Annotated in this window: 104 protein-coding genes and 10 pseudogenes (1 of these 114 cut by a window edge); 52 read left to right on the top strand and 62 right to left on the bottom strand. The window is 67.5% G+C overall.

The window, feature by feature from the left end:
- From ACTXG6_RS33945 to ACTXG6_RS33970, 6 genes are all read right to left on the bottom strand, one after another.
- On the bottom strand, positions 1-1,552 hold the 5' portion of the coding sequence (locus ACTXG6_RS33945) for a non-ribosomal peptide synthetase (RefSeq protein ID WP_445183449.1). It extends 1,025 nt beyond the left edge of the window; the window shows 1,552 of its 2,577 coding nt (coding positions 1-1,552); it begins with the start codon at positions 1,550-1,552; its stop codon lies off the left edge, out of view.
- Positions 1,553-1,554: 2 nt separating this feature from the next.
- On the bottom strand, positions 1,555-4,239 hold the full coding sequence (locus ACTXG6_RS33950) for a Pls/PosA family non-ribosomal peptide synthetase (protein ID WP_445183450.1): 2,685 nt from the start codon (positions 4,237-4,239) through the stop codon (positions 1,555-1,557).
- A 1,028-nt stretch (positions 4,240-5,267) separates the two neighbouring features.
- Positions 5,268-6,776, bottom strand: a complete 1,509-nt coding sequence (locus tag ACTXG6_RS33955) for an ATP-binding cassette domain-containing protein (RefSeq protein ID WP_445183451.1) — start codon at positions 6,774-6,776, stop codon at positions 5,268-5,270.
- On the bottom strand, positions 6,724-7,326 hold the full coding sequence (locus ACTXG6_RS33960) for an ABC transporter transmembrane domain-containing protein (RefSeq protein ID WP_445183452.1): 603 nt from the start codon (positions 7,324-7,326) through the stop codon (positions 6,724-6,726). Before ACTXG6_RS33960 ends, ACTXG6_RS33955 begins: the two co-directional genes overlap by 53 nt.
- Positions 7,327-7,999: 673 nt before the next feature.
- The gene (locus ACTXG6_RS33965) at positions 8,000-8,335 is read right to left on the bottom strand and encodes a sigma-70 family RNA polymerase sigma factor (protein ID WP_445183453.1); all 336 of its coding nucleotides are present in this window, start codon (positions 8,333-8,335) and stop codon (positions 8,000-8,002) included.
- Complete coding sequence (locus ACTXG6_RS33970; protein WP_445183454.1) at positions 8,311-8,577, bottom strand: hypothetical protein; 267 nt, start codon at positions 8,575-8,577, stop codon at positions 8,311-8,313. Before ACTXG6_RS33970 ends, ACTXG6_RS33965 begins: the two co-directional genes overlap by 25 nt.
- 209 nt (positions 8,578-8,786) lie before the next feature.
- Between ACTXG6_RS33970 and ACTXG6_RS33975 the strand changes: the two genes are divergently transcribed.
- On the top strand, positions 8,787-8,960 hold the full coding sequence (locus ACTXG6_RS33975) for a hypothetical protein (RefSeq protein ID WP_445183455.1): 174 nt from the start codon (positions 8,787-8,789) through the stop codon (positions 8,958-8,960).
- Positions 8,961-9,451: 491 nt separating this feature from the next.
- On the opposite strand, the gene tal is transcribed toward ACTXG6_RS33975, so the two are convergent.
- The 3 genes from tal to ACTXG6_RS33990 all read right to left on the bottom strand — a co-directional run bounded on the left by tal (position 9,452) and on the right by ACTXG6_RS33990 (position 13,606).
- On the bottom strand, positions 9,452-10,552 hold the full coding sequence (tal, locus tag ACTXG6_RS33980; protein ID WP_445183456.1) for a transaldolase: 1,101 nt from the start codon (positions 10,550-10,552) through the stop codon (positions 9,452-9,454).
- A gap of 47 nt (positions 10,553-10,599) precedes the next feature.
- Positions 10,600-12,711 (bottom strand): transketolase, encoded by a 2,112-nt coding sequence (gene tkt, locus ACTXG6_RS33985; protein ID WP_445190171.1) that lies wholly within the window; start codon positions 12,709-12,711, stop codon positions 10,600-10,602.
- A 229-nt stretch (positions 12,712-12,940) separates the two neighbouring features.
- Entirely contained in the window at positions 12,941-13,606 is a 666-nt protein-coding gene (locus ACTXG6_RS33990) for an HAD family hydrolase (RefSeq protein WP_445183457.1), read from the bottom strand.
- A gap of 155 nt (positions 13,607-13,761) precedes the next feature.
- On the opposite strand from ACTXG6_RS33990, the gene ACTXG6_RS33995 reads away from it, so the two are divergent.
- Positions 13,762-14,040 carry a hypothetical protein gene (locus ACTXG6_RS33995; RefSeq protein ID WP_445183458.1) on the top strand — a complete coding sequence of 93 codons (279 nt, stop codon included), beginning with the start codon at positions 13,762-13,764 and terminating at the stop codon, positions 14,038-14,040.
- A gap of 767 nt (positions 14,041-14,807) precedes the next feature.
- On the opposite strand, the gene ACTXG6_RS34000 is transcribed toward ACTXG6_RS33995, so the two are convergent.
- The 7 genes from ACTXG6_RS34000 to ACTXG6_RS34030 form a co-directional block, all read right to left on the bottom strand.
- Entirely contained in the window at positions 14,808-15,797 is a 990-nt protein-coding gene (locus ACTXG6_RS34000) for an L-histidine N(alpha)-methyltransferase (protein ID WP_445183459.1), read from the bottom strand.
- Between the two features lie 20 nt (positions 15,798-15,817).
- The gene (locus tag ACTXG6_RS34005; protein WP_445183460.1) at positions 15,818-17,110 is read right to left on the bottom strand and encodes an MFS transporter; all 1,293 of its coding nucleotides are present in this window, start codon (positions 17,108-17,110) and stop codon (positions 15,818-15,820) included.
- Positions 17,111-17,120: 10 nt separating this feature from the next.
- A complete protein-coding gene (locus ACTXG6_RS34010; protein WP_445183461.1) occupies positions 17,121-18,143 on the bottom strand; it encodes an iron-containing redox enzyme family protein in 1,023 nt (340 codons plus the stop codon).
- Entirely contained in the window at positions 18,133-18,366 is a 234-nt protein-coding gene (locus ACTXG6_RS34015) for a CDGSH iron-sulfur domain-containing protein (protein WP_445183462.1), read from the bottom strand. The genes ACTXG6_RS34010 and ACTXG6_RS34015 overlap by 11 nt, the downstream gene beginning before the upstream one ends.
- Positions 18,356-19,009 (bottom strand): HemK2/MTQ2 family protein methyltransferase, encoded by a 654-nt coding sequence (locus tag ACTXG6_RS34020; RefSeq protein ID WP_445183463.1) that lies wholly within the window; start codon positions 19,007-19,009, stop codon positions 18,356-18,358. Before ACTXG6_RS34020 ends, ACTXG6_RS34015 begins: the two co-directional genes overlap by 11 nt.
- A 318-nt stretch (positions 19,010-19,327) precedes the next feature.
- The gene (locus ACTXG6_RS34025) at positions 19,328-20,293 is read right to left on the bottom strand and encodes a ferritin-like domain-containing protein (protein ID WP_445183464.1); all 966 of its coding nucleotides are present in this window, start codon (positions 20,291-20,293) and stop codon (positions 19,328-19,330) included.
- 870 nt (positions 20,294-21,163) lie between these two features.
- Positions 21,164-21,607 (bottom strand): hypothetical protein, encoded by a 444-nt coding sequence (locus ACTXG6_RS34030; RefSeq protein WP_445183465.1) that lies wholly within the window; start codon positions 21,605-21,607, stop codon positions 21,164-21,166.
- 1,147 nt (positions 21,608-22,754) lie between these two features.
- Between ACTXG6_RS34030 and ACTXG6_RS34035 the strand changes: the two genes are divergently transcribed.
- The 3 genes from ACTXG6_RS34035 to ACTXG6_RS34045 all read left to right on the top strand — a co-directional run bounded on the left by ACTXG6_RS34035 (position 22,755) and on the right by ACTXG6_RS34045 (position 25,295).
- A complete protein-coding gene (locus ACTXG6_RS34035) occupies positions 22,755-23,900 on the top strand; it encodes an AI-2E family transporter (protein WP_445190172.1) in 1,146 nt (381 codons plus the stop codon).
- Between the two features lie 613 nt (positions 23,901-24,513).
- Positions 24,514-25,014 carry an ATP-binding protein gene (locus ACTXG6_RS34040; RefSeq protein WP_445183466.1) on the top strand — a complete coding sequence of 167 codons (501 nt, stop codon included), beginning with the start codon at positions 24,514-24,516 and terminating at the stop codon, positions 25,012-25,014.
- Positions 25,015-25,127: 113 nt separating this feature from the next.
- Positions 25,128-25,295, top strand: a complete 168-nt coding sequence (locus tag ACTXG6_RS34045; protein ID WP_445183467.1) for a hypothetical protein — start codon at positions 25,128-25,130, stop codon at positions 25,293-25,295.
- Positions 25,296-25,636: 341 nt separating this feature from the next.
- Here the strand turns inward: ACTXG6_RS34045 and ACTXG6_RS34050 are convergent, their stop codons facing one another.
- The 4 genes from ACTXG6_RS34050 to ACTXG6_RS34065 form a co-directional block, all read right to left on the bottom strand.
- A complete protein-coding gene (locus ACTXG6_RS34050; protein ID WP_445183468.1) occupies positions 25,637-25,819 on the bottom strand; it encodes a hypothetical protein in 183 nt (60 codons plus the stop codon).
- Between the two features lie 207 nt (positions 25,820-26,026).
- Positions 26,027-26,800, bottom strand: coding sequence for a SigB/SigF/SigG family RNA polymerase sigma factor (locus tag ACTXG6_RS34055; RefSeq protein WP_445183469.1), 774 nt, complete (start codon positions 26,798-26,800; stop codon positions 26,027-26,029).
- A gap of 95 nt (positions 26,801-26,895) precedes the next feature.
- On the bottom strand, positions 26,896-27,327 hold the full coding sequence (locus ACTXG6_RS34060) for a hypothetical protein (protein ID WP_445183470.1): 432 nt from the start codon (positions 27,325-27,327) through the stop codon (positions 26,896-26,898).
- Between the two features lie 188 nt (positions 27,328-27,515).
- Positions 27,516-28,001, bottom strand: coding sequence for a transcriptional regulator (locus ACTXG6_RS34065; RefSeq protein ID WP_445183471.1), 486 nt, complete (start codon positions 27,999-28,001; stop codon positions 27,516-27,518).
- Positions 28,002-28,398: 397 nt separating this feature from the next.
- On the opposite strand from ACTXG6_RS34065, the gene ACTXG6_RS34070 reads away from it, so the two are divergent.
- The 7 genes and pseudogenes from ACTXG6_RS34070 (at position 28,399) to ACTXG6_RS34100 (ending at position 33,511) form a co-directional block, all read left to right on the top strand.
- Positions 28,399-28,776, top strand: a complete 378-nt coding sequence (locus tag ACTXG6_RS34070) for a response regulator transcription factor (RefSeq protein ID WP_445183472.1) — start codon at positions 28,399-28,401, stop codon at positions 28,774-28,776.
- 127 nt (positions 28,777-28,903) lie between these two features.
- Positions 28,904-29,425 (top strand): annotated as a pseudogene (locus ACTXG6_RS34075) (glycosyltransferase); the annotation flags it as partial.
- A 218-nt stretch (positions 29,426-29,643) separates the two neighbouring features.
- Complete coding sequence (locus ACTXG6_RS34080; RefSeq protein ID WP_445183473.1) at positions 29,644-30,093, top strand: glycosyltransferase; 450 nt, start codon at positions 29,644-29,646, stop codon at positions 30,091-30,093.
- 76 nt (positions 30,094-30,169) lie between these two features.
- Positions 30,170-30,996, top strand: a pseudogene (locus ACTXG6_RS34085) (IS701 family transposase); the annotation flags it as partial.
- Positions 30,997-31,093: 97 nt separating this feature from the next.
- Positions 31,094-31,240: a hypothetical protein gene (locus ACTXG6_RS34090; RefSeq protein WP_445183474.1), complete on the top strand. Its 147-nt coding sequence runs from the start codon at positions 31,094-31,096 to the stop codon at positions 31,238-31,240.
- A gap of 507 nt (positions 31,241-31,747) precedes the next feature.
- On the top strand, positions 31,748-32,035 hold the full coding sequence (locus ACTXG6_RS34095; protein ID WP_445183475.1) for an STAS domain-containing protein: 288 nt from the start codon (positions 31,748-31,750) through the stop codon (positions 32,033-32,035).
- Between the two features lie 3 nt (positions 32,036-32,038).
- Positions 32,039-33,511 carry an ANTAR domain-containing protein gene (locus ACTXG6_RS34100; RefSeq protein ID WP_445183476.1) on the top strand — a complete coding sequence of 491 codons (1,473 nt, stop codon included), beginning with the start codon at positions 32,039-32,041 and terminating at the stop codon, positions 33,509-33,511.
- Between the two features lie 225 nt (positions 33,512-33,736).
- Here the strand turns inward: ACTXG6_RS34100 and ACTXG6_RS34105 are convergent, their stop codons facing one another.
- Complete coding sequence (locus ACTXG6_RS34105; protein WP_445190173.1) at positions 33,737-34,258, bottom strand: GAF and ANTAR domain-containing protein; 522 nt, start codon at positions 34,256-34,258, stop codon at positions 33,737-33,739.
- A gap of 373 nt (positions 34,259-34,631) precedes the next feature.
- Here ACTXG6_RS34105 and ACTXG6_RS34110 point away from each other — a divergent pair, with 373 nt between their 5' ends.
- Entirely contained in the window at positions 34,632-34,955 is a 324-nt protein-coding gene (locus ACTXG6_RS34110) for a hypothetical protein (protein ID WP_445183477.1), read from the top strand.
- Positions 34,956-35,088: 133 nt separating this feature from the next.
- On the opposite strand, the pseudogene ACTXG6_RS34115 reads toward ACTXG6_RS34110, so the two are convergent.
- Positions 35,089-35,412, bottom strand: a pseudogene (locus tag ACTXG6_RS34115) (MFS transporter); the annotation flags it as partial.
- Between ACTXG6_RS34115 and ACTXG6_RS34120 the strand changes: the two are divergent.
- Positions 35,341-35,751: a helix-turn-helix domain-containing protein gene (locus ACTXG6_RS34120; protein WP_445183478.1), complete on the top strand. Its 411-nt coding sequence runs from the start codon at positions 35,341-35,343 to the stop codon at positions 35,749-35,751. The pseudogene ACTXG6_RS34115 and the gene ACTXG6_RS34120 sit on opposite strands and share 72 nt — an antisense overlap.
- 723 nt (positions 35,752-36,474) lie before the next feature.
- Here the strand turns inward: ACTXG6_RS34120 and ACTXG6_RS34125 are convergent.
- From ACTXG6_RS34125 to ACTXG6_RS34155, 7 genes are all read right to left on the bottom strand, one after another.
- Positions 36,475-36,660, bottom strand: coding sequence for a DUF1918 domain-containing protein (locus ACTXG6_RS34125; RefSeq protein WP_445183479.1), 186 nt, complete (start codon positions 36,658-36,660; stop codon positions 36,475-36,477).
- Positions 36,661-37,403: 743 nt separating this feature from the next.
- Positions 37,404-38,177, bottom strand: coding sequence for an IS21-like element helper ATPase IstB (istB, locus tag ACTXG6_RS34130; RefSeq protein WP_445183359.1), 774 nt, complete (start codon positions 38,175-38,177; stop codon positions 37,404-37,406).
- Entirely contained in the window at positions 38,174-38,443 is a 270-nt protein-coding gene (locus ACTXG6_RS34135; RefSeq protein ID WP_331511675.1) for a hypothetical protein, read from the bottom strand. Before ACTXG6_RS34135 ends, istB begins: the two co-directional genes overlap by 4 nt.
- A complete protein-coding gene (istA, locus tag ACTXG6_RS34140; protein ID WP_445183358.1) occupies positions 38,440-39,912 on the bottom strand; it encodes an IS21 family transposase in 1,473 nt (490 codons plus the stop codon). The genes ACTXG6_RS34135 and istA overlap by 4 nt, the downstream gene beginning before the upstream one ends.
- 249 nt (positions 39,913-40,161) lie before the next feature.
- Positions 40,162-40,488, bottom strand: coding sequence for a hypothetical protein (locus tag ACTXG6_RS34145; protein ID WP_445183480.1), 327 nt, complete (start codon positions 40,486-40,488; stop codon positions 40,162-40,164).
- 303 nt (positions 40,489-40,791) lie between these two features.
- On the bottom strand, positions 40,792-41,796 hold the full coding sequence (locus ACTXG6_RS34150; protein ID WP_445183481.1) for a cytochrome D1 domain-containing protein: 1,005 nt from the start codon (positions 41,794-41,796) through the stop codon (positions 40,792-40,794).
- Between the two features lie 116 nt (positions 41,797-41,912).
- Complete coding sequence (locus ACTXG6_RS34155) at positions 41,913-43,334, bottom strand: hypothetical protein (protein WP_445183482.1); 1,422 nt, start codon at positions 43,332-43,334, stop codon at positions 41,913-41,915.
- Between the two features lie 776 nt (positions 43,335-44,110).
- Here ACTXG6_RS34155 and ACTXG6_RS34160 point away from each other — a divergent pair.
- The 6 genes and pseudogenes from ACTXG6_RS34160 to ACTXG6_RS34185 all read left to right on the top strand — a co-directional run.
- Positions 44,111-44,762: pseudogene (locus ACTXG6_RS34160) on the top strand (IS3 family transposase); the annotation flags it as partial.
- A gap of 86 nt (positions 44,763-44,848) precedes the next feature.
- A pseudogene (locus tag ACTXG6_RS34165) lies at positions 44,849-45,714 on the top strand (IS256 family transposase); the annotation flags it as partial.
- Positions 45,715-45,811: 97 nt separating this feature from the next.
- A complete protein-coding gene (locus ACTXG6_RS34170) occupies positions 45,812-47,032 on the top strand; it encodes a tyrosine-type recombinase/integrase (protein WP_445183483.1) in 1,221 nt (406 codons plus the stop codon).
- On the top strand, positions 47,029-47,961 hold the full coding sequence (locus tag ACTXG6_RS34175; protein ID WP_445183484.1) for a tyrosine-type recombinase/integrase: 933 nt from the start codon (positions 47,029-47,031) through the stop codon (positions 47,959-47,961). The genes ACTXG6_RS34170 and ACTXG6_RS34175 overlap by 4 nt, the downstream gene beginning before the upstream one ends.
- Positions 47,958-48,947 carry a tyrosine-type recombinase/integrase gene (locus ACTXG6_RS34180; RefSeq protein WP_445183485.1) on the top strand — a complete coding sequence of 330 codons (990 nt, stop codon included), beginning with the start codon at positions 47,958-47,960 and terminating at the stop codon, positions 48,945-48,947. The genes ACTXG6_RS34175 and ACTXG6_RS34180 overlap by 4 nt, the downstream gene beginning before the upstream one ends.
- 108 nt (positions 48,948-49,055) lie before the next feature.
- Positions 49,056-49,508: pseudogene (locus tag ACTXG6_RS34185) on the top strand (transposase); the annotation flags it as partial.
- Between the two features lie 859 nt (positions 49,509-50,367).
- Here ACTXG6_RS34185 and ACTXG6_RS34190 read toward each other — a convergent pair.
- Positions 50,368-50,643 carry a hypothetical protein gene (locus tag ACTXG6_RS34190; RefSeq protein WP_445183486.1) on the bottom strand — a complete coding sequence of 92 codons (276 nt, stop codon included), beginning with the start codon at positions 50,641-50,643 and terminating at the stop codon, positions 50,368-50,370.
- A gap of 1,345 nt (positions 50,644-51,988) precedes the next feature.
- Between ACTXG6_RS34190 and ACTXG6_RS34195 the strand changes: the two genes are divergently transcribed.
- Together ACTXG6_RS34195 and ACTXG6_RS34200 are read left to right on the top strand one after the other, a co-directional pair.
- A complete protein-coding gene (locus ACTXG6_RS34195; RefSeq protein ID WP_445183487.1) occupies positions 51,989-52,285 on the top strand; it encodes a hypothetical protein in 297 nt (98 codons plus the stop codon).
- A gap of 96 nt (positions 52,286-52,381) precedes the next feature.
- Complete coding sequence (locus tag ACTXG6_RS34200; RefSeq protein ID WP_445183392.1) at positions 52,382-53,587, top strand: IS4 family transposase; 1,206 nt, start codon at positions 52,382-52,384, stop codon at positions 53,585-53,587.
- A gap of 226 nt (positions 53,588-53,813) precedes the next feature.
- Here ACTXG6_RS34200 and ACTXG6_RS34205 read toward each other — a convergent pair whose 3' ends face one another.
- Complete coding sequence (locus ACTXG6_RS34205) at positions 53,814-54,467, bottom strand: hypothetical protein (protein WP_445183488.1); 654 nt, start codon at positions 54,465-54,467, stop codon at positions 53,814-53,816.
- Between the two features lie 384 nt (positions 54,468-54,851).
- On the opposite strand from ACTXG6_RS34205, the gene ACTXG6_RS34210 reads away from it, so the two are divergent.
- From ACTXG6_RS34210 to ACTXG6_RS34220, 3 genes are read left to right on the top strand one after another with little or no spacing between them, the layout of a single operon-like run.
- Positions 54,852-55,712, top strand: coding sequence for a tyrosine-type recombinase/integrase (locus ACTXG6_RS34210; protein ID WP_445183489.1), 861 nt, complete (start codon positions 54,852-54,854; stop codon positions 55,710-55,712).
- Complete coding sequence (locus ACTXG6_RS34215; RefSeq protein ID WP_445183490.1) at positions 55,712-56,050, top strand: helix-turn-helix domain-containing protein; 339 nt, start codon at positions 55,712-55,714, stop codon at positions 56,048-56,050. Before ACTXG6_RS34210 ends, ACTXG6_RS34215 begins: the two co-directional genes overlap by 1 nt.
- Positions 56,050-57,552, top strand: a complete 1,503-nt coding sequence (locus ACTXG6_RS34220) for a hypothetical protein (protein ID WP_445183491.1) — start codon at positions 56,050-56,052, stop codon at positions 57,550-57,552. Before ACTXG6_RS34215 ends, ACTXG6_RS34220 begins: the two co-directional genes overlap by 1 nt.
- 425 nt (positions 57,553-57,977) lie before the next feature.
- Here ACTXG6_RS34220 and ACTXG6_RS34225 read toward each other — a convergent pair whose 3' ends face one another.
- Entirely contained in the window at positions 57,978-58,748 is a 771-nt protein-coding gene (locus ACTXG6_RS34225) for a GAF and ANTAR domain-containing protein (protein WP_445183492.1), read from the bottom strand.
- Positions 58,749-58,813: 65 nt separating this feature from the next.
- Positions 58,814-59,236: an STAS domain-containing protein gene (locus ACTXG6_RS34230; protein ID WP_445183493.1), complete on the bottom strand. Its 423-nt coding sequence runs from the start codon at positions 59,234-59,236 to the stop codon at positions 58,814-58,816.
- A gap of 180 nt (positions 59,237-59,416) precedes the next feature.
- On the opposite strand from ACTXG6_RS34230, the gene ACTXG6_RS34235 reads away from it, so the two are divergent.
- From ACTXG6_RS34235 to ACTXG6_RS34245, 3 genes are all read left to right on the top strand, one after another.
- Positions 59,417-59,695 (top strand): winged helix-turn-helix domain-containing protein, encoded by a 279-nt coding sequence (locus tag ACTXG6_RS34235; RefSeq protein ID WP_445183494.1) that lies wholly within the window; start codon positions 59,417-59,419, stop codon positions 59,693-59,695.
- A gap of 177 nt (positions 59,696-59,872) precedes the next feature.
- Positions 59,873-60,016, top strand: a complete 144-nt coding sequence (locus tag ACTXG6_RS34240) for a hypothetical protein (RefSeq protein ID WP_445183495.1) — start codon at positions 59,873-59,875, stop codon at positions 60,014-60,016.
- Between the two features lie 338 nt (positions 60,017-60,354).
- Positions 60,355-60,645 (top strand): DUF1330 domain-containing protein, encoded by a 291-nt coding sequence (locus tag ACTXG6_RS34245; protein ID WP_445183496.1) that lies wholly within the window; start codon positions 60,355-60,357, stop codon positions 60,643-60,645.
- A 76-nt stretch (positions 60,646-60,721) separates the two neighbouring features.
- Here the strand turns inward: ACTXG6_RS34245 and ACTXG6_RS34250 are convergent, their stop codons facing one another.
- Positions 60,722-61,219 carry a hypothetical protein gene (locus ACTXG6_RS34250; protein WP_445183497.1) on the bottom strand — a complete coding sequence of 166 codons (498 nt, stop codon included), beginning with the start codon at positions 61,217-61,219 and terminating at the stop codon, positions 60,722-60,724.
- A 244-nt stretch (positions 61,220-61,463) separates the two neighbouring features.
- Here ACTXG6_RS34250 and mihF point away from each other — a divergent pair, with 244 nt between their 5' ends.
- Entirely contained in the window at positions 61,464-61,769 is a 306-nt protein-coding gene (gene mihF, locus ACTXG6_RS34255) for an integration host factor, actinobacterial type (protein WP_445183498.1), read from the top strand.
- A gap of 242 nt (positions 61,770-62,011) precedes the next feature.
- A complete protein-coding gene (locus ACTXG6_RS34260) occupies positions 62,012-62,575 on the top strand; it encodes a DUF421 domain-containing protein (RefSeq protein WP_445183499.1) in 564 nt (187 codons plus the stop codon).
- Between the two features lie 253 nt (positions 62,576-62,828).
- On the opposite strand, the gene ACTXG6_RS34265 is transcribed toward ACTXG6_RS34260, so the two are convergent.
- Both ACTXG6_RS34265 and ACTXG6_RS34270 read right to left on the bottom strand, forming a co-directional pair.
- Positions 62,829-62,984 (bottom strand): DUF6131 family protein, encoded by a 156-nt coding sequence (locus ACTXG6_RS34265; RefSeq protein ID WP_445183500.1) that lies wholly within the window; start codon positions 62,982-62,984, stop codon positions 62,829-62,831.
- Between the two features lie 488 nt (positions 62,985-63,472).
- Positions 63,473-64,255, bottom strand: coding sequence for a type 1 glutamine amidotransferase (locus tag ACTXG6_RS34270; RefSeq protein WP_445183501.1), 783 nt, complete (start codon positions 64,253-64,255; stop codon positions 63,473-63,475).
- Positions 64,256-64,408: 153 nt separating this feature from the next.
- Here ACTXG6_RS34270 and ACTXG6_RS34275 point away from each other — a divergent pair.
- The 4 genes and pseudogenes from ACTXG6_RS34275 to acs all read left to right on the top strand — a co-directional run.
- Positions 64,409-64,537 (top strand): annotated as a pseudogene (locus ACTXG6_RS34275) (IS701 family transposase); the annotation flags it as partial.
- Between the two features lie 308 nt (positions 64,538-64,845).
- Positions 64,846-65,151, top strand: coding sequence for a DUF3040 domain-containing protein (locus ACTXG6_RS34280; protein WP_445183502.1), 306 nt, complete (start codon positions 64,846-64,848; stop codon positions 65,149-65,151).
- Between the two features lie 22 nt (positions 65,152-65,173).
- Positions 65,174-65,806, top strand: a complete 633-nt coding sequence (locus tag ACTXG6_RS34285) for an acetate uptake transporter (protein WP_445183503.1) — start codon at positions 65,174-65,176, stop codon at positions 65,804-65,806.
- A gap of 79 nt (positions 65,807-65,885) precedes the next feature.
- Positions 65,886-67,874: an acetate--CoA ligase gene (gene acs / locus ACTXG6_RS34290; RefSeq protein WP_445183504.1), complete on the top strand. Its 1,989-nt coding sequence runs from the start codon at positions 65,886-65,888 to the stop codon at positions 67,872-67,874.
- 185 nt (positions 67,875-68,059) lie between these two features.
- Here acs and ACTXG6_RS34295 read toward each other — a convergent pair whose 3' ends face one another.
- Positions 68,060-68,194: a hypothetical protein gene (locus tag ACTXG6_RS34295; protein ID WP_445183505.1), complete on the bottom strand. Its 135-nt coding sequence runs from the start codon at positions 68,192-68,194 to the stop codon at positions 68,060-68,062.
- A gap of 314 nt (positions 68,195-68,508) precedes the next feature.
- On the opposite strand from ACTXG6_RS34295, the gene ACTXG6_RS34300 reads away from it, so the two are divergent.
- Together ACTXG6_RS34300 and ACTXG6_RS34305 are read left to right on the top strand one after the other, a co-directional pair.
- Entirely contained in the window at positions 68,509-68,976 is a 468-nt protein-coding gene (locus ACTXG6_RS34300) for a hypothetical protein (protein WP_445183506.1), read from the top strand.
- Positions 68,973-69,218 carry a hypothetical protein gene (locus tag ACTXG6_RS34305; protein ID WP_445183507.1) on the top strand — a complete coding sequence of 82 codons (246 nt, stop codon included), beginning with the start codon at positions 68,973-68,975 and terminating at the stop codon, positions 69,216-69,218. The genes ACTXG6_RS34300 and ACTXG6_RS34305 overlap by 4 nt, the downstream gene beginning before the upstream one ends.
- On the opposite strand, the gene ACTXG6_RS34310 is transcribed toward ACTXG6_RS34305, so the two are convergent.
- Together ACTXG6_RS34310 and ACTXG6_RS34315 are read right to left on the bottom strand one after the other, a co-directional pair.
- Positions 69,185-69,667 carry a transposase gene (locus ACTXG6_RS34310; protein ID WP_445183508.1) on the bottom strand — a complete coding sequence of 161 codons (483 nt, stop codon included), beginning with the start codon at positions 69,665-69,667 and terminating at the stop codon, positions 69,185-69,187. The two genes, ACTXG6_RS34305 and ACTXG6_RS34310, sit on opposite strands and share 34 nt — an antisense overlap.
- A 172-nt stretch (positions 69,668-69,839) precedes the next feature.
- Complete coding sequence (locus ACTXG6_RS34315) at positions 69,840-70,913, bottom strand: IS110 family transposase (RefSeq protein ID WP_445183368.1); 1,074 nt, start codon at positions 70,911-70,913, stop codon at positions 69,840-69,842.
- 200 nt (positions 70,914-71,113) lie between these two features.
- Here ACTXG6_RS34315 and ACTXG6_RS34320 point away from each other — a divergent pair, with 200 nt between their 5' ends.
- Complete coding sequence (locus ACTXG6_RS34320; RefSeq protein ID WP_445190174.1) at positions 71,114-71,467, top strand: transposase; 354 nt, start codon at positions 71,114-71,116, stop codon at positions 71,465-71,467.
- Here ACTXG6_RS34320 and ACTXG6_RS34325 read toward each other — a convergent pair.
- Positions 71,421-72,512, bottom strand: a complete 1,092-nt coding sequence (locus ACTXG6_RS34325) for an IS110 family transposase (protein WP_445183367.1) — start codon at positions 72,510-72,512, stop codon at positions 71,421-71,423. The two genes, ACTXG6_RS34320 and ACTXG6_RS34325, sit on opposite strands and share 47 nt — an antisense overlap.
- A 305-nt stretch (positions 72,513-72,817) precedes the next feature.
- Between ACTXG6_RS34325 and ACTXG6_RS34330 the strand changes: the two genes are divergently transcribed.
- The 4 genes from ACTXG6_RS34330 (at position 72,818) to ACTXG6_RS34345 (ending at position 78,719) form a co-directional block, all read left to right on the top strand.
- Positions 72,818-73,702 carry an IS3 family transposase gene (locus ACTXG6_RS34330; protein WP_445183381.1) on the top strand — a complete coding sequence of 295 codons (885 nt, stop codon included), beginning with the start codon at positions 72,818-72,820 and terminating at the stop codon, positions 73,700-73,702.
- 614 nt (positions 73,703-74,316) lie between these two features.
- Entirely contained in the window at positions 74,317-75,918 is a 1,602-nt protein-coding gene (locus tag ACTXG6_RS34335; RefSeq protein ID WP_445183509.1) for an FMN-binding glutamate synthase family protein, read from the top strand.
- Between the two features lie 136 nt (positions 75,919-76,054).
- Entirely contained in the window at positions 76,055-77,842 is a 1,788-nt protein-coding gene (locus ACTXG6_RS34340) for a thiamine pyrophosphate-requiring protein (RefSeq protein WP_445183510.1), read from the top strand.
- 712 nt (positions 77,843-78,554) lie between these two features.
- Positions 78,555-78,719 (top strand): hypothetical protein, encoded by a 165-nt coding sequence (locus ACTXG6_RS34345; protein ID WP_445183511.1) that lies wholly within the window; start codon positions 78,555-78,557, stop codon positions 78,717-78,719.
- Between the two features lie 146 nt (positions 78,720-78,865).
- Here the strand turns inward: ACTXG6_RS34345 and ACTXG6_RS34350 are convergent, their stop codons facing one another.
- Positions 78,866-79,288 carry a formate/nitrite transporter family protein gene (locus ACTXG6_RS34350; RefSeq protein ID WP_445183512.1) on the bottom strand — a complete coding sequence of 141 codons (423 nt, stop codon included), beginning with the start codon at positions 79,286-79,288 and terminating at the stop codon, positions 78,866-78,868.
- A 147-nt stretch (positions 79,289-79,435) separates the two neighbouring features.
- A complete protein-coding gene (locus ACTXG6_RS34355) occupies positions 79,436-80,629 on the bottom strand; it encodes an NADP-dependent oxidoreductase (RefSeq protein WP_445183513.1) in 1,194 nt (397 codons plus the stop codon).
- 63 nt (positions 80,630-80,692) lie between these two features.
- Here ACTXG6_RS34355 and ACTXG6_RS34360 point away from each other — a divergent pair, with 63 nt between their 5' ends.
- The 3 genes and pseudogenes from ACTXG6_RS34360 to ACTXG6_RS34370 all read left to right on the top strand — a co-directional run bounded on the left by ACTXG6_RS34360 (position 80,693) and on the right by ACTXG6_RS34370 (position 84,218).
- On the top strand, positions 80,693-81,313 hold the full coding sequence (locus ACTXG6_RS34360) for a TetR/AcrR family transcriptional regulator (protein ID WP_445183514.1): 621 nt from the start codon (positions 80,693-80,695) through the stop codon (positions 81,311-81,313).
- A 312-nt stretch (positions 81,314-81,625) separates the two neighbouring features.
- The gene (locus ACTXG6_RS34365) at positions 81,626-82,534 is read left to right on the top strand and encodes an MFS transporter (RefSeq protein WP_445183515.1); all 909 of its coding nucleotides are present in this window, start codon (positions 81,626-81,628) and stop codon (positions 82,532-82,534) included.
- A gap of 471 nt (positions 82,535-83,005) precedes the next feature.
- Positions 83,006-84,218: pseudogene (locus ACTXG6_RS34370) on the top strand (IS256 family transposase).
- A 436-nt stretch (positions 84,219-84,654) separates the two neighbouring features.
- Here ACTXG6_RS34370 and ACTXG6_RS34375 read toward each other — a convergent pair.
- Positions 84,655-85,062 carry a VOC family protein gene (locus ACTXG6_RS34375; RefSeq protein ID WP_445183516.1) on the bottom strand — a complete coding sequence of 136 codons (408 nt, stop codon included), beginning with the start codon at positions 85,060-85,062 and terminating at the stop codon, positions 84,655-84,657.
- Between the two features lie 660 nt (positions 85,063-85,722).
- Here ACTXG6_RS34375 and ACTXG6_RS34380 point away from each other — a divergent pair.
- Positions 85,723-85,900, top strand: a pseudogene (locus ACTXG6_RS34380) (transposase); the annotation flags it as partial.
- Positions 85,901-86,193: 293 nt separating this feature from the next.
- On the opposite strand, the gene ACTXG6_RS34385 reads toward ACTXG6_RS34380, so the two are convergent.
- Together ACTXG6_RS34385 and ACTXG6_RS34390 are read right to left on the bottom strand one after the other, a co-directional pair.
- Positions 86,194-87,507, bottom strand: a complete 1,314-nt coding sequence (locus tag ACTXG6_RS34385; protein ID WP_445183517.1) for an MFS transporter — start codon at positions 87,505-87,507, stop codon at positions 86,194-86,196.
- A gap of 788 nt (positions 87,508-88,295) precedes the next feature.
- Positions 88,296-88,661, bottom strand: coding sequence for a hypothetical protein (locus tag ACTXG6_RS34390; RefSeq protein ID WP_445183518.1), 366 nt, complete (start codon positions 88,659-88,661; stop codon positions 88,296-88,298).
- 128 nt (positions 88,662-88,789) lie between these two features.
- On the opposite strand from ACTXG6_RS34390, the pseudogene ACTXG6_RS34395 reads away from it, so the two are divergent.
- Positions 88,790-89,468 (top strand): annotated as a pseudogene (locus ACTXG6_RS34395) (IS30 family transposase); the annotation flags it as partial.
- A gap of 14 nt (positions 89,469-89,482) precedes the next feature.
- Complete coding sequence (locus ACTXG6_RS34400; protein WP_445183519.1) at positions 89,483-89,779, top strand: hypothetical protein; 297 nt, start codon at positions 89,483-89,485, stop codon at positions 89,777-89,779.
- Between the two features lie 223 nt (positions 89,780-90,002).
- Here ACTXG6_RS34400 and ACTXG6_RS34405 read toward each other — a convergent pair whose 3' ends face one another.
- From ACTXG6_RS34405 to ACTXG6_RS34415, 3 genes are all read right to left on the bottom strand, one after another.
- Positions 90,003-90,131, bottom strand: coding sequence for a hypothetical protein (locus ACTXG6_RS34405; RefSeq protein WP_445183520.1), 129 nt, complete (start codon positions 90,129-90,131; stop codon positions 90,003-90,005).
- 68 nt (positions 90,132-90,199) lie between these two features.
- Positions 90,200-90,466, bottom strand: a complete 267-nt coding sequence (rpsR, locus tag ACTXG6_RS34410) for a 30S ribosomal protein S18 (protein ID WP_445183521.1) — start codon at positions 90,464-90,466, stop codon at positions 90,200-90,202.
- A 79-nt stretch (positions 90,467-90,545) separates the two neighbouring features.
- Positions 90,546-90,746, bottom strand: a complete 201-nt coding sequence (locus ACTXG6_RS34415; RefSeq protein WP_445183522.1) for a hypothetical protein — start codon at positions 90,744-90,746, stop codon at positions 90,546-90,548.
- Positions 90,747-90,910: 164 nt separating this feature from the next.
- Here ACTXG6_RS34415 and ACTXG6_RS34420 point away from each other — a divergent pair, with 164 nt between their 5' ends.
- Complete coding sequence (locus tag ACTXG6_RS34420) at positions 90,911-92,056, top strand: IS701 family transposase (protein WP_445183417.1); 1,146 nt, start codon at positions 90,911-90,913, stop codon at positions 92,054-92,056.
- A 605-nt stretch (positions 92,057-92,661) separates the two neighbouring features.
- Here the strand turns inward: ACTXG6_RS34420 and ACTXG6_RS34425 are convergent.
- Positions 92,662-94,173 carry a hypothetical protein gene (locus tag ACTXG6_RS34425; protein WP_445183523.1) on the bottom strand — a complete coding sequence of 504 codons (1,512 nt, stop codon included), beginning with the start codon at positions 94,171-94,173 and terminating at the stop codon, positions 92,662-92,664.
- Between the two features lie 481 nt (positions 94,174-94,654).
- Here ACTXG6_RS34425 and ACTXG6_RS34430 point away from each other — a divergent pair, with 481 nt between their 5' ends.
- The 4 genes from ACTXG6_RS34430 to ACTXG6_RS34445 all read left to right on the top strand — a co-directional run bounded on the left by ACTXG6_RS34430 (position 94,655) and on the right by ACTXG6_RS34445 (position 100,479).
- Entirely contained in the window at positions 94,655-95,866 is a 1,212-nt protein-coding gene (locus tag ACTXG6_RS34430; RefSeq protein ID WP_445183524.1) for an ATP-binding protein, read from the top strand.
- Between the two features lie 42 nt (positions 95,867-95,908).
- Positions 95,909-97,516 carry a LuxR C-terminal-related transcriptional regulator gene (locus ACTXG6_RS34435; protein WP_445183525.1) on the top strand — a complete coding sequence of 536 codons (1,608 nt, stop codon included), beginning with the start codon at positions 95,909-95,911 and terminating at the stop codon, positions 97,514-97,516.
- 87 nt (positions 97,517-97,603) lie between these two features.
- The gene (locus tag ACTXG6_RS34440) at positions 97,604-99,277 is read left to right on the top strand and encodes a PEP-utilizing enzyme (protein ID WP_445183526.1); all 1,674 of its coding nucleotides are present in this window, start codon (positions 97,604-97,606) and stop codon (positions 99,275-99,277) included.
- Entirely contained in the window at positions 99,274-100,479 is a 1,206-nt protein-coding gene (locus tag ACTXG6_RS34445; RefSeq protein ID WP_445183527.1) for an acyl-CoA dehydrogenase family protein, read from the top strand. Before ACTXG6_RS34440 ends, ACTXG6_RS34445 begins: the two co-directional genes overlap by 4 nt.
- Positions 100,480-100,722: 243 nt before the next feature.
- Here the strand turns inward: ACTXG6_RS34445 and ACTXG6_RS34450 are convergent, their stop codons facing one another.
- From ACTXG6_RS34450 to ACTXG6_RS34510, 13 genes are all read right to left on the bottom strand, one after another.
- A complete protein-coding gene (locus ACTXG6_RS34450; RefSeq protein WP_445183528.1) occupies positions 100,723-102,240 on the bottom strand; it encodes an IS1634 family transposase in 1,518 nt (505 codons plus the stop codon).
- 308 nt (positions 102,241-102,548) lie between these two features.
- The gene (locus ACTXG6_RS34455; RefSeq protein ID WP_445183529.1) at positions 102,549-102,788 is read right to left on the bottom strand and encodes a hypothetical protein; all 240 of its coding nucleotides are present in this window, start codon (positions 102,786-102,788) and stop codon (positions 102,549-102,551) included.
- A 297-nt stretch (positions 102,789-103,085) separates the two neighbouring features.
- Positions 103,086-104,783: a DHA2 family efflux MFS transporter permease subunit gene (locus ACTXG6_RS34460; protein ID WP_445183530.1), complete on the bottom strand. Its 1,698-nt coding sequence runs from the start codon at positions 104,781-104,783 to the stop codon at positions 103,086-103,088.
- A 242-nt stretch (positions 104,784-105,025) separates the two neighbouring features.
- Entirely contained in the window at positions 105,026-105,274 is a 249-nt protein-coding gene (locus tag ACTXG6_RS34465) for an acyl carrier protein (protein ID WP_445190175.1), read from the bottom strand.
- A gap of 23 nt (positions 105,275-105,297) precedes the next feature.
- Positions 105,298-106,347, bottom strand: a complete 1,050-nt coding sequence (locus ACTXG6_RS34470; RefSeq protein ID WP_445183531.1) for a fumarylacetoacetate hydrolase family protein — start codon at positions 106,345-106,347, stop codon at positions 105,298-105,300.
- A 47-nt stretch (positions 106,348-106,394) separates the two neighbouring features.
- Positions 106,395-106,844 (bottom strand): nuclear transport factor 2 family protein, encoded by a 450-nt coding sequence (locus ACTXG6_RS34475; protein ID WP_445183532.1) that lies wholly within the window; start codon positions 106,842-106,844, stop codon positions 106,395-106,397.
- A gap of 135 nt (positions 106,845-106,979) precedes the next feature.
- Entirely contained in the window at positions 106,980-107,906 is a 927-nt protein-coding gene (locus ACTXG6_RS34480; RefSeq protein WP_445183533.1) for an MBL fold metallo-hydrolase, read from the bottom strand.
- Positions 107,903-108,856 carry an amidohydrolase family protein gene (locus tag ACTXG6_RS34485; RefSeq protein ID WP_445183534.1) on the bottom strand — a complete coding sequence of 318 codons (954 nt, stop codon included), beginning with the start codon at positions 108,854-108,856 and terminating at the stop codon, positions 107,903-107,905. Before ACTXG6_RS34485 ends, ACTXG6_RS34480 begins: the two co-directional genes overlap by 4 nt.
- An 18-nt stretch (positions 108,857-108,874) precedes the next feature.
- Positions 108,875-109,333: a nuclear transport factor 2 family protein gene (locus tag ACTXG6_RS34490; protein ID WP_445183535.1), complete on the bottom strand. Its 459-nt coding sequence runs from the start codon at positions 109,331-109,333 to the stop codon at positions 108,875-108,877.
- 45 nt (positions 109,334-109,378) lie between these two features.
- Positions 109,379-110,215 (bottom strand): SDR family NAD(P)-dependent oxidoreductase, encoded by an 837-nt coding sequence (locus ACTXG6_RS34495; RefSeq protein WP_445190176.1) that lies wholly within the window; start codon positions 110,213-110,215, stop codon positions 109,379-109,381.
- A gap of 25 nt (positions 110,216-110,240) precedes the next feature.
- On the bottom strand, positions 110,241-111,125 hold the full coding sequence (locus tag ACTXG6_RS34500) for a beta-ketoacyl synthase N-terminal-like domain-containing protein (protein ID WP_445183536.1): 885 nt from the start codon (positions 111,123-111,125) through the stop codon (positions 110,241-110,243).
- Positions 111,122-112,285, bottom strand: coding sequence for a beta-ketoacyl-[acyl-carrier-protein] synthase family protein (locus ACTXG6_RS34505; RefSeq protein WP_445183537.1), 1,164 nt, complete (start codon positions 112,283-112,285; stop codon positions 111,122-111,124). Before ACTXG6_RS34505 ends, ACTXG6_RS34500 begins: the two co-directional genes overlap by 4 nt.
- A gap of 1,258 nt (positions 112,286-113,543) precedes the next feature.
- Positions 113,544-114,152 carry a TetR/AcrR family transcriptional regulator gene (locus tag ACTXG6_RS34510; protein ID WP_445183538.1) on the bottom strand — a complete coding sequence of 203 codons (609 nt, stop codon included), beginning with the start codon at positions 114,150-114,152 and terminating at the stop codon, positions 113,544-113,546.
- Positions 114,153-114,473: the final 321 nt, after the last annotated feature.

Genomic DNA, 114,473 nt, shown 5'->3' on the forward strand with positions numbered 1-114,473 from the left:
TCTTCAGCGCCTCGCCGGTCACCGATACACACCGCAGGTCGGGCAGCTCGCGAGGGTGCTGCTCCAGGTAGGTGAGCACAACCTCGAGATAGGACGGCACGAGCTGCAGCACGGCGACCCGCCGGTCAACGATCTTGTCGACGAAGCGCTCGACGTCGAGGATCACGTCCTGCTCCACCAGCACGGTCCGCCCACCGACCAGTAGCGCGGAGACCAGCTGCCACAGCGAGATGTCGAAGCACTGCGGCGCCGTCTGGGCCACCACCAGCCCCTGGTCAACCCCGAGATCGGCGATCTTGGCGTAGAGGTGGTTGAGCATCCCCGCGTGCTCGCACATCGCACCCTTCGGCTCACCGGTGGAACCGGAGGTGAAGTAGATGTAGGCGAGCTGCTCCGCCGCAACGGCGACACCGAGGTCATCGTCGGCGTGGTCCTCCGCGCAGGCCTGGTCGATGAACAGCGGCCGCACTCCGGGCAGCGAGTCGAGTGCTCGCTCGAGCGTGCTGGTGCTACCGGGTTCGGTCAGCACAAGCCTGACCTCGGCGCGCGAGAGCGTGGTCGCGATGCGATCGGCCGGAAAGTGCGACTCTATGGGCAGATACACCCCACCGGCCTTGAAGATCGCGAGGACGGCGGCCATCCAGTCCAGGTTGCGCTCGGTCACCACCGCAACGACGTCTTCGCGCCGCAGCCCGCTCGCCAGCAGCGCTCGGCCCAGCCGGTTCGCCCGGGCATTGAGCTCCCGGTAGGTCCAGTGTCGGTCACCGTGCACGACCGCGACGGCATCCGGGTGAGCTGCCACCCGCTGCTCGAACAACTCGTGGAACCGGCGGTCCGGCAGCTCCCGGCGCGGCCCAGCCAGCCCCTCGAGCTGCAATCGCAGTTCCTCGGTGGACAACAGGCTCTGCCGCCCATGCTCGGCATCCAGATCGGCGACCATCAGCGCGAGCGCGGTCAGGTGATAGCCGGCGATCCTGGCGGCACAATCCGCGTCGAGCACCTCACTCCGATACCGCAGCCGCAACACCAGCCCGCCGGCCCGCGGGGCCACTCCCACCCGCAACACGGTGCCCCCAGCCAGATCGCCGGCGAGTGCACCACCGATGGAGCCACCGCCGGCCGGATCGAACACGGTCTCGAACGGCGGCCCGGTCACGGCCAGCTCGCGCCTGACCTCATCGGCCGGGACGTCCTTGTGTGACAGCAGTTCCGACTCGACCTGCCCGGAGTGGCGCAGCAACGCCCGCCACGAATCGGGTTCGGTCGTCAATCGGCACGGCAACGGTTGGCCGCCCGCCTGCGCGACATAGCCGGTGGCCACCTCGCGCTCGCCGCACAACGCGGAAAGCACCTTGGCGTGCGCTCCTAACAGCACCGAACTCAGCGGCACCGCCAACTCGCCCGCCCGCCGCCGCAACGCCGCCACCAGGTCCTCGGGAACCGTCGCGTTGTACTCGCCCACGCCCGGCACCGGATCGCGGGTCCACCGCGGGATCGCGCTGAAACCGCCGGCCACCAGCACGCCCCGCCAAGACTCCGGACCAGCGTCCATTTTCATTTCCATCGAACATTCCCCTCCGCTCTCCGTCGCCACGCTGCTACGCGCCGCTGGCCACGATGGAGGCGCGGTTGTCCTTGCTGTCCCGGCAGATCCGCGGGTTGGCCCTGTTGGCCAGTCGGTCGATCGCGCGGATCGGAATGGTTCGGCTGCCCTGTTCTGCAAGCATGAATGTGGTTTTCTCGAAGCTCCCGCGCGGGATTTCCACCCCATCGCTCGAGTTGTGGGATCTCCTCCCCTTTCATGAGAAATGAGTCGGGGGCGAGTACCGAGCCCTCGCCCATCGTCACGCCGTAGTGGACGAGCGCGCCGACCCCAAGGGTGCAGCCGGCACCGATCGTGCTGCGGTCGGACTTGAACGTGCCGTCCTCCTGCGAGTGGCACTGGATTTTGCTCCCCGCATTGAGCGTGCAGTCGTCCCCGATGGTGACAAGCGTTCTCTCCGTGAAGATGCAACCGTCGTCGAAGACCCGGCGCCCGATCCGGACACCCAGCATCCGCCAGATCACATTCTTGAACGGGGTGCCGTTAAAGACCTGGAAGTATGAAACCGCAGGGACCTTCCAGAGACGTTCGTGCCACCAGAAGTACGGATCGTAGATCGAGCAGAACCTCGGCCGGAGAGCGCGGAACGCGGTAAAGCAACGCTCGACGACCACGAGGTAAACCGCGCTGGCGAGGACGCTCACCGCGATGAACGCGGCGAACGCCACCTGCGCGAACGCATTGTATAGGTCGACGGCGGCTAGACCGAGCAGCGCGATCAGAAAGACGTGCAACCACCGCGCGACCAGATACAAACCCATGGTCCGGATGTCGTACCGATTTTTCGCGGTGAGGCGGCGTCGGAAGCCATCCCCAGTTCGCAGGTGGTCAAAACGGCTATCTCGCTCCACTGATCGCGGAATCTCAAAGCATGGCGAACCCAGCAGGCCGACCCCTTCGCGAATCTCTCCGTCCAGCGGAACCATCACCTTCGTCGCCAGGAGACAGTTGTCACCCGTCCTGCCCTGTGACGGATAAGCGATTTGGTTGCCAAGGAAGTTGCGCGGTCCGATCGATGCTCGAGACAGGAGAAAGGACGAACTCGAGAAGTCGGCATTAATGATCGACAGACCGTCAGCGATCATCGTTCCACTGCCAACAGAACACAGATAGGGAGTCCCGTGCGCCACCTCCATACCGAAATTCGCTCCAGTCTGAACGACCTGCGACAGGTCGTACCCGAGGCAGCGCAAATAGTGAACGATGTAGGAGCTGTCACCGAATAGATAGGTGAAGAACTTTATATTTGTCATGCGCGTGATGGTTCGGTACATGCTGTAGTGAAAGCCATACAGCGGATAGACCTTGTCCGGCTTGATCATGATGCTCAACAATCGAGGAACACTGACCACGGAGAGCAAGCCGACCAGCGCAATACCGAAAAAGAGCACAACGGAGACGACCAGCGCATCGATATAGAGATCTTGCGACGCCATTTCATTCATGCCCGGCCCCCGCAGCTTGGCCAGCGCCGGCACCGAGGTCATGACGATATAGACACCCCCTTCGACTAGCGGCACGTACAAAAGGAGCACTTTCAGTAAGGTGAGGAGACCGAAGATCACACGGCGCGGGGTACCGCAACGCGCCGGTGCCACCCTGAGGTAGTCCACCTCGGTCCGCTGCGCCGGAGACCCGTGCCAACGCTCGCCGTCGGGCACAGCCTGCCCGGCATGCAAACTGGAACTGTGGCCCAGTTGCGCCCCGTCGCCCATCGACGTATCGATGTCGAGCACAGTCTTCTCGCCGACGACTACGTCCCGGCCGAGAGTGACCGCGCCGGTCTGGATCCAGCCCGCCTCTGCCCGGTAGCAGAGAAAGGCCGCCTCCTTCCGGATGACCGTACCCGCGCCGATCGTCAGTAGGTCGGCACACACGGGGACGTTCCGGGAAAAGATCGCAACACGTGGCCCAATCCTCGCGCCCAGCGCCCTCAGGTAGAGCACGTACAGCGGCGTGCCGACAAAGAGGAGGGCCAGTGGGTTCGACCGGACGAGCGTTTGGACGATCCAGAAACGAACGTACGCAAAGCTCCAGAGGCGAATCCGCTGCGGCCTCCATCGACCAACAAGTATCCACTTCGCCAACACCGGAAGAATGCTCACGCCGAGGATGCAGGCACCGCCGAATATGGTCGACCGCACGTAGAGGTCGATCACTCCCGAGCTGGCGAAGATCCATCTGTAGCCGAGCGCGGCAACAAATCCGGCGAGGTAACAATACCCGAGAAAAAACAGCAGCTGCAGCGCTCCGCAAACACCATACTGCAGCGTACTCGCCGGCGCCGCCACCTCAACCGGCGCGCGAACCGGCGACTCGTTTGCAGTGGGCGCCGAGTCCGCCATCGCCCCCGCCAAACTTCGGATCGTAGGGTACCGGTAGATGTCCTTCATCGATACCGACTGCAAATCTGCCCGCTTCCTGACCCTCGCACAGAACCGGGCCATCACCATGGAGTCAGCACCCAAGTCGTCGAAGAAGTGACTATCGACCGATACACGCTCGCTGCTCACCATGCCGGCCAGCACCTCGATAAGGGCGCTCTCAGTGCTGCTCGTCGCACCGACATCGCTGACCCGACTAGCTGAAGATTCCAACAGGGCGGCTGGCACGAAGTCGACAGATTTTCCCCTCACTTGGACTCCTTAAGCAACATTCGGCAAACTTAGACGACACGTAACAAAGAGGCAGGAAAAAAGCATCCACCGAACCGCGGAAAGCCATGCGCACGAGCTTGCCTACATCAAAACGGAGAACATCTACAGACGCATTTCACATTTTGCGGATGCGCACAGCTGTTCCATCGATGCGACGTAAGGAAAGCCGGGGGCTCGAGCTTAGTAACAACTCCGCCGGATCATTGAACCATCCGACTGAACCTCGACAATGTGCAGTCACCGCATTTCAACCGAACCCCAGTGGATGCCGTACTGCGACCAGCACCAACCCTACGGCAGCCGGGTCAAGCACTGCGCGTTGAACGACAGAGCCGAGTCGGCGAACCCTGTTCACCCGATAGGTTGAAATCTGGCACCTCCACATTGAGAAGCCGTGTGACTGCTGTGGCTGGTATGAGCTGTTGTGACTGACTACGAGTTGACAGCGCGCGGAGATTGAATATCAGGCGACTGTTACCAAATCGTGTCTCGGCGGAACTCGCTGCGAGTACCCGCCGGAGACAGGAATCGACTCCCGACCGAGAGCAACGCGTTGAACTCGCGCAGCGACGGGCGCGCGGACATCTCATACGCCATCGCCGACTAGCCAACCCAGAGTCGTCGAAACCGCGTTCGACAACGTAGCTCGCTGCGAGGCCATCGCCGGGCAGGTGCCAGGTGACACGCGTCCGCATGACGCAAGGTCACGCCTTGAGGAGCTGAGGGCGGCTGGTCAGCCACCGCTCACGGCTGAGCTGGCTGGTCATGTTCAGCTTCAGCACGCCTGAGGCACACCGTCAGGGCCCAGCTCACACACCGTGCCTGTCACGTCCGGAGCCGGCCAGGCCCCAGCACACGGACTGTCGACCTCATGAGAGTTCAGCGTACGAACTGGCCTCGGCTAGTTCGGTCAGACACATGATCTGCCAGCACATCGGCGGGCGGGGCCGGCCACGATCACAACGTTCGCGCAGCCGGGCGAGGTTCCGGGCAACCGATGACGGACCTCACCGTGGCCGTTGGGCTGTCGGCAGTCCGGGGAGCTTCGCGCGGTCGCCGCGCGAAGCTCCGGCGGCGCGATCAGGGGGCGTCCAGTTCGCATGCTCCGGGTGGTCGAGCTGTAGCCGCTGGTCGGCGAGGGCGGCTACCAGAGGGTCTCGGGTGGTGAGCACGGTGATGCGGCCGAGGGTGAGCTGGCACAAGACGGGGAGCAGTTCGCCGCGGGTGCGGCGATCGAGTCCGGCGGTTGGTTCGTCGAGCAGCAGGAGGTCGGGCTCGGACAACAGCGCTTTGGCAATCGCGATCCGTTGGGCTTCGCCAGCGGTAAGCAGGTGGCCCGATGGTCCGATCCGGGTGGCGTACGCCTCGGGCAGGGCGGCAATAAAGTCGTGCGCGCCGGCTCGGCGGGCCGCCGCGACCACCTCAGCCGCGGTAGCGTCTGGTTCTCCAGCTCGGATGTTGTTGGCGATCGTTGCGTCGAGCACCTCTAGTTCCTGGGGCACGAGCGAGACACGTACCCGCGCCGCAGCCGAGCCGGATCTGGTCGAGCCAGAGCCGGTCAAATCCCGTCCGCCGCACTGAATCGCGCCGTCGGTTGGCGTGTGCAGGCCGGCGAGTAGCCCCAAAAGTGTGGACTTGCCCGAGCCACTGGGGCCGAGAACCGCCAAGCAGCCTTTGGGGTGCACGGTCACGCTGACTTCGGGCAGTGCATCGTGGGATTGACCGAAATAGCGGACACGGACCCGGTCCAGGACCAGCGGAGCACTCCTGGTCGCCGCTGAAGGCCCGGGCACCGCGACAGTCCCGCTTGCCCGGCGTGGTAGCGGGGCAACAGGTTGGTGCAGTCGGTAGAGGTAGGCGTACCCAGGGTTGGTGCCGAGAAGCTCGTCGTGGGTGCCGGCGGCGGTGATTCGGCCCTGTTCGAGGAACAGGATGTGGTCGGCGTCGGTGACGGTGAGCAGGTTGTGGGAGATGATAATTGTGGTGCGGCCGTTCATGAGCCTGCGCAGCGGAGCAAGAACGCGGTGGCTGGATTCGGCGTCGAGGCCGGTAGTGGGTTCGTCGAGCAGCAGGATAGGCGCGTCGCGGATCATCGCGCGGGCGATGGCCAGTCGTTGGCGCTGCCCGCCGGAGAGCATCCGCCCGCGTTGCCCGACGCGGGTGTCGTAACCGCGCGGCAGGGCGCAGATGAATTCGTGGGCATCAGCGGCGGTCGCGGCGGCGACGATCTCGGCGTCGGTGGCGTCGGGTTTGCCCGAGGCGATGTTGTCGCGGATGGTGGCGTCGAAGACCAGCGTTTCCTGCAGCACGGTGGCGGTGTTGCGGGACAGATCGGCCAGGGTGAGCTCGCGTAGGTCGATTCCGTCGAGGGTGATGACGCCGGCGATCGGATCGTGGAACCGCAGCAGCAGCTTCATGATCGTGGACTTCCCGGCGCCGCTGGCACCGACGACCGCGATCTTTTCACCCGCCGCGACCGTGAAGTCCCACCTCAGACAGCGCGACGCCCTCGGCATCGGGGTAACCGAAGCTGACGTCGTGGAATCCGATCGCGCCGTGCGCGCGCGGCAGCGGCTTTGGATGGGGGGGGCCGGTCACCGACGGGATCTCATCGAGGAGTTCGACCACGCGCTCGGCGCTGGCCGAGGCGGCGTAGAGGGAGTTGGTTAATCGGCCCGCTCCTTGGATTGGGCTGTAGAGCTGGGTCAGGTAGGCCACGAATGCCAGCAATCCGCCGATGCTGATGCGCCCGTTGGCCAGCTCCCACACGGCGAGTCCGATGACCAGCAGAACTCCAACGACCTCGAGCAGGTCGGTCAACGGGCCGAACAGCGCTTGTAGTCGGGTGGCGGCCATCTGCGCGGCGAAGCTGCCCTGGTTCTCTATCGCGAACCTGGTGCTCTCGGCGTCGGCATTGTCGTAGGCGCGGACCAACGCGGCGTTGCTGAGGCTTTCCTCGGCGACGGTGGTGATCGAGCCTGCCCGACGACGCTTTTCCCGTGACGCTTCCTTGATCCGTCGGGAGAAGAACCTGGCCGCGACCAGGAATCCGGGCGCGGCGATCAACGAGGCGCTCGCGAGGTGCCAGTTGAGGTACGTCCTGCAACAGGACGGGCCCGCCCGGCCCGAGGGTCACGATGTCGGATAGCCAGCAGCGCGCGCGGCCGCGCCAGCTGAGCGGGCCTTGGCCGAGATCGAGGATCCAGTCGGCCGCATGGGTGTGGTGGCCGCCTCCGACGAGCAGTCCCGCTTCGTGAACTCTTGCAGACCCAGATCGACCAGGGCAGGGTGCGCAGCGCGAGCTCAGCGTAGCGGTCGAGCCGGCGGGGGTGGTTCTCCTGGCTCAGCGCCAGCTACTGGACCGACGTGAGCAGCACGCCCAAGCGATGGCCGGCAAGCCCTACAGGGCTCCCATGCCGCTGCACCTGAACCCGGGACGATGACCTCCCGGTAGTTATCTGTAGGGCCTGCGGAGTTACCGACCGTGGAGCCGATCGCTCCAGGCTCCGCCCCAGTGCTTGAAGCGTGCCATTTGTACGGCCACACGAACCGCTGACGCTCCCGCCACGACAGGTACGGCCGGTCCCGGTGTGGATCCCACCACCGCTGCCGCCACCACGGTGGCAGCCGCCTTATCTGATCAGCTCTCCGGACGACCTGGTAAACCTCATCGTTCGAGTCGAGGGTCCAGAGCAGACCGCTTTCGCGGAGGTCCAGGCGAAGCGTCGGGCTAAACGGATCACCGCGTCGATGACCGTGTGGCGTCAGGCTCGGACTCCCGAGAGGTCTGGGGTGGGATCGGATGGCTGGGTTCGCTGAAACGGCGCATGGCTGCCTGCTTGGACACCCCGAGTACCGCCGCGATGCGGGCCCAGCTGCGACCGTTGGCCCTGGCGGCAGCGACGGTGGCGCTCAGGTTGGATTCCGAGGCCGCGATGGCTGCGAGTGCCAGGCCGACGGCACGCAGGTCAGCGGTGTCCTCCACGGTCACGCTGGGGTCGTCAGGATCGAGGTCGTCCAGCCACTGGGTGGCCTCGGCGGCCGCCTGCTCTAGCTGTTCGCGGGTACGTGGCATGTGCTCACCCCTTCTCCAGGAATCGGTAGAACTTCGCCCGGGAGCACCATCGCGTGGATGATGACCGGCTCGGTGTCGGGATCGAGGACGACCAGCTCCAACAGGGCGCCTACGCGATCCGGGCCAATGACCAAGACCCGGTCCGCGCTGCCCTGCCGCACCACCCGCATGGACTGGGCCACCGCGTGACGCATGTCGTCGTCAGCCACGCCGTGCTTGCGTGCGCTGTCGGCGATGTCCATCCTGCTCCCGAAGACGAGTAAGCGTCAACATATGTTACCGACCCTGGGTTGGGCGGATTTGGGTTATCGCTGGGCGAGCCGCACGGTGTAGCCGTCGTTCTCCAGGCTGTCCAGCGTTTCGAGGGGTACCCCGGGTAGAGCCTTGCGCCATACCGTGAGCGCGATCGTGATGGGGATTGGCGGGGTGGCGTTCCCGCGGGCTCGCCACGATGGTCACCGGGTCGGAGTTGGTCTCGTACGCGGCGACCGAACCGGCCGCCTCGGCGCCAGTGGCCAGGGCGGCGGCCAGCTCCCCGCCCAGGGACACCGCGAGCGCTCGGCCCATCTCGCCCAACCACCTCGGCCACGGCCACGACGGACCCAGCTTCGGCCTCGGCCGGTAACCCGTCGGCCAACCGCACCGGGGCTCCGCCCCGGACCCCGGTACCACTGCGGAGAGCATCAGAACCCCGGTGGGTCTCTCCTCACGGCGCGCCGAAGGCAACCACCCCCGATCGACACCGACGACCTGGCCACGATCTCCCCGTACATCACCCACACCATCCGCCGCTGCGGCGACTGGGTGCTGGACCTGTCCCCGCCGGACGCAGCGCCGGTCACGACACTCGACTTGGTGCCCGGTGCGCTGTTTCCCGGCGACAACACCGTGGCACCGGCCGCCGCCGCACCGCGCCGGGCACGGGCGCGCGTCTCCTCGAAGAAGGGTTCCTGATAGCACTACCCGCTGGGGCTTTGCGTGGTCCCCGGTTGCGATCGAGATCAAGGGCGACAACGCCGCGACCTGCTCGGATCGACATCGGCACCTCGGCAAACCGGAAATCGTTTCCACCAGGAATGTGGAAGGCCAATCACCTGCTGTGCTTGGTGAGGTCGCTTATTCCTTGTCCTGGAGCTCCGCGCGGACTGACTCGGTGAGCTCATCCCAGGAGTCGACGAACTTCTGGATTCCCTCGTCCTCAAGAACTGTGAAAACGTCGTCGAGGTCGACGCCGGCTTCAGTGACGGCCTTCATGACCTGCGCCGCCTCGTCGTAGGTCTGCTGGATGGGCGTGCCGGGGCTGCCGTGATCGGCGTAGGCCTTCAGGGTCTTCTCCGGCATGGTGTTCACCGTGTCCGGCGCGATGAGGTCGCTGATGTAGCGGGTGTCGGGGTAGTCCTGGCTCTTTACGCCGGTCGAGGCCCACAGCGGCCGTTGCGGCCTGGCGCCCCGGCCTTGCAGCGCGCTCCAGCGGTCGGAGGAGAAGACCTCTTCGTAGGCCTGGTAGGCCAACTGCGCGTTGGCCAGCGCGGTCTTGCCCTTGAGGGCGGGGTCCGCGCCGGCTTTGTCCAGACGTGCGTCGATCTCGGTGTCCACGCGGGAGATGAAGAAGGAGGCCACAGACTCGATCCCAGTCAGCGACCCGCCGGCGTTCGCGCGCCGCTCCAGGCCGGACAGGTACGCGTCCATGACCATCCGGTACCGCTCGGGGCTGAAGATGAGGGTGACGTTGATGCTGATGCCCGCGGCGATGGAAGTGGTGATCGCGGCCAGGCCTTCCTGCGTCGCCGGGATCTTGATGAACAGGTTGGGCCGGTCGACCAGCCACCACAGGTGCGCCGCCTCCGCGGCGGTGGCATCGGTGTCGTGCGCCACCCGGGGCGAGACCTCCAGCGACACCCGGCCGTCACGGCCGGTGCGCCGCGCCACCGGGGCGAGCAGGTCACAGGCGTCGCGGACATCGGCGGCGGTGATGGTCCGCAGCGCCTCCCCCACGCTGACCCCGCGAACGGCCATCGCGTGCACCTGGTCGTCGTAGGCGTCCGAATTGCTGATCGCGGCGGCGAAAATTGTCGGATTCGTGGTGACGCCCACAACGGAGTAGTCGTCGACCAGCGTCTGCAGATCGCCGGTGCGGATGCGGTCGCGGGAGAGGTCGTCGAGCCAGACGGCGACCCCGGCTTCCGACAGCTCGGCCAACTTCTGGTTCTGTGTCATGGCGGTGCCTTCCAAGTTCGGAGGATTCGGCGAGGGCATTGGACGGGTCAGCGGTCGCCGGTGGGGGTGTGCAGGACGCCGACGCTGTCGGGACCGGTGGGGGCGAGCGGCGGCGCCGCGACGGCGGCAAGGCTCTCCCGCGCCGCAGCGACGACTGCGGCGGCGGTGAGCCCGAACTGCTCGTACAGCACGGTGTAGGCGGCGCTGGCGCCGTAGTGATTCAGGCCGACGATGCGGCCGGCGTCGCCGACGAACTGCCGCCACCCCATGGGCACGCCGGCCTCGACGCTCACCCGGGCCCGCACGGTGGGCGGCAGCACGTGCTCGCGGTAGGACTGGTCCTGGGCGGCGAACCACTCCCAGCACGGCAGCGACACGACGCGCGTCGCAACACCGTCGGCCTCGAGCGCCTCGCGGGCGGCGACGGCGATCTGCACCTCCGAGCCGGTGCCCAGCAAAATGACCTCGGGGGTGCCGCCGGAGGCTTCGGCCAGCACGTAGCCGCCCCTGGCGACACCCTCGGCCGACGCGAACTCGGCGCGGTCGAAGACGGGCAGGTTCTGCCGCGACAGCGAGAGCCCGGCCGGCCGGTCGTTGTGCTCCAGGATGGTGCGCCACGCCACCGCGGTCTCGTTGGCATCGGCCGGGCGGACGAAGTCCAGCCCGGGGATAGCGCGCAGCGCCGCGTAGTGCTCGATCGGCTGGTGGGTGGGGCCGTCCTCGCCCAGCCCGATGGAATCGTGCGTCCACACGTAGGTGACCGGAAGCTGCATGAGCGCGGCCAGCCGGACCGCACCGCGCATGTAGTCGGAGAAGGTGAGGAACGTGCCGCCGTACACGCGGGTCCCGCCGTGTAGCGCGATGCCGTTCATGATCGCGCCCATGGCGTGCTCACGGACGCCGAAGTGCAGCGTGCGCCCGTACGGGCCGCCGGACCACATCTTGGTCTGCCGATCCGCGGGCAGGAACGAGGCCGCCCCCTTGACCGCGGTGTTGTTGCTTTCCGCCAGGTCAGCCGAACCGCCCCACAGCTCCGGCAGGACCGGGTACAGGGCGGCGAGAACCTCACCGGAGGCCTTCCGGGTGGCCACGCCCTTCGGGTCGGCGTCCCAGGTCGGCAGGTCGTCCGCCCAGTCCGCCGGCAACGTGCGGGTGGACAGCCGACCCAACAGCGCGGCACCATCCGGGTTGTCGGCCCGCCACGCGTCGAAGCGCTGCTGCCATTCGGCGTGCGCCTTTTTGCCCCGCTCGGTGACCTGGCGGGCGTGCGCAAGCACCTCCGGGGCGATCGCGAAGGTCCTGTCGGGGTCGAAGCCCAAGATCTCCTTGGTCGCCCGAACCTCGTCCTCGCCCAGCGCGGAGCCGTGGGCCGCACCGGTGTTCTGCTTGTTGGGCGCCGGCCAGCCGATGATCGTCCGCAGCACGATCAGCGAAGGCCGGCCGGTCTCGACGCTGGCGGCGGCCAGCGCGCGGTCGACTGCGGCTAGATCCTCGCCGTCGTCCACGTGCTGCACGTGCCAGCCGTAGGCCTCGTACCGCTTGCCGACGTCCTCGGTGAACGCGATGTCGGTGTTGTCCTCGATGGAGATCCGGTTGGCGTCGTAGACCAGGACCAGGTTCCCAAGCTCCTGGGTGCCGGCCAGCGACGACGCCTCGCCGCTGACGCCCTCCTCAAGGTCGCCGTCGGACGCGAACGCCCAGATCCTGTGGTCGAACACACTCTGGCCCTCGGCGGCCTCGGAGTCGAACAAACCGCGCTCGCGACGGGCGGCCATCGCCATGCCGACGGCGTTGCCGACGCCCTGGCCCAGCGGCCCGGTCGTCGTCTCCACGCCGGGCGTGTGGTTGACCTCGGGGTGGCCGGGGGTCAGGGAGCCCCAAGTGCGGAGCGCCTCCAGGTCGGAGAGCTCCAGACCGTAGCCGGAGAGGAAGAGCTGGATGTACAGGGTGAGGCTCGAGTGCCCCATCGACAGTACGAAGCGGTCACGCCCAACCCAGTTCGGATCGCCCGGGTCGTGGCGCAGCCAATTCTGGAACAGCAGATAAGCCGTGGGCGCCAGGCTCATCGCGGTGCCGGGGTGGCCGTTACCGGTCTTCTGCACGGCGTCCATCGCCAGCACGCGGACAGTGTCGATCGCACGGCGATCGAGATCGCCCATCCCCTCGGGCAAGGTGGGGTGCGGCTGGGAAGGGTTGCCGGTGGGCGTATCACTCGCGGCCTCGGCCGGCGCCTCGGGGCGGGTGCTCTTCGCCCCAGTAGCGGGGTCTGTCTCATTGGCGGTCATCAGTAGCGGTGCTCCCTTTGCGGTGGGGCCGACGGACGCTCTAGCTGAGGTGCCGGAGTCGGTGCCGAATCCGGCCGAGGGGCCGGCGGCGATGGCAGGGGCGTCAGGCGAGGGGGGTGTCGTCCAGTGCTTTCGCCAAGTCGCCGGGGGTGTCGTAGAGGGCGACGGCGCCAGCCTCACGGAGTTCATCGTCCCCGAAGCCGCCGGAGCGGACGACGATCGCCGGCATCCCGGCTTTTTTCGCCGCCTCGACGTCCCACACCGAGTCCCCGACCATCACGCTCGACGCATCGGGCGGCGCACCCAACTTCTTCAGCGCCACCTGCAGCAGGTCCGGCGCCGGCTTGGACGCCTCGACGTCAGCGCTGGTGGTCCAGTCGTCGACGATGTCGCGGGCGTCCAGCTTGTCCAGGAAGACCTCCACGTGGCGCTGCTGCCCGGAGCTGGCCAGCACCAGCCGGTGACCGCGCTCCTTGATCGCCACGAGCAGGTCGCGGGCACCGGGCAACGGCGCCATCTCTTCGAGCAGCGCGTCGACTTCCTTGCCCTGCTGCTCCCGGGCCTGGTCACCAACCCGGCGCTCCAGGTCTTCGCCTCCAACAGCCGTGAGCAGCTGGTCCCCGCCCATGCCGATCAGCCGGTGCAGCCGCCACACCGGGTAGATCTCGCCTACCGAGCGCAGTGCGCGGTACCAGGCGAGCGCATGCTGATAATTGGAGTCAATCAGCGTCCCATCAATATCGAGGACTGCGATGGCGGAGTCGGTCACACTCGATGACTACCCGCCACCCCCATGGCCAACCGCATCGTCTCCAGCGCCCAACCGGGGATTCTCATAAATGACCAGCTCCAGGGCGGCGGGGTTCAGCTGGAACTGCTCACCGGGCCGCTGACCGGGATGTACGACCCGCCGGCATGGGCTCCATGGTCTTCGCCGTGCTCGCGGTCGCCGCCCAGCTCGACCGCGACTACATCCGCGAGAAAGCCCTCGAAGGCCAGCAAGCCGCGGCCGCACGCGGCAACCACGGCGGCCGCCCCAAGGTGATCGACGAGGACGACGTGCTCTTCGCCCGCGCCCTGCGCGACAAGGGCACCCCGATGCCCGACATCGTCAAGAAGCTGACCATCAAAACCGGCAAGAACGTCGGCCAGCACCCCTCAGTCGCCTCCCTCTACCGCGCCCTCGCCGACAACGACGCCTGACCAGGCACTACCCGACCACTTGGCGGGTTTCTCCCGTATCCCGGCAGGCCCCCTGGTTGGGGCGCTCGGTCACGCTGCTGCGCGTGGACGCGAGCGGAGTTGTTCAGCAAGCCAAAACGGACTCGGAGAAAAGGTCCTTGCTGGAATCGGCGACGAGCAGAGATCTGGTGCTTGTGGCCTGGCCGGGACAGTGGAGCCAGGACATCCATGTCGTGGACGATCTCAGGGCAGCTCGCGCCGCGGTCCGAGCCTGATCGAGCAGCCCGCTGCTGAGCATCGGCCGACCCGTGCCGCACACGATGGATTCCGGCCTGCTTGGGGGGTCGGTGTGCGGTCGGAGGTTGCCGATCAGGCTCCGGCGGCTCGCTGATGGTTGTCGACCAGGCGTCGGAGTGCGGCCTTGCGGGTAGGCCAGGGGCCGCCGCTGACTTGGGTCAAACCCGTGGTGCGGGCGAGCCAGCGCTTCGTCCCGCCGCCGCCGGAGTATGCGGGTTGGAGGTAGCCGACCAGGATCGGCTGCTCGGTCTCACCGGCGAGCACTCGCCACACGCCGGAATCACGGCCGGACCACTGGCAGATCCCGGCACGGGGGCCGGCGCCCCAGCCGCCGACGACGCCCTCCAGATGCGGCCAGGCAGGGATCTCAGGCGTTCGTAACAGCGTGCTGTCGAACCGCTGCTGGAGACCAACCCCAGCGCCCCGCTGTCGCCAGTACCTACGCCAGCGTGGAATCGAGGTGCGCATCGCCCGGCGCGGCGTCGGGACTCTCAGCCGCGGCGGAAGAGGAAGATGCCGTACCGCCACGTCGGGTCGATCCACTGTGCTTCGGCGCGCAGGCCGTGCGCCGCGATTTCGGCGACGAACCGGTCGCGGTCGAACTTGGCCGAGAAGCCGACGTTGATCGAGTCTCCGGTGCGCAGCTGGGTGGTGATGCCGAGCCCGGGCAGGGAGATGACCTGGTCCTCGGTCGCGGTGAGGTGCCCGACGACGACCTCGTCCCGATGGTCGTACCAGGCGTGGGGCCGGAAATGCTCGATGTCGAAGTTCGCGCCGAAACGGCGGTTGAGGTGGGTCAGGTGGTTGAGCCGGAACTCGGCGAAGGCACTGTGGTGCGGTGGGTCGTTGTAGCAGGTCTCGAACGTCTCGGCGGGCTTGAGTAGATCGGCTGAGACCAGGAAGCCGTCGCCGGGCCGCAGAGCCGAGCTGATCCGCGCGAGCAGCGCGGCGCGCTCGCCGGGGGTCGTGTTGCCCAGGTTGCTGCCAAGGAAGGCGACGACCAGAGGTGCGGCCACGTTGTCATGCAGCCAGGTGAGTCCGGCCTCGTAGCGCCCCCACAACCCGGTAACCGTCAGACCAGGCACCGCGGTTGTCAGGGCGCGGGCGCTGAAGTCCAGCATCTCCCTGCTGACGTCGATCGGAAAGTAGACCGTGTGACGGCGCCGGGCGCATGCCGAGAGCAGCAGCCGAGTCTTCTTCGCGCTGCCGCTGCCCAGTTCGGCAAGGTGGCTGCCGCCCACGACGTCGGCGATCTCGTCGGCATGGCGTTCGAGCAGCCCGCGCTCGGCTCGCGTCAGGTAGTAGGTGGGCAGCCCGGTGATCGACTCGAACAGCTCGGAGCCGCGCTCGTCGTACCCGAACCAGGGCGGGATCCGCGGAATCGGCTCGCCCAGACACCGGCGCAGGGTGTCGTGGTCGTCCCAGAAAGACGCGTCGTTCTCGACGGCGAGCACGGTTGTTCCCTTCGCAGGCTCCGACATCTCGGCGGCCTCACCCCCGTTCACGCTCGGCCAACCGAGGCTGGCTCGACGCTGGCCCTGGTGAGTGTCATTCCGGTGGTCTCGGGGGCGAGGGCGTGGGAGACGACCGCGCCGAGAGCACAGATGGCGGCGCCGATCACCATCGACGCTCCGATCCCGATGCTCGAGATCCCGACCGGCAGGAGGAATGTGCCGATTGCCGCTCCGATTCGGCTGAACGCGGAGGCGATCCCGACGCCACTGGAGCGGACATCGGTGGGGAACACCTCGATGGGATAGACGGCGGTCAGGTTGCCCGACATCGCGTTGAAGAAGGAGAACAGAGCGAAGCAGACGACGATCACCGCAGCCGGCGCTCCACCCCACAGCCCCGCCACGAGCAACGCGGCCGCCATGATCCAGAACGGACCGATGAGCTGGGTGCGGCGGCCGGTGCGTTCGATCGTCAGCATTCCCACCACGGCGCCGATCGCGGCGATGCCGTTCGCAGCGATCGTGCTCGCGCGGGGATCGGCCAGCCGCAGAGCGGTGAAGACCTGGGGGGCGAACGTGAAGATGGCGAAGTAGGGCGCCACCAGGCAGGCCCAGAAGGTGCATACGAACACGGTGCGCCTACGCAGTTGCGGGGCGAACAGCTGCCGCCATCCCGCCGTCGGCTTCTCCGACTCGTACTCTTCCGCGCGGAAGTACGCCTCGCCACCCAGATGCCGCTCGACGATGCGCCGGGCCTCGTCGGTACGCCCGTGGCGGACCAGCCAGCGCGGCGACTCCGGCAATCCGTGGCGCAGGGCCAGGACCACCACCGCGGGCACCGCACTGGTGATCAGAACCCAGCGCCAGTTCCACCCGGCCCGATCGACGAGGGCGTAGGCGATGACGACCGAGGCGAGGTACCCGCTGTACCACGAGACCAGCAGCAACGACAGCCGCCGACCGCGACCGCGGCTGGGCGCGAACTCGGCGAGCATGGCGGCACCGATGGCGTACTCCGCGCCGATCGCGATTCCCAGCAATAGCCGCAGGGCGAACAGTTGCCACGGCTGCGTCACGAACGCCTGCAGGACGCCGAGGACGATGAACGCGGCGAGGTCGATCAGGAACAGCCGGCGCCGGCCGAAACGATCGGTCAGGTAACCGACGACGGGCGAACCGATGAAGATGCCCAGCAGCGCGGACGCGCCGATCAAACCCGTCCACACCGGCGACATGTCCAAGTCCCTCGCGACGAACGGCAGCACCACGCTCAGGACACCGAGGTCGAAACCGTCGATGCCCTCGCCCCACGCCGTGGTGATTGTCAGGCGCCACAACAACGCGGGATCCCTACGGTTCATGTCGCTCGCTGAGACCACTGCGAATCGGTGCGTCCGGCAGGGCGGTGCGCAGCGACGGCCGGTCCTCGGACCAGCGGTCGAGCAGCCATCGGCCGAACCGGTCACCGAGGTAACCGCTGGCCCTGATCCCGAACACGATGTCGGACGCCAACTCCGGCTCGACGGCCAACAGCGGCCAGATCACGCCGCGCCGCACGAGTTGCTCGTGCACGGCGTCGGCCTCGATGTGCTCGGCATAGAAGTCTGCGGCCGCGTCCGCAAGACCCATCCGTTGCATGCCGAGGACCAGCCGTGCGGAGCCGGGCGACGAGGTCAGCTCCACGGCGGCGAACTGCCCGAGGAGCGCGCCGCGCAGCGATCGGTGCAGACCGCACAGGGACATGAAGTTGACCTCCGCCAGGGCCGGGGCGGAGGCGGAGTCGAGGTAGCGGCCGTAGGTCGGGTCGAGGTTCAGCGCGCGCATCATCTCCGCGAACAGGTGCGAGTGCATGCGCTGGGGGTCCCCGGCCCCGTACTCGTCGTGCTCGATGCTCACCAGGGCTGCCTTGGCCGGTCCGTCGAGGCGGGCGATCACAAAGGCCTGCGGATCGGCCTCCTTGAGGTGGTAGAGCGAGCGGTGGGCCACGTACTCACGCAGCTGCCAGAGCCGGCCACCGTCACGCAGATGGTGGGACACCCCGCGCCCGTCAACCGGTTCGACCAGCAGCGCGTCGATCTCGGCGGCGACGTCCGTACCGGCCGTGACGTCGTCCCGCAGCGCGGCCAGGAAGACCCGCTCCAGCTCGCCGCGGCACCTCAGCACGCCTGGGTCCCACTCGCGGTCGTCGGCCACTCCCGCGAAACCGCGGTAGTGCAGCTCGTAGCAGCAGTACAGCGCGAGCTGCAGATCCTCGCCGTAGGGATCGGCGCCCGCCACCGAACACCTCACCGTTGCCCCGGTTCGCAGCGCCTCCAGCACGGCGGCGGACAGCGGGCCACGCGGCTCGGGCAGAGCCGGGCCGTCAGCCACCATCGGCCTCAGGGTCGAGACGTGCCTTGCGCCGGTGGCTCGTGTCGCAGAACGGCTGCCGGCGGCTGCGACGGCAGACGCACAGCGCCGTCACAGCACGCTCGGAGCGCACCACGCGCCCGTCCGGCAGTTGGACCTCGACGGGGCCCGCCACGAGCACGGGCCCATCATCAGTGACGGTCACCCGGGCGAACACCGGGCCCGGGAGCCTGCGGTCAGCGGGCATGGTGGGCACCGATCACCACGAGCTCCTCGTCCCGCTGACCGGCCCGGATCAACCCCCTGGACTCCAACAGTGCGGCACGGGCGCGCATGACCGGCCCGAAAGCCACCGTGGCGCGTGCCAGCACCTGTCCGGTGAGTCCGGCGCTCGCGAGCGCGTCCAACGTCGCGTCCGGCCCACACACCGCCGAGTGCACGAGCAAGACGTCGCCGTTGGGGCGCAGTACGTCCCGAGCTCCCGCACAGATGCGGTCCAGCAGCGCCCGGCCGTCGGGACCGGCGTCCCAGCACCGGGCGATGCGGTGTCGTGGCAGGACAGCGGTCTCGGCCGGCACATAGGGCGGGTTGGCTATGACCAGGTCGAATAGGCGCCCGGCCACCGGCTCGAACAGATCACCGTGACAGACCGACACCGCCGCGCGGTGCAGCCGGCTGTTGAGCCACGTGGCGACCACCGAGCGCAACGACAGGTCCACTGCCGTCACAGCGACCGCGCCCGCACGGGCCGCCGCCACAGCGATCGTGCCACTGCCGGTACCGATGTCGAGCACCTCCCGGCCGAGGGCGAACCCGCCACGCCGCATCACGTCGGCCACCATCTCGGTATCACCCTCAGCCCGGTACACCCCGGGCGGCCGCAGCAGCATCACGCCAGCCGGATGCCCCAATCCACCTACGACAAACATCATCCCGGCTTCGGCTCCTGGCTGTCGCTGCTGTGACGGGTACCTGAGCCGCACACGGTCGCCGGCGACGATCACACCCGGATCCGTCCAGACCCCGAAAATAAGAAAGGGCCGGCCCGGCGAAATCGCCGGGCCGGCCCGCTAGAAGCGGCTCATCCTGGGCGGTGCACCCGACGGTCCCCGAGCGAGTACTCGCGCACCGGTGGACCGGCGGAGAAGAACAGACCGTGGCGCCCATCAAGAATCCCGCCTGCCGAGAAGGGGCGGCAGGCGGCCGGGCTAGTTGGTGATCGTCTCCTTGGCCAGCGCGCCGACGCGCGTCTGCGCGGCGGAGACCACACCGGAGCGCTTCCCGTTGGCCTGCTCGTACTTGATGATCGTGCGGACATCAGAACTGTCCCGGAGCTCCTTGATCCGCCGGATGGCGTCCTGCTGGTTGAGCTCGGTGTAGCCCTCGATAGGCAGCTCACGCTCGTCGAGCGTCCCCAGCTGGCGGCGCGCGCCGTGCACCGCCTCGGCCGTCTCCGTGGCGCCCTCTCGGCGGGCCACGGTCTCGGCGCGCGCCAGGGAGGCGTCACGGCCGGTGCTGGCGATGTCGCGGGCCGCTCCGCCGAACCGAGCGGCTCGGTTCGTCACGTCGGAGACCGCCTCACGGGCCCACGCGCCGACCTCGTGGGCGCTGTTCATCGCGAGGTTTAGGCCTTCGCGGGCGGTTCGGATCGGCAGCCCGATCACCTTGGTGGCACCGCCCGCTGCCCGTTGGATCGGCGTGGCGCGGAGCGCGGCCGGGCCGCCGAGTGCCTCCTCGGCCAGCACGGTGCTGATCCACTCGACCGTTTCGGTGTGCGCGGTCTCCAGGCGTTCGGCCAGGTCGCGCACGTCGGAGCGCTGGGCCGCCTGGCTCAGGGCCTTAAGGTACCGCGCGCGGCCGAGTAGCTGCTGCTCCAGCGCGAGGTCGCTCAACAGCGCCTCGTCGAAGGGCGCTGCCTGTTCGAGAGTGCTCTTCAACAGGGCGGTCAGCCGGCCGATGACCGGGGTCACCACATCCGGCACCCCGCCGAGGTGGCGGATCTCCTGGGCGATCAGGTGAGACCGCCGGTCGGCGTTGTCGGCATTCTCGGTCAGCTCACGACGGACCGCGTCGGTGCGCGCCTGGACAACCCGCAGCCGGGCCACCTGAGCCTCGGTCTGGGTCAGTTGCCGGACGGCGCGTAGTTGGCGGATGAGTGTCGTGGTCGAGGTCATGCAGTGGCTCCGTCCTCGTCCGGTCCCGGAGAACCTACGGACGATGGATCTCGGTATTGCTCGGTCCCTAGTCACGTACCCGTTGTGCACCGGATGAACATGTCAGTGGCCGATTGTGGTCGTGACACCGCTCACCGGCGGCGATCCTCGACGCCCGGCCATGCGGCCGTCCCTGCCGGCTCGGACTGCTTGGTTCAAGTTGCCACCGCGCATCGGTTGTGCAACGGACGCTACGCTCTCGCGGTGCCGGAGCTAAACGGCGTGTGGGGCGGGCTGAACTCAACCGAACGCGCCACGCTGAGGCAATGACGAACGCCCGACTTGTTCATATCTACTTCAGCCGTCCCAAAATCGTTCTACGGCCTCACCGCAGCGGCGCGCGGAGGAGATCGAGATGACGCTGCCCGAGGACGTGCTGAACGGTGCCCCTCGGGCTACAACACTCGCCGGGCCGGGAATCTCTCCGCGCGGGCCTGTTCTCTCGTGGCTTCCAGATTGGCCCGAGCACCCTCGGGCGTGGAGCCCTCGGCCGATGTCCCGCCTGACCGTGTCCCGCACTTCTCGGCGTTGACCGCTCCGTTGTCGTGCTCAACGGCCACGTTTCCATGGTCCTCGCGCGCGTGCGCGTCCAGTCGATCCTCGTCCTTCATCAATACCACGTGCCTTCCGATCGGAATCTGGACCTCGCATAGGCGGCAGCGGGGCGACCATCCGAATTCCCACCGTCAGGACTTTCACGCCTCCGCGCCCGGCGACGAGCGACACACCGCTTCCGCCGGGTGTCGGTCGCGGCCGGGGTGGATCAGCGGCCTCCGGTGGCAACGCGCAACGTGATACTGCATCCGCGGCGAAGCGACCAGGGAGGACCGGTTATTGCGGCCCGGCAGGTCCCGGCTGGTCGGCGTTGTCGTCGTCGGCGACCTTGCCCACTGGGCGTTGGGCTGCCCCCTTGGTGGCGACGTCATCGCGGTCAGAGGCCGGCTTCGCTTGTTCCTCGGCGCCGGTGCTGCTGCTCTTGCCTACCCCCAGCGCAGGCTCGGGGTTGATCTCGGTTCCGGTCACCCCGTCGCGTTCCTCGTCGGAGACCACCGGCGGCGGGCCGGGTTTGGGGGCGTTGGAGGCGTCGAACGACTTACGCACTCCTTCAGCGCCCTCAGCGCTGACCTCGTCGCGGTCCTGGTCGTACGGCGGCACCGGGACCTGCGGTTCACCGCCGGTGCCGAAGTCTGGGCCCCGGCTCGAACGGCATCCAGGCGGCTGTTGCGCGTGCGACGTTCCTCGCGGCTCGGTGCTCGTTGTCTGGTCCTCGGTCATGCGGCTCACCGTCCCGATAGTCCGGATGGATGCACGACCATCCCGTGGGACCTGCGAGATCGGGCCACCAGCGCTGAACACCACGCTGACCGTAAAGGCCCTGGTTCGGAATCGCGTGCGGGCGATACACCAGGGTCTGGGGTATAAAGCTGGGCCTGGACAAGGCCCAGACATGCACCTTAACGCGACAAACTCTGATCGCACTTCTGAGCCTGCGCTGGCGGGCGCTAATCGTTGTCGGGTCGGCCGCGGCGATCGCGGCGCGGTGTACCCAGGTGGGTTTCTGCACCGCGTTGAGGGCCTAAGTCAGTGGCAACCAGTCGGCCAAGATAGCCATCACCTCAACACCTGGATCGCCGCGCCGCAATCCAGCGGCATTCCACCCGCCAGAGCCAGTCAGAGCCCGACGTTGACACTTGCCCCCGTGGTACGAGGCTCCGCTATGTAAGCTCAGCGGCCACGACGGGAAAGTCCCCAACCGCCGCCACCGAGCAAGAGAACTACAACAATGACGATCACGATTGTGGACATGATGTGGTGTACCCAACATCGAAGCTAATCAAACGAGTAGACCGGCAGGCCGGTACATCTTGACGTCCTGCTGGGACAGCCCTTGCTTGAGCGCGGTGATCGGCTCGTCCTCGTGCACGTCATCATCGGAGAGCAATTGCGCTGCGCGGTGCAACCTCCGCTGGTAGGCCGCTGGGTCGGAGAACATGATCGCTGACGTCCCCCGCGATGGGCTCACCCACCCCGGTCGGCGGGCCGGCGGGTCTATCGGGCCAGCACACCCAGCAGGTGGATTGCGGCACCGCGCGTCAGTCGTTGGTAACGCTCGAATCCAGCTCTAACCGGCGGCAAGACCCATCCCGCGCATAGCGCACCTGACTCGGTCTCGTCGAACCGCGGTTGGGTACCCCCGCGACCGGGCATCCCGCACAGCAAGCGGGACAGGTGGCGAGGCTCGGGGCGGCCGCGGGATGCGCAGCCCGCACCGGGGTCGGAGAGCAGGATCGGGCCGGCGACGCTCGGGCCGGTGGGTTGCCACCGAGAGGGAGCCGAAATGAAGAGGATCAGCGGCCGAGATTCAGACCCAGACCTGCGACCGGGATCGAATAATGGCTCGTTGAGAGTGGCGCGGGATCCACTGCCGCGACCGGTGGATGTCGGGTCGCGAGTCCCGACGGCATTGCGTGTGGCGGCGGCGATCAGCTGGCGGCTGCTTGCGGTCGGTGCGGCGCTGTACGTGATCGGCGTAGTGGTGGGCAGTCTCGCGGCCCTGGTTGTTCCGGTCGCGGTTGCGCTGCTGCTCGCGGCGCTGTTGGCCCCGGCGGTGGCCTACCTGGTAGGGCGCGGGGTGCCCAGCGGGCTCGCCACCGCAGTGGTGATGGTCGGCGGCCTGGCCGGGCTCGGTGGAGTGCTCACCTTTGTCATCGTGACGTTCACCAACGGCGTGCCCGCGCTGCAGTCGCAGGTCGCGGCCAGCATCAACAAGATCGTCAGCTGGTTGACGACCGGCCCGCTGCACCTGAGTGTGGGACAACTGCACGGTCTGAGCGATGGCCTGTTCGCGTCGCTGAACGCGAACCGCGTGAGTATCACCGCCACTGCGCTCAGCACCGCGGCAACGATCGGTCAGACCCTGACGGAGATTCTGCTGGTGTTGTTCACCCTGATCTTCTTCCTGCACGACGGAGCGGGGATCTGGCGGTTCCTCATCCGAATCGTGCCGGACCACGAGCGTTCCCGGGTCGACCTCGCCGGGCGACGCAGCCTGGCCGCGCTGGTCAGCTACGTTCGAGCGACCGCCACCGTCGCCGTCGTGGACGCCGTGGCGGTCGGGCTGGGCGTAGCAATCCTCGGCGTTCCCCTCGCTATCCCCCTCGCCGCGCTGGTGTTTCTCGGAGCGTTCATCCCGATAATCGGGGCGGTCCTTGCCGGCGGCGTTGCGGTCCTGATCGCACTGGTGGCCCACGGACCGATTCAGGCGCTGATCGTGCTGGGCATCGTCATCGGGGTCATGCAGTTGGAAAGTCATGTCCTGCAACCACTGTTGCTCGGACGCGCGGTCAAACTCCACCCGCTCGCGGTGGTGCTGGCCATTGCCGCCGGCCTGCTGACCGCGGGCATCGCCGGTGCGGTGCTGGCCGTGCCACTGCTCGCCGTGCTCAACTCAGGGATCCGCTCGCTGCTGAGCCGAACGGACGAACAGGTGCATCCAGGAGACGTCGATCCCGGAGATCCCGAAGAATCCGGACCCGACGAACCCGGCCTGGACACCGAAGCCGACTAACCACACCCGGTGCGCGCGCGCCACCTCTCGAGGTCGGCGCTGCATCCGGAGTCCGCGTGCATGCACCGTGGTACGGGCCCGACTGTGTGAACTATCCGCGTGAAGAGGCCCGCCGTGGCGGTGGTGGAGACCTCGCCGATTTCGGCAACGCGGAGGAGTGGGACTCGGGCACTACGTCATGCACCCGGATCGACGAGGGGCCCCCTCCAGGTTGGTGCCGCTGGCAGAACGACTCGACGTTCCGTGGTCGACCTGTCGCCGCGTGAGGTCCTGCCCAGCGTCGAGATTGTGCACCGTCCGCTGGAACGGCGGCCGGACCCGGCCGCCCAGCAACGCGGAGACCTCCTCCAGCGTCGCGTCCAGCAACACCCTACAGCTCGACCCGGTCGCTCCGCCCACCCGAGCGCACCGCCCGCGACAGGCCAGCCCACTCCGGCGCACCCGTAGTTCCCATCTCGACCCTTCGTCCATCGCGCTCCGAACGATGAGGGCAATACCTGCTCCACCGGCGTCCATGCCCGCGAACGCGGACGAATTCGAAGGGCGCCGACGCGCGTTCCGATTGTCCGACCCTGCGCGTGTACGGGCGACACCGAGAGGGAACACTGGCCCCGTGGCTCCGCCATCCGACCACAACGAGCACCGGTCCCGACCGGAGCCACTCCGCCGCGACGACACCGGGCCCGGACCGGTCTTCAACCTCGACGTGAGCCTCGCCGCGCACTGGATCGCCTCGTCACTGGCCCGCGACCGCACGCAGCTATGGCTGGAGGGCCACCACTGGCCGCCGGCCCAGATCGAGGATCTCGTCCTCGCCATCAGCGAGGCCGTCAGCAACAGCGTCGAGCACGGCTACCTCGTGCCCCCCGAGTCCTTCGACCACCCCGGTGTGGTCAGGCTGCACGGGCACGTCACGACCGACGACGACGGCCGCCGCGTCGTGTTCACGATCACCGACGACGGCTGTTGGAAGGCACCCGGCAACGACGCCGACCGCGGCATGGGCCTGCACCTCATGCGCGCCTGCGCCGACACCGTCGACGTGAGCGGCACGGCCGACGGCACCCGCATCGAGCTGGTCAGCCGGCACGCCCCTCCGGCGCCGCCCGGCTGACAGCCCCGCTCACACCGGCCGCAGGAGCCGCACCACCACCCGGTCGATCACCGCCCGGGACGCGTCGTCGAGGTCGCCCGCCCTTCCCCGTCGGCTCCGATCCCGCGGCCAGGGTGACCGCCGCGGGCACCGTGGCGTTCCACGTGCGCAGGTCCTTCGCCCTGCGCGGCCCGCACGTCGCACCACTCGCGGCCGACGCGGAAGGCCAGCAGGTCGTCCCCGCCGCCGGGCCGCCGCAGCAGCTGCCGCACACCCCGGTGCAGGGCGCGGTCCCGCAGTGACACGGTGTGCTCGATGCCGCCCTTGCCGACGTAGCAGACTCGACGGCGCCGCAGTACCGTCGGACGCGCTCGCGGCGCAGCGTCGCCAGCCCGCAGGTGCCCCCATCGGAGTCGCCGTCGTCCTCCGGGTCCGGCGCGTACCGCTCACCGCCGACGCGGAACACCCCGAGATCGAGCATCCGGACCCCGGCCGCCAGCACCCGATCCCGGCGCAACCCGGTCTCGTCGGGGCGGCGCATCACCTCCGCCCGGACGCCGGCGAGCCGGCGGCACGCCAGCCCCGGCCGCAGCGGCGGCGAGCGTGTCCCGGTCCAGCCGGGTCGGACCGCACCGGCGTCAACTCAGCACTCCGCGGCGTCACGGCGCCTGGTGTCGCGGGCGAGCGATTGCGGCGGAGCGCCGTCCGGCATCGCGCGGTTCGCCATCGTCTCCAGGTACCGCCCGACCCCGACCACCAGCGGTGGGGGGCGGCCCGCCACCTCGTCCACGACCAGACCCACCGCGCCGTCCGGGCACGGGATCACGTCGAACCAGGCTCACTCGCCCCGCCCCGATGCCCACCGGCGCGCGGCGCACCGCAGTCCCCACGCCCGGCAGCACCGGCAGCGACGAGGGCAACACCGCACGCTGCAGCGCGGCAGCCGCCACCCGATCAGCCGCGACCGCCTCCACCGCGTCCGGATCGCCCAGCTCGTGCGTCATCGCGAGGAGACGCTCCTTCCTGATCCCGATCAGTCCTCAACCAGGATCCGATCACGCAGATGGGCCAGGGTCTGGCTGAGCAACCGGGAGACGTGCATCTGCGAGATGCCGATCCGCGCCGCGATCTGGCTCTGGGTCATGTTGCCGAAGAAGCGCAACATGAGGATCGTGCGTTCTCGGTCGGGCAGCTTCCGCAACAGCGGGACCAGCGCCTCGTGGTACTCGACCCGCTCCAGGGCACCATCGACGAAGCCCAGACGCTCCACGAGGGGCTGGTCGTCGGAGGTCATCACGTCTTCCAGCGACCCGTTGCGGTAGGTCTGGCCCGCTTCCAACGCCGCCAGCACCGACTCGACCGGCACCTGGAGCCGGCTCGCTAGGTCCGAGGGCCGGGGGGCACGGCCCATCTCGTTAAGCAGCGCCTCCGACTCGGCCCGGATCGGGGCCTGCATGTCCTTCAACCGCCTCGGCACGTGCATGGCCCAGGAGCGGTCGCGGAAATGCCGGCGGATCTCCCCTGTGATCGTCGGGATGGCGAAGGCCAGGAACTCGGACCCCCGGCTCGGGTCGAAGCGGTCGATGGACCCGAGCAGGCCGATCGTGCCCGCCTGCTCCAGGTCGTCGGCCGGCTCGCCGCGACCGACGAACCGGCGCGCGATGTTGCGCACCACGGGAAGGTGCGCCATCACCAACTTGTCACGCAGTACGGCCTGCTCGGGATCGTCGGGCGGCAGGGCGGCGAGCCGCAGGAACAGCGGGGCGAACGCCGCGTACTCGTCGGTACGTGGCTTCGCTTCGATCACGATCGTCGGACGTGACAGAGCGGTCTCATTGGGCTGGGTTCCCGTTCAACGCGGACGCAAACCCGCGGGTAGTTCGTACGGACGCGGGGATACCCTCACCGCCGTTGCGGGACCACGGTGTAGCAGGGGTCCCGCACCGACCGCTGGCCGGCGTGGAAGCTCCCGAAACTGGTCGCCGCCGCGCCCGCGAGCAGCGCGAGCCCACCGAGCACCGAGACGCTCCGGGTACGCCGGCCGAGGACGGCGGTCAACGTGGCGCCGGTGACGGTCAGCTCCCGCGCGGCCGTGACGTACCGCCCGGCGCGCCCCTGGTGCAGTGGCTCCGCGGCGAGCCCCATCGCGACTCCATCCTGGCGTGGGCCGCGAGCCTCGACCACCGCGATCCGCCGCGCCGGCCCGGCCTTGCCGACCGGGGCCCACACCATGCCCATACGGCCCGCGGCGGCCAGGCCCGCGCCGCGGCCGACCTCCGGCAGGAGCCGGCGCACCAGGCGGCCGCGCGGCAGCAGCTCGCGGACCTCGGACACTGCGGCGGCATGTAGCCGGGCAGCGTGTCGAACAGCGTCGAAGTGTCGGTGGAGCCCTGGATGCTGTTGCCGCGCAGTGCCAGGATGCCCCCGCCAGCCGGGCCTGGCTACCCTCGGTCGCTCCGGCCCGCTCGGTGTCGTCCGCCGATTCCTCCGCCGATTTTTCGGCCAGCTCGCGTTTGAGTACCTTACCCGTGGAGTTGCGCGGGAGCTCGTCGACGAACCGCAGTCATCGTGCCACGGTCGCCGTGGTCATGGCCGCGACCGCCAGCCAGCTCACGTGCCAGCTCAGGTCCAGCGCCGGGCCGCCGTCGTCGTCGTAGAACCGACCTCTGCCTCCAGTGCGCCAGGGCCCGCAGCGGGTGTCGGCGGTCGGCGAAGTAGTGCGACGCCCCGGAAATGAACTGGCCGATCAGGATGCCTCGCCAGGTCGCGTCCAGGCTCAACATCTTGTTGGCTGCGCAGACCGTGACGGTGCCGCTCAGGGTGTAGACCGCTACGTGCGCGACGCAGGCCCGACGGCCGACGGCGTTCTCCCCGGCGTGTCGGGTTGCCTGGTGGGTGGTCTGAGCCCAGTAGTCGGCAAAGGTGTGCGCGCTCGGCATCGCGATGTAAGAGGCGGCGAACCGGGCGGCCGGGCTCGCGGTGGCCCGCCGGCTGGTGATCGTGGTCATGGCTGGTCCTCTCTGCCCCAGAGATACCCACTCGAGTGGCCGCATCGCCCGAACCGGCGCGGAATAAATGGCGTGAAACTCCCCTGGTCGTTTGGGTTTGATGCCATTTTCGACGGGTAAGAGTGCGCCTAAGCGGACGCTCACCCCCCGGCGCTCGCGTGTCCTGAGCCTGAAGGGTCACCATGAGAACTGCCTTGGTCTGCGACGACCAGTACGGAGCTCGGGCGGAGCTCGTACGCGCACTGGCAGCTGTGGCCGGCGTCGAGGGTCGAGGGGGTGGAGATCGATTTGCTGGTCTCCCGCTACTGCCGCCAACCGGTCGACCTCGTGCTCGTCGGCGCCGAGAGCGGCATCGGAGCACTCGACGTGGCACGGCGCCTCGTCGCCCTGCATCCCGATGCGAACATCCTCGTGCTGGGTACGCCGCGCGACGCCGAGTGTATCTCGGCCGCGATATTGGCGGGCCGCACGCGGCTACCTGCGGTGGGACGCTCTCGGTTCGGGCCTGGTCGCCGCGCTGGCCCACTCCCTGACCTCGACGGCGGTCCTGCCGAAGCCGGGCTCGCTCAGGCGGGACTCGGCGAGCCGGCTCACCGAGCGCGAGCTACAGGTGCTGCTCGGGATCAGCGATGGCAAGACCGCGGAGATCGGCCGGGACCTGTTCCTGGCCACGGACACCGTCAAGACCCACACCGGGCGGATCTTCCGCAAGCTGCGGGTCACCGACCGGGCCGAGGCGGTCGCGCACGGGTTTCGCTGCGGGCTGCTCTCCTGACGCGACGGTGTTTGCGCGCCGTGGGTGTGGGTAGACACGGCTAAGCGCAGGTGCAGTGCGATCGTCCGGTGAGAGGGAGACCTGGGTGAGAGTGGGGCTGGTGTCTTTCCACGGCGGCGCTCAGCCCGTGGACCCGGGAGGTCCGGCCGAGCACGTCTCGTCGCTCGCGGAGGCGCTGGCCGGCCTCGGACACGAGGTTGTGCACTACGCACGTCGCCAGGCCGCCGGGGCAACAGGGTCGGGCGCCGGCTCCCCGGCCAGCTACGAGACCGTCCTGCTCCCCGCGGGCCCCCCGACGGCGCTCAGCGAAGCGGTGGCGATGACCCACCTCGGCAAGTACGTCGACCGGCTGAAGGGCCAACTGGGCCGGCACGAGGTGGACGTGCTGCACGGCCACACTTGGCTTGCCGGTCTGGCCGCCGAGCTGGCCACCCAGGCGATCCTGGTACCGGTGGCTCAGACGTTCCACCGGCTCAGCATGCCGGACCGAGCGCGGCGGGGCGCACGACCCGCGGGCTGCCTCACCCGTATCGAGCGGACCGTGGCCCGGCACGCGAGCCGGATCATCGCGCTGAGCGAGCACGAGCGGGACCTGCTGGTCGGGGTGGGAATGCGCCGGGAGCGGGTCAGCGTGGTCCCCACCGGGCTGGACACCGAGCGACTGGTTTCCCTCGGGGCACCGGTGGAAGCGTCACCCCTCGCCCACCGGGTGGTCGTCACCGGCCCGCTCGGCGAGGCGCCGACCCTGCTCCGGGCCCTGCGGGCGTTGCCCGACACTGAACTGGGTTCATCGACGTCGAGCCGGAGGACTCGGCCGACCGGGCGCGGCTGGCCACGCTGTCGGCCGAACCCGGCCTCGCGGGGCGAGTGCGGCTGGTGCGCCAGCCGGACACGGCTCAGCGGGTCGCGCTGCTGGGAGCGGCCTACGCGGCGGTCTGCCACGTCGCGTCCGGGCAGTCGGGATACGACTGCTTGGAGGCCATGGCCTGCGGCGTTCCCGTCGTGGCCACCAGCCCGGCCGCCCGGGAAGTTGTCGTGGACGGCGTGACCGGTATCCACCTGGACGACACGGGATCGCAGCTGATCGCCCGCGGGCTGCGGGAGCTGCTGGACAACCCGGCGCTGAGTGAGGGTATGAGCGCAGCCGGGCGGGACCGGGTAGCCAGTCGCTACAATTGGTCCCAAATCGCGTCGGAATGCGCCTACGTCTACCAGGAACTTGTCGATACCGCGGGCGGCGGTGCTCCGACCGACGAGCCACTGGCTCCCGGCTCGATCCCCGATCGGCCGGCCGGCGCCTGCACCCCCACGCTCTAGTAGCACTTTGTTAGGTGTGTCGCTGCCGTTGATCTGCCGTGTCGTGTGATCTGTTCGGGTCGTGACTCCGGAGGAGATGGAGCAGGTCAGGCCGCGTCTGGAGGCGCTCGCCAGCCTGATGTTGGGCGGGTTGTCGCGGTCGGATCAGCGTGTCAAGGGTGAGCTGTACCTGCGTGGGTTGATGCTGGATGGCAAGCGGAAGTCGATGCAGCCGATGGTGGCCCGGCTGGGTGTGGATCACCAGCAGTTGCAGCAGTTCGTTACTTCCTCGACCTGGGATTACGTCGATGTCCGGGAACGGGTGGCTCGGTGGGCTGAGGAGTTCATCGACCGGCGTGCTTATGTCATCGACGACACCGGCTTCCCGAAGGACGGACCCGACTCGCCTGGGGTGGCGCGGATGTATTCCGGCACTTTGGGCAAGGTCGGGAACTGTCAGATCGGGGTCAGCGTGCACGCGGTGACCGACTGGGCGTCCGCGGCGATCGACTGGCGGTTGTTCATGCCGCGTTCCTGGGACGACACCACGACCAGCGTGGGTACTGACGCCACCGTTGCTGATCCCGACGCGGTGGCCGAGATCCGACGCCGCCGCGCGCGTAGCAAGATTCCCGAGCAGGCGCGGCACCGGGAGAAATGGCGGTTGGCCCTGGACATGCTCGATGAGGTCACCGGGCAGCGGGCCGGCGGCGGTTGGGACTGGCTGCCCGCCCGGTCGTCGCGGACGCCGGCTACGGCGACACCACCGGATTCCGCCTTGGCTTGCACGAGCGTGGCCTGACCTATGTGGTCGCGGTCAAGGCCACCACCAGCGCTTATTCGGCGCAGGCCGAACCGGTGGTGGCGAACTACAGCGGGCGTGGGCGACCACCGACACCGCGTTACCGCGACGAAGCGAACGACCGCGAGGCCGCCGCCGACGAGGGCGTCGAAGAACCGCTCAAAGCCCAGGCCGCCCTGGGGTAGCGCGAGCATCAGGATCGCCGAGGACGCGGTCTGGTTGACGAACATCAGCCCCTGCCGCGACGAACCCGTGCCCGACCAGCACCGCAACCGACAGCGCGACCAGCACGGCGACGCCGATCGGCAGCGGCCCGGTACCGAGCACGGCCTGCGCCGCCAGACCAATGCCGATGCCAAAGGCTGACCCCCAGGACTATTTGCACCGCGCGCTGACCCCGCAGCACCCTGCTCACGCTCAGGCACACCGCCGCCGCGATCGGCGCGAAGAACGGTTGTCGATTCCCGAGCACATCGTGGCTCAGGTACCAGGACAGGGCCGCCGCGGTCGCGGTCTGCAGGATCGGCCAGCCGCGCCGGAGCCACAGCCGCCCGCGCCGCTCGACGAAGGCCCACACGGCCCGGCGGCCAGCGTGGGCGCCAGTCCTCACCCTGGCGACATACCCAGGGACGCCCGCCCCGAACATGCCGGCCGATCTGGCCGTGCCGAAATGACCTCCCTGGCCAGCACCCGCCGATGTTCAGGCGTCAGTGAAGGCGACTTGCGGTGCGGTTCGCAGCGGTGGATTATGGAACGCGGTTGATGACCCAGCCTCTTTCTTTCAGCCTTGGCTGGTGGACTATGTGCTCTCTCAACCAAACGTTGTCCGGACCGCAACGTTTTGGCTGGTCGCAGCAATCTGTGGGTGATGCTGTGCTGGTCCAGCTGGCTGGCGAACTGGACATGTCGACCATGGAACAATTTCGCGAGAAGCTCTGCCTTCTTGCCGGGTCGGTCGATGCTGACACGGTGGTACTCGACGTGACCGAGCTGAACTTCATCAGCGCTGGATGTATCCGCGTGCTGCTGAGCACCCGGGACACGATGGCCGCGCGCGGCCGGGTGTTGCGGGTCGGCGGGCTGCACGGCATGCCGGCGCGGGTCTTCGACGTGCTCGGGCTGGAGTCGCTGCTGTACCGGCCGAGCGGGGAGGCACGGTAGAGCGTGTCGGATACGAACGGCCCACGGCCCGATGGCGGGGCGCCGGGGCAACCACCCAGCCATTCCCAGCAGCGGGAAGCGGGCGCCGACGAGCGCGAGCGCCTTGCAGACGAGCGCGAGCGGCTAGCCGACGAGCGAGAGGCGCTGGCGGACGACCGCGACTGGCTGGCGGACCGGCACGATCACGAGCTGACCCGGCGGGAGACGTCCTCCTCCTCCTCCTCGGAGGAGGAGGAGGAGGAGGAGGACGAGGCGCGATCCGCGCTGCTCCGCGCGGAGGCCGCCGTACGCCGCGCCGAAGCGGAGCTGGCGCGGGCCCGGCTGACGAGCGCCCGGTTTGCTGCGCGCGCAGACCGAAACACCGCGGCGCGGGAGCGGTCCGAGTCGGTCCGACACCTCGAGCACGCCACCGAGGACGAGGACCGGGCCTGGTTGTCCGAGCGGCACGAGTTCGTCGCCTCGGCGCGCGCGACGATCGCCGCCGATCGGGACACGATGGCCGACGAGCGCGACGAGAGGGCCGGGACACGCGAACACCTCGCCGATCGGCGGGAGCGCGAGACGTTGACGCGGGAGCGCGACATCGAGCGGGTCCAGCAGGCCGGCAGACCGATGAGCGCGGCCCAGCTGGCCGCCGCCGAGCAGTGGCAACAGCATGCGGACATGCGGGCGAGAGACGAGCGCCGGCGGGACGGCGCGGCCACCACCCGACGGGTCGCGGCACAGGAGCGCGCTGACGCGGTCGCCGACTGGGGGCCGACGGCGTACGGGCCGATGTTGCTGGGCAGCTTCGCGAAGCTGGCCAGCGAGCTGTTCGGCTCCGAAGAGCTGGTCGACGTGCTGCCCCAGGTGCTGAAGAGCACCGTGGAGATGGTCGCCGGGTGCGACCGCGCCAGCATCACGCAGTGGCGCCACGAACGTGTGGTCGACACGGCGGCCACCGATCCCGTCGCCGCTGAGCTCGACGAGGTCCAGTTCGGCAGCGGCCTCGGACCGGGCCCCGAAGCCCTGCGGAACCGGGACCCGATCTACGTGCCACGCCTGGCCGAGCCCGGTCGGTGGCCGGTGCTCGCCGCGGCGGCCGAACAGTACGAGGTGGCCAGCGCGGTGTCCCATGGCCTGTTCGTCCGCCAGCCGGGCCAGTGGTCCGCGCTCGGCGTGTTCACCCTGTACAGCCAGGCGCCGGATGCGTTCAGCGCGGATGACCTCGAGTTCGCTTCGGTCCTGGCCGCGTTCGTGGCGGGGTCGATCGACCTGTCCCGACGCAGCCTCGACGTCGACCGCCGGGAGGCCGCCCTGCACCGCGCGCTGAGCACGCGCGACGTGATCGGACAGGCCAAGGGCATCCTGATGGAACGTCGACGGCTGTCCGCCGGTGAGGCCTTCGACCTTCTGCGCCGCGCCTCGCAACGCATGAACCGCAAGGTCACCGAGGTGGCACAGCACCTGGCACAGACCGGAGAACTGCCCGACTAGATCGATCTCGGCGCCATGAGGGCCGGGTCATCCGTCGCCGTTGTCATCCGTCGCCGTTGTCATCCATCCCCGTTGTCATCCATCGCCGTTGTCGCGCCAGTGCCGCTCCATGCGGGCGCGCTGGGCGGCATTCTCGAGCCGCATCGCTGCGGCGCGCGCCCGAGCCTGCTGCGAGGTTGCGCTGGGCGGCGGCCTCGGCGCGGACGTCCTCGATCGTGCGCGGACTCAGCCCGGGACCTGCCCGGTCTCCGCAATGGTTTCGGCGAGGTCGCGGACCTTGACGTCGGTGTTCTGCGAGACCTTCTTGATCAGCGCGAGCGCGTCGCGCTGGGCGAGACGGTAGCGCTCCATCACGATGCCGGTGGCCTGTCCGATCCGCGAGCGACTGACCGGGCTGTCCTCGAGGTCGTTCTCCTGCTGCACGGCCGACAGGGCGACCACCGCGTGCGAGGCCAGCAGCCAGCCGGCGTGCTCGGCCTGGTCGGTAAACACGTTGGCCCGCGACGAGTAGACGTTGAGCACGCCGAGATCATCGTCGTCGTAGCTGTAGAGCAGGAACGCCATCATCGACCCGATGCCCAGCTCGCGAGCCCTCGGCACAAATGCCGACCAGCGTGGTTGGCTCGCGGCGAGGTCATCGACGCGGTGCCCGGGCCGGTGGTCGCGGGCCGCATCGAAACACGGGCCCTCCCCCAGCTGCGCCTGAATACGGTCCGCGAGCCCGGCGATGTCGTCGCTGTACGCCAGGTGGCGACCTCGCCGCCCCGCACGACCGTGATTGCGGCGGCCTCACAGCCCGCCACGAGCTCGGTCGCACGCGCCACGATCCGCTGCAACGTTTGCCGTACCGACCGCTGCGCTAACAGGTCCCGCGCCACCGCCGCCAGCGACGGGGCGAAGGCCTCCCGCCATCCCTGCTCTCCCGCCACGACCACTCCCGCAACACGTCTCGGCGCAGGTGACACCACCCACTATGACCCGCAACCGACCTCGGCGACCGCCCTCGACCCGTCAGGTTTCGCCGAACCCCGCTCCGGGAGTACCGAGGACGCTCGACCCCGAGTGCCGCCCGCGACGCCGAACAAGGGCCACGGCACAGCGTCACATCGAATGAGAATCCATGCTGGTCAGCTCACACACGGACCCGCCTCTACGCTTGGTCGACGCCCGGTACCCGGCCCATGCCGCCCCGGGCTCACGGGACAATCCCTCGAGTGGGCTCGGCACCCTTCCTTCGGGCGGGGCCGCGCACCCCAACGCCGGCGGCGACACGCCAGCGGCGCTGACCCGTCGGTTCTGGGCGGCGATCGTCGTGACCGGGAACGCGGCGGGGCTGTTCGGGCTGGCGATGATGGCCGTCTTGACCACGGTCGTGCACATCGGCTTCGGCGACCACACTGGCAGTGCTGGGCCGACGAGCTGGCCGGGCGCTCAATCCGAGTAAGTCTCCTCGGCGTGGCTCTTGCCAACGGGGCTCTCCTGGCCTTTCTCCTCGGCTCGGTTTGCGGCCGCTCCGGCCTGGAACGTCCTGGTCCTCGGTCGCGGTGAGGTGCTCGACGACGAACCCAGCGCCAGCTCCACCCGGCCCGACCGATGAGGGCGTAGGCGGCGACGACCGAGACGAGGTATCCGCTGTACCAGGAGACCAGCAGCAACGACAGCCGCCGACCGCGACCGCGCCTGGGCGCGAACTCGGCGAGCATGGGGGCACCGATGGCGTACTGGGCGCCGATCGCGATTCCCAAGAGCAGTCGCAGAGCGAACAGTTGCCATGGTTGGGTGAGCGCGGCCTGACGCTCACAGCGCTCGCGGCCGAGACCGGCCTGTCGATGAGCACGCTGTCTCGGCTGGAGACAGGCTTGCGGCGCCCGACGCTGCAGCTGTTGATCCCGCTCGCCCAGGCTCTACACGTTGCGCTGGATCAGCTCGTCGAGCCACCGGCCACGGGCGACCCACGGATGCATCTGCGGCCGACCCGCCGGCGCCGCGGCGGGGTGATCGTGCCGCTGAGCCCGTACCTCAACCACGTCAAGGCCTACAAGCAGATCATCGGGCCGTGTGACCCCGAGCTCGTCACTCATCGAGGCTACGAATGGCTCTACGTACTCTCCGGCCGGATCCGGCTGATCGTGCGAGACGAGGAGCGCTGCTCGGTCAGGGCGAGATCGCCGAGTTCGACACCGGCAAACCTCACTGGTTCGGCCCAGCGGACAACACCGTCGCCGAACTGCTCCACCTAACCCGACACGACGACTAAGCGGCGGTGCAGTACTTGCTGGACGCCGGCACCGATGCGCCGACATGAAGCTTCGCTCTGCGACCCACCACGCGAATCCGCGCCCGAGCCGCGCCCGAGAAGACCAACACCCGTCAACACGACGCAACACCCACCGACACACCCCACCGGGCGAGACCAGCCAGAACGGCACATCACGACACCGAGCGACACAGCCCGACACCTCCGGACGCTGACTCTTAATCAGAGCGTTCGGGGTTTGAGTCGCTGGCAGCACACACTCAGACGCAGGTCAGCAAACCGGTGGCCTGCGTCTCTTCTTTTCGAGGCGATGGCACGAGAAACGGCCGTCCACCCGGAGCCGAAACGATCACCAGGTCGTCTTTCCGAACGAACCCTGACTCGGCGGCCGGCGCGCTTGCGCGCCCGCTAGCGTGCGCCACCGCGCCTCCTCCCGCCGTGGCAGTGCCACTGCTCACCCGCACCGCGACGCCCAGGCGTGCTCTCACCGGCGAGCGGTTCTCGGTCGCGCCCGCCGGTAGCGGCGCCTCATCGCCGTCTGGCCGGCTGCCGCCCGGCGAGGGCGGCATTGCGATGCGATGGTGGAGCGGCACCGGCGGCGGAGGAGACGCGCAGGGGTACGCATGAGGTTCGCCACCGGACAGGTTGATGTCTGGCCTGGATATGTGAGGCCTTCGGGTGTGACCGAGGCAAACTCGACTTTGGATCAATCCGCTGGCCGCAGTTGAGCATCCGACCCGGGGAAGTAGATCGACTCGTGGCCGTCGTCCCAGCGGACCCGGTAGTGCTCGTTGTCCTGGTCTCCGAGTACTTCGAGCACGTCGCCGTGGCGGCGCCGCGTGTCGAGTTTGGCGGTCTCGATGACGATGTGGTCGCCTGTCTTGGCGTGCATCACCGTCTCCTCTCGTGTGTCCGCGTTCAGCGTCCCGCTGACTGGTCGTGTCGACAACACCTCCCCGGGAGTTGTCGACGCCCCAGAGCGACCTCGCCGTGCTCATGGGGATGCGGACCACCCCCACCGACGCCCGGCCACCCTGCCTCGCACCGCCACCCCGCCCGATGGTGGGGCCAAAGCCAGCCGGAGCCAAGGCGGCTGATCACTCCCCCAGGCTGGGCCACGTGATAACTGCCTGCGTCACATTCCTAGCGTCGATCCCGATTTGAGGTGCCGCTGCGAGCGGCGAGGCGGCCTGCCCTGGGGTCAGGTCGTCGGCAGGGCTGATCGGTGAGCTCATCGCGGTCACGCCATCGGGAGCACGGCCTGCGGGGTCAGCGGCCTGGCGTCGCCGACCCGGCGCACGGCGGTGCCGGAGGTGTAGAACTTCATCGCCTCGAAGCGGGGCACCTCAGACTCGGCTGACGTAGCGAATCGGACTAGCAGTCCTCCGACTGAGTATCCCCCCGATGAACGTGCTGGCGAACGAGGTCACCCGCCAACTCGATGCGGGGGTGGCTGAGACGGCTGAGGACGACAGCATCCGTGCCATGGTGATTTACTGCGGCCGAGGGCCGGAGCAATCGCTGCGGCCCTCGGTGTCAACGGTCATTGGGAACTCCGGGTGGGCGGACATTTGATCTCCGGGCTGGCGGACAGCGGATCTCCGGGTAGGCGGACGTGAGTTTTCCGGGTGTGGGTTAGTTCAAGGGGATCACTCCCTTGCCTGCGAGGGCTTCGGCGAGACGGTGCGAGTCGCCGGTGGTTGCGATCAGATGTGCATGGTGGAGCAGGCGGTCGACGGTGGCGGTGGCCAGGGTTTTCGGCATGATCGAGTCGAATCCGCTGGGGTGGATATTGCTGGTCACCGCGATCGAGCGCCGCTCGTAGGCGGCATCGATGATCCGGTAGAACGCCTCGGCGGCGTCTTGGCCGGCGGGCAACATCCCGATGTCGTCGACCACGATCAAATCGCAGCCGCAGATCCGTGACACCGTCCGTGCGACCGTGCCGTCGACCTTGGCCTTGCCGACCGCCGCGGTCAGAGATTCCAAGGTGAACCAGGCGACCCGCAGGTCGGCCTCGATCGCGGCGTGCGCCAACGCCTCAACGAAGTGCGACTTCCCGGTGCCCGATGGGCCGGCGACCGCAAGATTCTCCTGCCGACCGATCCACTCGAGGGTGACCAGCGCGTTCTGGGTGGGCTCGGGGATCGAGGACTCCTCGGGCCGCCAGGAGGAGAACGTCTTCCCGGTAGGGAAGTTCGCGTTCTTGCGCCGTAACCGACGCGTCGCCGAGTCGCGGCCGGTGACTTCCTCGATCAGCAGGACACGCAGCACCTCAGCGGGGTCCCAACGTTGCGCCCGTGCGGTTGCCAGGATGTCGGGCGCGGCTTTGCGCAGGTAAGGCAGCCGCATCCGACGCGTGATCTTGTCCAACTCATCGGGCAGCGCCGGCGCTTGCGGGTGGCTCACGACCATGAGTCCACCGCCTCGATGCGCTGCTGCAGCCGGGCGGCGAGGGTGCCCACCCAGGCCGCGACCTCGAACGCGTCACTCTGCCCACCCGAGCAGGCCCGAGCGCACGCCTCGGTCGGCCCAGGGTCGCCGCCGGCCAGCCACTGCTCGAGCAGATCCAGAACGGTGGTGGTCTGCTCGAGGGTGGTGCGGTCGATCAGTACCCAGGGCGAGGGCGGCAGGCCCGGCAACGACGCGGGCTGGGTCGGGTCGGGGGTGTTCATGCGCCGAACCTGTCCCACGACCCGGTGCCGGGCTGCGCGGAGTGCGCCTCGTCGACGTGCACGACGTCATCGGGTGGCCCGGCGGCGCCGAGGTGATCCAGGATCGAGACCAGGTCGTCCTCGGCGAACCGGCCCGCGATCGCGGCCAGCCCGAGGGCCTCATCGACCCGGTCGCCACCCAGGACCGCGCCCAGCGCGACCGCCCGGGCCATCTTGGCCCGGATCCGCGCCACCCCGGTCGCGGCGGCCTCGATCAGCCACCGGCGTGCCCCCTCGCCCAGGTCCAAGAACGCGACCTCTTCCGGGGTGCGGGCACGCACCTTGGGAACCCGCGGCAGATTCCCGCCTGGGTGGTGCGGGTAGTGCGCATCGACGATGCGCGGATGCCCCGGGGTGGATAGCTCGTGACGGGCGATCTCGCTGATCCCCACCGCGGTGGACCCGGTGATGGCCAATTCCTCGCCCACCACCCGGCACCACACCTTCTGGCCCTGGTGCCCGTCCGGGGTGGAATAACGCACTGAGCCCCACCGGATCGTCTGATCATCATCAACCAGCCGTTCCTCGCCCAGCGCGATCGCATGCGGCGCGCCCGGCAGAACATGCAGGTGCTGGCGCTCGATGCGCAACCGCTCAACAGGAGCGGCCCCGGTCTCCCGGTGCGGGCGGGCGTTGACCCGCTCGCACCACTCGAAGCACGCGTCGGCGAGCTCGGCGAACGAGGCGTAGGCGGGCAGCAGGTTCGCCGTGGTCGGGACCAGATCCGCTTTGGCGATCTTCACCGTGTGCTCAGCGCCGCCTTTCGACTCCGGATCGAAGGGCTCACACGTTTCCACCTTGCAGCCGTAATGGCGGCCCGCGGCGACGATGTCAGGATGGCGCACCGGCACGCCGGCGACCCGGTCGATCGTCACCGTCTTCGGGTTATCAGTCAGTAAATAGGTGGGCGCCCCACCGATCCGCCGCAGCGTGGCATCCACACACCCCACCAGGGTGCCCAGCGTCTGGTCCCAGGCCGGGAGCACCACCCGAAACCGTGACCAGGACAGCCACGCGCAGAACAGCTGCGTGCGCCTGCCACCGACACGGGGACCTTCGCCCCAGTCGTGCTGCAACCACATCCCCGGCTCAGCCACCCATGGCCGGTACTTCCGTCGGTGCCCCGCATTCCAATCAGCCTTGACCTCGGCCACCGCGCGCCGCGTGCTGCGATCGGTGCCGGTAAACCCCATCGCGACCAGCCGCGCGTGCACCACATCGGCACGAACTCGCCCCTTCGATGCCTCGACTAACTCCTCGATCTTGTCCAAGAACGGGTCAATCGCTCGCGGCCGTCGCGCCGGGGTAAACGGGTCGCGCCCGGAGTCGCGGATCGCGACAAAACGGGCCACGGTCTTCTCATCCACCCCGGCCAACGCCGCGGCTGAATGTGGACAACGCGTCAAATCGAACGCTTGCAAGATCTCCATGACTTCCCTGCCAGACTTGGTCAAGGGGTCCCTCCAGATCGGGGCTGGCTGTGATCGACAACCAGAGCCAACCCGGCAGGAGGGACCCCGCCTCGCATGCTGTTCAGGCGTGTCCCGGAGAAGTCATGTCCGCGGACCCGGAGATCTCACGTCCGCCCATCCGGAGCCAGCTGTCCGCCCATCCGGATCTTCGCGTGTCCGTCGGCACTCGGGTCACCGCGTCACGCACGATTTTGCGGGCAGTCCTCGTCACCGAGTGTTCGGTGGGATGGGGAGGTCGGTGAGCACCTGAGTGGCCACCTGGTGCCCCAGCTGCTGTCCGGTCTGGTGATCGAGGCGGGTGTGCTGCCCGGCCCAGATGCGGCTCAGGCCGGCCTCGTCGGCGGCGGCGGCGAGGTCGGGGAATCCGCGGGTCACGCCGGGGTCAGCGGCCGTGGTGTTAGTGACCGGCTGTTGGGGGCCGTAAAAGGCGGTCAGCACGGCGGCGGCGGTCGCGCTGAGCGCGCCGTGCGCTCCGGGGTAGGACGGGTCCGCGGCGGTGGGCGTCAACGGGTTCCAGGTCGGGTCCGCGGGCACGGATGGGTGCCACGCCTGTGCGCACGGTCCGCTGCAGGTGGAGGTGGTGGTGTCGGCCTCGAACCGGCGTATGACGCGCCGGCCGGCGCAGCCGCCTACCGGTCGGGCCCGAAGCGAGGCCTACCGCGACGCCGAAACGGGGCTGGCCGACGAGCTGGAGCGCGACGCCCGAGCGTGTTCCCCTGCTGCACGGCACCGGGCCGACGAGTGCGGTCGTTCGCCGCGCAGCCTCCCGCCTCGGCCTGGGCGGCGCCGCCAGCGCGTGGTCGTGCGGGCCGACGTGGAGCCGCCCAACCAGTCAGGTCAGCCTGATCCGATGTCGACTGTCGACACATTGTTGGACTCGTTGTTGGTGATATAGGCGTGGTGGGAGTCTGGGGCGATGGCCACGAGCACGGGTGTCTGGTCTACCGGGATGGTGGCGGTGACGGTGCCGCAGGCAGTGTCGATCATCGATAGCGTCTTGGAGTCATAGTTGGTGACGTAGGCGTATCCGTCCGCGGCGGTCGCCACGTCGTAGGGGTAGTTGCCAACCGGGATCGTGGCGGTGACGGTGCTGCGGGCAATGTCGATCACCGACACCGAGTTCGAGTCGTAGTTGGGGACGTAGGCGTGGAGGCCGTCGGCCGCAACCGCTACCCGATAAGGGCCGCTGCCGACCGCAATTGTGGCGGTGACAGTGTTGCGGGCGGTGTCGATCACCGACACCGAGTTCGAGTCGTGATTGGTGACGTAGGCATGGCGGCCATCAGGCGCAACCGCCACGCCGTAGGGGTCCTCGCCGACCGAGATCGTGGCAGTCACGGTGTTTCGGGCGAGGTCAATCACCGACACAGCTCCCGTGACGGAGGTCGGGTTGTTGGTGATGATGTAGGCGTGGTGTCCGTCCGGGGCGGTCGCCAGGGCCCCGGGGGTCTGGCCGACTGGGATTGTGGCGGTGACAGTGTTGCGGGCGGTGTCGATCACCGACACCGAGTTGGATGCCCTGTTGGTGACGTAGGCGTGGTGTCCGTCCGGGGCGGTCGCCACGTCGTAGGGGTTGATGCCGACGGGGATTCTTGCGGTCAGGGTGTTTTTGCCGGCGTCAACCACGGTCACGGTTCCCGGCTCGAGGGTCGAGTTGTCGTTATGGATGATGAGGTAGGCATAGCGGCCGTCCGGGGACAATGCCAGCGCTCCAGGACGATTGCCGACGTTGATGGCAGTCGTAGGCGCGGGGACATCCGCAGGTCCGGTGGTGCCCCGTTGATTGAGCAATGCGATGCCAGTGGTGAGGGCGACGACGGTGATGAGGCCGGCGATCTCCACCCGTGCGTGTCCTCGGTGGGGCGTGTGATGGGTGTGCTGATGCTGACCGTGTGGCATTTGTACCTCGAATTCGACCTTCCTAGGTGCGTCGCCCGCGGGCCGAGCATTGTGGCGGGCTAAGAGGGCAGCATTGCGTGGTGCTCGGCGATCCACGCCGCTGTCTGTGTGATCATGAGTACGACGAGCGCGGCGAGCCACGCGGCCTGGCGCCTGATGCTCGGCTGTGCGGCGAGCCCACCGAACACGAACAGGCCAAGGGGCTGCGCCGTCACCGCATAGAGGTTCCAGTCGTTGTACGCGCCGAGTTGGGCGCGCCATAGCCCGACCATCAGCAATGCCCCGGCCGAGGCTACCGCGAGGAAGATCACGCGCGGCGTCATCTGGAGAATGCCTGCGGACAGAAGCGCGGGCAGCAGGGCTAAGGATGGGGCCAGCAGCAGGAGCATCTGCAGCTGCAGCCACATGTATTGGCTATTGGCCGGGGCGATGAACCTCGCGAAGTGCCCACCCTGCGCCGAGATCTGGCTGTGGGTCGCGAGGTCGGTGATTGGCAGCTCATGCAGGTTAAACCACCACACTGCCGCACCCAGCAGCGCCGGCACAGCCAGAACCGCGACCGCGGCATCAGCGGGCCGGCGCCTGCGTATCGCAAACCCACCAAGCGACAACAGCGATGGTGCCAGGACAAGGGCTTCGAGATGACAGAGCGCTGCGATACCGAGGAGGAACCCTGCCGGCCACAGCCTTGCGTGCTCGTCGTCGAGGTATCGCAAGGCCATGGTGAGGTAGGTCAGGACGGCGACGTTGGTCAAGGTGTAGTTCTCGACGTCACCAAAGAACACCAGCACCCAGCCGCCGGCGAATAATCCTGCCACGACCAGCGGCCATCGTGACGGCATGAATCTGCGGCTCAACCCTAGAACGAGAAACACTGCGACCCCGCCCGCCAGGCATGAGGTTGCCCGATAGGTCTGCGCCACATCCCAGCCCCATGCGGCGTGCAGAATGATCCAGAGGCGTGAATGGAGGTACAGCTCGAGCATTTCGTCGTGGGTAACGAACGCCCCAGTCCGCGCTGCGGCGTCGGTGAACTTCTGCTGCAACAGTGATCCATCGAGGTTTTCGCGGTTCGTGCTTGCGCCCCAAAACAGCACCGTCGAGGTCGCGGCGAGGGCCAGTCGCGCGGCGGGCCGCTCGAGCGCCCGTCGCATTGTGCACGCCATACGCCGACAGGCGTCAGCCCAGCGCGCGACACTCACACCCGCGACCACGGCAAGCTCGAGGAATAGCCAGCGCCATGGCTGGTCCACGAATGCCCATCTGTCTAGGCCGAGCCACGCGGTTGCCTCGATCTGGCCGCGAGGGTCGAGTGGTACCGGGGCGACAACGCCACGCCACAGGTAGAGCCCGCCAAGCCCACAAGCGGTGAGGGCCACGAGCATGCCCGCGCGTCGGTCGCGGCCGATACCGGCACCCGCCGGGACAGGTACGGTATCGGTCGCATCCTGGGCATCAGGAGTTGACGTCCGTGATGACATGGGCACGGTCCTATTCCGAGAACGTCGCTGCCAATGAGGCAAAACAGTAGTGTGCCGCCAGGCAGGAGGGGATCAGACGGTTGAGTCGGTGACCTCGACGACGACGCAGACAAAACCGCTTTGTGACCTTGAAGGAGCTTCCAAGTGATCCGCAAGGGCCTGTTCCTCATACTGGCCGCCGCCACCGCCGGCGCCCTGACGATAACCATCCAGTCCCGCCAAGAGATCGCCCGCTACCGGGCGATCACAAAAATGTAGCCGGCTCACCTGCGAGTCCGGGCGGCGGCTGACGGTGCCGCAGTGCTCGCGAACCGAGCTGGCCAGCGACGAGACCTACGCCTCCCTGCACGACGTAGCCCGCGAACCCTGCTGCCCACCACCATGACCTCATGGCGTTGGTTGTGCGCGGTGAAGCTCTCACCGCGCTCCGGCCAGAGCAATCTGTGCTCCGAGTCGCGGAGCTCGAATCGGTATGAGCAATGTTGAGCGTCGTTCAGGATGAGGACGCCCAGGCTGATCGGCGCCATCCACGCTGACGATGACTGATCTAGCGGTTGGCGGCCAGCATGGTCACCATCGATGCTCGGGCGGTGACAAGCTGGTCGGTCCGTAGGGCGCTGAAGACGGTGTCGGACAGCCGTCAGCGGAGCAGACGCAACGCCGCGGTCTTGTCCTTGCCGCGGGCGTGTTGTTCGGCGATGTAGAGGGTTACCCCTTGATCGTGGACACCCTGATTGTTGGATCATGAAGATTGATCCATAGAACGGGAGTTCCTGTTGGGGACGTCGAAGTACTCGCCTGAGTTTCGGGCTGATGCTGTCGCGTTGTACCGCGCCACCGCGGGCGGACGTATGCGTCGGTGGCCAAAGACTTGGGGGTCAACCATGAGCGCTGCGGGTCTGGGTCCGCGAGGCTGAGCAAGCTGCTGAGTCCGGGGCGGGACAGGCCAGCGCGTTGGAGCGGGAAAACCGGCAGTTGCGGGCCCGGGTGAAGGACCTCGAGCTGAGCGGGAGATTCTGCGGAGGGCCGCGAAGTATTTCGCGGGCGAGACCAGCTGGTGAGTCGCTTCCAGTTCGTCGAGGATCATCGTGGCGCCTTCGGCGTCAAGCGGCTGTGCCTGGTGTTGAAGGTGTCCCGCACCGGTTTCTACCGGTGGTTCAGCGGTGCCGACGCTCGGGCCGGACGGCAGCGGGCTGACGCCGAGCTCGCCGAGCGGATCGGTGAGATTCATCGGGACTCCGATGGCACCTACGGGGTTCCGCGAGTCACCGCCGAGCTACGCGAGGCCGGAGTGCGGGTCAGTCACAAGCGTGTAGCCCGGATCATGCGCACCTGGGGCATCGTCCGTTGCACCTGCGCAAGAAGGTCCGCATCACGATCCCCGATCGGTCAGCGACGCCGGTGCCGGATCTGCTGTGCCGTGATTTTCACGGGCGTGTCATACCAACCGTGTAAGCAGCGGGTGATCCAAGATCGACTGCCGTGATCAACACGGCGGGTCGGGAAGGACACCCATGAGTAAGGACCAGCTCGATTCCGACTCTGAGACCGCTGCGGCTCGCCGGCTCACTGATGCCCTCGGCCCGTCGGCGATCGATGCTCTGCTTGCCGACGCGAAGGCTGCCGGCACACCGATCGACGGCGTCGACGGACTGCTCAACCAGATGACCAAGGCCGTCCTCGAACGAGCCCTGCAGACCGAGATGACCCACCACCTCGGATACGACCGTGCCGACCCCGCCGGGGCCGGCAGCGGCAATTCCAGGAATGGTAGCTCCACGAAGACTGTGTCCACCACCAACGGGCCGGTCACGATCACCGTGCCGCGCGATCGGAATGGCGAGTTCGAGCCGCGGATCGTGCCGAAACGAGCACGGCGGGTCGGGCAGACGACGAGCTCGTCCTGTCCTGCTATGCCCGCGGAATGTCCACCCGCGACATCGAGGCGCACCTGCTCGAGGTGTATGGCGTGAAAGCATCTCGAGAACTGGTCTCCACCATCACCGATGTGGTGACCGATGAAATCGAGATCTGGCGGAATCGACCGGTCGGTGAGGTTTATCCGATCGTCTATGTCGACGGTATCCGCATCAAGGTCCGGGACAAGGGCGCGGTCACGATCAAGAGCGCGCACCTGGTCATCGGGGTCGACGTCGAGGGCCGCAAGCACGCGCTCGGCTGCTGGATCGCCGAGGCCGAGGGTGCGAAGTTCTGGCACTCGGTCCTCACGCAGCTGCGCAATCGCGGGCTGCGCGACATCCTGATCGCCTGCTGTGACGGCCTCACCGGCCTGCCTGAGGCGATCACCTCGGTGTTCCCGGAGACGGTGGTGCAGACCTGCGTGGTGCATTATGCCGACCTTCGGATTATGCCGATCGCGGCGTGAAGTCGCTGGTGGTGGCGGTGCCGGGCTGGCGAGGTCGGCATAATCCGGTGAGTTGATCGACGCTTGTTCCTCCACTGTGGAGGAGGGCGTCATGGTCAAGGTGTTGCGGTCGATCGTGCGAGGGCCGCTGGAGGGACATGTCACCGGTTTCGCCGAGCGGCTGCTGCGGCAGGGTTATTCGCGGTCCTCGGCAGAGCAGCACGTGTGCTTCATCGCGCATCTGGATCGCTGGATGCAGGCCGAGGGTGTCAGGCTCGACGGTCTGAGCGGTTCGGTGATCGAGCGTTATCTGGCGCAGCGGCGAGCTGCGGGATACGTGGAGTACAGGTCGGTGAAGGCGCTGCAACCGCTGCTTGGTTACCTCGCACCGAAGGGTGTGCTGCCGATCCCGCGGGAGGTCCCGCCCGGTCCGGTGGAGGAGCTGCTTGGTCGCTACCGGGCCTGGCTGCTCGTCGAGCGCGGTGTGACGCCGGGAACGGCACGCGGTTACGTGGACTGCGTGCGGCCATTCGTCGCGGGCCGACTGCATAGTGGCGTCCTGGATCTGGTCGGGGTGACCGCGGGCGATGTCATCGGTTTCGTGCTGGGCGTCTGTCCTGGCCGCGCTGTCGGGTCGGCGAAGCTGATCGTCTGCGCGTTGCGGTCGCTGTTGAGGTGGCTGCACCTCACCGGGGAGGTCCCGGTGCCGTTGGCGGCCGCGGTTCCCTCGGTCGCGGGTTGGCGGCTCTCCGGCCTGCCGAAGGGCCTCGAACCGAGTCAGCTGCGCAGCCTGTTGGCCGCCTGTGATCGGCGCACCCCGACCGGTCTGCGTGACTACGCGATCATGTTGCTGTTGGCGCGGCTTGGGTTGCGCGCCGGCGAGGTTGCCCGCCTCGGACTGGACGACATCGACTGGCGCCGCGGCGAGATCGCGGTGCTCGGCAAGGGCAACCGAGCCGAACGACTCCCGCTGCCAGCCGAGGTGGGCACGGCGATCGCGGGGTATCTGCGTCGTGGTCGACCAGACACCGCGCAGGGGCGCAGCGTGTTCGTCCGTGTCCACGCACCGCACCGGGAGTTGACGACCGGCGGGGTGACGATGGTCGTGTTCGACGCCGCCCAGCGCGCAGGTCTGGGCCGGATGCACGCGCACCGGCTGCGGCACACCGCCGCCACCGCCATGCTGCAAGCAGGCAGCCCACTCGCCGAGGTCGGTCAGGTGCTGCGGCACCGCTCGGCATTGACGACCGCGATCTACGCCAAGGTCGACCGGAACGCACTCGCGGTGCTGGCCCGCCCCTGGCCGGTCCAGTCGTCGGGCGGTGCGTCGTGACCGGACTGCTGCGCGACGGCTTGGTCGACTACCTCGCGCTGCGCCGCGCGCTGGGCTACCGGCTGGACCGCCCGGAGAAGCTGCTGGGCCAGTTCCTCGACCACCTCGAACACGCCGGCCAGTCGAGGATCACCGTCGCGGCGGCACTGGACTGGGCGCAGCGGCCGGCAGGAGGCGGCGACTCGAACTGGTGGGCCTATCGGCTCTCGGCGGTGCGCGGGTTCGCCACCTACCTGCACACGCTGGACCCCGAGCATGAGGTGCCCGCCGCGGGGCTGCTACCGCAGCGACCGCACCGCGCCAGCCCGTACTTGTATTCCGCCGCCGACATCACCGCGCTGGTCGCGGCCACCAGCTCGCTGCGCACTCCGCTGCGACGGGCCACGTTCGCCACGTTGATCGGGTTGCTGGCTGTGACCGGGATCCGGGTGGGTGAGGCAATCGCCCTGGACCGCGGCGACGTCGACCTCACCGCCGGGCGGCTGGTGGTGTGTCACGGCAAGTTCGGCAAGACCCGGGAACTGGCCCTGCACCCCACGACCATCGACGCGCTGCGCCGCTACCAGCGGCTCCGCGATCGACTCGCTCCGCCCACCGGAACACCGGCGCTGTTGGTGTCCGCGGCCGGGACCCGACTGCTCTACTGCAACGTCCACCACGCCTTCCATCGTCTGGTCAATCGGGCCGGGCTCACCCCGCGTGCTGGATCGTGCCGGCCCCGCATTCACGACCTGCGCCACTCCTTCGCCGTCGCCGCGATGCTCGAGGCCTACGCCGCCGGGCAGGACGGGCAGACCCGCCTGACGCTGCTGTCGACCTGGTTGGGTCACGTCCACCCCGCCAGCACCTACTGGTATCTGTCGGCTTCTCCGGAGCTGATGGCCGTTGCCGGACAGCGGCTCGAAGCACACCTGGCGAGTCGGCCATGAGCGCGCTCGCCCCGACGTTGCAGGCGTTCTTCACCGACCGGCTGATCCGCCAGCGCCACGCAAGCGCGCACACCGTCGCCGCCTACCGCGACACCTGGCGGCTGCTGCTCGGCTACGCCGCAACCCGGACCGGGCGGCCACCGTCGCGGCTGGATCTGGCCGACCTCGACGCTCCGCTGATCGCCGGCTTTCTCGACCACCTCGAACGCGAACGCGGCAACAGCGTGCGCACCCGCAACGCCCGCCTGGCCGCGATCCACTCCTTGTTCCGGTTCGCCGCCCACGCTCATCCCGAGCACGCCGCGAGCATCGCGCGGGTCTTGGCGATCCCACCCAAACGCTTTGACCGGGCGCTGATCAGCTACCTGACCGAGCCCGAGGTCGACGCGCTGCTCGCCCGCTGCGACAAGGCGACCTGGACCGGGCGGCGCGACCACGCGCTGCTGCTGCTCGCCGTCCAGACCGGGCTACGGATCTCCGAACTGACCGGGCTCACCCGCGCCGACGTGCACCTCGGCACTGGCCCGCACGTCGCCTGCCACGGCAAAGGCCGCAAAGACCGAATCACGCCGCTCACCAGCGGGACGGTCACCATCCTGCGGGATTGGCTCGGCGAACAGAGCGCTGACCCGAGTACACCACTGTTCCCGACCCGCCGCGGCACCACGCTCAGCCGCGACGCCATCGAACATCGTCTCGCCCGTTACACCGCCCAAGCCGCCAACCGCTGTCCGTCGCTGCACGGCAAGACGATCACCGCGCATGTCCTGCGGCACACCACTGCGATGCGGCTGCTGCACGCCGGCGTCGACACCAGCGTCATCGCCCTCTGGCTCGGTCACGTCAGCGTCGAGACCACCCAGATCTACCTGCACGCCGACCTCGAGCTAAAAGAGAAGGCACTCGCCAGAACCCGCCCACCGAACGGCCGCACCGGCAGATACCAGCCCCCAGACAACCTGCTGGCCTGGCTCGAAGGCCTCTGATTATGCCGACCCCGTCAGCCCGGGCACCGCCACCACCAGCGACTTCACGCCGCGATCGGCATAATCCGAAGGTCGGCATAATGCACCTTATGCCGACGTCGGCATAAGGTGCACGTGATCCGCAACGCGATGCGGTTCGTGTCTTACCAAGATCGGAAGCAGATCGCGAAGTCGATGCGGATGATCTACACCGCGCCGACGGTCGAGGCCGCCGAGCTCGCCCTGAAAGATCTTGATACCGAGTGGGGCCGGCAGTATCCCGGGGTGCTCGACGTCTGGCGCCGCGCCTGGAACGAGTTCATCCCATTCCTGGACTATCCGGCGGAACTGCGTCGAATCGTCTACACCACCAACGCGATCGAATCGATCAACTTCTAACTGTGGAAGATCACGAAAACTCGTGGACATTTACCGTCCGACGAGGCCGCAATGAAACTGATCTACCTTGGACTTCGAAACATTTCCAGCAAAAGAGGAGGAGAATCAGGGACCGGAACACACGGATGGAAGATAGCACTCAACACGCTCGTCGTCCTCTTCCCTGGACGACTTCCCCCGTGATACGTTAGGAACATTAGTCATCCGTGGCTTACACGGAATTTACCTGTACGCTTCGTCCACGAACGCCCGCTCGTTCAGCCCAACCGACACGATGCCGTCGGCGCGGTGAGCCAAGATGCGTCCAGGGGCGGACGCGGTGCCCCACATGGAGCGGAGCTACTTCTAGACCCTGCTCGGCGGCCTGAAGGCACCGGGCGCGCGTCGAGCGGCACGATCGGGCGCCAGGACGGCGACACATGGTCCGCCGGCCGGGAGACTGCCGGCGGACCACGTGCCTCATCACGGGCTGCCGGACCACACCCGCGAGACGACACACATCGTCGGTCGGCCCCAGCTATTAATGGAGGACGAATTACGATCAGCAAGGTCGGAGAGAGAGAATTGCGGTGACCTCTGTTGGCGTCGTCCTGGCGGCCGATGGGGCCTTACGTTCACCGGCACTGGCTTCGCAGACGGGCATGACGACTGCGGCTGCAACAGCGAGGGGCATGACCGACACAGTGGCCATAGTTGTTCCTACGAGGCAGCCGGCGGCGATGGAGGTAACGCAAACCCCAATTGCGCGGTCCCGCTCGGAATGTCCGCGTGAGTCATGAGCCAGGGCGGCCCCGTCTCACAGTGCAACTCGGCCAGTGGGGCCGGCGGCGATGGCGGTGCCAACTAGGTTCCCCGTGTCGGCGGGCGGTGACCGCAGACAAAGCCGATTGTCGCTCCATTGATCGCCAGCCGGTCTTTAGCGATTGGCTGCTACCTGACGTTATTTGGCGAACCTCATCCACGCGCGAGAGGCGGTAAATTTCCACGACACATCCAGGAAACTCTACCGCCTCTCGCTGCGACGATCGGTGGCGCGCCAGGGTCAGTAGTTCGCGCCGGTCCCGCCGCTACCGCCGGCGCCGCCGGTGGCAGTGCACTGCGAGTTGTTGCCGCCCTGGCCGATGATACCGGCCGAAATACCGATAGGAAGCACGCAGTTCGAGTTAGCTTTGCCGCCGGCGCCGCCGGCGCCACCGGTGTTGTTGCCCTCGCCGTGACTGCCGGCGAACGCGGTCCCGCCGAAGAGAGCCGCTGCGCCGGTAGCGAGAGCGGCTGCGGCGACCGCGACCGCGGCGCGCTGGCCAAACTTGCGATTCATATATCCTCCGATTGATCGGGCCAAGACGCTATCGCCTCAACCACATGGTTAGGCGTAGTAGGTAGGGATGAAGTTGTCCAGCAATCAGCCGACAGTGTGTAACTGGATCACCCGCATGAGTGATTCACGCTAGTGTCAGTGTGGCCCTCAGGTGATAATACCCAAAGGCTCGGTGCCGGCCAGTGATGGTACGACGAGTCGCCGTTCGGTCGAGTGACGAGCTTTTTGTGCGTTCACGACGGCGTCTTCGGATTTGGCGAGGTTGCCACGTCGGTGAAGGTTTGACGAGGACTTTCGTGTGGGTGGAGGTGCTCAGATCGCGTACCTGGCCGACTCTCCCCTCGCTGTCGAGCATACGGGGAGTCCTGTTCGGCGTGGCGGCTTCTGGATACTCCCAGGGGCTGTGAACGGCGGGCGCAATGATTCAGCTTCCGCGTATTTGCAAAGTGTATCGGGCTGGTGATGTCGAGGTAAGGGCGCTCCGTGAGATCGTCTCTTTCGACACGCTTCAACAGCCCGTTTGGACCAGTGAGCTCGAGCTCTCGCTGCCGAGCCTCGGCCACCATCGCCGCTGCGGCGGCCTGCTCCGGCGACAGCTCCCGGTCCGACCCCTTGATCTTCTTCTCTGCGCTCACAGCTGCTGGCGATGTAGCGCTGTGCCGGAACGGGTCCCTTTCGGAACTCCACCGCTCGCGGCGACTGGATCATCGTTCCCGGTGGTCGCGGGCCGCCGATAGCGCTTCCAGAATCAACGTGTCGAGGGACACGCCATGTAGAGCACTGATGCAGACACTTCGACCTCCTGTCGTTTCGATCCAAACTGGTTTCAGCGTGTTGCAGACTGGGATGACGGCCTTCCATGGTTGGCCTGCCGAGGCGTTCTGCCGTTTGCCTGACCGTCGAGCGGGGAACGGTGGTTTCGACAGCGATCGGAGGTTTCTCCGCGTGCGCTGTCAAGGCAGGTCGGCGTGACGGCCGGCGCACCGGGGACGCGGGCCGGCACGGCGGAACTCATGGACCTCGACCCAGCCGCTGTGACACTGACGCGCCGAGAATCGTCCGCCGCTGCGACATCCGCCGGCACCCCGGGTGTTGCTGTCGTCCACGCCGGTCACCTGTCCTCGGATGGGCGGCCCCGAGGTAACGCTCGGTCAGCCGGATTCCGGGGCCGGTCGCTCGGATGACGGCCCGGCGGCGGTACGTCCAGCACCGGGTTGCCGTCGAAGAACCCGACCGGCTCGAGATGGAAAACGCTGAAGACTTGCTGAACACACACCCTCGCGGCGTCGGTGCAAGCGGCGTCCGGTTCTAGCATCGCCTTGACGTCAAAGGCAGGTGAGAGTGCATGGCACTTATCGCGCACGCCGTGCTACTGCTGATCGCCCTGGCCGCGCTATTCGTCGCGGCCGTCGCGCTGATGGTCGGACGCCTGGTTCTCCTCGGCGTCCTGTTGACCGCAGCGGTCCTGTTCACCTCGGTCGTACATCTCGGTGGCCTCATCCACACTGACGCACGACACCCGTCGGCCGCACCCCGATGGTGTGCCGCGCATGGGCATCCTCCGCAGGCAAAATCGGTCGGCGTGGACGATCCCGCTCAGACGACAGCCGAGGACTCGGCTCTCACAGTGGTTCTGCACTGACAAGCCGACTCACGGATCATCCTGAGCTGCCCGCTAATCGGCCCGGACTAACACCAATACCGTTCAGTTAGGCTTACATCGGTGTAGTTTGCTGATGTGCCTCGTGCTGGGTGGAAGAAGCCCGTCTCGGATCGTCGCTTGTCGGATTTGGTCTCGGTGGGGGTGCTGACCCGGGTGTTTCCACCGGAGTTGGTCGATGAGGTAATCGCCGAGGCTGGCCGCACCGAGCAGCGCAATCGCACGTTGCCGGCGCGAGTGATGGCGTACTTCGCGATTGGGATGGCGCTGTACTCCGAGGGCTCGTATGAGGACGTGCTCAGTCAGCTGACCGATGGGCTGGCGTGGGCGTCGGGATGGGAGGCCAGCTACAACCCGCCGTCGAAGTCGGCGATCTTTCAGGCCCGGCAGCGCCTCGGTCCGGAGCCGATGGCGGCGTTGTTTGCTCGGGTCGCCGAGCCTCTCGCGACCCCGATGATGGCCGGGTCATGGCTGGCTGGGCGTCGGATGGTCGCCATCGACGGAACCTGCCTGGACGTAGCGGACACCGTCGAGAACGCGAAGTTTTTCGGCCGGCCCGGGGTGAGCAAGGGCGAGCAGGCAGCGTTTCCGCAGGCCAGGATCGTGGCGTTGGCCGAGTGCGGCACGCATGCGGTGTTCGCCGCCGAGATCGGCGTCTACTCCGAGTCCGAGGCCACCCTGACCGAGCGGCTGCTGCCTCGGCTGGAGCCCGGGATGCTGCTGCTCGCCGATCGTGGCTTCTTCTCCTACGGCTTGTGGCGCCAGGCCTCTGGGACCGGCGCGGACCTGCTCTGGCGGATCCGAACCGATGCCTTCGGACCCAAGGCCAAGCACGTGCGTGACCTCGACGACGGCTCCTGGCTGGCGATGCTGCGCAAGAGTACGGACCGTGAGAGCGAGCCGATGCTGGTTCGGGCGGTGGACTACACGGTCGACGACGGCCGAGGCAACGACACCAGCTATCGACTGTTCACCACGCTGCTGGACCCCGGCGAGGTCTCCGCCGTTGACCTCGCCGCCGCCTACAACCAGCGATGGGAGATCGAACTCATCCTCGACGAGCTCAAGACCCACCAACGCGGACCCCGCACCGTGCTGCGCTCAAAGTCACCCGACCTGGTGCAGCAGGAGATCTGGGGGCACCTGTGCTGCCACTACGCGATCCGCACCCTGATGACCGACACCGCGAAGCACAGCGGGCGCGACCCCGACCGGGTCAGCTTCGTCGCAGCCCTGCGCATCGCCCGCCAGTCTGTCGCCCCTCGCGGGCGCTTTCCCCCCTGACAACGTCCAGGCCACCAACCACGTCTGGGGCACCGCGCTGCGCCGACTCGCTCGGCGGCTCAACCCCGCCCGCCGACTGCGGGCGGCACCCAGGGTCATCAAGCGAAAGATGCCCAAGTGGCACGTCAAACGTGCCCACCACGGTGCCTGGCCCGGCCCCCAGCACTCACCGAACTACCTCATCCAAAACCGTAACTGAACGGTATTGGGACTAACACAGGCCTTGTCAGAGCGAAACCGGTTTGTGGCAGCGACGGCTGCGGATCAGTCGTTTGGACCGAATCAGTGGCTGGACGATGTACTCGATGCTCACCAAGGCTCCGGCCTCGCGAACCGTGCCAGTTGCAGGATCAGGAACCGACAGTCCACCCGGCGAGGTTTGCCAGAACGCCGCGCAGGCCCGGACGGTGTCCGCGTCGGTGTACAGCGCAGCGGCGAAATGGACCAGTTGACCGGGCAGATTGCCCCCGGCGAGGCGCTCTTCACCGATGCCCGACAACAATGTGGCTGATTTGCCGACCGCCCGAGAATCAGTGGCCGTCGCCGTGCCCACCACCGCCGTGCCCACCACCGCCGTGCCCACCACCGCCGTGCCCACCACCGCCGTGCCCACCACCGCCGTGCCCACCACCGCCGTGCCCACCACCGGAGCCGTGACCGCCGTTGTCGCCAGGGCCGCGGTCGGGCCGTCGCCGCGGGATCCCTGGTGGTCGTGCTGGTCGTGGTTGTTGTGGTCGGCCCGTGCGGCTTGACGCTCGTTCGTGGTAGAGGGGTGCGGTGTCGGCTCGTGAATCCCGGTGTCGGGCTTGCTCGGGTGTCGGGAAGTTGGGTTCCGCCCTCGGCCGTGATCGCGGGCGACAACGTACTCGTCGGTATCCACCAGATGGCCCTGCGGGGCGGATTGACGAGGCGGCTGATGGCGATGAGCTGCTCGCCCGGTACGCCCACCAGTCAGCCGTCAGGGCGTCTTATCGACCTAATCTACATTATCGGTTGGCAACCGATACCAATTTCATTTGATGCAATTACTCGTCGCTGGGCGCGTGCCCACGGGTGAGCTGGCCAGGGATCGCATCGGTGATCATGGTACGCGCGATGCTATCACCGGTTCGGCGAGCCGACGGTGAAAACATGCCGATGACCAGGCGATTTGCTTTGCGTCGTTCTTCTGGTGCAAGATTCGTTCACTTGAATGGGATCTTGTTCTGGGGGTGGCGTGGTCGGCTCGTGGAAGGTCCCGGGCGGCGCGGCTGAGTTGTTCGTGATGGGCGGCTCTCCTCTGCTGCGCCCTGACGAGCAAGTCTTCGATGCGATGCTGACAGGGTGGCGTGACCAGCAGTTATCCCGGAAATGTCAGCGGCTGTTCGGCACCCATCCCGCGCAGATCTGCTTTGAGTGGAACACCGCCGCGCACACCAGCGACTACGAAGGGCGCCCGCAGCGCCGGGCGTTATCTAAGCCGGAGCTGCAGCGGTTATTCGACTACGCCGACGACCGCGTCGAGGCAGCCCGCCGCAGCGGCAACAAGGGATGGCTTGCCGCGTTGCGGGACTCGGCGGCGTTGAAGACCACCTACGCCTGGGGGCTGCGTCGCCGCGAGGTCGTGATGCTCGATCTGGCGGACTTCGGGTCCAACCCTCACGCGCCCGAGTACGGCGGTTACGGCGTCATCTATGTCCGGTGGGGCAAGGCGAACAAGGGCAGCACGCCCAAACGCCGCAGCGTGTTGACCGTGTTCCCCTGGTCGGTGCGGGTCATCGGCCAGTGGGTCGAGCAGTGCCGCGAGCTGCTGCCGACCGCGCGCGGCGGCTCGGGTCTATGGCCCAGCGAACGGTCGGGCCGGCTGTCCAAGGAGAAGCTCGGTGCCCGGTTCGCCGAGTACCGCGACGCCCTCGGGTTTCCCGAAGAACTGACCTTGCACTGCCTGCGCCACTCCTACGTGACACACCTAATCGAAGCGGGCCACGACCCGCTGTTCGTGCAGCAGCAGGTCGGGCACTCCTACTCCTCGACCACCGCGCTCTACACCTCGGTGTCCTCGGACTACCGCACCCGCACCCTGCGCGCGGCGCTGGACCGCAGCATCGGACGCGCCCTGAGCGCCGACGGATCGGAGATCCTCTGATGCCTCGCCGTCGCCTGGATTTTCACTGGAAACTGCGCCAACAGATGGCCGCTCACGACCTGTGGAAGACCACGCAGCTCACCCCGCTGCTGCGGGAACGGGGAATTGATCTCTCCGCCGCACAGGTCTATCGGCTGGTAACCGACAAACCGGAGCGGCTGTCGATGAAGACCCTGATAGCCCTGTGCGACATCTTCGACTGCACCCCCAACGACCTCATCACCCCGTACGCGGTCAGCGGGCAGCAACCGAGGGCGGCGGCCGGCGGGGCGGCCGACGTGGTGGAACTCAACCCGGATTTGCGCCCGGAGCGGGCCCGGATCACCGACGAGGACTGATGAGCGGCACACGCAAACCTCGAGCGCGCAGCCAAACCCCGGACCCGCGGCGTTGGTCGCCGTGCGCGCGCTGCGGCGAGTGCTATGCCCCGGTCGCCCGCTGGCGTGAGGGACCCATCTGCGCGTACTGCTACAACGCCGCCCGCCGCCAGGAGGGACGCTGCGCGGACTGCGGCCACGTCGGCATGGTCCCCGGCCTCAACACCCATGGCGAACCAACGTGCCTACGCTGCGGCGGAATCCCACTGAACCTGACCTGCGAGCACTGCGGGATCGAGGCGGCGCTCGCCCGGGGCGCGACGTGCTGGCGCTGTCTGCTCACCGAGATGGTTGAGGAGCTGCTCACCGGCCCTGGTGGCACCGTCTCGGCGAAGCTCCAACCAGTCGCGCATGCGATCACGTCGATGCCGCGAGCCAACAGCGGCGTGACCTGGCTGCGCGGCAACCCTCGAGTCGGAGAGCTCCTGCGCGCGCTCGGATCCGGCGAGATCGCGTTGACCCACGCGGCGCTCGACGAGCTGCCCCAGAGCCGCTCAGTCGAGTACATCCGCGGCTTGCTGGTGGAGAACGAGGCGCTGCCCCCACGTGACCGGCGCCTTGCCACATTCCAACGCTGGTTCGATGCCAAGCTCAACACCATCGCCAATCCCGACCGACGCCAGGTGCTCGAGCGCTTCGGCCGCTGGCACCACCTGCGCAACCTGCGTCGACAAGCCACCGCCGGACCGGTCGCCGCCGGCCCCGTTCTGCGGGCCAAACAATCGGTCACCGTCAGTATCGAGTTCCTGGGTTGGCTCGACGCACGCGGACAGACACTCGCCTCCTGCACACAGCACGACATCGACACCTGGTACGCCACTGGTCCCGGGACGCGCGAACACGTCGAGCGTTTCCTGTACTGGTGCCGCACTCAACGCCTCACCACGAAGCTCGACGTCCCCCAGCGGGACAAAGACAATCCCGAACTGATCGGAGAGTCAGAACGCCTCCAGATCATCCGCGCCCTACTGCTCCACGACACCCTGCCGCTGCCCTACCGGATTGCCGGATGCTTGATCACCCTCTACGGGCAATCCGCCAGCCGAGTCGTCAGGCTCGGCATCAACGACGTCGACGCCGACAGCGGAGAGGTCCAGCTACGCCTTGGCCGTGAGTGGCTACCGGTGCCCGAACCCCTGTCAACCCTGCTCGCCACACACTTGAGCAAGCGCTCCAACACCAATACCGCAGCCAACGCCACAACCTCTTGGCTCTTCCCCGGTCGCATGCCCAACCAGCCGATACATCCCCAAAGGCTGCTCGACGTCCTACGCGATGCAGGCATCCCAGTCCGAGCGGCCCGAAACACAACCTGGCAGCAACTCGTCAGAGAGGCCCCACCACAAGTCCTCGCCAACGCGCTCGGAGTCAGCCCCACCACCGCGATGCAGCATGCCGATCGCGCAGGGTCGGACTGGACACGCTACGCGGCCACGATCCAGGCCAGCCCAAAGGACCCCTAGTGCGCCCCGAACCGTGTGCCGAGCATGGACGTCGGAGTCGTTAGCGAGCGACTCGTCACTGCGGAACACGTCGCATTACTGCCCGCAGATACGCAGACGCTACTGTTGCTGGCGGCGGCCGACCAGCCGGGACCTGCTGATCGGTAGTGGCGGGACGGGCGCGCTGGGTATCCCGGAGTCGGCCACGCGGAGGTCGCCGGAACTGGTGGTCTTCGTGCCGGAGGTGCGGTTCTCGCACCGCTTCAAGGAGGTGGATCCCGACGTCGCCCTCCGACGGCTGCTGCTGGTGGTCATCGCGGCCGTCGACCTATTCGACGACGCATCGGTGGAGCGACTGACCACTCGCTGGTCGATCGTGCCGCGCCAGAGCGGCGCATTGACTAAGCTGCCCGGGCGCACTCGCCCTGCGCAGCGTTCTCGTCCTTTCACCCTGCCCGGCCGGGCTGAGTCTCGTCCGGCCTCGACTGGAAAACCGTGCTGGCGTCTCCGACGGAGCGCGGGCCACGGGCATTGTTTTGGGTTTCGGTGATCAGCCAGCGGGCGACGTCGGCGACCTTTATGTTGGTTTCCTGCGACGTCCGGACCAGTAGTTGGAAGGCTTGCAGTGTGGTGAGCCGGTCGCGCTGCATGAGGATGCCTTTGGCCTGGCCGAGCACGTCCCGGTTGACCAATGCGGCGTTGAGGTGGTGTTCGCGGGTGGCCCCGGCGAGGGCGACCGAGGCGTGTTGGGCGAGCAGGTCGGCCAGGATCTCGGAGTCTGGGGTGAAGGCGTCGGGTTGGGCCGCGTAGAGGTTGAGCGCGCCCAGGGTTTCGCGGCGCACGAACAGTCGCAGCGACATCATGCTGCGTACCCCGCTTTCGGCGGCGGCGGCCGCGAAGCGCGGCCAGGGTTGGCCCGGCTGGGCGAGGTCGGCGATTCGGACGGTGTGGTGTTGCCGGATCGCGCTCAAGCAGGGGCCTTCGTCGAAGTCGCTCTGCAGTTGATCGAGCTCGGAGACCAGGTCGTGGCTCGACGCTTCGGCGGTGACCCGTTTGCCCTGGATCAGCGATATCCCGGCCCACTGTGTGCCGGGGACCAGGTCGAGAGCGCTGTGCACGATCGCGCGGAGCGTGCCGTCGCGGCTGTCCTCGTCCTGTAGGCGTCCGGCAAGCTCGCTCATCCGCTGAGCCAACTCCCGGCCCAGGAACTCGTTCATGACCATCCCCCTGCATACAAGTCAATTCAGTGGTGCGGTGAGTCAACGGGTGGCGCCGGCCCAGATCAGGCTGAGTCGGAGGAGGCGGCCAGCAGGTCGTGGGCTCGCACGGCGGTGAGTACGCGGCGCAACCAGGGCGGCGGGGCGACGAGGTGGAACTCGACGTTGTCGGCTTCGGTCCGCCGCAGGGCCCAGCGCAAGCCGCGGACCCCGGTGGCGCCGCAGTAGGTGAGGCCGCTGACGTCGAGCAAAAGGACATCCGGTCGCCGCGCCAGGCATTGATCAACGGCCTCGCGCACGATGTTGGTGTTGGAGGTATCGATCTCGCCGACCAGGGCCAGGATCGCCTCGCCGCCGAAGTGTGTCGGGACTGCCCGCAGCGGCGGCTCCGGCGCCACGGTGCCAGGTCTCTTGACGGCAGCCGCGCCGTCGGTGTTCCGCCCGACGCTGGGACTTTCCGGTGATGTGGAGAACGGGTTGATCCTCATCGCGGACCTCTCCTCCGCCGGATGTGAATCACCCTTGGCAGGGTAGCCCGGCCACTAATTCACGTCAACAAGAACGTATGTTTGCCTTCGTGTGTTCCATCTCGCGTGTCGTGGCACGCGGGTTTATACTCGCGGGCGATGGAACACAATAAGGAGCAAGTTCAAAGCAACTGGACACTCTTGACCACGCACGGGCGCGCCCTGGTGGCGATCGCCCAAGACCCCGATGCCAGGATGCGGGACCTCGCCGAGATTGTCGGAGTCACCGAGCGCACCGTTCAGGCGATCGTGGCCGACCTCGAAGCCGCCGGCTACGTAGCCCATACCCGAGTCGGCCGGCGCAACAGCTACACCGTCCACCTGGACCGCCCGTTTCGACACTCCGCCCAGGACGGCCACCTGGTCGGCCCGTTGCTGGACCTCCTCGGCGCATCCGATACCGGGGACGAGCAGACCTAGGGCCGCAAGTCGTATCCGGTGCGCGCTGAGCCGGTCGCCTCGGCGCCATCCCTGGTGGCCGAAGCCACCACCTCAGATCCCTCATACTGCGGCTCACTGGTCGGGCACCCGGCGACCCCTGCACGGACGGATAGATACGGACCCCCCGGATGGTTCTGCTCCGGACCAGGCCTGCGGGTGAAGTTCTTTATCCCCCTCGCCGATGATCTCGCCACGTTCGACCAGCGCACCACTGCCCTGACCTGGTTCGAGCCCGGAAGCCCCGACCGCCACCCGCACCCCACAGCGCGCCGGTTCCTGTTCCTGTCCGGCCCCGCCTAGGACCAGCTCATCTTCCCCGATGGACGCCGCGAGACCGCGCATCGCCGGGCTGGCGACTTCGTCGATTACCCCACCAGAATCGAGCACCGCACACAGCTCCGGTGGGCGCTTACTGCTGTTCGTCCACGAGGCCCAGGCTCTGCCAGGCCGGAGAAGGTGGCAACACGCCCGGATGGAACCGCGGCGGCGTCCGTAGTGAGCCGAGCCCCAAGACCGGACGTCAGGACGCGCAGGGACCCACGGAGCGAACTCGTCGCCCTTGAATACGTCGCTATAGCAGCATCAAGGACGGTCACGGGAGCTGCGGTGCGGTCGACCGGAGGCGGATCATCGACGCCATGACTGCCTACGCGATCTCCGAAGTCGAGATGCTGGACGAGACCCAGGGCCAGCGCTACCGGGAACTCGCCGCAGCTTCCATCGCACGCCACGGCGGCCGCTACATCGTGCGCGGAGCGGAGCCGGACGTACCCGAAGGGAATTGGCCGCGTGAGCAACGAGTCGTCGTGGTCGAGTTCCCCAGCATGGATCGCCTGCGGCGCTGGTACTCCTCCGCGGACTACGCGGAAGCGCTCGCGATTCGGGACACGGCGCTGACTCGGCGTCTGCTCTTCGTTGACGGCGTTTGACGGCTATCAGAACGGAGCCTGATGCTCCGTGCCCTTCGACCCAGCCTGCTCAGGTGGGCGCTCGCCAGTTTGTCGATCAGCCTCCTTGGTCGCCCGAGGTCACGCTCGGGCTGCCTTCCGTTGAGCCCTGCGGGTTGATCCCGGTCGAGTCCTCGCCGGTTGACGTGCCGGTCGGGCGCTGCGCCGGGCCTTTCGTTCCGGTGTCTTCCCGGCCCGCTTCCTTACCCTCCTTGGCGGCGAGTTCTTCACCTCCGGTGCTGGTCGATTCGCCGACTCCCAGCGGCGTCGCCGCCGTGGTGTCAGTCGGCGGCACACCTTCGCGTTCCTCCTTCGACACCGGAGGAGGTGGGCCGGGCTCCCCACCGTATTCGTCGGCACGGAACGCCTTGCCCACACCGTCGGCCGCCGCCGCCTGGGCCTCCGGGGAATCGTCGCGGTCGTAGGGAGGTGTTAGTCCTTGCGGTTCCGCGGTACCCCCGGGGTCGGGTTCTGGGCCACGACTGGACCTGCCACCGGGTAGCCCCTGACTCATCTGCTGGCGCTGGGCTTGCGGTTCGTCCTCGGAGTTTGCCATCTCGACCTCCTTGTCGGCGGGCTCCGGGCGTACCCGCCCAAACATCGAACGAAACCGATGCGCCTGGGCACGAGCTGGCCGGCGGGGCCACGACATTGGCAACGTGGCCCCGCCGGGTGAATTGCCTGATCATCGGGTATGCCGGGTGAGCGTGGACTCGCACAGACCGGCTATGTTCCGCAGCCATCGGACTCGCGGGTACTGGGGTTCGGGTCGGTCAGAACCGTGGAGAAAGGATCTCGACATGGCACTTCCGACGTTGACTCCCGAACAACGCGCTGAGGCGCTGGAGAAGGCAGCGGCCGCTCGTACCGCCCGGCGTGCGCTGCTGGACGAAGTCCGAGGTGGCAGGGCCAGCATTGCCTCCGTGCTCGCCCGCTCCGCTGTCAACCCCATCGTGGCCAAGACGAAGGTCGAGGCATTGATTCGAGCGGTGCCGGGATATGGGCCGGCCAGGGCCAGCGCGGTGCTGAACAAGGTGGGTATCGCTGAGAACCGCCGAGTTGCTGGACTCGGCGCGAAACAGATCGAAGCCTTGATCAGCGAATGAGCTGACTGTCCTCGTCGGCAGAGCATCCGGTCGTATGGGGTCTGGTGGCAGACGCGGGGCAACTCGGCTCCCCTTCCACAGCTGCCCGACTTGCGCGTCGCCATCCAACTTCGGCAATGGCGCCGGTCCAAATCCACCCAGCCACCGACGACAAGGCCTTGCGCGGGCGGTGGCGCACGGCGGGTGCTAGGTGACTCGGCGGTCAGGCTCGTAGATCTCTGAGACGTGATGGAGGAACTCGGATGTGGCACGACATGTTCGCTGAGCAAATCCCCCTTGACGAGAAAATGCTGCGCACAGTCATTGTGTATGCGGTGCTCGCGGTGCTGTTCCGCTTCACGGGCAAGCGGGGCCTGGCGAACCTGAACACTTTCGACTTCATCGTTATCTTCCTGCTGTCCAACGTGGTGCAGAACGCGGTGATCGGCGACGACAACTCCCTGATCGGGGGGATCGTGGGCGCTGTCACCCTCGTGGTGGTCAACGCCGCGCTCAACCGGCTAATCGCACTCAGCCCACTCGCCGGCCGTGTCTTTGAGGGGCACGCCACGGTGGTGATCTCGGACGGGCACGTCGTGGGTGGTGCGTTGCGCCGCTTGGGTTTGCGGCACAGTGAGATTGACCAGGCGGTTCGCCTGCAGAACGGCGACAACATCGCCGAGATCGCGGACGGGCGCCTCGAACCCGGCGGCCAACTGATCCTGACCTTGAAAGATTCGGAGCAGAACTGCACCAAGGCTGACATCGCTGCTCTCACCGACCGTCTCGCTCGGATTGAAGCTTTGCTCAGCACCCGAGCGGGTTGACGCGCACGGGTACATGCCGGAAGTGGTAGCGGCGCGGCCGGGCAAAACAAGACGCACGGATGCCCGTCGGCGGAAAGGCCCGCGGGACTCCCAGCGCCATTCACCGTCACCGGGACGTGCCCGACGATGAAATCAGTGCACTGACCTCTGCCGTCGGGCCACCCGACTCGGCGAAACCCGGGACTGCCGGATCAGCCGCGCGCGGCCCGGTCCTTCCCGTGCGTGCCCCGGGATCGTGCACGGACGCCGAAGGTTAGAAATACCAGCGGCGCCCGCCGACGCCGCGGCCTACCGACCCGAGCAGCAACAGCACCAAGCCGACTACGAGCAGGATGCTGCCGACGGTGTAGAGGATGGAGATACCGGTCAGCCAACCAATGATCAACAAGATGACACCGAGAACGATCATTGTTCTCTCCCCGGATCGAGGTTCCGCGCGAGGCTCGCGCGATATGCGGCAGAGGTTACAAACGCGACCCGGACAAAACGCAACAAACGCCCACGACGCGCCGACGGCCTCAGTCGGGACAAACGCGCTCCACCTTCACCCTGATGGCCGCGTTGAATCCCGGCGGGAGCGAGCATCCGGCACAACGGGCTACGGCACCCTTCGTCCCTACTTCTGGGGGGACGCGTGGTGATCACCGCAGTCCTTCAGACGCGCGGGTCCAGTTGCGCGAGTTCAGTGGGACTTAATCGTCTCCGGCGCCGACGCTGTGCAGGACGTGCTCGACGACGCAGCGGCACGGCTAGGCAGCTCCTCCCCCTGCGTTCGGCCAGAGCCGCCCGCCCAGCGTTACCGTCCAGAAACGGCGGACCATCGTTCAGCCCGACCGACAGATGGCGCCACACCCCGCGCCGCCCACCATCTCCGGCGGAGACGTGCGCCCACTCGCATCAACGACGCCGTGGGGTGATACGGAAGCGACGGGGAGGCTGGTCGGGTAGGTAGGTTCGGCGTAGTTGGGCCTGGTCGGGTAGCTCGAGGGGGGCCAGGTGGTGACCTGTCGCGCGGGTCAGGATGTGGTCGGCCAGGGCGGGGTTGCGGGCGAGTACCGGGCCGTGCATGTAAGTGCCGATGATGCGGTCAGTGAGTACCCCTTCATCGCCGCGCCCAGTGCGATGCCCAATTCGAGGTCCGTGGTTGCCGGTGTTGCCGATGCCGGTCAGGACCCGGCCCAGCGGGCGCAGTCCTGGTCCTAGGGTGGTGGCGCCGCGATGGTTTTCAAATCCGCAGAGTTGTCCGACGCCGGGCAGATGGCAGTGGGTGGTGATCTGTCCGGTGGCCCGGCGGCGCCCGGGGCAGGTGGTGAGGTCTAGCAGGTCGGCGCCGAGGTGCACGGTTCCGTCGGGGTCGGTCATGGTGCGGCCGAAGATTTGCAGTCCCGCGCAGACTGCGAGGGTCACCGCGGTGTCCGCCAGCGTGTTGCGCAGCGCACGGTGATCACGCAGCCAGCGGGCGGCAAACCGTTGCGCGGCGTCCTCGCCGCCGCCGAGCACATAGATGTCACAGCTGGTCGGGGGGTTCTGTATGGCGGTGCAGGTGAGGATGCGGGCCGGGATGTCGCGCCACCGCAGCCGCTGCAGCAGCACGGTCGCGTTCCCCGAGTCGGAATAGGTGCCCAGCACGTCGGGCAACAGCAAGCAGATGTTAACGGTGGACTCGGTCGGTCTGGACATCAGATCACGAGGGTCTCATCAACGACCACACCGCCACCTAGCCAGGGTGTCCAGTGGTGGACGATCGTTGTCCGGCCGCAGGGGAAGTGAGGCCGTGCGGCCTGGTGCCCGCACGTTCTGCCACGAGCAACCAAGGAATGGGCCGGATAGCCACAGTTGAGGACTATCCGGCACAGTGGTGGCGGCGGCCACGTCGACTTGTCGATGCTCGCCCTGGCCTGGCTCGCCGGAACAAAAGCGCAGCTCACAAAGGGGGAACCAGTACCGACAACCAGCACATGATCAGTCTCACGCTACCGGAGATCCGGCGACTGCTTGTCCACCTCGCCCTGCGACACACCCACAGCATCGAGCACGTCTGGTCCTGGTCCTACTGGCGCAGAAAACGCCAACACCAAGCCCGCCTCAGCCACTATCGACGACGCGGATACTTACTCACCTAACTGCCGTTGCAGCACTAGGCCTCACCCGTTGGGACACCACGTGTTGCGGGACGTGTTTCTCTGCGCAACCATTGCATTCCAGCATTTTATGGCGATCCGAAATTTAGGCCCTGTGAGCGGATCGGCAGTCCTCAACGAGGAGGCGCGATGCTCACCGAACAGGACACGCGCGCCTTGGCGGACATCGAGCGTCGCCTGCGCCACGAGACCACGCCGCGGTTCCTCTGTGTCCGGCTCACCCCAAGGCAGCCACGGACTCCTCCGCGCTGGCTGGCCTATGTCATGGCGGTGGTCGTGCCGTTGCTACTTCCCGCGGTCAGTGTCCTGGAAATGCGACCGCTCGTGACCTGTGTCTGCGGTCTGGTCGCTAGCACGGTTGTGCTCCCGCGCTGGGTACAGCGGGAAGCCAGGGGTAACACTCATAGCGGAAATGGTCCTACCAGCGGGCATTAGCCGCGTCGCGAGAGGAGAAAAAATGAGCAGCACCATCAGCGATCGCGATGTCTCCGAGCCGCGGGCTGTGCGAACCGACCCGCCAGGCGATCATATCGCCGACCCGGGCCCACTCGGATTGGCCGGTTTCGCGATGACCACCTTCGTGCTCAGCTGTGTCAACGCCGGGCTGGCATCGAAGGCCATCGAGCCGGTCGTGCTACCCCTGGCGCTGTGCTACGGCGGTCTGGTGCAGTTGTTGGCCGGCATGTGGGAGTTCCGGAAGGCGAACACGTTCGGCGCGCTGGCGTTCAGCTCGTACGGGGCGTTCTGGCTATCCTTCGCCGCATACGTCAAGTTCGTCGCCCCCGGCCTCGGTCCGGCCGCCGGAAGTGCCACCGGGATCTTCCTACTCGCGTGGACGATCTTCACCGCCTACATGACAGTCGCCGCGTTGCGCACCACCGGCGCCGTCCTTGCGGTGTTCGGCGCCTTGACGGTGACCTTCGCGCTACTCACGATCGGCACCTTCACCGGCGTCGCCGTCATTAGTGAGGCCGGCGGCTGGACGGGACTGGTCACCGCCGTGTTGGCCTGGTACGCCTCGTTCGCCGGGGTCACCAACTCGACGTTCCACAAGACTGTGCTGCCCGTGATGCCACTCGCCCGGCCGTAGAGACCTTCTGCTCAATACACCAGCTGGCCGGCCGGTGGCTCCGCCTCCGGCCGGTCAGCGTTCCGACGGAGGTCCGCGAATGTCCGGCTCCAGCGAGACCCTGAGCAACCTGTCCACCGAGACCCGCAGCTTCGCGCCGAGCGAGGAGTTCGCGGGACAGGCGAACGCGACCGAGGAGATGTACGCCCACGCTGATGCCGACCGCGAGGCGTTCTGGGCTGAGCAGGCCGATGCTCTGCACTGGGAGCAGCGCTGGGACCAGGTGCTGGACTGGAGCGGCGCGCCGTTCGCCAAGTGGTTCGTCGGCGGCAAGCTGAACGTGGCCTACAACTGCGTCGACCGGCACGTGGCCGACGGGCACGGCGAGCAGGTGGCCTTCCACTGGGAGGGCGAGCCGGGCGACAGCCGCACCATCACCTACGCCGACCTGCAGCGCGAGGTGTGCAAGGCGGCCAACGCGCTCGCCTCGCTCGGCGTGACCAAGGGCGACCGGATCGCGATCCAGCTGCCGATGATCCCGGAGGCCGCCATCTCGATGCTGGCCTGCGCCCGGCTCGGCGCGCTGCACAGCGTGGTGTTCGGCGGTTTCTCCCCGGGCGCACTGCGCTCCCGGGTGCAGGACGCCGAGGCCAAGCTGGTGATCACCTCGGACGGGCAGTTCCGCCGTGGCAAGCCGGCGCCGATGAAGGAGAACATCGACGAGGCGCTCACCGACACGCCCAGCGTCGAACACGTCATCGTGGTCCGGCGCACCGAGACCGACGTGTCGATGACCGAGGGCCGCGACCTGTGGTGGCACGACGTCGTCGAGGGCCAGTCCGACGAGCACACGGCGGAGGCGTTCGACTCCGAGCACCCGCTGTTCATCCTCTACACCTCGGGTACCACCGGGAAGCCCAAGGGCGTGGTGCACACCTCCGGCGGCTACCTGACCCAGGCCGCCTACACCCACCGCAACGTGTTCGACCTCAAACCGGACACGTCGGTCTACTGGTGCACCGCCGACATCGGCTGGGTCACCGGGCACTCCTACATCGTCTACGGACCGCTGGCGAACCGGGCCACCTCGGTGATGTACGAGGGCACCCCGAACACCCCGCACGAGGGCCGGCACTGGGAGATCATCCAGAAGTACGGCGTGTCGATCTACTACACCGCTCCGACGCTGATCCGCACGTTCATGAAGTGGGGCAAGGAGATCCCGGAGAAGTACGACCTGTCCTCGCTCAAGGTGCTGGGCAGCGTCGGCGAGCCGATCAACCCCGAGGCCTGGATGTGGTACCGGGAGAACATCGGCAAGGACCGCTGCCCGATCGTGGACACCTGGTGGCAGACCGAGACCGGCGCGATCATGATCTCGCCGCTGCCCGGGGTGACCGCCACGAAGCCCGGCTCGGCGATGCGCCCGCTGCCCGGCATCTCCGCGACGATCGTGAACGACGAAGGCACCCCGGTCGGCAACGGGCAGGGCGGCTTCCTGGTGCTGGACCAGCCGTGGCCCTCGATGCTGCGCGGCGTCTGGGGTGACGAGGAGCGCTTCCGGGAGACCTACTGGAAGCGGTTCGCCAAGCAGGGCTACTACTTCGCCGGCGACGGCGCCAAGTACGACGACGACGGCGCGATCTGGCTGCTCGGGCGCATCGACGACATCATGCTGGTGTCCGGGCACAACATCTCCACGACGGAGGTCGAATCGGCGCTGGTGTCACATCCGACCGTCGCCGAGGCCGCCGTGGTCGGCGCGTCCGACCCCACCACCGGGCAGGGCATCGTCGCGTTCGTGATCCTGCGCGGCAACGTGGCCAAGTCCGCAAGCGACTCGACCGAGGGCAAGGAAGCCATCAAGGCGCTGCGCGACCACGTCTCCAAGGAGATCGGCCCGATCGCCAAACCGCGCCAGATCATGGTCGTCGACGAGCTGCCCAAGACCCGGTCCGGGAAGATCATGCGCCGGCTGCTCAAGGACGTCGCGGAGAACCGGGAGATCGGCGACGTCACCACACTGGCCGACTCCAGCGTGATGGACCTGATCTCGACCGGGCTCGCCGAGGGCAAGGGCGAGGACTGACCGGCCCGACCACCGACGGCGGGGCCGGGAGTGCGATGAGCCGATTACACGCGCGGCACGCCACCTTCAAGACGATCACGCCACCTTCAAGACGACAAGCAAAGCTACAGGTGAGGTGACGGTGAGCGTGGGCTCACCGTTGAGCACGGTTGTTGGTGCAGTGCGTTCGAGGCCGTGCGTAATACTCACCGCGTAGGGACGTGCTGCGGGTCAGCCACGGTCTCGTGGAGCTTGGCCAGCGCGGCGCGGATGCGGGATTTCGCAGTGCCCAGCGGAATCGCTTCGAACGCGGCAAGCTCGCGGGCGGTGAACCCGTGCACAGCTTCACCCGCCTGGGCGCTGGCATCCAGGGGCGGCTGCAACGCGATGCACGCGCTGCGCGGACTGGGGCTCGAACCGAGGATGCGCGCGGAGGCCTTCTACCCCCGCTCGTGGAACAACAAAGACTGGCAGACCGGCGAGGTGAAGTTCGACCAGATATTCGGCCCCCGGCCGAGGCGAGGTACGGGGCCCCCATACCTACTCGCCCACCGGGGCGACCTGCACGAAGCCCCTGACGAGCACCGTCCCGCCGGAGCACGTCCGGCTAAGCCACACCCTGGTCGGCCTGGACGAGAACGCACACGGCGTCCGCTTGTCGTTCGCCGACGGCTCGTCCACCGTCGCCGATGCCGTGATCGGCGCGGACGGTGTCCACTCGACCGTGAAAGATCTCGTGTTCGGCGAGTCCGAGGCGAACTTCACCGGCCGAATCGCGTACCGGACCACATTCCCGACCCAGCTGCTGGGCGGGTACGAGATCGACGAGTGCACCAAATGGTGGGGCCCGGACCGCCACATCGTCATCTACTACGTCAAACCGGACCGCAGCGAGGTCTACTTCGTCACCAGCCAGCCCGAGCCCGAGTTCACCGTGGAGTCGTGGTCCGCCAAGGGCGACATGGACACGTTGCGGGCCGCGTTCGAGGGATTCCACCCCCAGGTCCAGCACACCCTCAAGACCTGCCCCGACGTGCACAAGTGGGCACTGGTGGACCGCGACCCGCTGGAGCGCTGGTCGGACCGCACCGTGACCCTCCTCGGCGACGCCTGCCTCCGATGACCCCCTACATGGCTCAGGGCGCCGCCATGGCACTCGAGGACGCGGTCGTACTCGCCCGCCTGGTCGACGGTGTGGACGATCGGGCGGGTATCGCCGATGCCTTCCGCCGCTTCGAGGCCACCCGCAAACAGCGCACCTCCAGAGTCCAGCTCAGCTCGCGCACGAACACCTGGCTGAAGGAACCCACCGACGTCGACTGGGTCTACAGCTACGACGCGTGGACGACACCACTGGCCGACTGATGGGTTCGCGGGTCCGCCACCCCGTGGAGCTGAACCTTTTGCAGAGCGCGGTCCGCTGCGCCGCGCACATGGGCGCGAGGATTCTTCCGCAAAGGGAACGCATCAACGTGCTCGGTCCCCTTACGCCAGATCGGCAACTGCACCGTCGCCTCGGCCAACGCCAGCTTCAACTGCTCAGCCTCTGCCCGCAGCCGCCGCTCTGGCTGCGACCCGGCCCCGTCGGCCACACCCGGCATTCGACTCTCCAGGCTGGCCTTGCCCGCCTCCAGGAACCGGCCCCGCCAATGCCCGACCGCCTGTGGCGTCACGCCATGCCGCCGAGCCGCCTCGGCCAGCGTCATCTCACCGGCCAACACCGCCAGCACAATCTGCGTCTTCTCCTGCGCCGACAACCGAGAACGGGGCGGCCCCGTCCGACTCATGGTCAACACCCTTCCATAGGGGCCCAAACACCGGGCCCTGTGGGCTTCCCCTCGTAACGTGGAGACATCGCCTTAGAGGAGGTGGGGGCGATGGCGGAGTCACGGCGGAAGTTTGACGCTTCTATGTGTGTCAAGACCGTTTGATGTGGGTTCCTCCTGTCGTGTGAGCTGGCGCGGCCAGGGCCGTTCGGGCGCTGATTCATAGGCTGGGTGCAGCGACGGTGGCGGGAGCCATCGCGGTGGTGAGGGTGCGGAAGAGCTGGCGGGCGATGTAGCGCTTGATGCAGCGCCGGATCTCCCTGGGGGTCTTGCCTTCGGTGGTGCGCCGGGCCACGTAGGCCTGGGTGGCGGGGTCGCTGCGGATCCTGGTGTTGGCGATGACGTGGATGGCCCTGTTGAGCGCTCGGTCGCCACCCCGGTTGAGTCGATGGCGCACGGTGCGCCCGCTGGAGGCCTCGATCGGGCTGGTGCCGGCGAGGGCGGCGTACGCGGCGTCGTTACGGCACCGCCCGGGGTGGGAGAACGAGACGATCGCTTGCGCGCCGGTGACCGGCCCGATCCCACACCGGTCAGTTAGCGCTGGAACGAGGTCGTTGACGATCGCGGCTAGCTCAGCCTTGTTGGCCGTCAGCGCCCGGGCGGCCTCGCGTAGTGCGAGGGCCAGGCGGCGGATCTCGGCGTGACGCACGGCCTGGGCTCGACTGGCCTCCCGAGGTTGGCGACGTTTCACCAGCTCAGACAACATGGCGGCGGTGAGTTTCCCGCAGGCGAGACGACGGTCAGCGTCGCCCCCATCTCGCAATAACGCCTTGAGACGGTTGGTCTGCGCGGTGCTGGTGGTGGTCAGATCCTCCCGCGCGCACAGCAGGATACGCAGGGCCTCCCGGTCTCCGTCCGCGCGTGGGGTGGGCAGCTTGTTCACCTCGAGGCCGAGAGCGAACAGCACCGCCAGATGCGCGTCGATCGGGTCGGACTTGCCCTTGCCTCGGCGGGTCTTGCGGCGGGGTTGCTCGGCCTCGATCACCGGTAGCCCGACGGCGGCCGCGGCGCGGCCCAGCCCGACGCCGTAGCTACGGGTCCCCTCGATCGAGACCACCAGCCTCGGTCCAGGAGCATGGTCGAACACCCAAGCCAACGCCTCGGCATGGCCGGCGTTGTGGTTGCCGAACGAGGCGGTGGCGATCACCGCGCCGCTGGGGTAAGCGATCTCGAGCTGGTTAGTGTCGCGGTGGGTATCGGCACCGATGACTGCATCGGTGACTTCTGAGAGCATTACCACTGGCCGAGGGCCCTTCCAGGGGTTGCGGTCAACGTCGGCACCGGCCTGGATGAGGGTCACCGTGGTGGCAGATCTGTGACGGGTCACGCTCGCGCGGACATGCTTCTAATCAAGCCAACTGGTGGGGCCAGGCTGGTGCCGGCAACCACGACCGACAGGTCAAACGAAGGGCACGCTGAAGCGGCCAGATCAGGATTGAGTCACGTCGGGTCACCGGCACCGAGCCTGGTGGTTCTCCATCCAGGAGTACCGCAACGACACTCACAGATCAGGATTTCAAGGAGGGCGCGGTCCGGTTGGTCCGCGAGACCGGGCGCCCGATCGCGCAGATCGCGAAGGACCTGGGGATCAACCCGGGCACGCTGGCCAACTGGGTGGCTTTGGACCGTCAGGCCAAGGACGGTAACGGTCGACTCGGCGAGGACGAGCGGATCGAGTTGGCCCGGCTGCGGCGGGAGAACGCCGAGCTGGCGATGGAGCGTGATGATGCCCCTATGTTTGTCAAGCGGCGTGGTGGAGTGATCTCGGGCCACTTTCCGGCTCGATGATGATCTGGTAGACCTCGCGGGCGATGTAGCGCTTCAAACAGCGGATGATCTCGCGTTTGGACAGTCCTTCGGCGATGCGACGTTGCACGTAGGCGCGGGTGCGGGGGCACCAGCGCAGCCGAGTGATCACGATCATGTAGAGCGCGGAATTCGCCTTCCGGTTGCCGCCGCGGTTGAGCCGGCGCCGGTTGGTCTTGCCCGAGGAGGCCTCGACCGGGCTGGTGCCGCACAGCGCGGCGAAGGAGCCCTCGTGGGTCATCCGTTCCGGGTTGTCCCCGGCGGCGATGAGCAGCTCGGCGGCGCAGTCTGGGCCGATCCCGATCTGCCCCAGCAGCTTGGGGGCGCGCCGGTGGACGGCCCGAGCAAGCTTGCCGTCGAGCTCGGCGATCTCCGCGGAGAGGGCCTGGATGCGCTGGGCCAGCAACCGCAGCGTGTAGAACGTCGCGCCGGCGAGGTCGGTGGTGGCCGGGACGGTCAGGGCGGCGCAGTGGCGCACCAGCGCTTTGGTGCTCAGGGCGGCCAGCTCATCGCGGAGCTCAGGGTCGGCACCGATCAGCACGCTCTGGAGTTGGTTGATCGTCTGGGTGCGTGACTTGATCGCCGAGGACTTGGCCAGCTTGAACAGCCGCAACATCTCCACGTCCCCGTCGCTGCTCTTCGCGGTCGCCGTGGCCTGACCGGAGAGCACCGCGCGGGCGGCGGCCTCGGCATCGATCGTGTCGGTCTTGCCGCGACGGCGCCGAGTGGCTCGGTCGGGTTTGTTGACCTCGATCACCGCGATGCCGCCGGTGGCACGCAGGTGCCGGGCCAGGGCCTTGCCATATGAGCCGGTGCACTCCACCCCGGCCCGGCGCAGGGCCCCGAACCCGCGCGCCCAGCCCAGCAGGGACTCGTAGCCGCCCGCGGTGGTCGGAAAACTGCGCCTGCCCAGCACCACACCGAGCAGGCTGATCACGACTGCGGCGTGCACGTCTTTGTGGGTGTCGATCCCGAGGATCACCTCTTCGCCGGCATTGGTCTGGTCGGGCTGGTTGGGCTGGGGCATGCTGGGCACCGGTCGTTCGTCTCCTGGCAGTGTGGGGAGCGGATTGGCCGTCACCGGGCCGGTGCGGTGCGGTCAGGACTGTGACGGTGCCCTGTTCGCGGCAAGGCCCCTATCGGGACACGCACCCGCCGGCCCGGTGGCAGCAAGCACCGCCGCGACCGGCAGGCCGACCGATCATCACCAAGGCACCGCGGCCAGTCTCAAGCCGGGTCAGACCCACGGTCGCGGCGGTACCTGATCATCCTCACAGTGCTCAAGCGCTCGGTGGCCCTCTGGGTCAAGGACGCGACGGGTCGGCGGTAGTCGTGGCCGGGTTCATCGCGGCCCAGAGGGCCGAACACGGGGTTCCGCACGCGGTGGCGTGCCGGGCGTTGGGGGTGTCGCAGGCCTGGTTCTACAAGTGGCGCCACGGCGACGCCTCGCCCCGGCGAGCGCGGCGGCGGGCGCAGGCCGTGCTGGTAGCGGCGTTGTTCGCCCAACACCGGGGCACCTACGGCGCACCGAGGATCACCGCGGATCTACGCGACATGGGCTGGCGGGTCTCCCAGAACACCGTCGCGGAGCTCATGGCCGAGCAAGGGTTGCGGGCCAGGGCGAAACATCACCGGCGGGGCACCACCCGCCCGGGCAAGGGCCGCTGGCGCGCCCCGGACCTGGTCAAACGGGACTTCACCGCACGGCGGATCAACCAGCGCTGGTTCGGTGACGGCACCGAGATCGACACCGCCGAAGGCAAACTGCAACTGGCCAGCGTGCTGGACGTGTGCTCGCGGCGCATCGTCGGGTTCGCCTTGAGCGAGCACCACGATGCCGAGCTGGCCTACGGGTCGTTGGCGATGGCGGTCGCGGTGCGCGGCGGGCAAGTGGCCGAGGTGGTATTGCACACCGACCAGGGCAGCGAATACACCGCCGGGATGTTCCGCGCGGCCTGTATACGACTGGGCATCCGCCAATCAATGGGCCGGCCGGGATCGGCGCTGGACAACGCGGTCATCGAGTCGTGGCACTCCACCCTGGAGTTCGAGCTGCGCTCGTGCGAAGAATTCCCGACCAAGGCAGCCGCTCGGCGGCGGGTCGCGGCCTGGATCGATGAGTACAACCGCACCCGACGGCACTCCTCCATCGGGATGATCTCCCCGATCGACTACGAGCTGGCCCAACCCGACGACCCTGCCACCGAGGTGGCCTGAGCGAGATGCTCACCCACAAGCACAACCACAACCACAACGGAGGCGGCTGCGCCGCCGCTGAATCCCATTACGCGCCGCGCAGGATACGGGGACCGCACCTCCAACCTCAAGGGTCGCTGACGCGATCGCTGCCGCGACGGCCTACGGCCGCCCTTGACCTCGGAGCCTCGACGGCCCCCAACCGGCGCACAGCGCGGGCAGGCCAGCGCCTGCCCGACTGGCACGCGACGCGAACGACACAACCCAACTACAAGATCACACCAACTGAAGTCTCTACGGTTTCAGGGGATTGCCACCTGCCAGGAATCTTGACGCACGAGACCCCTGAACGAGCAAACATACGTTTCGGTCACTGCGCGATAGTCGAGAGTCTCAGGAAGGGGTGTCGGGCTCACGGTTCCGGGTATGCGGAGCTAGCCACGTACGGACGGGACATGGAAGGTCATCGTGAAGGTCGTTGAGCCGCGGATCGCGCCACTGCCGCCGATACTGGCGGCATCCACTGGGGCAGGCCGGGAGACGGCGGCGGTGATTCCGCGTCGACGCCCTGAGCTCCCCCGGGTCAGCCGAACCGGGTGCGTCCTAGCGCCTCAGGATCGTCGGGACGTCTGCTCATGATGCGCTTCGTGATCTTCCCTGTCCTGCTGGTCCTCGGGGCACTGGGTGCGCTTGCCGGGGTGTTCTGGGCATCGGGGTGGTGGGCGCTGTGCGCTGTGATGGTCGTCCTGCTCGCACTGGGTGTCTGGGACGTAGCGCAACGGCGTCACTCCGTGCTGCGCAACTATCCGGTGATCGGACACGCACGGTATGCGTTGGAGAGCATCCGACCGGAGCTGCAGCAGTACTTCATCGAACGGGACTATGACGGACGCCCCTTTGATCGGGACACACGGTCGTTGATCTATGAACGAGCCAAAGGTATTCAAGGGGAGAAGGCGTACGGCACCGAACTCGACGTTTATCAACCCGGCTATGAGTACCTGTTGCACTCGACCGCGCCGGTAGCACCCCCGCGGCAGCCACCCCGGGTTCGCATCGGTGGAGCGGATTGCACCAAGCCGTACGACATGGCGCTGCTCAACGTCTCGGCTATGAGCTTTGGTTCGCTGTCGGCCAACGCCTTGCGTGCATTGAACCGGGGCGCGGCGCTGGGCGGGTTCGCGCACGACACCGGGGAGGGCGGTCTGACCGACTACCACCTGGAGAACGGCGGCGACCTGGTCTGGGAGATCGGCAGCGGCTACTTCGGAGCACGCACCAAAGACGGCGACTTCGACCCGGGAATGTTCGCGGACAAGGCGGCCCACGACTCGGTCAAATGCGTGTCCCTGAAACTGAGCCAGGGCGCCAAACCAGGTGTGGGTGGGGTATTGCCGGCCGCGAAGGTCACCGCTGAGATCGCCAAGGCCCGAAACGTGCCCCAGGGCGAAAAATGTGTCAGCCCGGCCTGGCACCGGGTCTTCGCTACCCCGCGAGAGCTGGTGCGCTTCGTTGCCCGGATGCGGGAACTCTCCGGTGGGAAGCCCGCCGGTTTCAAATTGTGCGTTGGCTCCCGGGTGGATGTATTGGCAATCTGCAAGGCCATGCTCGCCGAGGGCATCACACCGGACTTCATCATCGTTGACGGGTCGGAAGGTGGTACCGGCGCGGCACCGTTGGAGTTCGAAGATCATGTCGGTCGCCCGCTCACTGAGGGGCTGATGATGGTGCACAACGCTCTTGTGGGAGTCGGCCTGCGAAAACAGGTCAAGATCGGGGCCTCGGGCAAGGTGGCTTCGGGTTCGGACATCGTCAAACGGCTGATCCAGGGCGCGGACTACACCAACGCGGCGCGGGCGATGATGATGGCGACGGGCTGCATCCAGAGCCAACGCTGTCACACGAACCAGTGCCCCGTCGGCGTCGCCACCCAGGACCCGAAACGGGCTCAGGCCCTGGACGTGGCGGACAAGAGCCTGCGAGTGCAACGCTTCCAACAGGCCACCGTGGCCGAAGCCGGCGAAATCATGGCCGCCATGGGCGCCCATGAGCCGCATGAGCTGCGACCTGATCAGCTGATACGCCGCGTCGGACACCACGACTCCGACTCCTACGCCGAGCTCTACCACTGGCTCACACCCGGCGAGCTGACCGCCGACCCCGCGCCAGACTGGGCCGGCGACTGGGAGCAGGCGGATCCCGACCGCTTCGGGCAGCGAACCCATGAGCGCCGATGAACGACCACAGCAACCCGAAGTCAGGTAGGTAGTCGTCCTGAGAGTGGACGACCTGCGCGGGGTGTGGTTGGGCCTGGGCCGGGTAGTCAGGCCTCGACGATTCCCATTGTGGGCGGTGTGGAACACGGGGTGGACGATGGCTGAGAAGGTCGGCGACTACATACTGCGGCGGCTTCGGGAGTGGGGTGTCGAGCAGGTCTTCGCCTATCCCGGTGACGGGATAAACGGCATCGTGGCCGCCTGGGGGCGGGCCGATGACAAGCCGATGTTCGTGCAGGCCCGACATGAGGAAATGGCCGCGTTCGAGGCGGTGGGTTATGCCAAGTTCTCCGGGAAGGTCGGCGTGTGCATGGCCACCTCAGGTCCCGGCGCGATCCACCTGCTGAACGGGCTGTACGACGCCAAGCTCGACCATGTGCCGGTGGTGGCGATCGTCGGTCAAACCGAGCGTTCCGCGATGGGCGGGGCGTATCAGCAGGAGGTGGACCTGCAGTCGCTGTTCAAGGACGTGGCCAGCGACTATCTGGTCGAGGTCAACGTAGCCGAACAATTACCCAACGCGCTGGATCGGGCTTTCCGGACCGCCATGGCCCGGCGCGCGCCCACCGCGTTGATCATTCCGAGCGATCTGCTAGCCGCTGACTACACCGCACCCGCGCATGCATTCAAACAGGTTCCGTCCAGCCCACCGGGCCTCTCAGCGCCGACAGTCCAGCCCCACGAGCCGGATGTCGCCCGGGCCGCGGAGATCCTCAACGCTGGCGAGAAGGTAGCGATCCTGATCGGCCAGGGCGCCCGCGGGGCCGCCGAGCAGGTGCGCCAGGTTGCTGACGTGCTTGGCGCCGGCGTGGCGAAGGCCCTGTTGGGCAAGGATGTGCTGTCTGACGAGCTGCCATACGTGACCGGGTCGAGCGGGCTGTTGGGTACTCGCCCCAGTTACGAGATGATGCGTGACTGCGACACGCTGTTAATGGTCGGTACGAACTTTCCGTACAGCCAGTTCCTGCCCGAGTTCGGTAAGGCGCGGGCGGTGCAGATCGACCTGGACGGCGCGATGATCGGTATGCGCTACCCGACAGAGGTCAACATGGTGGCCGACGCCGCGGCGGCGCTGCGCGCGCTGCTGCCGAGGCTGGAGGCGAAGTCCGACCGAGGGTGGCGGGAGAAGATCGAGAAGAACGTCGCCGGCTGGTGGACCACGATGGGGCAGCAGGCCATGCTCGAGGCCAAGCCGGTGAATCCGATGCGTGTGGTGTGGGAGCTTTCCGAGCGGCTGCCGCACAACGCGATCGTCACGGCTGACGCGGGGTCGGCGGCCAACTGGTACGCCCGGCATCTGCGGATCAGGGGTGAGGTGCGTGGTTCGCTGTCCGGGACACTGGCCACGATGGGCCCGGCGGTGCCGTACGCAATCGGTGCGAAGTTCGCCCATCCAGACCGTCCGGCGATCGCGATCACCGGTGACGGGGCGATGCAGATGAATGGGATGGCTGAGTTGTTGACCATTGCTCGGTACGCGCCGGGTTGGTCGGACCCGCGCTGCGTGATCTGCGTGCTGCACAACAACGACCTGAACCAGGTCACCTGGGAGCTGCGCGCGATGGGCGGCGCCCCGAAGTTCGAGCAATCCCAGACCTTGCCTGATGTGTCCTACGCCGACTTCGCTGACAGCATCGGGTTGGAAGGGATCACAGTCGACAACCCTGAGGCGCTCGGGCCGGCGTGGGACGCCGCGCTGGCCAGCGACCGACCGACGGTACTGGACGTGCACTGCGACCCGGAGGTGCCGCCGATCCCGCCACACGCCACCCTTGAGCAGGCCAAGTCGATGATGGAATCAGTACTCAAGGGAGACCCGTCAGCGCTGCATCTGATGGTCCAAGGCGCAAAAACCAAACTCCAAGAATTCCGCCCCGGCACCTGACACGCTTCCGAGGCGGGAACGCGCACCTAATAAGCCGGTGATGGTCGGCCAGACCCAGAGGGGGTTTCCAGGATCAGGGTGAGGCAAAGGCTTCGGGGAGGTCCGGGCACGCCAAGGCCGCGCCACGAGGATCCATTCCGTACTGGCAAGCCGCACACGCCAATGCTAGGCCGACCGGGGGGTAGCTCAGCGAAGCCGGTTTTGGCCAGTTCGGCCAGGGTATCGGACACCTATGTATGGCCCTGGCCCGCGAGTTGCGCACCTAGCGAACGACACCGGGCCGCCCACACTGGGAGCCAACATGGCGGCGATCTTGGTGTGGTGGCCGGGCCTGGCCGTGCTGTGGTGGGCCGCGGTCAGTGGGCGCGGTTGCCGGAATCGGCTTGGGACTCGCGGTCCTGGGACTGGTGGATACCGCTGCCCAGGCCTGGGGGCTGCGCCGTCAGGGACGACGCTAGAACACGAGGCGCGCTGGGCAACTCGCCATGCGTGTGCCCCACCGCACTGACCGCCGCGCTGGTCAGTTCCTCTGCCGATAGGTCCTGCCCCGGCGTCGCGGTAGCCCGTGGCCGCGGACAGCCCCGCCGGTCCGCCGCCCACGATCACCAGATCAGTCGATTCCATGAAAATCCTCTCCGCCGGATCGGCGGCTGCCGGGTTCACACCCGCAGCCGGAGACGACTGACGCACCTCGTAGCGGGTACCCAGCGCCATGGACAAGCACCACCCCGCGGACACACCCGAGCGCGACTGGCCGACCTTGCATCCCAACGACGACCCGGACGCGATGCGCCCCGACCTCGCGCCCGACGACGAGCGGGGCGACAAGAACGAGCACGAGCACGAGCACGAGACCAACGACAGCAGCGCGGACTGAGCCACGTAGCCGCGGGACACGCACCGCATTCCCGCCGGCGCCTTCCCAAACTCCGGACACGCCACGAGTCCCCCGTTGGGACCACTGACCGACCTCGCGCTTGGCGGCCCGCTACCCCGCCGGAGGGAAGGCCGGCCGCCGACGCCTCATCCCGGCCCATCTGGGTGGCCGCGTTCCACCATCACCTTGTGAGGTACCTGCCGCAGCAGTGTCACCAGGACCAGGCCACCGCACAGGTTGCCCAGTACCGCGAATCCGAACATTCCGAGCCAGTCCAGGTAACCGAACGGGGCGCCCGCTTCCAACCCAGCGAAGCAGATCAGCGACGCCACGATCGCATGGTCGACCTGGCCAGCGCCGAGCAGGAAACCGATCACAATCGCCGGCACCAGGCGCACACCGTCGGACTCGGTGGCATGTTGCAGGTGAGTCATCAGCGTGATCAGCATCGCACCGATGAGTGCCAAGGCGAACGCGCGCCAGCTGGCGCCCAGCTGGATATAGAACGCGGCCGCCTCCACGGCTGCCGGGCGCAGCGCGGGAAACCCCACCATCACCAGTGCCGTCACGATCCAGCCACGGCTCGTGCGGCTGCCCGCTGTGCGTGTGCTTCGTTGGTCACATCAACCAGAACGGTTAGGTGACTGCAGCGCTTGATGTCCCTCGCCGACGATGATGATCTTGCAAGTCTCCGGGGGCCCTATCTTTGGGATCGGTCAGAGCCGGACGATGACCTTTCCCTTGGCGCGGCCCTTTTCGAGGTAGGCGAACGCGTCGGCGATCTGCCGGAACGGGAAGACCCGGTCGGTCACTGGCTTGAGCTGACCGCCATCGACCAAGCCGGCCAACAGGTCGAGGTCGTCTCCGCTGGGGTGCATGAGCAGGTAGCGGTAGCCGACTCCCCTGCGGTGGGCCCGGTGGCGGGTCTTGGCGCCGATCGCCCACACTCCGGCGGTCAGCAGTGGGCCCAGGCCCAGGTCCACGCGGGCGGTGGTCGGTTCCGGGACGCCCGCGATCGTGACCGTCTTGGCTCCCCGCTTGAGGATGTCGAGACTGTCCGTCAGATCCTTCCCCCCTACCAGGTCGAACGCGCCGTCGTAGTCGCGCAGGACGTCCTTGAACTTCTGCTTCTGGTAGTTGATGACCGTCTCGGCCCCGAGTGACCGCACTAGCGTCTCGCCCCGGGGTGATGCGGTGGTGGCCACCGTGGCACCCATCCAGACGGCCAGTTGAATGGCGAGTGTGCCGACACCGCCGGCCCCGCCGGAGATGAACACCCGATCACCGCTGGTGACGGCCAGCTCGTCACGCAGCCCCTGCAACGCGGTCAACCCTGCCAGCGGCAATCCGGCCGCTTCGGCGAAGTCCAGCGACGCCGGCATCTTCCCGACCAGGCTCTCGTTGACGGCTGCGTACGGGGCGAAGGCGCCAATCTTCTGATGGTCCACCCTGGCGAACACCCGATCCCCCACCGCGAACCGGGTGACCCCGGTGCCGACTCCCTCCACCACACCGGCCAGCTCGTTACCCATCACCACGGGCAAGTCATAGCGCCAGACCAGCCGCACCGCGCCATCACGCGTCTTGTAATCGACCGGGTTCAGCCCCGCGGCGCGCACCCGGATGAGCACCTCGCCATCGCCAGCCGTCGGCTCAGGGACCTCCCGAAGCTCCATCGGCCGCCGGTAATGCGTCAACACATACCCCTGCACTGCACATCCACCTCCTTGAAACCATGCCGTTGCTTCCCCGCACTGGTCTTCGACAATGACGGCTATCGGGTCGGTCGCGGTGGCACCCGCGATGATGCCGTCGCAACCTCGGTGCCTGATCGAGCGGACGCCACGCCGCTGCGCCCATCCGGCATGAAAACGATGCGGTACGCGAGCGTACCAACGCTTCAACCGCACGGTACACCGGCGTACCATAGGTGGCAAGGACTCGCCGAGCCGAGAGGAAATGGGATCGCGGTGATGACTGCGTGGCGCCGATGTCGAGCGGAGCAAACATTAACCACGCACAACGACCTGGATGGATTCCGCGAGCGGCTGCTCGACGGCCTCGCCGCCTCGATCGTTGAGCAGGGTTACCGGGACACCACGGTCGCCGACATCGTCCGCCGCGCGCGCACGTCACGCCGGACCTTCTACGAGCACTTCGCGAGCAAGGAAGAGTGCTTCGTCGGGCTGCTCGCCGACGTGAACGCCGAGATGGTCCGGTGGATCTCAACGTCGGTCGACCCGCACGCGCCTTGGCAAGACCAAGTGCGCCAGGCGATCGAGGCCTGGATCGCCTACGCCGAATCCGAGCCAGCCATCACGCTGAGCTGGATCCGCGAAGTCCCCTCGCTCGGTGCCCCGGCCTGCCGACAGGACACCACTGAGTCTTTCGTCGCCATGATCCAGACGCTCTGCGATACCGAGCAGATGCGTGCCGCCGGCGTCGGCCCGGTGCCGCGGGAACTCGCGGTCATTCTGCTCGGAGGCCTGCGCGAGCTGGCGGCCACCACGGTCGAGGACGGCGGACAGATCAGCGATGTCTCCGAGACAGCGGTCCGCGCGTCGATCGCCCTTCTCAGCCCACACTCTCACTAGAGCAACCGAGATAGTCAGGACCCGTTCTGGAGCTGCGCGGACGGCCATCGTCCGTTACGAACCGACGACCGGATCCGCCGGGCGAGTTCCCGTGCCACGATCTCGGCCGCGCCGTGGCGGTGTTCACGGGAGCGATCGATCGCCACGGGCGCTGCCCGGGTTAGTCCCCCTGGCACGCAGGCTTTGATCGCCGTGATCACCAGTGACTACCCCGGCGTCTGAGTAGTGACGAAGTCTTCGTGGACCGCTGGGCTGGCGAGCAGCGGGTAACTATGGCCGGGCCGGCCCTTCGGCGTTGTCGTCGGCCGATAGTTGGAGGCCCTCGAGCATGGTCTCGAACATCGGCTCGAGATAGCTGGGATCGCCGTGGATCTTGGCGATAGCCGCGATCATGTCGAAGATCTGCTCGATCGTGAGATTCCCCTCGGCTTCGTCGGGGTGTACCTGCGCACCCGCCTGGCGGACACTCCCGCCTTCGTCGCGCTGGAGAAGGAGGCCGACAAGCGGGAGAAGGAGCAGCGCGGCTCCCATGAGTGGAAGACGCTGCTGCAGATGTGGCCCTTCATGCTCGTCTGCATGGACCTGGTCCTGGTCTGGAACGTCACCAACTACATGCTGACCTCGTACATGCCGACCTACGTCACCGACACCATGCCCAGGATGCAAGGGGCGACCGGCGAGAGCTCCACGACCTCGCAGGTGGTGCAGATCGTGGTGATGGTGGTCGCACTGTTGACCATTCCGCTGATCGGAACGTTGTCAGACCGCATCGGCCGCAAGCCGATCGCCTTGCTTGGTTCGATCGGCCTGGTCGTGCTGGCCTTCCCGATGATCCTGCTGATCCGAGCCGACACCATCGTGTCGATCTTCCTCGGACTGATGATCATGGGACTATTGCTGATCTGCTTCAGCGCGACGATGCCCTCAACGCTGCCGTCCCTGTTCCCGACCGAGGTCCGCGGCGGCGGCCTGTCGATCGCGTTCAACGTGTCTGTCTCGCTGTTCGCCGGAACCACCTCCCTAGTGGTCGGCGCCCTGGTCGGAGCAACCAAAGATCTGAACTGGCCGGCCTATTACCTGATCATCGCCGGCGTCATCGGCATGGTCTCAGTCTGGTTCCTGCAGGAGCCGAACGGGCGGCGTATGTGGAGTTCTCCCCCATCCGCGGTCTCCCGGGAAGACGCCGAACAGCTCATCGCCGCCCAGCAGCAATCCGCCTGATTGTTTTTGGGCGTGGCGTTCGAGAAGTGGCCCGCGCTTCGATAACTAACTCCCGCCCCAAGGTAGCTATCGGAACACTTCTGTTCGCCATCGCGATCTGGCGCTCTGCGCGCTGCCCCACAGCGCGGCGACAAGCTTCGTCCTAGCCATCGTCCTCAGACGACGCTCTGTGCCTACCTGGCCGCATCCGGCTCGATCACACTGCTTGGCGCCACCACCGCCTGGTGACCGACATCAACGGCGCCGTCGACGCTCCGGTCAGACCCGTCGCCACCGAACTGGCCCCGATCCGGGTCACCGGCGTAATCCCCGAAGGGACTGTTGCAAGATCGGTGTTTCCGGCCCGACACGCCGGGCCGTGGTCCGGCGGGATGGGCACTGTGAGTGATGACATCTGACGCTGTGAGCACAGAGAAGAAGATCAAGGGGTCGGACCGGGGGCTGTCGCCGGAGCAGGCCGCCGCGGCGGCGATGGTGGCCGAGGCTCGGCAGCGAGGGCTGGAGCTCACTGGTCCAAACGGGCTGTTGAAGCTGTTCACCAAGAACGTTCTGGAAACGGCGCTTAATGAGGAGATGACCGAGCATCTCGGGCACGAGAGGCATCGTGCCGATGCTGGTCGTGAGTCGACGAATGTGCGCAACGGCACCCGATCGAAGACGGTCATTTCTGACGCTGTCGGTGAGGTGCGGATTGAGGTTCCTCGCGATCGGGAAAGCGCGTTCGAGCCGCAGATTGTGAAGAAGCGTCAACGGCGACTCACCGATGTGGACGAGATCGTGTTGTCGCTCTATGCGAAAGGGTTGACGACCGGGGAGATCTCGGCGCACTTCTCCGAAATCTATGGCGCGTCGGTTTCGAAAGAGACGATCTCACGGATCACCGACAAGGTCGTGGCCGAGATGCAGGAGTGGGCCAGTCGGCCGTTGGACGCGGTGTACGTGGCGATCTTCGTTGATGCCATCGTGGTCAAGGGTGCGGGACGGGCAGGTCGCTAACCGGCCCATGTACGCCGCTATCGGCGTCACCGTGGACGGCCGCAAGGACGTGCTCGGGTTGTGGGCCGGCACCGGCGGCGAGGGGGCGAAGTTCTGGATGAGCGTGCTGGTCGATCTGAAGAACCGGGGTGTGCGTGACGTGTTCTTCGTGGTCTGCGACGGGCTGAAGGGCCTGCCCGAGGTGGTCGAGAACGTATGGCCACTGACCATCGTGCAGACGTGCATTATCCATCTCATTCGGAATACGTTCCGGTTGACCTCACGCAAAGACGCCGACGCGATCAAGCGGGACATCAAACCAATTTACACGGCGCCCAATCCCGATGCCGCGCTCGTCGCGTTGGACGAGCTCGAGGAGAAATGGGGGAAGAAATACGGTGCGATGATCCGAATGTGGCGCGGCGCGTGGAACGAATTCGTGCCGTTCCTGGACTACGACATGGAGATCAGGAAAGTGCTCTGTTCGACCAACGCGATCGAATCACTGAACGCACGATACCGCCGGGCCGTGCGAGCACGCGGACACTTTCCCAGCGAACAGGCCGCGCTCAAATGCCTGTACCTTGTGACCCGCAGCCTGGACCCCACCGGCACAGGCCGCGCACGATGGACGATGCGCTGGCAACCCGTGATCAACGCCTTCGCCATCACCTTCAGTGACCGCTGGCCGGCCGCTGAAACCTACTAACCAAATCGCCGGAAACACCGATCATGGGATAGACCCTCCCCGAATTTCGATGTTCAGTTGGATCGGAAAGGTAAACGATCCGAGTGCGAGTGGGTGATAGTCGAATCGCAGCCTCGCGTCCTGCTCATCGGCGGCGAGGTCGTCGTCGCCAAGCTCGGCCGCCCGGATCGGGACTCGGAGTCGGATGGCACCGTGGGCGTCGGAGATCGGTACCTCGTCGTTGCGACGCGTGTCGCGAAGGTTCGTGAGCACGAGGTGGCCGATGGTGGCGACGACCGAAGGAAAGGCTCGCTGACCTGGATTACTCCAAGTCAGCGGCCTTTGGCAACCCTGTCGGGAGGACAGCATTTGGACCTGTGACCCCTTTGACCCCCAGCCGATGATCGTGTTGGTGCTTGCGCGGGCGTGCCAAGCGCTGGGCCCGTGATCGCTATTGCTACTGGTCGCTCAGGCGCGCCTCAGCGCGGGTCGGTTCGAAGAGCTCGACGGCATTACCGGACGGGTCGTCGATCAGGGCCTGTTTGCCGCCGACTCCGGTGATGAGGTCGCTTCGGAAGTGGACTCCGGCATCACGGAGCCTGTCCATCGTGCCCGCCAGGTCCGTAACTTCGAGGGAGATCCGGTTCCATCCTCCTGGCGTGGGCATGGTGCCATCTGGCATAGCTTGACCTCCGCCACCCGGGCCAGTTCCAGGGGCGCTGAGCACCAGCCGGAGGTCGCCGCGCGTCAGCATGGCAAAGGTTGGGGCGGGATGCATCTGTTCTTCGAAACCGAGGTGCTGGCAATAGAACGCGATCGCGGCGTCGACGTCATCGACGATGTAACGGACGCTGACCGTGGCCACCTGTGTGCCTCCTGCTCGCGGCTGCTCAACCGGTGTTGCGGTTGCGGTTGACACCGTATGCCTTGAATCGGGCCAGTGGTTTGGTGCTCGTCCTGGGGGATCTGGTTGATCAGGGTGTCGCCGCGTTAGTCGTAGGCGCGTAGGACGGTTTCGCCGATTTCGATGGTCACGATCTGGCCGGCGTGGCGCAGCCCGACCGGCACTCACTGTCCGATGACTTGGGTATCGCCTCGGGCGGAAACCCGCCGCCGGGTTCGGCCCGGTCGGCGGTCGGGTTGCCGGCCTGGACCAGTCGCTCGTGCTCCTCGGAGCCGGTTGCGCTGGGCTGAGGTAAGGGCCAGTGGGCTGGTGCGGGTCAAGGCACCGTCGACAATGACGTGGGCAGTTCAGCGTCCAAGCGCAGCGTGACGCGGCGTCCGGCATGTTGGGCCCCGACGGAGATGTAGTGCCCGGCGACCGTGACGTTGCCGCGGGCGTTCACGCTCCGGTTGATCTCGAGCGGGCCATCCCGGTGGGCGGAGCGAGCTGGTGGTGGGCCGGCGGGGCGAGCTCCCTCGGCCCTTAGCCGGGCGAGGTGGGTGGTGGTCATCCGTGAGGGCAGGGTGGTCAGGTGCACCCCGCCGATCTTCAGGCCGCCTGCACTACGGGAAGTCCGGCTATCTGCGTCGAAGGGGGCTGGCTACCGGAGAGATCGTGGCGCACTTCGACGACGTCTACGGCGCAACCGTCAGCAAGGACACCATCTCCCGGATCACCGACAAGGTCGTCGCGGAGATGACCGAGTCGCGCAACCGGCCCCTGGACCGGGGTCTATCCCGTGCTGTTCATCGACGCCATCAACCTCTGTCCCGGGCACACCCCGTTGTAAGCCGTGCCCCGGTACAGACGGCAGCGACAGCGATTACCAACCACATACATCGGACACAGCAGAATCGTGGCCGTGGCTACCGTGGCGGCCTGGTCCGTCAGCACGGGCCAGCTTGAATCAGCGGTGGCGATGCCGATCATCGGGCGCCGTCGAACACCTCGCTGGTGACGCCCCGACGCGTCCACGACCTATAGACCATGCCTTAGCGCCCGTGCGCACCGAACCACTCGTGGCTGCGCCGGCGAGGGCCGTTATTGGTCGTTTCAATCATCGTTGTGCTCCCTCATGCTCGTGTTGGGGGTGGCTGCCTGGGTCACCGGGTTGGCCCGGCCGCGCACGGTAAGCATCAGCAGCCCAGCCAACAGCAACGCGACGCCCAGCACGACCGAGGTGGACAGGAAGCTGCCGCCGCTAGCGACTTGCAGTACGCCGCCGATGTACGGGCCGAGGAACCCGCCGAGGTTGCCGAGCGCGTTAATCAGCCCCATCGCCCCGCCGGCCAGCGCCATCGGCATGGCCCGGGACGCGCTAGCCCAGAACGGGCCGTCGTAGGCCAGAGCCCCACCCATAGCGAAGCTGATAAGCACGATGGACAGCCAGGCGATGTTGCCCAGTGCCACCGAGGCAACCAACGTCACCGACGCGATGGCCATCGGAAGCAGCACGTGGAAGGCGTAGCGGCCATTATGGTCCGCCGCCCGGGCGTTGAGGTACAGCCCGACGATGGCAAAGATGTACGGGATCGCGGTGACCACACCGACCAACACACTGCTGCCCCCGGTGGTGTTCTTGACCAGAGTGGGCAGCCAGAGGTTCAGCCCGTAGAAACCGACCTGGATCAGGAAGTAAACCACGACGAGGCGCCATACCATCCCGCTGCGGAACACGTCGGCGAACGGCGCGGATTCCGGCGCGTCGGCGTTCTCCTCGGCCAGCGCGTTCTCGATGTATTGCCGCTCCGGTGCGGAGACCCACTTGGCCTGTGACGGCCGATCGGCGACCAGACCGAACCACAGCGGGGCAATGATGAACGGGAAGATGCCCTCGACGATGAACAGCCAGCGCCAGTCGGACACCGAGAGGATCCAGCCGGACAGCGGTGCCGTGATGATCGAGGAGATGGCGATGTTCATCATCCACACCCCGTAGGCCCTGGCTCGCTCCCTAACCGGGAACCAGTGGCTGATCAGCACCAGGATCGCCGGCCAGATCCCGCCTTCGGCGATGCCGAGCAGGAACCGCACGACGAGGAGCTGGGTGAAGTTCTGCACCAGCCCGGACAGCACCGCGAAGACGCCCCAGATCAGGATCATGATCCCGACGAACTTCTTCGCGCTCCATCGCTCGGCCAGATGGCCGCCCGGTATCTGCAGGAACAGGTAACCGATGAAGAAGATCCCCCCGGCCAGGCCCTGTTGGGCCTTGTCGATGTGCAGATCGTGCCCCATCCCGGAGAACGCGAAACCGATGTTCGTCCGGTCCATGAACGAGATGATGTAGACGATGATCGCGACCGGGATCAGCCGGGTCCACCGGGTGATACCGACGCCGGCGCCTTTGCTTGCGACGGTTGCCATGGCCAGCGGTCCTTCCTTGGCCGAACGCCGCGCTCCCACGGGTTGAGCGCCGCTGTGTGGGGCCTTATGCGGGTCGTGTTCGGATAGCTGACGGAGTACCCAGCGTTCAGCCTGAGTAAGCGGATGCTGGGCCAGCCAGGCCTCGGGGTATGTCCAACCGGACAGGCCGCGCGGCTGGCCCTACTGGGTGGTGTCACAAAGCAGCCCCATCTGGCCGAGCAGGCCCCTTGCCGGCCACGTGCGCGAAGATCTCCGTTGCCCTTGTGTCGACGTCACCGACCGCCACTGCGGCCTGGATACGATTATTGAGTCTCGCCCCAGACCCCGGTGGTTCAGGTACGGCCGTGTTTCACCGGGAAAGGGGTCGTGATCATGTCTGATCTTGCTGGGGGGCCCGAGTATCGTCGGCCTGTCTTCGGTCAGCTCTCGATTTGTCGTGGACCAGGCGTTGTGTTCGTGTACTCGTCAGGTTCTGTCCGCTCCGAACGGGCAGCAGGTCGTGGTGTTGCGGGTGTTCGGTGAGATCGATCGGGACACCGACGGGTTGTTGGAGGGGGCGCTGGCGCTCGACCGCCCGCGCCGATCCGTCGACTTGGTCGTGGACTTGTCCGGTGTCACGTTCTGCGGTTGCACGGGTTTCGCTTTACTCGCCGACGCCGCGCCGGTGGCCATCAACGCCGCGATGGCCGCGACCCGTAGCAGCGATCCTCTGCCTGTGCTGGTCATACGCCTTCCTTCCACTCTCGCGCCGCCGGCGGGGGCACCGGGTCCCACCGCTCCTCGCTCGCCTACCCGCGCAGGTTCTGCTGCACGACGGCCATCGTCGTCTCAAGATCTGCGGTCGGGCTGAACTCCACGACCGAGGTGCCGGCCGTTACCAGGGCCAGATGTCCGGGCGGGGCGTAGTAGGCATCCCCGGCGACATAAGTTTCATCGTGATCGGGCCACCGGAACATCAGCTGCCCCGTTGTGACCACACCCCAATGCGCGCAGGGGCAACGGTCCCCGGGCAGGCCGACGAAGTTCGGCGTCGGGTCGGTGTCCTGTTTGAACGTCTCAAAACTGACCGTGTAGCCGCCGAGCGGGGCATGGCGCCCTTCGATCTGGTCTGCGTCGACCGCGATCGGGGTCGACATCCGGTTGGCGCCGGGCACGGTGTTCTCCTTCAGAAACGAAACTGACATCCCTACTGCGTGACAACCGACGGAACACCGTGAACCCGATGGTCACGCTCGGCCGCCCGCCGCACCGCGTCAGCGGTACAGCGACACACAGGCAGGTGCGCGAGCTGACCGCGTGCCTGCGGACGGGGCGGGCACTGCGGGTTCCGCGGGCCCGCACCCAGAGCCGCGGCAAGAACTTCGTCACGGACGAGGTCAAGATCAGTCAGCGTCCTGCCGAGGTCGCCGACCGGGCGGTGCCCGGGCACTGGGAAGGTGATCTGATCATCGGGCTGGACAAGTCGGCCATCGGCACGATCGTGGAGCGCACCACCCGGTACACGATGCTGTTGCACCTGCCCCCGATGGACGGCCACGGAATGCTCACACCGATCAAGAACGGGCCACCGCTGGCCGGGCACGGCGCCGAAGCCGTCAACGCCGCCATCGCAGCACAGTTCGCGACACTTCCCGAGCAGCTGCGCCGATCGCTGACCTGGGACCAGGGATCCGAGCTGGCCCAGCACGTCCAACTCAAGATCACCACCGGACTACAGGTTTACTTCTGCGACCCGCACTTCGCCCTGGCAGCGCGGCAGCAACGAGAACACCAACGGCCTGCTACGCCAGTACTTCCCCAAGGGCACCGACCTTTCCCGCTGGAGCATCACGGACCTCGCCGCGGTCACCGCCACCCTCAACAGCCGGCCGCGCAAGACACTCCAATGGCGCACTCCCGCAGAAGCCTTCGCTCGGCACCTATCCTCGTTCCAACAAGCCGGTGTTGCATCGACCCCTTGAACCTAAGCAGCCGGTTGGTCATCCTCCAGGCATCGATCCACCTCGATGACATCGCGCGGTTCGACCAGGCCTTGATCGGGCTGAGCTACCCGGCGGAGAAGTGGCAACTGATCGCTCACGCCGGGCAAGGCCCCGTTGACCGCGACCGGACAGATCCGCGCACGATCTGTCAGCTCTGGGCCTTGCCGCCCGGCCGCTACGTCAGCCTGGCCCACGTCCTGGCCGGCGCCGCCCGGACCGCCCGCGGACACCCCGCCCGCACCGGCGCGGAGCCCCGCCCAGACCCGCCGACACCCCTCGACTGGGTATGAGTGTGATGTTCAGATTGATGTCCGGGGACCCTGTGTGGGGTCCAGCGTCGGCTTTGGAATGGCTGCTGGACAGGACCGGTGAAATCCTGGCCCCCCGCGGCCGCCCCGGAGCGATCGCTAAAGCCCTCGGTGACCACCAGCGCGTCATTGTCGGCCCACCCGACCCGAGCATGTTCGGCGACCTCAACCCGTCAGCGCGCCACCCTCGGCCTGGGACTCGCGGTCAGGCAACCCATCCCAACACCGCCACCACCGCGACCACCAGCACCGTGTCCGGACCCGGCGCGATCGCACCGCCCACGTTCGGGTTCGCCACCAACCAGCCGTTGGCCACACCCCGGTCGCCAAGCATGCCCCACCAGGCGATCGCCGCCTGGCAGGATGCGCTGAGCGACGCCGCCCAGGTCCGGACGCTGCTCGTTAGCGATCTCGGCGGCGGTCGCCGCTCTTCTCACCACCGACTGAGGCGTAGGGCAGCAAGGCCATCTCGCGGGCGTTTTTCACCGCCATCGCGACGTCGCGCTGGTGTTGGCGGCAATTGCCGCTGACGCGGCGGGGCCGGATCTTGCCCCGGTCGGAGATGAACTTTCGCAACAGCCCGGTGTCCTTGTAGTTGATCGCCTGTGCCTTGTCCTTGCAGAACGCGCAGACCCTCTTCTTCGGTTCGCGCAGTGGCGGCTTTGCCATCGAGAAGCGCTCCTGGACTGTGGATGTCGGTGACGGAGTGGAGCTTGCAGCGCTCGCGGACACCGAGCGGACCCCGCGGCTATTCGGGCGGTCCGACCCGGTAGACGTAGCCGCGACGATGTTCGTCGAGGCCGTGCAGGTAGTAGGTCGTCGTGCCGGTGCCCAAGAGGCTGTCCAGCACGAGCTGCTGGGGTGGCACGCCACCGCGGCTAGAGTCGATGGTGAGCGTGGCCCCGCCTCGCGGTCCGTCGTCGAGGAGCACGTGAATCTGGATGGCCATATTCCAGGGTTGCGCGATGTGGACAAAGGCGCCAGCGGTTGCCCCCATTAAGGGCACGAGGTGGTCCTAGTTGAGCGGCGCGGCGAGTCCGTCGGGTCCGCGCGGGTCGTCAGGGGTTAATACTGCAACGGCAGTTGCTTGACTGGTGGTAGATCATTGCTGGTGTGGTGGTTGATGTTGCGGTGGTGGAGTTGGACCGGCTGCATTCTCGGGTAGCTGGCCGGTTCGCGCGGGCTGAGCCGCGGGCTCGTATGCGGGAGTATGTGGCTGGCTTGGTCGCCGGGTTGGAGCGCAAGAATGGCTGGACCCTGGCTGAACGTGCTGGTGAGGGCTCTCCGGACGGGATGCAGCGGCTGCTGCGGTGGGCCGATTGGGATATCGACGGAGTCCGCGATGACGTCCGCGACTATGTCGTGGAACAGCTCGGTGACTCGGACGCGGTGTTGATCCTCGATGACACCGGTTTCCTCAAGAAAGGTGTCCGCTCGGCCGGGGTGCAGCGGCAGTACTCGGGCACCGCGGGCCGGGTGGAGAACTGCCAGATCGGCACGTTCTTGGCCTACGCCACCCCGCGCGGGCACGCGTTGATCGACCGTGAGCTCTATGTGCCCGAGGTGTGGACGGCTGATCGGGAGCGGTGTCGCGCGGCGGGGATACCCGACGACGTCGAGTTCGCGACCAAACCGCGCCAGGCAATGGCGATGCTGCAGCGCGCGTTCGCGGCCGGAGTGCCGTTCGGCTGGGTCACCGCTGATGAGGCGTATGGCCAGGTCAAGTATCTGCGGGTGTGGCTGGAACAGCATGATGCGCCCTACGTGCTGGCCACCAAATGCAACGACACACTGATCACCCGCGACGCTGGGCAGCGCCGCGCCGAGGAACTGATCCGCGAGCTCCCGGCTCGGGCGTGGCGGCGGCTGTCGGTCGGCGCCGGCGCGCACGGGCCCCGCGACTACGACTGGGCACGTGTCTCGATCCGCATCAGCTGGGTGCCCGGGCGCGGGCACTGGCTGCTGGCTCGACGCAAGATCACTGAGCCTGGCCAGGCGCCCGGTGAGATCGCCTACTACGTCTGTTTCGGGCCTCGCCGATCCACCTTGGTCGATCTGGCCTGGATCGCCGGTTCGCGCTGGCGGATCGAGGAGTGCTTCCAGCAGGCCAAGAACGAGGCCGGGCTTGATCATTACCAGGTGCGCAGCTGGCGGGCTTGGCATGCCCACATCACCTTGTCGATGCTCGCCCTGGCCTGGCTCGCCGGAACAAAAGCGCAGCTCACAAAGGGGGAACCAGTACCGACAACCAGCACATGATCAGTCTCACGCTACCGGAGATCCGGCGACTGCTTGTCCACCTCGCCCTGCGACACACCCACAGCATCGAGCACGTCTGGTCCTGGTCCTACTGGCGCAGAAAACGCCAACACCAAGCCCGCCTCAGCCACTATCGACGACGCGGATACTTACTCACCTAACTGCCGTTGCAGTATTACGGCCCAGCACTGCTGAACGGCTCCGAGACGGTCTTGTCGCCATGGGTGTAGGGCGCCACCGCCAGCCCCCGACCAGCACCCGACACCACACCGGCCGCCACACCCCGGACCAACACCCCCCGACAAGCGCCGACCGCCGCACCAGACCCTCGAGTGAGTCGAAGCCCGCCAGAAAGCCCGCCAGAAACCGGCGCCACCGCCGGTCAGTTCCGGGTGCTCGAGGAACTGCGCGGCCGTGGCGTGCTCACCGACTCTGAGTTCGGCACCGCTGTCTCGCGTCTGCGCGCCACGCCGAAGGCCTGAAGGCCAGCGATGCGGCCCCCATCTGCCCCTTCGGGCGTCTCGCCGTACTGAACGCGCACGCACCCCTTATGGAACCGATCGCGGGCTCGAGGTCCGGTCCGACGAACGTGACACTTGACGGGGCTACGACGTGTGCTTGCCCAGCGCAACCTGTACGAGGTCGACGACACTGTTGATCACATGGAGCGGCCGGAGGTCGTCGGCGAGGCCGCTGGGCGGGTGGCTCACCAGCGTGTCGGCCGCGAGGGCGGCCGCGAAGTCGATCCCACTGCCCTGCACGTCCGGGTTGAGGTGCTGGAGGATCTGGAACACCTCCTGGGCAAGGATGGCGTACCCGATGGTGGTGGGGTGAACGCCGTCCAGGGCGATCAGGCCGCCCTTGCGTCTACCGAGCTGGTCGGAGGTGAAGAACTGCGTGTCCGGCTGCGGCGTCAGCGCGGACAGCACCGGGGGCAGCTGGTAGGCCTTCGCGGCCCACCATGAGGGCTGGGTCAGCGGGTCGGCGATGTAGCGGCGGAACGCAAGCCGGTCGAGCAGCCCGCACAGGTCGAGGATCAGCCAGTCCCTCGGTCGGGCCGCCACCCGCGCCTCGTAGACCATCTTCTTGATCGTGTAGTTGTACTGGTCGATGGCCGAATCGATCGCCCACGCCTGCTCGCCGGTCAGCGCAGGGTTGACACCGGGCAGGTACTCGGCGTCAGACACCCAGGCGTGGACGTAGCGGCCGAAGTAGCGTTGTCCGGCAGGCTTGACGCCCATCCCTCGGGCGATCGGAACGATCGTCACGTGCGGCACCGTCGCCCAGATGACGCGGCGGGCGTTGATCTCGGCGACCTTGTCGCGGAGGCCGCCCAGGTCGGCAGCGAAATCGCTCGGTGTCCACACAGTCGGCTTGTCGTCCATGCCGGACCAGGCGAGGCGCAGCTGGACCGCGCTGGGCAGAGCGTTGTTGGCGCCGAGGGCGACCACGAGCGTGTCGATGCCGCCGTCAGCGCCGATGGCGCGCGCGGCGTCGATCATTGTGACCGTGGAATCAGGGCCCGTCGACGGCCCCTCCAGCGCACGCAGCATTGCACGTTCAGACGCGTGCGACACCTCGGGTGAGAAGGAGCTCACGAGGCCCTGCGGCTCGGTGACCGCCGCCGTCGCCTGCCCGATCGTTTCGGTGTAGGCCTGGCGGACGGTCCAGCCGTAGACGGCGAGGTTGTGGTGGTACGCGCGTGACCCGAGCGGCACGCCGCCCCCCGGCCCATGCTCCCAGTAGCCCTTCACGTGGGTCACGGCCGCGATCGCGGCGTGCACACCACGCACCTCACGGATGACGGGCAGGCCGCCCGCCTCGGCGGAGTCGATGCCTCTGACCAGCGCCTCGAGGTTCAGCGGCAGACCCGGACAGTCGACAGGCCCGGGATAGGTCGGATAGGTGAACACTCCTGGGGCGAGTTGTAGCGCCCCCGCGAGGAGAGCGGGCCACGACAGGCTCGTGTCGGTGATCGCGAGGCTCTTGAAGCCCATCGTGATGGAGTCGCCCACCGTGATGAGGGGGTGACGTGCGTCCCCCGCAGTCACCTCGACCGGGATCCCGAGGCCGGCATCCTCGGGCAGGAGCGGCTCCGGCGCTTCGGTATCCCGCACCATCAGGTCCGCCGGGTAGGGAGGCGTTGTCGCCCATGCAGGCTGGGTTCCTGCAGGCGGTTCCAACCGAATCGGCCTGCCGTCCGCGAAAACCGGTCTCGGGAGCTCCTTCACAGCCTTACGTCCGCGCGCCATGACAGTCCTCCGGATCAACACTCGGCGATGTGCTGGTCACCGGCCTGCAGCGAGCCCTAGCCGTGGCCGAGGACCGATCGTCCCGACCCTAGCTCCATAGGCAATCGATCCCTATACGTACACGCCACCCGGCGGCGGTGCGTCGGTCGGGCGGAAGACGCGGGCTGTGTGTGGTTGTACGCGACGAGTTCCGGTAGCGCGGGGGCCGACGCGGCGGTCGCGTCAGGCGAGACGTGGAATCGGTGCCCGCCGACTGCGCGGACGTGGCGCGGTGGCATCGGCGCTCCGGTGACGTGCACACCCGTTGTGGTGCCGTACAGATTCCGCTGCTGGAATGCATGCCAGGGTGGCTGCGACAATTCCGACCATGGAGGCGGTCAGGGCGGGCAGCGGTCCTGTCCCGCTTATCGGGCGCGAGGCCGAACTGGCCCGGCTCGTGGCCGCGGCCGAGGATCTCGTGGCCGGGCGTGGTCGGATGGCCTTGCTGGTCGGCGAGACGGGCGTGGGCAAGACCCGGCTCGCCGAGGAGTTGCTGACGCTGGTGGCGGCGGCCGGGGGGCTGGCGCTTACTGGCCGTGCGGGTCCGGCATCGGTTGGCCTGGCGTACGCGCCTGTGGTGACCGCGCTCGGTCCGCTGGTGCGTGCCGCCCCCGACGCCGCGGCCGACCTCCCACACCTGGGGCGGCTGTGGCCGGAACTCGGCCCCGCGCCACCGCCGGCGGACGCCGAGCTGGATGTCACGTTGCTGGTCGAGGCGCTCGCCCGGCTGGTGGAACGCGCCGCGGCGCGCGCACCGGTCGCGGTGCTGCTCGATGACCTGCATTGGGCCGATCCGGCCACCCTCGACCTCACCGGGTACCTGGTGCAGCGGCTCGCGGCTGCGCCGGTGTTGCTGATCGGCACGGTACGCAGTGAGGAGGTCGCCGGGCGCGAGGACCTGCTGCGGCTGCTCGCCACGGTCCGGTCTTCGCCGGGCTTGCTGGAGATCCAGGTTGGCAGCCTCGGTGATGCCGCGCTCACCGCCGTGGCCGCCGGTCTGCTCGGCGGCACACCGCCGACCGAGCTGGCACGGCTGCTCGCCGAACGGGCGGCGGGCACCGTGCTGTTCGTCGTCGCGCTGGTACGTGGGCTGGTGGAGTCGGGTGGACTGGTCCGGGACGGCGGCCGGTGGCGGCTGCTCGGCGAGGGGCAAGTGAGGCTGCCTGGCGCGCTTCGCGACCTCGTGCTGCAGCGGCTCTGCAGGCTGGACGGGCCCGAGCGACTCGTCCTGCGGCTGGCCGCGCTCGGTCCATCGGGCGTGGACCACGCCGTCCTGGAACGGGCGGCCGAACTGGACGACGACGTGCTGGCCACGGCACTCGCCCGGTTGGTGTCTGGCGGGCTGCTCATCGAGGACGCCCACCCGACGCGGGTCGGCTACCGACTGAGCCACCCGCTATTCGCCGAGGTCACCGCGGGCTCAGTGCCGGTGATCACCGCGCGGCGGCTACACCGCCGGCTGGCCGCCGCCGTGCAGGCATGCACGCCTGGCGACCTGGCGAGCCTGGCCCACCACTAGGCGGCCGCGGGTGGCGAGGTCGATCCGGGCCGAGCGGGGGCGGTGCTGGCCGAGGCGGGCGACCGCGCGCTCGGCCTCGGTGCGCACATCGAGGCACTGTGCCACTACGAGGCGGCGATCGCGCTGGCCCGCGAGGGCCACGGCCGCGAACGGCTGGCCGCGCTGCTGGAGCACGCCGGGGTCTCCTGGGACCGGCTCGGCGAGCGCGACCGCGCACTGGCGGCATGGCGGGAAGCGCTTGGGTTGGTCGGCGAGCACCCGGCCGACGCCCCCGCCCGGCTGCATCGCCGGATGGCATTCTGCGCCTACGACGCCTTCGACATCCCCACCGCGCGCGAGCACGTGCGGGCTGGGCTAGCGGCGGCGGGACCGGCGCCATCCGCGGAGCGGGCCGCCCTGCTGCACGCCTGCCTGGTGGTGGAGAACGCGCCGATCGCGGACGCCTCCGAGCTCGCGCCGGTGGCCGCCGAGCTGGACCGCATCGCCGGCACGCTCGGCCTCCCGCGGATCGCCATCGAGGCCCGCCTGTCCCGATCGACGGTGCTGCTGCATGAAGGCCACTTCGAGGCGTCCCGTACGGCGGCCCTCGAGGCGCTCGAGTTGGCCGAGCGCGCCGACGAACCGGTCCTGGGCCGGCGCGCCCACCACGAGCTGACCTTGGCGTGCTGGTTGCTCGCCGACCACGCCGCCGGGCGCCGGCACGCCGAGGGCGCGGTCGAGCTGGACCGGCGGCTCGGCGCCGCGGCCCACGAGCCACAGTCCCGGTTCCGGATTGCCACCCCGGCCGTGTTGGCCGGGGACTGGGCGAAGGCCTTGGCGCTGGGCACCGAGGCGGTCGCCCTGGCCCGGCTGCACCGCCACGATCGAGCCCTGCTGGCCTGCCTCGGAGTGCTCGGGGTCACGCACGCGTTGCGGGGCGAGCTGGACGCGGCGCAGCTGTGCGTCGCCGAGGGGACCGACCTCGCCCGGCGTACCGGCGGCCACACCCGGTCGGTGCTGGTGTTGCGCTGGGCCGAGGCGACCCTCGCGCTGGAACGGGACGACCCCGTGGCCGCGATCCGAGCCCTCGTCGACGTGCGGACACCGTTTGGATTCGGGCTATTGGGCCGGGCGCAGGCCGCCGCTGGGGACCGGTTGGGCGCGCTGGCCACCGCCGAGCTGCTCGACGCGGCGGAGGGCGAGTATGCGGTGGGCTTGGCCGCCCTGGTCCGCGGCCTGGCCGATGCCGACCCGCGGCGGGCCGACGCTCACCTGGAGGCCGCCGCCGCCCGGTTCGACGCGCTCACGCTGCCGTACGAGGCGGCGTTGGCCCGGTCCGCGCACTCCGCGATCGCCCCGCGTCGCGCCGCCTTGGACGAGTTCACCGCGCTGGGTGCAGGGCGTCGGGCGGAGCGCACCCGCCGGGCCTTGCGGGCCGATGGCGTGCGCGTCGTTGCCGCTCGCGCGACGCGCGACCCTGCCTGCCCGCTCACCGCGCGCGAGCTGGAGATCGCGGGTCTGGTCACCGAGGGGCTTACCAACCCGCAGATCGCGACCCGGCTCGTGCTGTCCGTTCGGACGGTGACCAGCCACCTGGAGCACATCTACACACGGCTCGAGATCGGCTCCCGGACTGCCCTGGCCCGTTGGATGACCGACCGCGACGGGTGAGCCCCGACCGGCGGGATCGGTAGGTTTACCGATGAACCGGAGGCACCCGGCCGGCGACGATTCCATCGCGTACGCCGAGGAGCTTCCATGACCGTCACGCCCGCCGTGCCGACCATCGCCACCGAACCGATCCCGCCCGGGCACTGGCGGCGCGAGGTCAGCCACGCGCCCCGCCCGCAGTCGCCGCTGGTCCGCACGACGGCGCTGGAGTACACCAACGCCGGCTTCCGGCGGATGTTCGACGAGCTGGGCGTGCTGCCGCAGACCCTGGAGTGGAGGGAGATCCGCGGCTGGATCTACACCCGCCTGGTTCCACCCGGCAGAGGCGACCGGGCCGCGGCCGCCGAGGAAACCCTGCGCACCGACCGCTACGGCCGCTACCTCGACCGGTGGTTTCACGTGTGGCGCGACGAACTCACCGCCACTATCGCCGAGCTGCGCGCCGCCCGGCTGAGCGCGGTGAACGACACCGAGCTCATCGCCCACCTGCACAGGGTGCTCGCCCTGCTCGAACGTGGCATCGACGTGCATTTCCGGCTGCAGGGCGGATACGCCGTGCTACTCGCCGACCTGGCGTTCGCTTGCCGCGAGCTGCTCGGCTGGGATGATCGGGCCACCCTGGACCTGCTGCATGGCCTGTGCACCGCCTCGACCGAACCGGCGCGGCGGCTGGCCGAGCTGGCCAGGCTGGCCCGGACCCGTCCGGCGGTGCGGGCGTTGCTGCGGCGCGCCGATGCGGCGGCCGCGGCCGCTCTCGCGCAGGCCGACCCGGAGTTCGCCGCGGAGTTCGCGGCCTACCAGCACGAGTTCGGCTTCCGCTCGATCCGCTACGAGGTGATCGACCCGACCCTCGCCGAGACCCCTGAGCTGGTGTTGCGGCTGCTACGCGACCAGCTCGATACCGGGTACGACCCTGCGGTGGAGGACGCCACCGCCCGCGACGCCCGAGAGCGGAGCCGTGAGCTGGCCAGGGCACAGTTGTCCGGCGCGGACCGGGCCCGTTTCGACCGGGCGTTGTCCCGGGCCGAACGCATCTACCCGGTCCGTGAGGAGTACGGCCCGACCACGTTCAACGAACCGCTGGCGCTGCTACGGCACGCCGCGCTAGAGGTCGGGCGCCGGCTGGCGGCGACCGGCCGGCTGACCCGCGCCGAGGACGCATTCTTCCTCGAAGGTGACGAATTGCTCGCCGCGCTGGGTTGCGGCGACGAGTTCGCGCTGATGGTCGCGTCCCGCCAAGCCGACCGGGAGTGGGCGCTCGCGCACCCCGGTCCGGCCAGCTACGGCACGCCGCCCTGCCCGCCGCCGTCCCCGCGATCGCTGCCGGCCGCGGCGCGGTTCGTCAACGAGGCCATGCTGTGGCTGGTCGGGCACTCGTTTGCTCCCGACGACAGCGCCCGAGTGCAGACCGGCGGTCTACTGACCGGCCTGCCCGCCTCCGCGGGGGGCTACACCGGCCCGGTGCGGGTGATCCACGGAGAGGCCGAGTTCGACCGGCTGCGCCCCGGTGACGTGCTGGTCTGCCCGATCACCTCGCCGGTGTGGTCGGTGCTGTTTCCCAGCGTCGGCGCGCTGGTCAGTGACACCGGCGGGATCCTCTCCCACTCGGCGATCATCGCCCGGGAGTACGGCATTCCGGCCGTCGTTGCCACCGGCAACGCCACCTCGGTGCTCCGCGACGGCCAGCTGGCGACGGTCGACGGCTCCGCCGGCACCGTGCGGGTGACGGCTCCCATCCACTCGAGCAGGAGACACACGTGACCGAGACACCGACCGCCATGACCGACTCACCCGCCGCGGTGGCCGATAGCCGGCCGTTGGACGGCTCCGCGATCCTGTCCAACGCGCACCGAATCGCGCCACTGTTGCGCGCGCACGCCGCCGAGGTCGAGGCCGCGCGCCGGCTGACCACGCCGGTGGTCGACGCCCTGCGCGACAGCGGCGTGTTCCGCATGTCCGTGCCCCGGTCGAGGGGCGGCCCCGAAGTGGACCTCCTCGCCCAGGTCGAGATCCTGGAGGTGCTCTCGCGGGCCGACGCGTCGGCCGGCTGGTGCGCCATGATCGGCTCCGACAGCGGCTTCTACGGCGCGGCGCTGGACGAGGCGGCCGGCCGCGAGCTGTACCCGGACCTCGACGCCGTCACCGCCGGCTGGGTCATCCCGGCCGGGCAACTCGAACTCGCCGACCAGGGCTACCGGCTCCGGGGCCGCTGGTCGTTCGGAAGCGGCTGCACCCACGCCGACGTGATTGCCTCCGGCGCCCTCGTGACCGAGGCCGGTGTCCCTCGGTTGGGGCCCGACGGCCAGCCGGAATGGCGAATCGCGCTGTTGCCGGTAACCCAGGTGCACGTACACGACACCTGGTACACCACCGGGCTGTGCGGATCGGGCAGCAACGACTACTCCATAGACGACGTGTTCGTGCCGGCCGGTCACACCTTCGCGTTAAACGACATCAAGCGGGACGAGAGCCTCTACCGCTGGCCCGGCCTGTTCATCGCCAACCTCGTCGCCGTTCCGCTCGGAGTGGCAGCCGATGCCCTCGACTTCGCCATGCAGGCCCTGGCCGTGAAAACCGTCATGCCCGGGATGACCCCCGCCCGCGAGGAGGCCCGGGTGCAGGTCGGCGTCGCCCGCGCCCAAGCCATGGTGGGCTCAGCCCGCAGCTACGTATACGACACGCTCGGCAACTTCTGGGCCGTGCTCGAGTCCGGCGACGAACCCAGCTTCGCCGCACGCGCGGCCCTGGCCGGCTGCTTCGTGCACACCCTCACGACCTGCCGCGACGCCGTCCAGCTGCTCGTCGAGACGGTCGGCACCGCGGCGATCCAGCGCGGCTCGTCGCTGGAGCGCAACCTCCGCGACCTCATCACCATAAGCCAGCACCTCATGGGCCAAGTGAAGATGCGGGAGTGGGCCGGCGGCCTCTGGTTCGGCCAACCCACACCGATCCCCTACCTCTAGACCGTGACCGGGACACCACGAACCTGGCGGGCCAGGCCCGGACGCCGAATAGGCGACTAGGTCGACGTCGGGCAACGCCCTAGTTCAACAGCTGGGGGCGATTCGACTCTTCGCGAGTCAAGCTCGCGGTGCACGGTATGGATCACCGGGGAACGTCCGCAGGGGAACGGCAACCGGACGCTGCCGGCGCCCTTACCGGCAGCGGCGTCACGGTCGCTCAGCGCGTACCCGACTTGGCTCAAATTAGTGCGCACGTTCGCGCCGGTGGATGCGTGTGAGCGCTTCCTGTAGGTCCTCGGGGATGGGGTCTTCGGCGGTGAGGAGCTGGCCGGCGGCGTTGATCTGGACGGTTCGGTAGCGGCGGGCGGTCCGGACGAACCTGCGGATCGACCAGCCGGTGCGGTCTTCGACCAGGCGAGAGACCGCGAGTGCTGCGAACACGATCGTCAGGTGTGCCTCGATGGAGGCGCGTTTGTGGTGGTAGATCGGTCGGGCGGCGAGGTCGTGCTTGGACATCCGGAACGACTTCTCGATCTGGAACAGCCGGTGGTAGGCGCCGATCACGAACTCCGGTGTCGGCTCGGGCAGGTTGGTGATGTAGCCCTTCCATCCGGCCAACGTCCGCGCTTTGGTCTCCAGGGCGCGGTTGACGCTCTTCTTGGCGTCGACGAGCTTGATGAACCGGTTGCGCTTGACCGGGATCTTCCCGTCCACGGCCTTCTCTGCCTTGGCGATCTGCTCGTCGATGCCGTGCAGCGTGCGCCGGGCCCGATCAGCGGTGTACTGGTAGTAGACGACCTGGTCACGGCGCTTGTCGGACGGCCCAGCCGGTCTGGGTTGAATCAGGATCAGCTTGTCCGGGACCGGCTCGTCAGGGTTCTTGCGCCGCCATTCGGTCACTACGTAGGGGATGTCTGGGGTCTTCGCACCGAGGATGAACGTCAGCCCCGCGGCCTCGATGGCCTTCATGTTCCCGTCGGAGATCATCCCGGCGTCGGCGACGATGGTGACATCGGCCAGGTGGTGGGCTGCCATGAACGCGGTGATCGTCGGGACCATGGTCGTGGTCTCGGCCCGGTTGCCCTCGAACGCCTCGACCATCAGCGGGAACCCACTAGCGTCGGTGAGCAGCCCGATGGTGATCTGAGGTTCCAGGCGGCGCTCCTTGGAGAACCCGGGCTCGCGGAACCCATCGCCGGCGTCAGCCTCGAAGTACAGGGTCGAGACGTCGTAGAGCACCAACGATGCCGGCCCGAGACCGGCATGCGTCGCGCAGGCAGCGGCGAGCTTGGCCCGCCACGCATCATCGGCATAGGACTGCAAGCGGCGCTTGAGGGTGGCGTAGGAGATCGCGTCGACACCGGCTTCGGCCAGGACCCGCAGGCTGTCCTGCTTGCTGGTCGGCTCGATGATCCGGGCCAGCACCAGCTGGCGGAACACCTCGTCGCCGGCGACCGCGTCGTCGAATCCGAGCTGGTCGTAGGCGGTGCACAGCGCATCCCACAGCGGCGCCATCCGCGTCGACACGATCTGCAACGGACCCGACCCGACCGTCGTGACGGTCTCGGGGTCCAAGCCCAGCTCGAGTTCGCCCTGCCCGCCGGCCAGCCGCCGGCGGGCGACGGCCTCGAGGGCTTCGATCGCCTGCTCGTCACGCGCGGAGCCCAAGTGCTCGATATCGCGTGCACCGCGCCGGGAACCGTGCACGATCTGCACCGCGGTCGCACCCGAGCCGGTCCGAACCGTGCGCACGTACGCCACCAGCGCAGACTACGAGATCCACTTAGTGCGCAGAATCAGCCGATCCAGCCGGTGAACCCGCAGCTCAACAACCCGACGCCGCCTTCAAGATCCACCCATGAGCCAAGTCAGGCCTTACCGGCAGCGGCGTCACGGTCGCTCAGCGCGTACGCACACGATCGTCCGCGTCCCGCTTCAGCTTGATCGGTTTGACCGGCCGCGCCGGAAGGTGTCCGGTAGGCATTCGGGCGGATTCGCTGACCTGTCTCCACCCTGAGAGAAGCAGGTAAGGCTGCCCCAAAGTTACCGGCAGCCGGGTGGTTCTCCTCTCAGTCGCCGTTGTCGTAAAACTGGGCCATCCCCCAGAAGTCGATCTCGTCAATGGCGACGCGGATGATGTCGAGTGCGTGCTCGGCCATTGAAGTCGGGCCGACGAACTGGTTCTCTTCGAGGGTCCATCCAGCTGGGAGGTTGTCGTTGAGCGCCTCGCGCAGCGCGGCGCATAGACCTGCCTGATCGAAATCTGTGCTCTCCGCCGCGCCCCAGCGCGAACGCAGCCGCGTGTCCACCCAATCCTCGACCGTGTCCCGGCCGGTGACTGTGGCCCATGTCGGTCCCAGTGATGTCACTGAATCATGGTGGCAGTCGTAGTCGTGACACACGAGTTGACATGAGCACTCAAAACCGAGTCAGCCCTTCCTCCTGCTCGACGCACTCCCAGCGGGCTGGTCTGCTCGCCCCCTCGTGGCGTGGGCTGGGGCTTGTCGCTTTGCGCTCCGATCGGCGGAGTCGATTGCGCGCCAGGCGCGCCTCGAGTCGAGTAGGAAATCCCAGCGTCCCACGACTGGTCCAGCACATACCGCAACTCACACGGCTGGTACGCCGGGTTCAGCGTCACCAGCGTTGCCATCGCCAGTGCCGCGCCGAACTCCAGCACCGCCCACTGGGGCGGGTTCGGTGCCTCGCCTGGATGGTGGTCGACGGTGGTGTAGGAAGAACGCTGGCAGTACCGCGACGAGGGTGCAGATTCCGATGATCAGGAAGACGTTGCTGTAGGATCGCGCCTCGACCTCGATGCGCAGCCGTTGCCACAGTGGGATCAGCCCGCCGGGTCCGTGGTTGCGCATGGCCAGGATGCGCGGGTCGACAGCCGGTCCGGCACCGGTCAGGAGCGCGGAGCGGTCGCTCATCAGCTGGGCTCGTTGCGCGGTGGCCAGCGCCGTCAGCGCTGCCAGCCCGAACGCGGCGGAGACCCGCTGGACCAGGGTGTTGATCGCGCTGCCGGCATTGACGATGGCGGGCGGGAGCGTGGCGATCCCGCCGGTCATGATCGGCATCATGGCCAGGCCGATGCCAAAGGAACGGATCACCATCCAGACGATCAGTTCGGGACGGGTCACGTCGGCGTTGATCCCGACCATCAGCAAGGTGCCGATCCCGTCCACGGTCAGCCCGGTCACGGCCAGCCAGCGTGGACCGATCCGGTCGTAGAGTCGGCCCGCGAGTGGCATCATCACCACCATCATCAGCGCCTGGGGCAACACCACCAGGCCGGTGTTCATCGCGGTGATGTGCTGGCCCTCTTGCAAGAACAGCGGTATGTAGAACAAGCCGGCGAACATTCCGGTGTAGAGAATGCCGATCAGCAGCAGCGAGTTCACGAATGGCCAGTGCCGGAATATCCGCACATCGAGCAGCGGTTCGGCGACCTGCAGTTCGATTACCACGAACAGCGCCAGCAGGTCGAGGCCCGCCGCGGTGAGTGTCAACACGCGGTAGCCGGTCCAGCCCCATTGTTGTCCCTCGGACACCGCCAGCAGCAGCGCGAATGCCCCAAGAGCGATGCAGAGGAACCCGGGTAGATCGAACCGTCGGCCCGTCGCGGCGGGAAAGTTCGGCAGCACAAGGAACGCCGCGATGGCACCCAGGATGCCGATCGGCACGTTGATGTAGAAGATCAACCGCCAGTTCACGTACTCGACCAGGTAGCCGCCCAACGTCGGACCCACACCCGGCGCGACCACGATCCCGAAGCCGTACATGCCCATCGCGGTGCCCAACTTCTCCTGGGGCACCATCCGATGCAGGATCGTCAGGCAGGTCACCGGGATGACCCCACCCGGAATCGCCTGCAGGACGCGGAACACCACCATGCTATTTAGGCCTTCCGCCATGCCGCACAGCGCGGAGAACGCGGAGAACCCGAGGAGGGAAATGACATATAGCCGTTTGAGGCCCAGTCGCTCACCCAGCCAGGCACTGGTTGGCACGATGACACCCAGACACAGCGTGTACGCGGTGGTGACCCATTGAGTGTTATCGGTGGATGTTCCGAACTCCTTTTGCATCGTCGGGATTGCCACGGTCACAATGCTGGTGTCCAACACCGACATGAACATCCCGACCACTACCACCGCCAGCGGCAATCCCCACTTAATGGCGGGCGCCGCTCCTGGTGGCGCGGAAGCGGTACGGGTCAAAGTGATGCTTGGCTTGGCTGTGCGCTGGGTCGTTGCGGTGCGCGCCGGATCCGGCGCGGGCTGGGTGTGGAGCCCGTTCGGCACCGATGACCCCGAGTGCGAGCGTGCTTGCGAGTACGAGCGCGCCATTAATCGACCGTAATCATTCGTCGTGATGGAAAGCAGCGCGGAGGCACGACCATCGGATATCACGCATCCCTGAGCTAAATTTTGAGGGCTCTGCCCCCGAACGCTGTAGGCCGCTCACCACGGTTCCCTGAGATTGGTGTCCCCGATCCGGTGACGCTCCATTTTCTGACGAAATCAGTTCTTACGTGTTGCTGCGGCTATGGAGAGTTCGCGGTGATGTAGTTGACCGCGTCGTTGACGGTTTGAAGGTTTCCGAGCTCGTCGTCGGGGATCTTCACGCCGAGCTTGTGTTCCGTCAAGACGGCGATCTCGACCATGGTCAGTGAGTCGATGCCCAAATCGTCGCTAAATGACTTCTCTACGGTCACCTCGTCGTGTATGTCACCGGCCGTGGCCTCCTTAATTATCTCGGTGAGCTCGGCGAGGATCTCTGTGTTGTCCGCCATGGTTGTTCCTTTCTCGGCGTTCTTCACGGATATCTGGGCGAAGACCCAGCTGAGGCTGGGGGAATCGGCGTGGTGACACGGTTGGTGACCGACTGGGATCTTCGGTCATCTCGGTATCGGTGCTGGTCACCGGCGCTGTCCGGCCTGGTCGGGGAGTCCCGAACGATGGTGTGACGCAGCGCCCCGGCTACCGATTCGTCGCCCACCCGTAGGTCAATGGTGATTTCGTCACCGGGGGTCAGGAACTTGGTCCTCGCGGCGCCGTGGGCGAGGGTTTCGCGCATCCGTGTCTCGGCGATGCATGCGGTGCCGACGCCGGGATCGCGGTTAGACACCGTGCCGGTGCCGAGCACGGTACCCGCGCTCAGCGGCCTGGTTCGGGCGGCTTGGGCGACCAACTCGGGCACCGTGACGGCGATATCCACGCTGGTGTCGGGATGCCCGAGCGGCCGATCGTTGATCCAGCTGTGCATCTGTGCGTGTAGCAGTTCGCCATCCCAGGCCTCACCCAGTTCGTCTGGGGTCACTATGGTGGGTGCCATGCTGGACAACGGTTTGGCGTGATAGATCCCCTTGCCGGCGCCCAGATCGGTGCGCAGCACATCCCGGAGGCTGATGTCGTTGACGACCGTGATCCCGACAATGGCGCGGCCGGCTTCTTTGGCTGAGGCGCCGAGTTCGACATCTGCCAGTACGAAGGCCAGTTCGGCCTCGATGTCCAACTCGGCGCTGCCTAGTGTCGACAGTGGCTCGCCGCTGGCGATGAATTGGCCGACTCCGTCAAAAAATGGTGGTCGAACGGCGCCGGCCGGGTCGGGAGACTCTGTGCCCTGCAGCTGGGCGAGCAGCTCCATTGGGTATGGATAGGCGCCGCAGTCGATCCAGGCGTATGCCCGTGGCAGCGGCGCCAGCAGCTCGCCTGCGCCGAGTTTCACCCCTGCCGTCGGGTCCGATTGAAACCGCTCATCGGCCGCCCGCAGAACATCCTGTACCTGTGCCCACCGATCCAGCGCGTCCTGCATCGTCGGGGCGATCTGATCGACCGGTAGTGCCCGCCGCAGATCCGCGCTCACCAGGACCAATTGGCCATCGCGCCCCCCGGTGCGTCGGGAACCCAGTCTCATATCGTGGCCCTCCCTCGGTGCTCATCGGGGGCCGGCCTTCGGCGACCGGTGGGAATGGACGTTGACTGATAGGCGAGTAGCCGCCACCGTCGGCGCTGCCGGCTCCACACCGCCAGCGCGCGGTTGTTCAAGGTGGCGGCGATGCCGTGCACATACACCGTGCTGCTCACCTGGCCCGTCGCGATCGCCGTGTCGCCAGCGATGATGACGTGATCGTCGGGATGGACGCGGACAACCGGGCAACGCAGTTCGTGGTCTCGAATCTTCGCCAGCAGGGATAACTTGCTGTCGCGGCTGGTATCGGAATGCACCCAGCACATCTCCTCGGCGAACAGCGCATCGAGCGCGTCGAGATCACCATCCCGCATGGCGCGGTATCGTTGCTCTTCCAGGTCGCGAATGGTATCCGCGTCGACTGAGGCGTCATTCATGCCAATGCTCCACATTGGGTGCTCCACACTGGGTTATAGCCGATTCATGGGGCTGGGTGCTGGACTGGGCCATGGAAGGATCAGTATTGGATGACACCTCCGGGTTACCTTAACCGGCTGTGTCACCAAAACGGGCGGCTACGGCTGGCGTCAGACGGCGCAGTCCAACGCGCCGCCGTTGAATGTCGTGGTGTCGGTGAATGCGGTCAGCAGGTCCATGGGGGCGCCGGTGGCGTCGGCGTACGCGCGGTGCAGATTCAGCACGATCCGGTGGTGGTCGGGCCATTCGGTGAATTCTCCGAGGTCGCAGTCGCGAGCGGCCTGTAGAGGCGTTCTGCTGGCGGCAAGCCCGGCCGACGCGGCGTGTTGGACCAGCTGGTAGTACCGGGTCTGCGCGTTGAGTACCTCATCGAATTCGGCGTCGTCGATGAGCGGGCCATGGCCGGGCACGATTCGGACCGCGGGGAATTGACGCAGCCAGTCGACCGCCCGCAATGCTCCGGCAAACGACCCCTGCAGAACCAATGGGGTGACGTGGTGGAAGAGGAGATCACCGGTGAACAGCACCCGTTGCTCGGGCAGCCATGCGACGACATCGCCGTGGGTGTGCGCCTCATGGCCGGGGTTGTGTAGCTCGATTCGGTGGTTCCCGGCGTACAGGGTTAGCTCGTCGTGCAGCACGACGGTGGGCGCGCGGGTTCGGGAGACCCCCCAGTCCGGGATCGGTGACCAGATCGGGGGAAGAGCAGCGGTCAGCATGGTGTCGGCCAAGATTCCATTCCTGGTGTGCTCGTGGCTGACCAGCACGGTCGATGGTGGCAGCAGCTCGTTGCCGAAGGTGTGATCGCCGTGCCAGTGCGTGTTGATGGCGATGCGTATCGGTGCCGCGCTCGTAGCGTCGGCCACGGCAGTGAGAAAGCGGCGGGTGCGCGCCGCGGTGGCACAGGTATCGATGAGCACGACGTCGTCCTGGTCGTGCACGGCGCCGGCGTTGTTGATGAACCACGAACCGTCTGGCTGCACCCAGGCATACACCCCGGGGGCCAGTTCGGTCAGCGTCATCGGGCTGCGCGTCATCGGAGGCTGGCCGGGGTCGGGGCGGCCTTCAGGCGAGCGGCCAGGCCTGGTAGCAGGTCGAGGGCGTTGCCGCGGTTGATTGCCTGGCGAGTGCGGTCGTCGATCAGACGGTACTCATCGAAAACGCGGGTGGCTTGCTCGACCACCGATGCCGGCACTCCGCTCCAGTCGGTTCCGTAGAGGATGTGACGGGAGTCGGCCGCGGCGAGCAGGCTTGGAAGCGCCGCCGGCACGGAGAGCGCCAGGTCGTAATAAAAGCGCCGGATGCCGTCCCGCACCGTGTGTGGCTCCACATTGGCCAGCAGGTCGGCGGCCACCTCGATACGGCTGGCCGCGTAGGGCAGGAATCCGCCCGCGTGGCACAGGATGACCGACAGCTCCCGGTAGCGTGCCAGGGTGCCCGATGTGATCAGGTTGATCGCGGCCCGCGTCGTGTCTAGCAGGTAGTCCGCGAAAACGGGCGGCACGTCGGGCGTGCAGCCCTGTGGTAGGTCCATCGGATGCACCAGCACGACCGCTCCGCGACGGTTCAACTCCGCGAAGAGCGGGTCGAACAGCGGGGCGCCCAGATAGTGGTCGCCGCCGTGCGGCAGCAGCGCCACACCGTCCGCACCGAGTTCGTCGAGTGCGTACGCCACCTCCTTTAGCGCGAGATCCACGTGCGGCAGTGGCAGGATCGCGAAGAAGCCGAACCGGCTCGGTTGCGTGTTCACCACCTCGGCGGCTGCCTCGTTGACTTGTCGCGCCAGCCGATGCGCCAGCGTCGCGTCGCCGAGCACGTCGCAGGGTACGACATTGGATATGACGCTCGCCTCGATTTGGTTCGCGTCCATCATGTCGAGAGTCTTGTCCAGCTGCCACTGCTGGCCTGGCGTGGGCAATCCCAGATCACGCATCAACTCGATGGCCTCGGCCGACAGCGCGTGGTGGTGGATGTCGATACGTCCCATGATCACCGCTCCGTTACTTTATCGTCGGTCGGGCCCCGGCCGGTTCCCCTCGGATTCTTCGGCGAATTCGTCCACGAAGAAACGCTCAGCCGCTGGCCAGTCCGCGCAGTTTTCCCAGTGCTCCACGATGTGGCCGTCGTGGAACCGCCAGAGCCCGCAGAACTCGCCCTCGAATCGGTGGCCGTCGCGGTTCGCGGCGATGGGACCCAACACGGCGCCGAAATGGTCGTTGGCAACGACATGAGCCGCGGTCAGGACGAGTGACCCTCCGGATCGCCGATACAGTTCCATTTCCTTGGCCAGAACGGCCTGCTTACCGATGTAGTCACCGGTCATGATGCCACGTGATCCGGCGGCGTGCAGCACGATCTCCTCGCTCGCGTATCTCTCCAGCAGGCTGAAATCCGCATAGATGGCACGCAACATCTCCACATGCGGATGTGGTTCGCCACACGGCAGTGGTTCGCGCTCGAACATGTTTCGCTCCTCCCACCCGAGGATTGCGTTGGTGTGGCTACCCGGTCAGTAAGCTCCCATGCCGCCGCACACGTTGAATGCTTGCCCGGTGATTCCCGCGGCTTCCGGAACCGCCAGGAAACCCACCATTCGAGCCACCTCGTCGGGACGCAGGTGCCGGCCGATGGGGACGAGTTGGTTACGCATCCGCAGGACCTCCTCGGGTGTGATGGACTTCGCCGCGGCCAACTGACCAATGATCCCCGTGCTCAGGTCGGTGTCGACCAGGCCGGGGCATACGGCGTTGACGGTGATGCCGCTGCCCGCCAGGTCGGCGGCCAGCGTCCTGGTCATCCCGACCAGCCCGTGTTTGCTCGCCGAGTACGCCAGCCCCAGCGGCGCGGCCTGCTTGCCCGCGGTCGAGGCGATGTTGATAATCCGACCCCAGGCGCGTTCCGGAGCACCGGAACGCAGCATCCAGGCACGGGTCACCCGGAACGCGCCATTGAGATTGGTGTCGATAATGCGGTCCCACAACTCGTCGGGCGTGTTCTTGATAGGGGTCATGCCGCCGATACCGGCATTGTTGACGAGCACGTCGCACTTTCCGTGCGCGCAAGCGATGGCGTCGAAAAGCGCATCGATCTGCCGCTGGTCGCGGACGTCGGCCACATGGCCCTCGACCCGACGGACGCCCGACTCGCGCAGTGCGGCGAGGCCTTGGTCCGCGTTCTCTGGGTTGGTGGCCGAGACGACCACCGTCGCGCCCAGCTTGCCGAGTTCGGCGGCGCAGGCAAGGCCGATTCCCCGGCTGCCGCCGGTGACCAACGCGACTCGACCACTCAGCGGGCCATCTGATGACAGGTCGCTGGCGCGCTCGACGGTTGACAAGTCAGTATGCATGTCAATCACTGATGCTCCTTTATGGTCACGCTGCTTGTCCGGACCCGTGCCCGACCGTGACGCGGTAGCCGCCGCCCAGAGCCACATCCACGTCCTTGTCCATGTCGGAGGCTTTGGTGGTGCGACTCGCGAGCTCAGCGGCGATGCTGAGTGTCGGAATCCAATGCCGGTCCGCGGCGGTAGTGCGGTCGGTGCCCTCGTAGCGCAACCCGCGCAGTGCCGCGCCGTTGATACTCACGCCGTTGACACTCATACCGTTGGTACTCATGCCGCCTGCCGGTCGCTGCCGCACCGCAAAGACGGCCGCCCCCTCCGCCGCGCCAGCGGTCGGCAGCCCCTGTCCGGGCGGCCAGTCCAGCAACGTGAACGGGGAAACCACGGACTCAACGGCGCCCACGATCGCGATGTCAATGGTCTGCTGTTCCAGCGCGTCCCTGGCCAGCCAGAGGGCCTCGGCGAAGCCGGACAGGCGGCCGGCCGTGGTCTTGGCGCAGCCTCGGTAGCCCAGCCCGATGGTGACCTCGCCCGTGGCCGCTGTCGGGAACCACGCGGTAACGAAATAGGGGTGCACCGCCGAAGGCCCTCGGCTGATTAGCAACTCCATCTGGGGATGCGCGTAGGACCACCCCGCGCGGGTGTTGGCGAAGAAGACACCCACCCGCTCGGGTGCCGGCATGACCAGCGGAGCGACCAGGTCGGACACCGCCCGATACGCCAGCGCGGCGAACCGGTCGATGCGGCGGCCGACACGCGGGGGCACCCCCTCCGCATAGCGGGGGTCCTCGGCGAAGGCCGGCAATTCGACGACGGGCTGGTCAGGTCGCCCGCTGGAAAGTTCGACCGTCTCACCTTCCACCGGCAGCAAAACCCGGCTTGCCAGCACTTCAAGCTCCTCGACCGCGGTCCTCATGAGATCACCCGGATCACGCACGCGCTGTGCAAGCCGGAGAACCCGCTACTGGTCTTGATCAGGTACTCGGGCCGCAGGTGTCGGGGCTCGTCAAGCACCAGGTCCACCGGCTCGTTGAGGGTCTCGGTGGTTGTGGTCTTGACCGGCGGCAGCACTCCCTTCGGCAGTAAGACAGCCAACCCAACGACTTCCAGCAGGTTCGACGCCCCCAGCGCGTGGCCCATAATGCCCTTCTGCGCCGTGACCGGCATCGAACCGGACCGGTGCCCGAAGACCTCGGCGAAGGCGGCAGCCTCGCTGGAGTCGTTGAGTGGGGTCGAGGACCCATGGGCGTCGATGCAGTCGATTGCGCTGGCCGAAACGCACGCGTTGTCCAACGCCTGCCGCATGGACCTGGCAATGTCCTCACCGGTCTTGCGGATGCCGGTCATGTGATAGGCGCTGGACACCGACCCCCAACCGCAGACTTCCAGGGCCGGCCGCGCTCCTCTGACGGCGGCCAGCTCGGCGTCTTCCACTATGAGCGCGGCGGCCCCCTCGCCGAGCACGAAACCGTCACGCTCACGGGAGAACGGGCAACTCGCCCGCTCCGGTGACACCGGCCGCGTCGACAACGCGCCAACGCGCTGAAAGCCGGCCACCACCGCGGGAGTTAACGGGGCATCCGCGGCGGCCACCAGCACCCGAGCGGAACGACCGGAAGCGACCGCGTCGACCGCGGCACCGAGGGCATCCAGCGACGTGGTGCATCCGGTGGAGATCGTCAACGAGCGACCACCGGTATCCAGTTCAGCCCGCACACGCTCGGTCAACAGGTCGAACCCGAACCAGCCGGCCGGCGGAGCCACCCCGTCGCGGTGGGCGACCTCCAACTCCACAATGGCGCTGATCGCGGTCGCCGCGACGACATCGGTCTCGGCGCGCTCCCGATCCGACAGCCCGGCATCCTCAACCGCCTCGCGGGCCGCGGACAAGCCCAGGCTGACATGCCTCGGCAACCCCTCGGTGTGCTCTGTGGACGCGACCCGGCACCCAATCGCATGATCGAATTCTTCGAACCCGCTGCCGAGCGCCTCGCACAGCGACCATCCAGCCAGGAGACCCAAGGCATGGGATTCCGAGTCGGTGCCCGCCGGAGAAACCGCCCCTGTTCCCGTCACCACAACTCTGCGTCGATCACCAAGATTCCCCACGTCGAATCTACCTCCCTTTCGACATTGATCGCGAATCTGTATCCCCTCGACATCGCGAAGTCGACGCCTACGTCGATCAAAAGCGGCATGCAGCAGTGGAAATACTCCACTCCGAGAGCCGTGAAAAGATCTAGTCGATGACGGATGTGTCCACGACTTCACGTCAGCGTTCCGGTCGTGTAACAGCTGGCGGAGCTTGCGTGGATGGTCCGGTTCTCCCAACGCCGTCTAACTCGGCAACAGGCTCACACCATTATCGACGGCTGATATATCGTCAATACCCCGATTGGGTGTTACCCAGTTTCCCCCAAGGATCGGTCCTTAGTGCCAGACCATACCGCCGATATTGTGAGTCGACTCATAGCGGCTACCTGGATTGTTACTGACGGGCTGCCCCGCTGTTACTGGCTGCTGGGAGTGATGAAAAGTCGCCTCAGGAAGCGACGGATCCTGCGAACCATGCCGCCTGATCAAGAAAGGATCACACCCAGCGCATCCGCACAACGCATCAACACCAAACCCATTCGCGCGGCAGCCGCAGAATGATCCCGTGGGGCTCGAAAACTCGGTCAGGTGCTTGGAGCTGGGTCGGCAGAACACTCAAGCGCTCAGACGCTGCCGCTGAACGCGTTCAAATAATCGGTTAGCACTCCCGAACGCGTTCAATTTGACCTTCGCGGCCACATAAGAACCTGCCCGAACGGTCAAGTCACAGGGGTTGGCCGACTTTCTTGCACCCCGCAGGCTGTAGCCTGCCAATCTGGAGCGTTTCAATAGAGCCCGTCCGCATCGTGTCCGCATCGTAGTCTTGGCTTGGACATCGGGGTGTTGGTGCCAACCCTCGTCCGGGCTAACCGCGTGGACGATGACGGATTGATCGAACGGGTGGACGTTCTCGGCGGCCTGATCCACGAGTACCGCCGCGCCGCTTGAGCTTCTCACCTGCACTCTAACGGCCCGACCTCGCGGGTGCGCCGATGACCCAGGCTTCGGGTGTTGATCACACAGAGGGACGGCGATGACAATGGCGAGCGCGACCTGTCCGGTGGTGTGGGCGCGGTAATCGCTCTGGTTCTGCACGTGGATCTGGGAGCGCCGGCCAGGGGTGCAGTGCAGTTGCCTCGGCGACCGCGGCCGTGGCGCACCTGGGGGTGGTGGTGACATAGAGGGTGACGTCGCCGGTGGCGGGTTGATAGCGGGTAGCCCCCGCTATCCCTGGCCAAGATCATCCGTAACGCAGCGCGGCGGTGATGAACGAGCGCAACAGGTCGTTCTTCTCCGCCGCGCCGGGCACGCCGCCGAGCGAGGCGATGCGGTCGTCGAAGGCGCTCTGGGTGAGCGCGCCGACCGCGAAGAGGTAGCACCACTCGTAGAAACCGCGCGCCTTGCCTGGGAGCGCACATTTCAGTGCCTCGATGAACTTGCGGGCCATAGGGTCGAACAGTGCGCCCATCACTCCGCGTTCCGGGCTGGAGGGGTCGGCCGCCTCGCGCAGCACGAGCCGCCGGTACCAGGAGCCATCCCCCTGCAGGCTCACCACCGGGTCCATGAAGGCACTCACGATCTGCTCCAGCGCGTCCGGGGCGTCGAGGTTCTCGATCGCCTCCAGCCGGCGCAACCGCTCCTCGTTGACGTGCTGGCGCCGCACGAAGACCGCGGTGTAGAGGGCCAGCTTCGACTCGAAGTGATAGCCGATCAGGGAGAGCTTGACGTCGGCGACCTTGGCGATCTCCCGGAGCGTGGTGCCGTGGTAGCCCTCCTCGGCGAAGACGCGCTCGGCAGCGTCGAGGATGCGGTTGCGCCGGTCGGGACCGGTCGCAGCGTCGGTGGCCACCAGGACACGCTACGCCCTTGACCGCCCTGACCGGACGTCCGTACAGGCTGCGAGTCGCCGTCCGATGAGGAGCGCGCGATGACGGCACGTACACGGTGGGTAGTGGTCGGTGGCGGCCTTCTCGCCCACGTGTTCGATGCGATGGAGATCATCCTGCTCTCGCTGGCGCTGCCGGCGATCCGGGAGAACCAACACCTCACGGCCGCACAGGGGGCAGCCCACCGGCGTGGAGCTCAGGCGCAACCACTCGTGTGCCGCGGGTCGTCGCCCGTCCGTCGTAATTGGACTGAGGCGAGACGCGCGCCAGGAACATCGCTAAGC

This window comes from Pseudonocardia sp. Cha107L01 (assembly GCF_052566575.1).

Excerpts from the sequence above, each read along its gene's own strand:
- ACTXG6_RS34110 (WP_445183477.1), top strand. The coding sequence starts at position 34,632 with ATGCTGGTCAGCTCACACACGGACCCGCCTCTACGCTTGGTCGACGCC.
- acs (WP_445183504.1), top strand. The coding sequence starts at position 65,886 with ATGTCCGGCTCCAGCGAGACCCTGAGCAACCTGTCCACCGAGACCCGC.
- ACTXG6_RS34010 (WP_445183461.1), bottom strand. The coding sequence starts at position 18,143 with ATGGTGGCTGACGGCCCGGCTCTGCCCGAGCCGCGTGGCCCGCTGTCC.
- ACTXG6_RS34190 (WP_445183486.1), bottom strand. The coding sequence starts at position 50,643 with ATGAATCGCAAGTTTGGCCAGCGCGCCGCGGTCGCGGTCGCCGCAGCC.
- ACTXG6_RS34070 (WP_445183472.1), top strand. The coding sequence starts at position 28,399 with ATGCGAACATCCTCGTGCTGGGTACGCCGCGCGACGCCGAGTGTATCT.
- ACTXG6_RS34315 (WP_445183368.1), bottom strand. The coding sequence starts at position 70,913 with ATGCTCTCAGAAGTCACCGATGCAGTCATCGGTGCCGATACCCACCGC.
- ACTXG6_RS34025 (WP_445183464.1), bottom strand. The coding sequence starts at position 20,293 with ATGACCTCGACCACGACACTCATCCGCCAACTACGCGCCGTCCGGCAA.
- ACTXG6_RS33955 (WP_445183451.1), bottom strand. The coding sequence starts at position 6,776 with ATGCCGAGGGCGTCGCGCTGTCTGAGGTGGGACTTCACGGTCGCGGCG.
- tal (WP_445183456.1), bottom strand. The coding sequence starts at position 10,552 with ATGACACAGAACCAGAAGTTGGCCGAGCTGTCGGAAGCCGGGGTCGCC.
- ACTXG6_RS34120 (WP_445183478.1), top strand. The coding sequence starts at position 35,341 with ATGAGCACGCTGTCTCGGCTGGAGACAGGCTTGCGGCGCCCGACGCTG.
- ACTXG6_RS34405 (WP_445183520.1), bottom strand. The coding sequence starts at position 90,131 with ATGCTTGGCGACCGGGGTGTGGCCAACGGCTGGTTGGTGGCGAACCCG.
- tkt (WP_445190171.1), bottom strand. The coding sequence starts at position 12,711 with ATGGGCGATCTCGATCGCCGTGCGATCGACACTGTCCGCGTGCTGGCG.
- istA (WP_445183358.1), bottom strand. The coding sequence starts at position 39,912 with ATGGAGATCTTGCAAGCGTTCGATTTGACGCGTTGTCCACATTCAGCC.
- ACTXG6_RS34280 (WP_445183502.1), top strand. The coding sequence starts at position 64,846 with ATGCTCACCGAACAGGACACGCGCGCCTTGGCGGACATCGAGCGTCGC.
- ACTXG6_RS33965 (WP_445183453.1), bottom strand. The coding sequence starts at position 8,335 with ATGCCACGTACCCGCGAACAGCTAGAGCAGGCGGCCGCCGAGGCCACC.
- ACTXG6_RS34485 (WP_445183534.1), bottom strand. The coding sequence starts at position 108,856 with ATGGGACGTATCGACATCCACCACCACGCGCTGTCGGCCGAGGCCATC.
- ACTXG6_RS34385 (WP_445183517.1), bottom strand. The coding sequence starts at position 87,507 with ATGGCAACCGTCGCAAGCAAAGGCGCCGGCGTCGGTATCACCCGGTGG.
- ACTXG6_RS34230 (WP_445183493.1), bottom strand. The coding sequence starts at position 59,236 with ATGAGGATCAACCCGTTCTCCACATCACCGGAAAGTCCCAGCGTCGGG.
- ACTXG6_RS34220 (WP_445183491.1), top strand. The coding sequence starts at position 56,050 with ATGAGCGGCACACGCAAACCTCGAGCGCGCAGCCAAACCCCGGACCCG.
- ACTXG6_RS34265 (WP_445183500.1), bottom strand. The coding sequence starts at position 62,984 with ATGATCGTTCTCGGTGTCATCTTGTTGATCATTGGTTGGCTGACCGGT.
- ACTXG6_RS34305 (WP_445183507.1), top strand. The coding sequence starts at position 68,973 with ATGACCCCCTACATGGCTCAGGGCGCCGCCATGGCACTCGAGGACGCG.
- ACTXG6_RS34415 (WP_445183522.1), bottom strand. The coding sequence starts at position 90,746 with ATGGCCATCCAGATTCACGTGCTCCTCGACGACGGACCGCGAGGCGGG.
- ACTXG6_RS34245 (WP_445183496.1), top strand. The coding sequence starts at position 60,355 with ATGACTGCCTACGCGATCTCCGAAGTCGAGATGCTGGACGAGACCCAG.
- ACTXG6_RS34015 (WP_445183462.1), bottom strand. The coding sequence starts at position 18,366 with ATGCCCGCTGACCGCAGGCTCCCGGGCCCGGTGTTCGCCCGGGTGACC.
- ACTXG6_RS34465 (WP_445190175.1), bottom strand. The coding sequence starts at position 105,274 with ATGGCGGACAACACAGAGATCCTCGCCGAGCTCACCGAGATAATTAAG.
- ACTXG6_RS34250 (WP_445183497.1), bottom strand. The coding sequence starts at position 61,219 with ATGGCAAACTCCGAGGACGAACCGCAAGCCCAGCGCCAGCAGATGAGT.
- ACTXG6_RS34125 (WP_445183479.1), bottom strand. The coding sequence starts at position 36,660 with ATGCACGCCAAGACAGGCGACCACATCGTCATCGAGACCGCCAAACTC.
- ACTXG6_RS34210 (WP_445183489.1), top strand. The coding sequence starts at position 54,852 with ATGGGCGGCTCTCCTCTGCTGCGCCCTGACGAGCAAGTCTTCGATGCG.
- ACTXG6_RS34030 (WP_445183465.1), bottom strand. The coding sequence starts at position 21,607 with ATGACCGAGGACCAGACAACGAGCACCGAGCCGCGAGGAACGTCGCAC.
- ACTXG6_RS34345 (WP_445183511.1), top strand. The coding sequence starts at position 78,555 with ATGGACAAGCACCACCCCGCGGACACACCCGAGCGCGACTGGCCGACC.
- ACTXG6_RS34285 (WP_445183503.1), top strand. The coding sequence starts at position 65,174 with ATGAGCAGCACCATCAGCGATCGCGATGTCTCCGAGCCGCGGGCTGTG.
- ACTXG6_RS34065 (WP_445183471.1), bottom strand. The coding sequence starts at position 28,001 with ATGACCACGATCACCAGCCGGCGGGCCACCGCGAGCCCGGCCGCCCGG.
- ACTXG6_RS34215 (WP_445183490.1), top strand. The coding sequence starts at position 55,712 with ATGCCTCGCCGTCGCCTGGATTTTCACTGGAAACTGCGCCAACAGATG.
- ACTXG6_RS34440 (WP_445183526.1), top strand. The coding sequence starts at position 97,604 with ATGACCGTCACGCCCGCCGTGCCGACCATCGCCACCGAACCGATCCCG.
- rpsR (WP_445183521.1), bottom strand. The coding sequence starts at position 90,466 with ATGGCAAAGCCGCCACTGCGCGAACCGAAGAAGAGGGTCTGCGCGTTC.
- ACTXG6_RS34170 (WP_445183483.1), top strand. The coding sequence starts at position 45,812 with ATGGTCAAGGTGTTGCGGTCGATCGTGCGAGGGCCGCTGGAGGGACAT.
- ACTXG6_RS33975 (WP_445183455.1), top strand. The coding sequence starts at position 8,787 with ATGGTCACCGGGTCGGAGTTGGTCTCGTACGCGGCGACCGAACCGGCC.
- ACTXG6_RS34325 (WP_445183367.1), bottom strand. The coding sequence starts at position 72,512 with ATGCCCCAGCCCAACCAGCCCGACCAGACCAATGCCGGCGAAGAGGTG.
- ACTXG6_RS33995 (WP_445183458.1), top strand. The coding sequence starts at position 13,762 with ATGGTCTTCGCCGTGCTCGCGGTCGCCGCCCAGCTCGACCGCGACTAC.
- ACTXG6_RS34495 (WP_445190176.1), bottom strand. The coding sequence starts at position 110,215 with ATGCATACTGACTTGTCAACCGTCGAGCGCGCCAGCGACCTGTCATCA.
- ACTXG6_RS33970 (WP_445183454.1), bottom strand. The coding sequence starts at position 8,577 with ATGGACATCGCCGACAGCGCACGCAAGCACGGCGTGGCTGACGACGAC.
- ACTXG6_RS34020 (WP_445183463.1), bottom strand. The coding sequence starts at position 19,009 with ATGCTGCTGCGGCCGCCCGGGGTGTACCGGGCTGAGGGTGATACCGAG.
- ACTXG6_RS34480 (WP_445183533.1), bottom strand. The coding sequence starts at position 107,906 with ATGACGCGCAGCCCGATGACGCTGACCGAACTGGCCCCCGGGGTGTAT.
- ACTXG6_RS34155 (WP_445183482.1), bottom strand. The coding sequence starts at position 43,334 with ATGTCATCACGGACGTCAACTCCTGATGCCCAGGATGCGACCGATACC.
- ACTXG6_RS34225 (WP_445183492.1), bottom strand. The coding sequence starts at position 58,748 with ATGAACGAGTTCCTGGGCCGGGAGTTGGCTCAGCGGATGAGCGAGCTT.
- ACTXG6_RS34000 (WP_445183459.1), bottom strand. The coding sequence starts at position 15,797 with ATGTCGGAGCCTGCGAAGGGAACAACCGTGCTCGCCGTCGAGAACGAC.
- ACTXG6_RS34340 (WP_445183510.1), top strand. The coding sequence starts at position 76,055 with ATGGCTGAGAAGGTCGGCGACTACATACTGCGGCGGCTTCGGGAGTGG.
- ACTXG6_RS34490 (WP_445183535.1), bottom strand. The coding sequence starts at position 109,333 with ATGTTCGAGCGCGAACCACTGCCGTGTGGCGAACCACATCCGCATGTG.
- ACTXG6_RS34475 (WP_445183532.1), bottom strand. The coding sequence starts at position 106,844 with ATGTGGAGCATTGGCATGAATGACGCCTCAGTCGACGCGGATACCATT.
- ACTXG6_RS34335 (WP_445183509.1), top strand. The coding sequence starts at position 74,317 with ATGATGCGCTTCGTGATCTTCCCTGTCCTGCTGGTCCTCGGGGCACTG.
- mihF (WP_445183498.1), top strand. The coding sequence starts at position 61,464 with ATGGCACTTCCGACGTTGACTCCCGAACAACGCGCTGAGGCGCTGGAG.
- ACTXG6_RS34260 (WP_445183499.1), top strand. The coding sequence starts at position 62,012 with ATGTGGCACGACATGTTCGCTGAGCAAATCCCCCTTGACGAGAAAATG.
- ACTXG6_RS34500 (WP_445183536.1), bottom strand. The coding sequence starts at position 111,125 with ATGAGGACCGCGGTCGAGGAGCTTGAAGTGCTGGCAAGCCGGGTTTTG.
- ACTXG6_RS34135 (WP_331511675.1), bottom strand. The coding sequence starts at position 38,443 with ATGAACACCCCCGACCCGACCCAGCCCGCGTCGTTGCCGGGCCTGCCG.
- ACTXG6_RS34180 (WP_445183485.1), top strand. The coding sequence starts at position 47,958 with ATGAGCGCGCTCGCCCCGACGTTGCAGGCGTTCTTCACCGACCGGCTG.
- ACTXG6_RS34195 (WP_445183487.1), top strand. The coding sequence starts at position 51,989 with ATGGCACTTATCGCGCACGCCGTGCTACTGCTGATCGCCCTGGCCGCG.
- ACTXG6_RS34360 (WP_445183514.1), top strand. The coding sequence starts at position 80,693 with ATGACTGCGTGGCGCCGATGTCGAGCGGAGCAAACATTAACCACGCAC.
- ACTXG6_RS34270 (WP_445183501.1), bottom strand. The coding sequence starts at position 64,255 with ATGTCCAGACCGACCGAGTCCACCGTTAACATCTGCTTGCTGTTGCCC.